76 protein-coding genes and 1 CRISPR repeat array are annotated in these 94,597 nt (G+C 59.7%); of the genes, 42 read left to right on the plus strand and 34 right to left on the minus strand.

The window, feature by feature from the left end; genetic code table 11:
- From E4021_RS16640 to cas2, 4 genes are all read left to right on the plus strand, one after another.
- Nucleotides 1-223, plus strand: a 223-nt coding sequence (locus tag E4021_RS16640; RefSeq protein WP_168797656.1) for an ATP-binding protein, incomplete at its 5' end; no start/stop codon positions are given.
- Between the two features lie 59 nt (nt 224-282).
- The gene (locus E4021_RS16645; protein ID WP_136460514.1) at nt 283-708 is read left to right on the plus strand and encodes a Dna2/Cas4 domain-containing protein; all 426 of its coding nucleotides are present in this window, start codon (nt 283-285) and stop codon (nt 706-708) included.
- Nucleotides 705-1,715, plus strand: coding sequence for a type I-B CRISPR-associated endonuclease Cas1b (gene cas1b / locus E4021_RS16650; protein WP_136460515.1), 1,011 nt, complete (start codon nt 705-707; stop codon nt 1,713-1,715). The genes E4021_RS16645 and cas1b overlap by 4 nt, the downstream gene beginning before the upstream one ends.
- A 3-nt stretch (nt 1,716-1,718) precedes the next feature.
- A complete protein-coding gene (gene cas2, locus E4021_RS16655) occupies nt 1,719-1,979 on the plus strand; it encodes a CRISPR-associated endonuclease Cas2 (protein WP_136460516.1) in 261 nt (86 codons plus the stop codon).
- Nucleotides 1,980-2,190: 211 nt separating this feature from the next.
- A CRISPR array of direct repeats spans nt 2,191-6,846; the repeat unit is 30 nt; unit sequence CTCGTAATTGGATCAAGTTGGGATTGAAAT.
- 159 nt (nt 6,847-7,005) lie between these two features.
- Here cas2 and E4021_RS16660 read toward each other — a convergent pair.
- Nucleotides 7,006-8,391, minus strand: a complete 1,386-nt coding sequence (locus E4021_RS16660) for an amidohydrolase family protein (protein ID WP_136460517.1) — start codon at nt 8,389-8,391, stop codon at nt 7,006-7,008.
- A gap of 250 nt (nt 8,392-8,641) precedes the next feature.
- On the opposite strand from E4021_RS16660, the gene E4021_RS16665 reads away from it, so the two are divergent.
- Together E4021_RS16665 and uxuA are read left to right on the plus strand one after the other, a co-directional pair.
- Nucleotides 8,642-9,793 carry a Gfo/Idh/MocA family protein gene (locus tag E4021_RS16665; RefSeq protein WP_136460518.1) on the plus strand — a complete coding sequence of 384 codons (1,152 nt, stop codon included), beginning with the start codon at nt 8,642-8,644 and terminating at the stop codon, nt 9,791-9,793.
- Nucleotides 9,794-9,939: 146 nt separating this feature from the next.
- Complete coding sequence (gene uxuA, locus E4021_RS16670; protein WP_136460519.1) at nt 9,940-11,082, plus strand: mannonate dehydratase; 1,143 nt, start codon at nt 9,940-9,942, stop codon at nt 11,080-11,082.
- On the opposite strand, the gene E4021_RS16675 is transcribed toward uxuA, so the two are convergent.
- From E4021_RS16675 to E4021_RS16710, 8 genes are all read right to left on the minus strand, one after another.
- Complete coding sequence (locus E4021_RS16675) at nt 11,066-13,942, minus strand: gliding motility-associated C-terminal domain-containing protein (RefSeq protein ID WP_136460520.1); 2,877 nt, start codon at nt 13,940-13,942, stop codon at nt 11,066-11,068. The two genes, uxuA and E4021_RS16675, sit on opposite strands and share 17 nt — an antisense overlap.
- A 122-nt stretch (nt 13,943-14,064) precedes the next feature.
- On the minus strand, nt 14,065-16,854 hold the full coding sequence (locus tag E4021_RS16680) for a T9SS type B sorting domain-containing protein (RefSeq protein WP_136460521.1): 2,790 nt from the start codon (nt 16,852-16,854) through the stop codon (nt 14,065-14,067).
- 162 nt (nt 16,855-17,016) lie between these two features.
- On the minus strand, nt 17,017-17,751 hold the full coding sequence (locus E4021_RS16685; RefSeq protein ID WP_136460522.1) for an SDR family NAD(P)-dependent oxidoreductase: 735 nt from the start codon (nt 17,749-17,751) through the stop codon (nt 17,017-17,019).
- 156 nt (nt 17,752-17,907) lie between these two features.
- Complete coding sequence (nagB, locus tag E4021_RS16690; protein WP_136460523.1) at nt 17,908-19,890, minus strand: glucosamine-6-phosphate deaminase; 1,983 nt, start codon at nt 19,888-19,890, stop codon at nt 17,908-17,910.
- Between the two features lie 89 nt (nt 19,891-19,979).
- Nucleotides 19,980-20,837, minus strand: a complete 858-nt coding sequence (locus tag E4021_RS16695; protein WP_136460524.1) for a phosphatase PAP2 family protein — start codon at nt 20,835-20,837, stop codon at nt 19,980-19,982.
- A gap of 50 nt (nt 20,838-20,887) precedes the next feature.
- Entirely contained in the window at nt 20,888-21,745 is an 858-nt protein-coding gene (locus E4021_RS16700; protein WP_136460525.1) for a phosphatase PAP2 family protein, read from the minus strand.
- A gap of 93 nt (nt 21,746-21,838) precedes the next feature.
- A complete protein-coding gene (locus E4021_RS16705; protein WP_136460526.1) occupies nt 21,839-23,542 on the minus strand; it encodes a DUF6909 family protein in 1,704 nt (567 codons plus the stop codon).
- A gap of 14 nt (nt 23,543-23,556) precedes the next feature.
- Nucleotides 23,557-24,663 (minus strand): hypothetical protein, encoded by a 1,107-nt coding sequence (locus E4021_RS16710; protein WP_136460527.1) that lies wholly within the window; start codon nt 24,661-24,663, stop codon nt 23,557-23,559.
- A gap of 290 nt (nt 24,664-24,953) precedes the next feature.
- Here E4021_RS16710 and E4021_RS16715 point away from each other — a divergent pair, with 290 nt between their 5' ends.
- Genes E4021_RS16715 through E4021_RS16730 form a run of 4 tightly spaced genes read left to right on the plus strand, consistent with a single transcriptional unit; the run spans nt 24,954 to nt 28,752 of the window.
- A complete protein-coding gene (locus E4021_RS16715; RefSeq protein ID WP_136460528.1) occupies nt 24,954-26,126 on the plus strand; it encodes an acyl-CoA dehydrogenase family protein in 1,173 nt (390 codons plus the stop codon).
- Between the two features lie 35 nt (nt 26,127-26,161).
- A complete protein-coding gene (locus E4021_RS16720) occupies nt 26,162-27,094 on the plus strand; it encodes a geranylgeranylglycerol-phosphate geranylgeranyltransferase (protein WP_136460529.1) in 933 nt (310 codons plus the stop codon).
- Between the two features lies 1 nt (nt 27,095).
- On the plus strand, nt 27,096-27,668 hold the full coding sequence (locus E4021_RS16725; protein WP_136460530.1) for an acyltransferase: 573 nt from the start codon (nt 27,096-27,098) through the stop codon (nt 27,666-27,668).
- Nucleotides 27,669-27,720: 52 nt separating this feature from the next.
- On the plus strand, nt 27,721-28,752 hold the full coding sequence (locus E4021_RS16730; RefSeq protein ID WP_136460531.1) for a Gfo/Idh/MocA family protein: 1,032 nt from the start codon (nt 27,721-27,723) through the stop codon (nt 28,750-28,752).
- On the opposite strand, the gene E4021_RS16735 is transcribed toward E4021_RS16730, so the two are convergent.
- On the minus strand, nt 28,738-29,172 hold the full coding sequence (locus tag E4021_RS16735; RefSeq protein WP_168797664.1) for a DUF3293 domain-containing protein: 435 nt from the start codon (nt 29,170-29,172) through the stop codon (nt 28,738-28,740). The two genes, E4021_RS16730 and E4021_RS16735, sit on opposite strands and share 15 nt — an antisense overlap.
- An 84-nt stretch (nt 29,173-29,256) precedes the next feature.
- Here E4021_RS16735 and yidC point away from each other — a divergent pair, with 84 nt between their 5' ends.
- From yidC to ettA, 3 genes are all read left to right on the plus strand, one after another.
- Nucleotides 29,257-31,146 (plus strand): membrane protein insertase YidC, encoded by a 1,890-nt coding sequence (yidC, locus tag E4021_RS16740; RefSeq protein ID WP_136460533.1) that lies wholly within the window; start codon nt 29,257-29,259, stop codon nt 31,144-31,146.
- 66 nt (nt 31,147-31,212) lie between these two features.
- Nucleotides 31,213-32,019: a DUF6438 domain-containing protein gene (locus E4021_RS16745; RefSeq protein ID WP_136460534.1), complete on the plus strand. Its 807-nt coding sequence runs from the start codon at nt 31,213-31,215 to the stop codon at nt 32,017-32,019.
- A 22-nt stretch (nt 32,020-32,041) separates the two neighbouring features.
- Nucleotides 32,042-33,724 carry an energy-dependent translational throttle protein EttA gene (gene ettA, locus E4021_RS16750; protein WP_136460535.1) on the plus strand — a complete coding sequence of 561 codons (1,683 nt, stop codon included), beginning with the start codon at nt 32,042-32,044 and terminating at the stop codon, nt 33,722-33,724.
- Here ettA and E4021_RS16755 read toward each other — a convergent pair.
- Both E4021_RS16755 and E4021_RS16760 read right to left on the minus strand, forming a co-directional pair.
- Nucleotides 33,714-34,127 (minus strand): hypothetical protein, encoded by a 414-nt coding sequence (locus E4021_RS16755; RefSeq protein WP_136460536.1) that lies wholly within the window; start codon nt 34,125-34,127, stop codon nt 33,714-33,716. The genes ettA and E4021_RS16755 overlap by 11 nt on opposite strands.
- A 5-nt stretch (nt 34,128-34,132) precedes the next feature.
- Entirely contained in the window at nt 34,133-35,353 is a 1,221-nt protein-coding gene (locus E4021_RS16760; RefSeq protein WP_406603365.1) for a sulfite oxidase, read from the minus strand.
- Between the two features lie 94 nt (nt 35,354-35,447).
- On the opposite strand from E4021_RS16760, the gene E4021_RS16765 reads away from it, so the two are divergent.
- The 3 genes from E4021_RS16765 to pulA all read left to right on the plus strand — a co-directional run bounded on the left by E4021_RS16765 (nt 35,448) and on the right by pulA (nt 38,475).
- A complete protein-coding gene (locus E4021_RS16765; RefSeq protein WP_246050321.1) occupies nt 35,448-35,627 on the plus strand; it encodes a hypothetical protein in 180 nt (59 codons plus the stop codon).
- A 30-nt stretch (nt 35,628-35,657) separates the two neighbouring features.
- Nucleotides 35,658-36,443 (plus strand): alpha/beta hydrolase, encoded by a 786-nt coding sequence (locus E4021_RS16770; protein WP_136460539.1) that lies wholly within the window; start codon nt 35,658-35,660, stop codon nt 36,441-36,443.
- A 64-nt stretch (nt 36,444-36,507) separates the two neighbouring features.
- Nucleotides 36,508-38,475 (plus strand): type I pullulanase, encoded by a 1,968-nt coding sequence (pulA, locus tag E4021_RS16775; RefSeq protein WP_246050322.1) that lies wholly within the window; start codon nt 36,508-36,510, stop codon nt 38,473-38,475.
- Nucleotides 38,476-38,479: 4 nt separating this feature from the next.
- Here the strand turns inward: pulA and E4021_RS16780 are convergent, their stop codons facing one another.
- Both E4021_RS16780 and E4021_RS16785 read right to left on the minus strand, forming a co-directional pair.
- Nucleotides 38,480-40,024, minus strand: coding sequence for a DUF6503 family protein (locus tag E4021_RS16780; protein WP_136460541.1), 1,545 nt, complete (start codon nt 40,022-40,024; stop codon nt 38,480-38,482).
- Nucleotides 40,025-40,055: 31 nt separating this feature from the next.
- A complete protein-coding gene (locus tag E4021_RS16785) occupies nt 40,056-40,985 on the minus strand; it encodes a YheT family hydrolase (RefSeq protein WP_136460542.1) in 930 nt (309 codons plus the stop codon).
- A 128-nt stretch (nt 40,986-41,113) separates the two neighbouring features.
- Here E4021_RS16785 and E4021_RS16790 point away from each other — a divergent pair, with 128 nt between their 5' ends.
- Entirely contained in the window at nt 41,114-41,722 is a 609-nt protein-coding gene (locus E4021_RS16790; protein WP_136460543.1) for a DUF6992 family protein, read from the plus strand.
- Nucleotides 41,723-41,790: 68 nt separating this feature from the next.
- Here the strand turns inward: E4021_RS16790 and E4021_RS16795 are convergent, their stop codons facing one another.
- Nucleotides 41,791-42,846: a hypothetical protein gene (locus E4021_RS16795; protein WP_136460544.1), complete on the minus strand. Its 1,056-nt coding sequence runs from the start codon at nt 42,844-42,846 to the stop codon at nt 41,791-41,793.
- Between the two features lie 212 nt (nt 42,847-43,058).
- On the opposite strand from E4021_RS16795, the gene E4021_RS16800 reads away from it, so the two are divergent.
- The gene (locus tag E4021_RS16800) at nt 43,059-46,157 is read left to right on the plus strand and encodes a ligand-binding sensor domain-containing protein (protein WP_136460545.1); all 3,099 of its coding nucleotides are present in this window, start codon (nt 43,059-43,061) and stop codon (nt 46,155-46,157) included.
- A gap of 12 nt (nt 46,158-46,169) precedes the next feature.
- Here the strand turns inward: E4021_RS16800 and E4021_RS16805 are convergent, their stop codons facing one another.
- From E4021_RS16805 to E4021_RS16825, 5 genes are all read right to left on the minus strand, one after another.
- Entirely contained in the window at nt 46,170-47,222 is a 1,053-nt protein-coding gene (locus E4021_RS16805) for a lactonase family protein (protein ID WP_136460546.1), read from the minus strand.
- Nucleotides 47,223-47,246: 24 nt separating this feature from the next.
- A complete protein-coding gene (locus E4021_RS16810) occupies nt 47,247-48,728 on the minus strand; it encodes a sigma 54-interacting transcriptional regulator (protein WP_136460547.1) in 1,482 nt (493 codons plus the stop codon).
- A 530-nt stretch (nt 48,729-49,258) separates the two neighbouring features.
- Complete coding sequence (locus E4021_RS16815; protein ID WP_136460548.1) at nt 49,259-49,801, minus strand: cob(I)yrinic acid a,c-diamide adenosyltransferase; 543 nt, start codon at nt 49,799-49,801, stop codon at nt 49,259-49,261.
- Nucleotides 49,798-50,829, minus strand: coding sequence for a UDP-3-O-(3-hydroxymyristoyl)glucosamine N-acyltransferase (lpxD, locus tag E4021_RS16820; RefSeq protein ID WP_136460549.1), 1,032 nt, complete (start codon nt 50,827-50,829; stop codon nt 49,798-49,800). Before lpxD ends, E4021_RS16815 begins: the two co-directional genes overlap by 4 nt.
- Before the next feature lie 20 nt (nt 50,830-50,849).
- Entirely contained in the window at nt 50,850-51,137 is a 288-nt protein-coding gene (locus E4021_RS16825) for a hypothetical protein (RefSeq protein ID WP_136460550.1), read from the minus strand.
- A 100-nt stretch (nt 51,138-51,237) separates the two neighbouring features.
- On the opposite strand from E4021_RS16825, the gene rfbD reads away from it, so the two are divergent.
- Complete coding sequence (rfbD, locus tag E4021_RS16830; protein WP_136460551.1) at nt 51,238-52,104, plus strand: dTDP-4-dehydrorhamnose reductase; 867 nt, start codon at nt 51,238-51,240, stop codon at nt 52,102-52,104.
- 1 nt (nt 52,105) lies between these two features.
- Here rfbD and argB read toward each other — a convergent pair whose 3' ends face one another.
- Together argB and E4021_RS16840 are read right to left on the minus strand one after the other, a co-directional pair.
- A complete protein-coding gene (gene argB, locus E4021_RS16835; RefSeq protein ID WP_136460552.1) occupies nt 52,106-52,873 on the minus strand; it encodes an acetylglutamate kinase in 768 nt (255 codons plus the stop codon).
- A 5-nt stretch (nt 52,874-52,878) separates the two neighbouring features.
- Entirely contained in the window at nt 52,879-53,850 is a 972-nt protein-coding gene (locus E4021_RS16840) for a TraB/GumN family protein (RefSeq protein WP_136460553.1), read from the minus strand.
- Nucleotides 53,851-54,089: 239 nt separating this feature from the next.
- On the opposite strand from E4021_RS16840, the gene E4021_RS16845 reads away from it, so the two are divergent.
- Complete coding sequence (locus tag E4021_RS16845) at nt 54,090-54,512, plus strand: DoxX family protein (RefSeq protein ID WP_136460554.1); 423 nt, start codon at nt 54,090-54,092, stop codon at nt 54,510-54,512.
- Here the strand turns inward: E4021_RS16845 and E4021_RS16850 are convergent.
- A complete protein-coding gene (locus E4021_RS16850; protein WP_136460555.1) occupies nt 54,509-55,276 on the minus strand; it encodes an enoyl-CoA hydratase/isomerase family protein in 768 nt (255 codons plus the stop codon). The genes E4021_RS16845 and E4021_RS16850 overlap by 4 nt on opposite strands.
- 137 nt (nt 55,277-55,413) lie before the next feature.
- Here E4021_RS16850 and E4021_RS16855 point away from each other — a divergent pair, with 137 nt between their 5' ends.
- The 4 genes from E4021_RS16855 to E4021_RS16870 are packed head-to-tail and all read left to right on the plus strand — an operon-like array spanning nt 55,414 to nt 59,115.
- Entirely contained in the window at nt 55,414-56,577 is a 1,164-nt protein-coding gene (locus E4021_RS16855; RefSeq protein WP_136460556.1) for a homogentisate 1,2-dioxygenase, read from the plus strand.
- Nucleotides 56,570-57,754, plus strand: a complete 1,185-nt coding sequence (gene fahA, locus E4021_RS16860; RefSeq protein WP_136460557.1) for a fumarylacetoacetase — start codon at nt 56,570-56,572, stop codon at nt 57,752-57,754. The genes E4021_RS16855 and fahA overlap by 8 nt, the downstream gene beginning before the upstream one ends.
- A 32-nt stretch (nt 57,755-57,786) precedes the next feature.
- Nucleotides 57,787-58,659, plus strand: a complete 873-nt coding sequence (locus tag E4021_RS16865; RefSeq protein ID WP_136460558.1) for a flavin reductase family protein — start codon at nt 57,787-57,789, stop codon at nt 58,657-58,659.
- A 33-nt stretch (nt 58,660-58,692) separates the two neighbouring features.
- Entirely contained in the window at nt 58,693-59,115 is a 423-nt protein-coding gene (locus tag E4021_RS16870) for an acyl-CoA thioesterase (protein WP_136460559.1), read from the plus strand.
- A 90-nt stretch (nt 59,116-59,205) separates the two neighbouring features.
- On the opposite strand, the gene E4021_RS16875 is transcribed toward E4021_RS16870, so the two are convergent.
- Nucleotides 59,206-59,811: a DUF4136 domain-containing protein gene (locus tag E4021_RS16875; protein ID WP_168797665.1), complete on the minus strand. Its 606-nt coding sequence runs from the start codon at nt 59,809-59,811 to the stop codon at nt 59,206-59,208.
- Nucleotides 59,812-59,985: 174 nt separating this feature from the next.
- Entirely contained in the window at nt 59,986-60,423 is a 438-nt protein-coding gene (locus E4021_RS16880) for an Hsp20/alpha crystallin family protein (protein WP_136460561.1), read from the minus strand.
- A gap of 239 nt (nt 60,424-60,662) precedes the next feature.
- On the opposite strand from E4021_RS16880, the gene E4021_RS16885 reads away from it, so the two are divergent.
- The 3 genes from E4021_RS16885 (at nt 60,663) to E4021_RS16895 (ending at nt 63,851) form a co-directional block, all read left to right on the plus strand.
- On the plus strand, nt 60,663-62,558 hold the full coding sequence (locus tag E4021_RS16885) for an AAA domain-containing protein (protein WP_136460562.1): 1,896 nt from the start codon (nt 60,663-60,665) through the stop codon (nt 62,556-62,558).
- Between the two features lie 64 nt (nt 62,559-62,622).
- Nucleotides 62,623-63,108 (plus strand): FKBP-type peptidyl-prolyl cis-trans isomerase, encoded by a 486-nt coding sequence (locus E4021_RS16890; RefSeq protein WP_136460563.1) that lies wholly within the window; start codon nt 62,623-62,625, stop codon nt 63,106-63,108.
- An 83-nt stretch (nt 63,109-63,191) separates the two neighbouring features.
- Entirely contained in the window at nt 63,192-63,851 is a 660-nt protein-coding gene (locus E4021_RS16895) for a peptide deformylase (RefSeq protein WP_136460564.1), read from the plus strand.
- Nucleotides 63,852-64,059: 208 nt separating this feature from the next.
- Here E4021_RS16895 and E4021_RS16900 read toward each other — a convergent pair whose 3' ends face one another.
- The 5 genes from E4021_RS16900 to E4021_RS16920 form a co-directional block, all read right to left on the minus strand.
- Entirely contained in the window at nt 64,060-65,565 is a 1,506-nt protein-coding gene (locus tag E4021_RS16900; protein ID WP_136460565.1) for an amino acid permease, read from the minus strand.
- 400 nt (nt 65,566-65,965) lie between these two features.
- Complete coding sequence (locus E4021_RS16905) at nt 65,966-68,296, minus strand: GH92 family glycosyl hydrolase (RefSeq protein ID WP_136460566.1); 2,331 nt, start codon at nt 68,294-68,296, stop codon at nt 65,966-65,968.
- Between the two features lie 49 nt (nt 68,297-68,345).
- Nucleotides 68,346-68,660, minus strand: coding sequence for an L-rhamnose mutarotase (gene rhaM / locus E4021_RS16910; protein WP_136460567.1), 315 nt, complete (start codon nt 68,658-68,660; stop codon nt 68,346-68,348).
- 21 nt (nt 68,661-68,681) lie between these two features.
- Nucleotides 68,682-69,593 carry a Ppx/GppA phosphatase family protein gene (locus E4021_RS16915; RefSeq protein WP_136460568.1) on the minus strand — a complete coding sequence of 304 codons (912 nt, stop codon included), beginning with the start codon at nt 69,591-69,593 and terminating at the stop codon, nt 68,682-68,684.
- Nucleotides 69,594-69,630: 37 nt separating this feature from the next.
- A complete protein-coding gene (locus E4021_RS16920; protein WP_136460569.1) occupies nt 69,631-70,677 on the minus strand; it encodes a GntR family transcriptional regulator in 1,047 nt (348 codons plus the stop codon).
- A 226-nt stretch (nt 70,678-70,903) separates the two neighbouring features.
- On the opposite strand from E4021_RS16920, the gene E4021_RS16925 reads away from it, so the two are divergent.
- The 4 genes from E4021_RS16925 (at nt 70,904) to E4021_RS16940 (ending at nt 77,220) form a co-directional block, all read left to right on the plus strand.
- On the plus strand, nt 70,904-73,006 hold the full coding sequence (locus E4021_RS16925) for a bifunctional aldolase/short-chain dehydrogenase (protein WP_136460570.1): 2,103 nt from the start codon (nt 70,904-70,906) through the stop codon (nt 73,004-73,006).
- Nucleotides 73,007-73,077: 71 nt separating this feature from the next.
- On the plus strand, nt 73,078-74,358 hold the full coding sequence (locus tag E4021_RS16930) for a TIM barrel protein (RefSeq protein WP_136460571.1): 1,281 nt from the start codon (nt 73,078-73,080) through the stop codon (nt 74,356-74,358).
- Between the two features lies 1 nt (nt 74,359).
- The gene (locus E4021_RS16935; protein WP_136460572.1) at nt 74,360-75,745 is read left to right on the plus strand and encodes an FGGY-family carbohydrate kinase; all 1,386 of its coding nucleotides are present in this window, start codon (nt 74,360-74,362) and stop codon (nt 75,743-75,745) included.
- Between the two features lie 59 nt (nt 75,746-75,804).
- Nucleotides 75,805-77,220 (plus strand): purine-cytosine permease family protein, encoded by a 1,416-nt coding sequence (locus E4021_RS16940; protein ID WP_136460573.1) that lies wholly within the window; start codon nt 75,805-75,807, stop codon nt 77,218-77,220.
- A gap of 40 nt (nt 77,221-77,260) precedes the next feature.
- Here E4021_RS16940 and E4021_RS16945 read toward each other — a convergent pair whose 3' ends face one another.
- Together E4021_RS16945 and E4021_RS16950 are read right to left on the minus strand one after the other, a co-directional pair.
- Complete coding sequence (locus E4021_RS16945; protein WP_136460574.1) at nt 77,261-78,097, minus strand: phosphatidate cytidylyltransferase; 837 nt, start codon at nt 78,095-78,097, stop codon at nt 77,261-77,263.
- A 104-nt stretch (nt 78,098-78,201) separates the two neighbouring features.
- Nucleotides 78,202-78,612: a response regulator gene (locus E4021_RS16950; protein WP_168797666.1), complete on the minus strand. Its 411-nt coding sequence runs from the start codon at nt 78,610-78,612 to the stop codon at nt 78,202-78,204.
- 215 nt (nt 78,613-78,827) lie between these two features.
- Between E4021_RS16950 and hemL the strand changes: the two genes are divergently transcribed.
- The 3 genes from hemL (at nt 78,828) to E4021_RS16965 (ending at nt 81,875) form a co-directional block, all read left to right on the plus strand.
- Complete coding sequence (gene hemL / locus E4021_RS16955; RefSeq protein ID WP_136460576.1) at nt 78,828-80,153, plus strand: glutamate-1-semialdehyde 2,1-aminomutase; 1,326 nt, start codon at nt 78,828-78,830, stop codon at nt 80,151-80,153.
- A 142-nt stretch (nt 80,154-80,295) separates the two neighbouring features.
- Nucleotides 80,296-80,697, plus strand: a complete 402-nt coding sequence (locus tag E4021_RS16960; protein WP_136460577.1) for a hypothetical protein — start codon at nt 80,296-80,298, stop codon at nt 80,695-80,697.
- An 11-nt stretch (nt 80,698-80,708) separates the two neighbouring features.
- The gene (locus E4021_RS16965; protein ID WP_136460578.1) at nt 80,709-81,875 is read left to right on the plus strand and encodes a PLP-dependent transferase; all 1,167 of its coding nucleotides are present in this window, start codon (nt 80,709-80,711) and stop codon (nt 81,873-81,875) included.
- Between the two features lie 11 nt (nt 81,876-81,886).
- Here E4021_RS16965 and E4021_RS16970 read toward each other — a convergent pair whose 3' ends face one another.
- Nucleotides 81,887-82,747 (minus strand): choice-of-anchor V domain-containing protein, encoded by an 861-nt coding sequence (locus E4021_RS16970; protein ID WP_136460579.1) that lies wholly within the window; start codon nt 82,745-82,747, stop codon nt 81,887-81,889.
- Between the two features lie 167 nt (nt 82,748-82,914).
- Here E4021_RS16970 and E4021_RS16975 point away from each other — a divergent pair, with 167 nt between their 5' ends.
- From E4021_RS16975 to E4021_RS16990, 4 genes are read left to right on the plus strand one after another with little or no spacing between them, the layout of a single operon-like run.
- Nucleotides 82,915-83,589 carry a TetR/AcrR family transcriptional regulator gene (locus tag E4021_RS16975; RefSeq protein WP_136460580.1) on the plus strand — a complete coding sequence of 225 codons (675 nt, stop codon included), beginning with the start codon at nt 82,915-82,917 and terminating at the stop codon, nt 83,587-83,589.
- Nucleotides 83,590-83,594: 5 nt separating this feature from the next.
- Entirely contained in the window at nt 83,595-85,286 is a 1,692-nt protein-coding gene (locus E4021_RS16980; protein WP_136460581.1) for a peptidase domain-containing ABC transporter, read from the plus strand.
- A 7-nt stretch (nt 85,287-85,293) separates the two neighbouring features.
- On the plus strand, nt 85,294-86,664 hold the full coding sequence (locus tag E4021_RS16985) for an HlyD family secretion protein (protein ID WP_136460582.1): 1,371 nt from the start codon (nt 85,294-85,296) through the stop codon (nt 86,662-86,664).
- Between the two features lie 10 nt (nt 86,665-86,674).
- On the plus strand, nt 86,675-88,081 hold the full coding sequence (locus tag E4021_RS16990) for a TolC family protein (protein WP_168797667.1): 1,407 nt from the start codon (nt 86,675-86,677) through the stop codon (nt 88,079-88,081).
- Here E4021_RS16990 and E4021_RS16995 read toward each other — a convergent pair.
- Nucleotides 87,972-89,561 carry a hypothetical protein gene (locus E4021_RS16995; RefSeq protein ID WP_136460584.1) on the minus strand — a complete coding sequence of 530 codons (1,590 nt, stop codon included), beginning with the start codon at nt 89,559-89,561 and terminating at the stop codon, nt 87,972-87,974. The two genes, E4021_RS16990 and E4021_RS16995, sit on opposite strands and share 110 nt — an antisense overlap.
- A 241-nt stretch (nt 89,562-89,802) precedes the next feature.
- Here E4021_RS16995 and E4021_RS17000 point away from each other — a divergent pair, with 241 nt between their 5' ends.
- From E4021_RS17000 to E4021_RS17015, 4 genes are all read left to right on the plus strand, one after another.
- On the plus strand, nt 89,803-90,141 hold the full coding sequence (locus E4021_RS17000; protein ID WP_136460585.1) for a P-II family nitrogen regulator: 339 nt from the start codon (nt 89,803-89,805) through the stop codon (nt 90,139-90,141).
- A gap of 131 nt (nt 90,142-90,272) precedes the next feature.
- Nucleotides 90,273-91,541, plus strand: a complete 1,269-nt coding sequence (locus E4021_RS17005) for an ammonium transporter (RefSeq protein WP_136460586.1) — start codon at nt 90,273-90,275, stop codon at nt 91,539-91,541.
- Between the two features lie 42 nt (nt 91,542-91,583).
- Nucleotides 91,584-92,702, plus strand: a complete 1,119-nt coding sequence (locus E4021_RS17010) for an outer membrane beta-barrel protein (RefSeq protein ID WP_136460587.1) — start codon at nt 91,584-91,586, stop codon at nt 92,700-92,702.
- Nucleotides 92,703-92,833: 131 nt separating this feature from the next.
- Nucleotides 92,834-93,850 carry a glutamine synthetase beta-grasp domain-containing protein gene (locus tag E4021_RS17015; RefSeq protein ID WP_136460588.1) on the plus strand — a complete coding sequence of 339 codons (1,017 nt, stop codon included), beginning with the start codon at nt 92,834-92,836 and terminating at the stop codon, nt 93,848-93,850.
- The last annotated feature ends 747 nt before the right edge of the window (nt 93,851-94,597 follow it).

Below are 94,597 nucleotides of genomic sequence, written 5' to 3' on the forward strand. Positions count from 1 at the left end.
CATCACCCACCCGGTAAAACTCCTGCTGCTACAGATCCTTGAAGACCGCTACGAACGAGCCGCCACGGTGATCGTCTCCCAGCTACCCGTAGCCAAATGGCACGCTTATCTGGACGAACCGACCGTAGCAGACGCCATCCTGGATCGCCTGATACCAAAGGCTCACCGGATCGAACTCAAGGGCAAAAGCCTACGCAAACGACCGGATCACCTATCTTTATAATCCATTAACGGCGCGAGTTATCCACAGGGGGGGTCAAAGCACCGGAATGGAGGGGTCAGATAGATCGGAATACGCAGTACGCCGGTAAACTAGTAGGCCAAACCGCCTACCCGCAAAGAGCCCAGCGGTACCGCGAACTCGTGATTGCCGGCAGCAAGATCGATCACTTCGACCCAAAGAGTAAGATTGTGCGGGAAGTCAAGAAATCGAGCCGCAAACGGGATGCACACCGAGCGCAGGTGCTGTACTACCTCTACCTGCTCCGCCGGGAAGGCATTGAAGCCACCGGTCTGCTCGAATACCCCAGCGAACGGTATACTGAGGCCGTGGAATGGACGGCCGAGAGTGCTGCCACAATCGTCGCGTGGGAAGCTAAGATCACCGCGATCATTGGGTTGGACACCTGCCCGGAGGTCATTCGGGCCCGCTACTGCCGGCAGTGCAGCTACTATGAATTTTGTTACGTTGCCAACGATAACGGATGAAACGCAGCTACTATATCTTTAACCCCGGCCGCCTGAGCCGACGCGATGACACCCTAAAACTGACGCCAATTGATTCTGCCGGTGACGCCAGTGGCGCGGCACGCTACCTACCAGTGGAAACGGTCGAATCCCTATACGTCTTTGGTAGCTTGGACGCAAACAGTGCGGCCATGAATTTCCTGGGTAAGAAGCACGTCCCAGTCCACTTTTTCGACTACTACGAGCACTACACCGGTTCGTTTCAGCCCAAAGATTATTTACTGGCGGGCAAAATGCAGATTGAGCAAACGCGGGCCTACCTGACCAAGAAAAAGCGGCTGCACCTGGCGCGGATGTTCGTCGCCGCCTCGGCCCACAACTTGCTGCGTAACCTGCGTTACTACGCCAACCGGGGCCACGACACGCGGGCACAGATCGATCTGATCGAGGAGTACCGCACCGGTATCGAAGGGGTGACCGCGGTGGATGAGCTCATGGGTGTGGAGGGCAACTGCCGCCAGACCTACTATGACTCCTGGGATGCCTTCCTGCGCGATGGTTGGCGGATGGGCGGCCGTAGCCGCCGCCCGCCGGGTAATGAGGTCAATGCCCTAGTTAGTTTCGGTAACTCTCTGTGCTACGCCGCTTGCCTGGACCAACTCTACCACACCCAGCTGAACCCCACCATCAGTTTTCTACACGAACCCGGCTTTCGCCGGTATTCTCTGGCCCTGGACCTCGCTGAAATTTTCAAACCCGTTTTGGTAGACCGGCTGATCTTCCGGATGCTCAATAAGCTCGAACTGCAAACCAAGCACTTCGAGTACGTCGGCGGCGGATGCTTTCTGAAGGAAACCGGACGTAAGCTATATGTCCGCGCCTGGGACGAACGCCTGGGCCAGACCATCAAGGTTAAGGGCCTAAGCAAACCGGTAAGCTACAAACGGCTGATCCGGTTGGAAGCCTACAAAATCCAGAAATTCATTCTTGGCATTGACGCCGCCTACAAAGCTTACAAAGCCTACTGAGTCATGTACGTAATCGCCGTTTACGACGTCCGCGCCGAGCGCACGGGCAAACTCCTCAAGCTCTGCCGCCGTTACTTGACCTGGATACAAAACAGCGTCTTTGAAGGGGAAATTAGCCCGGTGCGTCTGAAGGAACTCAAAATTGAAGCTAAAAAACTAATGGTTGACGAGGACAGCCTCATTATCTTCAGCAGCCGCGAGCCCCGCTGGCTGCAAAAAGACGTCATCGGCCACGAACGCAATTCAACGGATAACTTCTTCTGATCCGTCGGTCGGACCAGTAGGTGGGTTCCGCAGCACCCCGGCCCCGCTTGAAAGCTGCAAAGTTCTTTGACAATCAGGGTTTTATGCCGTCCGTCGCTCCCCGGCATTTTTCGTATTTTTGAGCGTCGGTACGCTTACTCAGGCTGTCTTCGCGGTGAATCTCAAGCTAAGTGCTTGATTTACAATTAAGATAGCCCGGACAAGGGGATGGCTCGTAATTGGATCAAGTTGGGATTGAAATGCTTGTACGCCAGCTGGCGACGTGAGGCCAATTGCACTCGTAATTGGATCAAGTTGGGATTGAAATGCAAATCTCCCATTTGCTATGATCGCCCAACCTTTCGTCTCGTAATTGGATCAAGTTGGGATTGAAATATCGGTACCGCCAGCGTCGAGATATCGCGCAGGGCTCGTAATTGGATCAAGTTGGGATTGAAATCGTTCCACCACTCTTGGAACGGGTCGTAACTGCCGCTCGTAATTGGATCAAGTTGGGATTGAAATCGAATACGACCAAGCGTGTGCCGCGATTGACGCGCTGCTCGTAATTGGATCAAGTTGGGATTGAAATATGTAGAATTTGCCGATCTCCGGCTGGGGGGTTGTTCTCGTAATTGGATCAAGTTGGGATTGAAATTGGTATCGGTGCTGGTGCCGGACTTGTCGAGCACCCTCGTAATTGGATCAAGTTGGGATTGAAATTCCAAAGCGGGTGCGGCCTATGTTCTGCCGGCGCGTCTCGTAATTGGATCAAGTTGGGATTGAAATTATGGGGCTGTATGGCTCGGTACTTCTTACCGTCGTCTCGTAATTGGATCAAGTTGGGATTGAAATGCGTGGAACACAGCCAACGTGACCACCTTCTCTTTCCTCGTAATTGGATCAAGTTGGGATTGAAATACAAGCGCAGCGCGGCACGCCACCGCGGGCTGCTCGACTCGTAATTGGATCAAGTTGGGATTGAAATCCGGCCGTACAGTGATCGGTAGCCAGCCGCAGATCCCTCGTAATTGGATCAAGTTGGGATTGAAATTTGTATATGCCACCGTCGGCCCAATATCCTTGGGATCTCGTAATTGGATCAAGTTGGGATTGAAATTCGGGATCTATATCTCGCTCCATCCTGAAATTCTTTCTCGTAATTGGATCAAGTTGGGATTGAAATTCTTCCGCGAAGCCCGACAGCCTCCGGTGTCCGGCGCTCGTAATTGGATCAAGTTGGGATTGAAATCTTCCTGTACCCCGTCGCAGGGGGCCACCACCCGGTCTCGTAATTGGATCAAGTTGGGATTGAAATAAGACAAAGGTTCGCCACTCGCTGCGCTTGGTTTCCTCGTAATTGGATCAAGTTGGGATTGAAATTCAACTGCTGGCGAACGTTGGATTTCACCATGTCGACTCGTAATTGGATCAAGTTGGGATTGAAATATGATCGTTAGCCCCGCGCCGCTGTGCCGCCCAAGGCTCGTAATTGGATCAAGTTGGGATTGAAATCGCTGATAACCGTAGGTAGGGCAATGCACGTCGACCGCTCGTAATTGGATCAAGTTGGGATTGAAATTGAAAGAAATATTCCGCCACAACCGTAACGGGTTCGGCTCGTAATTGGATCAAGTTGGGATTGAAATAGTGTTCTGGCTGCTCCCTGACGCTGAACAACCGGCTCGTAATTGGATCAAGTTGGGATTGAAATAGTAAAATCAGGTGGACACAAGGCCCGTTCGGGTTGTCTCGTAATTGGATCAAGTTGGGATTGAAATACCTCCAGCGCGTGGTGCTCCCTCGTCCCTCCTTGGCTCGTAATTGGATCAAGTTGGGATTGAAATAACGTCCTATGCGGTCCGATTTCCTCGACTTCCTTCTCGTAATTGGATCAAGTTGGGATTGAAATCCGTAGGTAAGACCGGCCAGCGTTTTGGCGTCGCCGCTCGTAATTGGATCAAGTTGGGATTGAAATCGGATGCCAAAAAGATCACCCGCGCGGTCCGGGTTGCTCGTAATTGGATCAAGTTGGGATTGAAATCCCTGTAACCGCGCAGTCTGACAACCCCGACGCGCACTCGTAATTGGATCAAGTTGGGATTGAAATCCGATGAAGGGGATGGTGATAATCTTATCCATGAAACTCGTAATTGGATCAAGTTGGGATTGAAATCTTACTCCGAATTTGATTCGCCCGATCTCCCCGGCTCTCGTAATTGGATCAAGTTGGGATTGAAATATTTCTGCGCGGAAGATGCACCCGGAAAGGCCTTCGCTCGTAATTGGATCAAGTTGGGATTGAAATAACTATCGCCGTCCAATACATGGGGCAAAACCTCGGACTCGTAATTGGATCAAGTTGGGATTGAAATTGGGTGAACCTATTATAATCAACTCGGGCTATCGCTCTCGTAATTGGATCAAGTTGGGATTGAAATACTTTGATGGCGGTACCGATTTTCAAGCCCACTATTCTCGTAATTGGATCAAGTTGGGATTGAAATAGAAGGAAGGACCCCGGCCGTTGACGCGGCCGGGGTTCTCGTAATTGGATCAAGTTGGGATTGAAATCCTTGTGCCGTGTCAGCAAGGCGGGACAAGTCCACTCGTAATTGGATCAAGTTGGGATTGAAATTTTATTTTGAGGGGTAGAGCGAGTTGTTCAATAAGCCACTCGTAATTGGATCAAGTTGGGATTGAAATGCGAGACGATACTACTGTGTATGTTCTCAAACATGGCTCGTAATTGGATCAAGTTGGGATTGAAATCCGTATTCCACCCCGACACGTCCAGGAGGGTGAGCTCGTAATTGGATCAAGTTGGGATTGAAATCCGACGACGGACTCAAGTCCCTCCTGTTTTGGATGGCTCGTAATTGGATCAAGTTGGGATTGAAATTGAGAGACGGGGTGGGTTAATGAACGTGCGGGGCGGTCTCGTAATTGGATCAAGTTGGGATTGAAATTTGGCACCAACGTGGGCCATTTGCAGGAGCGCGGAATCTCGTAATTGGATCAAGTTGGGATTGAAATCGCGGTGAGCGTTCCAGCGACGCTTTTTGCCGTCGCTCGTAATTGGATCAAGTTGGGATTGAAATCTTGCTCGAACTGGACACGCAAGGCGAGCTTGGCAACCTCGTAATTGGATCAAGTTGGGATTGAAATACACCAAGGTGGATTTCACCATCCGGTTCCGCAACCTCTCGTAATTGGATCAAGTTGGGATTGAAATAGGGAGAACCCACGATTGTACCGTTTCCCTCCGCTCTCGTAATTGGATCAAGTTGGGATTGAAATCAATTTCCGCTCGTCGTACATCCGTGTTACGCTCCCCTCGTAATTGGATCAAGTTGGGATTGAAATCCGTCACTGGCATAAATTCAGATCTGACGCTCCAACCTCGTAATTGGATCAAGTTGGGATTGAAATATGCCACGGTCGAAGTTGATGCGAACCGGGAAAGTCTCGTAATTGGATCAAGTTGGGATTGAAATAGAAGCGCATCACGTCGGTCAGCTTTTCGGAGTTGTCTCGTAATTGGATCAAGTTGGGATTGAAATAGGAACTTAAAAAACACTAGCCATGCCCCACTTCGCTCGTAATTGGATCAAGTTGGGATTGAAATTCCGCCAACGCGCCGCAGCGATTGCCACCGCCGCCTCTCGTAATTGGATCAAGTTGGGATTGAAATCGTAGTTACTCCGACGTTGGGGAGCGTTAGGAACTTCTCGTAATTGGATCAAGTTAAGATTGAAATAAGGTGCTGTGGGCGGTGTTGTGCACCACCATATGTCTCGTAATTGGATCAAGTTGGGATTGAAATTGGGTAGGCTTGTTCTGCGATGATGGCTCCCGCGATCTCGTAATTGGATCAAGTTGGGATTGAAATAGGCCGACGTGCAACGGATGTACCCCGGCTCCACCCCTCGTAATTGGATCAAGTTGGGATTGAAATGAAAGACCATTACGGACGAATACCTGGGCACGCTGGCTCGTAATTGGATCAAGTTGGGATTGAAATCGGCTGAACCGGGCGGCAAAATGTAGGCGCGCGGCCTCGTAATTGGATCAAGTTGGGATTGAAATCCCTGTGACTGCCCAGTCCGATAACCCCGATGCGCAAACTCGTAATTGGATCAAGTTGGGATTGAAATGTGGGCTACTGCAAAGGGTCGCCGGATTCTACTGGCTCGTAATTGGATCAAGTTGGGATTGAAATTGGGGCAATCGTTTCGGGAATGGGGTCCAGGCTGCCGCTCGTAATTGGATCAAGTTGGGATTGAAATATGGAACCGGTATCGTACGGGTCGAACGGGTGCCAGCCTCGTAATTGGATCAAGTTGGGATTGAAATTATAGTAGGTGTGCCAGCCGGAATTGTGAGCGTGCCTCGTAATTGGATCAAGTTGGGATTGAAATGACGGTGCCGCCCGCCCCCAAAAGCCGAAAAAACCCCTCGTAATTGGATCAAGTTGGGATTGAAATTGGGGTAATCGTTTCGGGGATGGGGTCCAGGCTGCCGGCTCGTAATTGGATCAAGTTGGGATTGAAATTACCTGAGTCCGACTGTTTTGGAACCACAAAACCCACTCGTAATTGGATCATGTTGGGGTTGAAATTTTCGGAAGAGGAGTACGACCGCAAACTGAAAAAACTCTCGTAATTGGATCAGGTTGGGATTGAAATTCTATCTACTGGAACACCCCGCAGCCCTGCGGGTAGCTCGTAATTGGATCAGGTTAAGATTGAAATACACGAAAGACAAAGATTATAAGGCGGTATTTCATGCTCGTAATTGGATCAGGTTGGGATTGAAATAGATAAAGCCGGGTGGTACCACCGTGGGTAACCTCCTGCTCGTAATTGGATCAGGTTGGGATTGAAACCGGCACCGAACAAGTCATACACCGACAATTGAGAAGGGGAGGAAACGTTGAACTCTACTTAATATAAGTACAAACATGTAGCTCAAAAGTAATTCAACCTAGTAGCCAGGTAATGTCCAACGTCTCCATGAATAAACCCCCACCAAACCCACACCCCCTTCACTCACCCACCCCCACAGCAATCCCCTCCAATCCAGCCTCCAAAAAGTCTTGGTCCAGCCAGCGGCCGCGAATCATGACGCCGGCGGGGTGCTGCAGGTGGTCCATGTCCTCTAGGGGATTTCCGGATACCAGCATCAGGTCGGCCGAGGCGCCGGGCTCGACGGTGCCAAATTCACCGGCCCGGTCGAAGTACTGTGCCGGGTGGACGGTACCCATCCGGAGGATATCGTAGGCGGACAGGCCGGCGGCCTGCAGGGCATCGATCTCGTGGTGGATGGAAAATCCGGGGACGTTGAAGACCTGGGGTGCATCGGAACCCAGCAACAGCAAACCCGTTTCGTTGAGCCGGCGGATGATCTCGCGGCGGGTCGCCATCATTTGTTCCCACTGTTCGCGGGTGTAGCCCGGGGCGGTGATGAGGTTGGTTTTGTTCTGCCGCCAGCTGAGCAGCGTACGGCCGGGCATGTACTTCATCTCGGGATCTCGCAGGTACACCTCCGCCGGCTCGGGGGAGGCCCAGCGGGTGAAAAGGCTTTCGGTAGTGACTACCCACACCCGGTTCTCTTCCGTCAGCCGGATCAACTCCGGCAGCAGGTCCAGATCGATCAGGGGAGCAAAATTGTAGCCGAAGAAGCCGTTCTCTGCGGGATTGACCCCGGCGCTTTCCGGCACCAGTCCCTCCAGGTACCCGTCGACGTGATCGATGCTGGCGTATTGCAGCGACAGGGCGTGGCGGATGCCTACGTCGACCGGCACGTGTCCCGCAAAGTCGATCCCCACCGCATTGGCCGTAGCCACCAGTGTATCGAATACCTCCCGCTGAATTCCGGGGTGGATCTTCAGGAAGTCGTAGCCCGCTTCCTGCTGGGCGCGGACTTTGGTACGGGCCTCCTCCGGGGTCTGCACGGTATTGCCGTTCAGGGAGGGGCCGGAGGTGAAAATTCGCGGCCCCAGCACGCTTCCCTCGGCCACCGCGCGGCGCAGTTCGAGGTGGGCGGGGTGCCCCAGCATGCCGCGGACGGTGGTGATGCCATTGGCCAAGTAGAGGAACAGCGTCTCTTCAATTCGGTCGTCGCCCGCCTCGTCGGGGTGGGGGATGTGGGCGTGCATTTCGGCCAGTCCGGGCAGCAGGTACTGCCCCCTCCCGTCGATGACCTCCGCGAAGTCGGCGGTATCCACCTGGTCCATCGGCACCACCCGGCTGATGCGGCCGTCGGCGACCACCACGGCGCGGTCGGGCAACACCCGGTCGTCCAGCATGGTGAGCACGTTGACGTCATAAATAACCAGCTCGTTGGAAGCATCGCTGGTTTCGGGCGGCGCGACGCGGGTGCAATGCGCCAGGAGAAGCGCAGAAAGCAGGTGGGCAAAGAGTACTTTCATCGACGTTGGTTTACCTCTCCCGGAAAATAGGTATTTAATCCGGAGCGGTGTCGGCTGCTATACTGCTCTGCTTTGGTTTCATCGGCGGGCACCCTACCGGATTATAGTTGAAAAATTACCCACTTGCGAAGCCCGACCGCCGGCCGCGCATCAACTCCGGAGAAAAAGTATAGTTTAGGTACGCACAATGGCTCCCGAACAAGCCAGGCCGGAATCACTTCAACCAGCAACCAAGCACCAGACGATCAGCATGTCCAAGAAAAAATCCTCCAACACCCGCCGCCAATTTCTCCGCCAGTCCGCCGCGGCAAGCGGACTGCTGTTCCTGCCCGGACTGATCGGCTGTAACCCCTCCGGCCCGGCTTCCGCCGGGGAGGACCCGGCACCCGCGCCCCGCCGCCCGCATCAGGACCGCAAACTGGGCATTGCCATTCTCGGACTGGGGGGCTACGCCAGCGGACAGATCGCCCCGGCCCTACAACTGACCGAGCACTGCGAACTGCGCGGACTCATCACCGGCAGCCCCGAAAAGCTCCCCGAGTGGCAGCGGAAGTACAACATCAAGGAGGAGAACTCCTACACCTACGACACCATGGACGAGATTGCCGACAACGACGAGATCGACGTCGTGTACGTGATCACCCCGACGGCCACCCACCGCGACTTCACCGTGCGGGCCGCCAATACCGGCAAGCACGTCTGGTGCGAAAAGCCCATGGCCATGACCCCCGAGGAGTGCCAGGAAATGATCGACGCCTGCAACCGCAACGGCGTAAAACTGGCCATCGGCTACCGCATGATGCACGAGCCCAATACCCGCAAGCTGATCGAACTCACGAAGGAAAAGGCCTACGGCCCCCTCACCGGTGCCCACGCCTACGCGGGCTACGCCGGCAGTCCGCCCCCGGCCGACTACTGGCGCGGACAGCGCGACATGGGCGGCGGGGCCCTCTACGACATGGGCGTGTACTCCGTGAACGGACTGGCCTACGGTACCCAACTGCAACCCGTAGCGGTGGTGAAGGCCGGACAACGCCGGCAGGATCGGCCCAACGGCGTGGACCTGACCACCACCTACACCCTGCGCTACCCGGACGGGATGACCGCCGAAGGCAAGACCAGCGTAGTGGAAGACTACAACGAACTGCACATCGAAGCGGAAAATGGCTGGTACGAGATGGACCCCATGCAGCCCTATACCGGCGTGAAGGGAAGCACTAGCGACGGTAAAGTGCTCGGGCCTCCAGTCCCCAATCAGCAGTCGATCCAGATGGACGACGACGCCCTCGCGATCCTGAACGGGACGGAACTAATCGCCCCCGGCACCCTCGCGCAAAAGGACATTCGCGTGATCCGCGCCATCATCGAGAGCGCCGAAACGGGGAAGGAAGTGAAGATCTAGCCGGGTTGGGTCAGGGCCGTGATCGGGTGAGGCGGTAGCGAAAAGCAATCGATTGCCTTATTCGGGGTAGCGAAGCCCGAAAGCCCGCCGCTACGTCCGCCGGAAACCCTACATTCGTAGATCGCAAACTGAAAACCCACCCTCCTATGTATCCTACCTGGCGCTGGTACGGCCCGAAAGACCCCATCAGCATTGAAGAAGTATCGGCCCTGGACATCCGGGGCGTGGTCACCGCCCTGCACCACGTAGAGAACGGCGCCGTCTGGAGCCGCGAGGAGATCCGGCAGCGGAAGCGGGAACTCGGCAGCCTGCCCTGGTCGGTGGTGGAGAGCGTACCGGTACACGAGGGCATCAAGCAGAACGCGGACAATGCCCCCGACCTGATCGACAACTACTGCCGCACGCTGGAGAACCTCTCGGCCGAGGGCATCACCACCGTGTGCTACAACTTTATGCCGGTGCTGGACTGGACCCGCACCCGTCTGGCGGTGCCGGTGCCGGGGGGGACGACGGTGGCATTGTACGGTCTGGACCTCATCGCCTTCGACATCTTCATGCTGGCCCGGCCCCACGCCGCGGACGATTATCCGGCGGAGCTCGTGGAGCTGGCCACCGACCACTACGAAAGCATGGAGCCGGAAGACCGGCAGGAAGTCATGGACAATATGCTCAAAGGGCTGCCCGGCTCGGAGGAAAGCTTCGATCTGGCCTCCTTCAAGGAATCCATCGAGCCCTACCTGCACATTCCCCGCTCCACCTTCAAGGAGAACCTGCAGCGCTTCCTCGAGGAAGTGGTGCCCGTGGCCACGAAGGAGGGCATCAAGCTCACCATCCACCCCGACGATCCGCCGTGGTCGGTGGTGGGCCTCCCGCGCATTGTATCGACCATGGACGACCTGCAGGACGTCCTCGACATGGTCGACGAAAAAGCCAACGGAATCTGTCTGTGCACCGGCTCACTGGGCTCGCGGGAAGACAATGACCTGCCCGCGATGGCCAAAAAATTCCTGGACCGTATCCACTTCGTGCACCTGCGCAACGTAGCCCTAAAGCCGCACGCCAGTTTCGAAGAGAGCGGTCACCTGCAGGGCGACGTTGACATGGCGGCCGTGATGGGCGAACTCTTGCGCAGTAAAGCCGACGTACCCTACCGGCCGGATCACGGGTTCACGATCTTCGACGACCGCAAGCGCCGTACCAATCCTGGCTACAGCCTGTATGGCCGTATGCGCGGACTGGCGGAACTAGAGGGCCTGCGGTACGGGTTGCTGGCTAGTCGACGAGGGTAACGGACCCCTTCACGGGCACCTTCATTCCGTTGTTCAGGCGGACGTGCCCGACGTAGGCGAACACCCCGGAGGAGAGCAGTTGTCCGCGGTAGGTGCCGTCCCAGGCGGCCTCGGAGCCGTCCACGCTCTGGTAGATCAGTTCTCCCCAGCGATCGAAGATCATCAGGTCGGTCAATTCCCCGACGCCCGCTCCGAGGTGGATGCGGAATTCATCGTTGACGTTGTCGTTGTTCGGGCTGAAGGCCGTCGGTGCGTACACGTTAGGCGTCTGGTCGACGCGGACCAGTACGCGGTCGGTCACCGTACACTGCTGCTCGGTGGTGTAGGTAACGCGGTATTCGGTGGTCACCGTGGGCGCTACGCTGAGGGTGGCGAAGCCTTCGTGGCAGTACCGGCAGTCGAGATTGCCCGCGGGGTTCCAGGAGAGATTTTCCCGCTTCAGTTCAGTACCCTCCGTTTCGATACTCAGGACGACGGAGTCACCCAGATTGATCATTACGTCGGCACCCAGGTCAATGACGGGTGGGGCTTCCAGGCTCACTACTGAGGTGGTGGAAGTACAGCCGGCCGCGTCGCGGACCAGCAGGCGGTAGGTGCCACCGGGGAGGTTGGCAAAGCGGGGCTCGTCCTGTTCGGGGAAGCCCACCAGCTTGTAGCGGTAGGGGGCCTGGCCACCGGTGACGGAAACCTCGATCACGCCGCTTTCCGGGTCGGTGCAGTCGGCAAAGGAAGTGGCAAAGGTCGCCTCCAGGGGCGGTGCGCCCGCCACGACCGCCTCTTTCCGCAGCGTGCAGCCGTTGGCGTCCGTGATCTCTACGGTATAGCGTCCGGCGGGCAGGTTGGTGCGGCTCGAGAGGTTCTCGTTGAGCGGCTCGGGCGCGCCCTCGTAAAACCAGCGGTAGCGGAAGGGGCCGGTGCCGGTGACGGCATTGACGGCGATGTCGCCACCGCGCTGACAGGTGGCGGCCTGGGTCGTGAGTTCAGCGGTGAAGGATTCCGATTCCCCTACGGTGTAAGTACGCGTGATGGGGCAGTGCGTGCCGTCGAGCAGCGTCACCGAGTAGGCACCCGGCCGGGAGACGGTCAGGGTGGCGGTACCGTCGCCCAGGGCTTGTCCGTCGGCATCCCGCCAGTCGAATTCCACGCTTTCGGCGTCGGGCAGGCTGAGCTGGATGGTGCCCGTACCGGTGCGGCAGGTGATGTCCTCGATCTCCACCGTGGGCTCGACAAAGGGCTCGCCGGCGTTGATGGTGATGGTGTGGTTTTCCATTCCGCATCCGTTGCCGAGGAAGGCCAGGATTTCCTCGACTTCACCGGCTACCACCTGCAGTTCTCCGTCGCGGGCGGTGAGAGGCTCCCCGGTTTCCTTGTTGCGGAAATAGTAGCGCGGCTCGTAGGCGTTGCTGGTGACGGTGATGGTCACGGTTTCCCCCACACAGGGCTCGACGGGCGACTGGGTGATGGTGTAGTCGAAGGGCAGGTCTTGCTTGACGACGATGGTTTCCGTGTGCTCCACGCAGGCTTCGCTTACCGTTACGCGGTAGGTGCCGGGTTCGGTCACTACCCGTTTGGGGCGCTCGCTGCCGTCCGCCCAACGGAAAGTGGCACCGGTGAATCGGCGCGGCGCCAGCACGATCGAGTCCTGATTGCTGCACAGGGCGATGGTATCGGCGAACAGGTCCGAGGCGACGGGGCGCTGGATCACTACGGGTTCGGTCAACGCGCAGCCGGCTGCCGTGGTTACCCGCAGCACGTAATTGCCATCGACGTCGGCACCGCCGGACAACTGCAGTACGCGGGAAGTTTCCCCGGGCAGGGCCACGCCATTGCGGTACCACTGGTAGCTGGCGGCGGGGGAGGCCGTGCCGGTGAGGGTGATGGTTTCGTCGCAGACGGTCAGTCCGTCGACCTGTACCGGACCGGCCACGGGCTCGGCGAAGGCCGCGGGCTCATTCAGGATGAGATCGTCAATGAAGTAGTAGTTGCGGTAATTGCCGCCGTCGGGGCGGCCGTTGTCCGCGGCGCACGACCCACCGATGGCGAATCCGGCGTAGGTGCCCTGGGCAACGAAGTCGACCTGCTCGGCGGTCCAGCTGCCGGCCTTGCCGGAGACGGTCACGTTGGCGATCAGTTCGTAGCCTTCGGCACCCGATTCTTCCGGACAGCCGTAAAAGGTTCCGAAGTTGAGCTGTTCGCAGTCGCGCACGCCGTAGATGCTGAGTTCGACGGTCTCGGGAGAGCGGACGTCAACTACGGTACCGTCTTCGGCCGCTTGCTGGGGCTCCATGAACCCGAGGGAAAAGGTCAACCGGTAGGGGCGTCCCGTTTCCATCACTTGGCCGTCGACGAGGCAGGCGGCCAGGTATTCGCGGTAGCGTTGGGTGATGCTGCCGTCGCCGTTTACGAACGAGGCATCGGGGGTATCCCGCACGCCCACCCAGAATCCGGCTACGCCCGTGCCGCTGGGCAGGGGGAGGGGCAGGGTAGAGGGGAAGTACGGGCCCGCATTGGTGAAGGTGAAGGCGTTCCAGGAATCCGTCGTCCCGAGTGAGGCGCGGCGCCAGCCGGTAAGGCAGTTGGCCTGGTTGACGGCATCGGGGCGGCCGCCGGGCTGACGGCTGGTGCAGCCGAACTGACCGGGGTCAAAGTCCTCCAGGGAAGGGTTGGGAAGCAGGGAAGTGAGAGTGGATGAAAGAGCGCAACTGCAGTTTTCTTTATCGTTTAAATCTACCAGGCCGTCGCCATCGTCGTCGATGCCGTTAGAACAGTTTTCTTGTGCGGATAAAGAAGGACCAACTAATAAGAAGGTTAGCAGCAACACCCCGGTCCTCATCAAGAGGACAAACTGGGCGGTTGTCACAGTGTTGTGTTTAGTTCAATAGTGTTATAAAACGCAAAGCAAATATATCCGTAAAGATATACGCTTTACCCAATAAAACAAGAACTAAATCACATGTTCACTCCCGCGGCGGAATATTTCCCTTACCGGGTAAGCAAAACGGTGCCCTTAACCTGGGTGGTGCCGCCCCGTAGCAGGCGCAGTTGGCCGTGGTAGAAATAAGTGCCGGTGCTCAGTGGTTGGCCGCCGAGTTGGGTGCCGTCCCAGGCGACTTGTTCCTCACTGGTTTCCCAGACGAGCCCGCCCCAGCGGTCGAATACCCGGAAGTTCTCCACGCCGGTGACGCCCACGTTGGGATACAATTCCAGCAGGTCGTTGGTGCCGTCGCCGTTCGGGCTGAAGGCGGTAGGTACGTAGGCGCGCACGGTATTGTCCACGTTCACGAGCAGGCTGTCGGTGTACACGCAGTCGTCCGGGGTGATGTATTCCACCGAGTACCAGGCGGTATTTTCCGGCGTGCTCACGGCGCGCAGCAGGCCATCGGGGAATTCCAGTTCCGCGTTGGAGTCCCAGAAGATGAGTGCTTCATCAGGATTGCTACCCTGCACCGCCAGTTCCAGCAGCATGGATTCGCCGTAGGTGATGCGCCGGTCGGCGACCAGCTCCACGCTTACCGGCTCCGGTAGGGTCACTTCCGTCTCTACGGGTGGTGCCGCGCAATTCAGGGCGTCGTAGACCTGTACCGTGTACCGGCCCGCTTCGAGTCCGCTGAGGCGGGGCGTGGTTTGTTCCGCCGCGCCGGCGATCGCGTAGGTGTAGGGAGCTACGCCACCGGTGACCTCAATTTCCAGGTCGGCGGTGATCGCCGGGGAACAACCCTCCAGTACCAGTTCGGCGCTGGCCTGCATGGGCTCCGGACCGTCAATGGTGAAATCCTGGGAGGTGAAGCAGCCATTCTGGTCGCTGACCTGCGTGACGTAGGTCCCGCGCGGCAGATCGGCCAGCACGGTGGTGCCTTGCGCCATCGGCGGCTGGTCGGCGGCCCCCCGCCACTGGATGGCGTAGGGTGGGGTGCCCCCGGAGGCCAGGGCGCTGGCCGATCCGTCGGCTCCGCAAGCCGCGTCGGTGGTCAGGATATCGAGGGAAAACTGGCGGTCTTCGACCGCGTAACTGACGCTGGTGGCACAGTTGGCCGATCCGGTGAGGGTCACCGTATAGGTTCCGGGCACATTTACCGGCAAGCGGCTTTCAGTGGAAGGGGGCAAATCTCCCTCGGGGCCGCTCCACGCATATTGATCCGGGACGGATCCGTTCGTGGTCAGTTGGATGGAACCAGTGGGACCCTGGCAGTTCAGGTCGGTAATCAGGGCCTCCGGTTTGAAACGGGGCAGGGCCGGAACTTCGATCTCATCGGAGTACATATTGCAGGACGAGATCAGGAGGGTCGAGATCGTGCTCACCTCCCCGGCCACCACGCGGATCGGTGCGCTGCCGGATACGTAATGCGTCTCTTCATCGGATACCGTATACATCACCAGGGGGGCGTACCAGTCGGTTTCCAACCAAACATCGACGGTGTCTCCGGGGCAGGGTTTCTCCGGGCTCATCCGGAAGGTGTAGGAAATGTCGGGGGTTTCTACCACCTCGAAGGTCTCTACTTGTTCCAGGCAGGCGGAGTTGATGGTTACGGAGTAGGTGCCAGGTTTGGAAACCGGCAGGTAGCTGTACTTGCTGCCGTCGCTCCACTTAAAGGTTCCCGTCACCTGGTGGGTGGGGAAGATGGTGGCCCCGCCCCCGGGACACAGCGCAATGGAGTCGGGGAAAAGATCCCCGATCACCGGCCGCTGGATCAGTACTTCCTCGGTGATCGCGCAGCCGGCTTCCGTAGCGATCCGCAGGGCGTAGGTGCCGTCCAGGTCATCCGATTGTTCCAGCGCCAGGGTGGGGGAGTTGCCGCCGGGCACTTCGGTGCCGTTGTGCAGCCACTGGTAGCTTGCGCCCGCGGCGGGCTGTCCGCGCAGGACGATCTCGTCGGTACACATGCTCTGTCCCTCTACGGAAACGGGTCCGGCAACGGGCTGGTCGAAGGCCTCGCGGCGGTTCAGGATGATGTCGTCGATGAAGTAGTAATTGCGGTAGTACTTACCGTCTTCCCGCGTAATGTCGCTGCCGCAGCTGCCGCCGATGGCGAAGCCCGCGTAATCGCCGGCGGCCACGAAGTCCACGCTCGTGAATGTCCAGCTGCCAGGCTCGCCGTCCACGGTAACGTTGGCGATAAGTTCGTAACCTTCCGCTTCGGCCTCCTCCGGGCAGCCGTAAAAGCTTCCGAAATCAAGTTGCCCGCACTCCTTCACCCCGTAGATGGCCAGTTCCACGCCTGATGGCGAGGCCAGGTCGATCTTGCGACCGAGAAACTTGTAGGTTTCGCGCTCCGCAAATCCCAGGTGGAAGGTCAGCCGGTAGTCCAGTCCGGCCTCGATTTCCTTGCCCGGTTCGAAGCAGGCGGCGAGGTATTCGCGGTATCCCTTGGCCCAGGTACGGTTGCCGTTGCGGAACTGGTTGCCGTCGGTATCCCGGATGCCTACCCAGAAGCCTGCCACGCTGGTGCCGCTGGGCAAAGGCTGCGGCAGTTGGCTCGGAAAGCCCGGACCGGCACTCGGCAGGGTGAAGGCATTCCAGGCGTCAGTGGTGCCCAGACTGACCCGCTGCCAGCCCACCAGACAGTTGGCCTGGTTGGTGTTGTCGGGTAGGCCGTTGGGTTGCCGCGACGCACAGCCTTCCTGACCGGCGGAGAACTGTTCCAGCGAGGGGTTGGGCAGCAGGGAGGCTACGGTGGAGGGGAGATTACAGCCTTCCTGACCCATAAGGGGAGCGGACAGGCACAGCACCAATAGGGCTACGCCAAGGCATAGGGGGGTATTTCGGAACAACACAGAAAGAGATGTATATGAGAGACGGACAAAGCCACCGACGATCCGAAAAACTTAAAAAAGTGGATCGCGGCGCGAAAAACTATCCCCTTAACTGTTCCTAGTGCCCGGAAATTATGTGAAGGCACAATTTCCCTCCCCGCCCCCTCCCGGTGGCCCGCCCGCCTAGCCGTTCAGCTTGATGTAACCCCCGTCGATCGGGAAGTCGGTCCCCGTGATGAACGCCGCTTCGTCGGAGCAAAGGTAGGCGGCCAGGTAGGCCACCTCCTCGGGCTTGCCCATGCGACCGATGGGCTGGGTGGCCGACAGCCGCTCGAACATTTCCGCCTCACGACCGGCGTAGTTGCTGGCCAGATACTGGTCCACGAAGGGCGTATGCACGCGGGCCGGGGAAATGCTGTTGCAGCGTACGCCGAAAGACAGGTAGTCCTTGGCGATGGAGTAGGTCATGGTGAGGACCGCTCCCTTGGACATGCTGTAAGCGAACCGCTCCGCAATGCCGATCGTCGAGGCGATAGAGGCCATGTTGATAATCACCCCACGGGATTCCTTGAGGTACCCGATCGCCGCCAGGGCGCAATTGTAAACACCTTTGACGTTTACGGCAAACAGCCGATCCATATCTACCTCCCGAGTCTGCTCGAGCGTCCCGATGAAGCCGATGCCGGCGTTGTTGATGAGAATGTCGAGCCGGCCCGCTTCTCTGGCAATCCGGTCGATGGTTTGCTTTACTGCATCCTGATCCGTGACGTCGCAACGGTGGGTATCCTCACCTCCGGCATCGAGGTCGAGTACGTGGACGCGCGCCCCGCGCTCGCGCAGCACCTCGGTGATGGAGCGACCGATGCCGCTGTTGCCGCCGGTGACAATGGCGATTTTGCCGGAGAGGGAATGTATCATGCTTAGGGCGTTGCGGTACTGACCGGGCCGCGCGGTGGCGGCCGGCCGCAGCCAGCACGCCACGATGCGGTCGTTAGTCGAAGGTAAATTACCCTTGGCGGAGCACCAAGCATTTTCGCTTACGCTATCCTCCTTGCCGTCTCAGCTGGCGGAGTCTTACCCATTCGGCTGGTCCGTCTTGCGGAATTCCCACCGGCGGAAAGCTTCGATGGCCTCGTATTCGGTAAGTCCCAACTGATTGTACAGCCGGGCGGTTTCGCGGTTGCGCTGTTCGGCACGCTGCCAGAATTCCCGGTGGTCCTCACCCTGGAACATGGCGCCGTCTTTCTGGCTCTGGTGGAAGAAGATGGCGTTGCGCTTGGCCTCCACCTGGGCCGGACTGAGGGGTACGGCCATTTCGATCTCATGGATCGGCCATTCCTGCCAGGCACCGCGGTAGAGCCACAACCAGGTGTCCGCTATGGTCTCCGGCCGTTCGTTCTCCAATTGCTCCAGCGCCCGGAAGATGGCATCCAGGCACACCTTGTGGGTGCCGTGCGGATCGGCGAGGTCGCCGGCGGCGAATATCTGGTGGGGCTGGACCTTTTCGATCAGATCGCGCACCAGGCGAATGTCTTCCCGGCCAAGGTCGTCCTTGATGCTTTTGCCGGTTTCGTAGAACGGCATGTTCAGGAAGTGGATGTGGTCGTCTTCGAGACCTACGAAACGGGCTCCCGCGATCGCCTCTCCCCGACGGATCAATCCTTTAATGGTACGGACGTCGAGAGAGTCCGGCTCCGACTTCTTGCGGTTGTCGTTCAGCTCCTGGATGATGAAATCCAGTCGGGCGTTTCCGGCCCCGAGGTTTTGGTTCAGGTCGCGGGCAAATTCCGCGAAGCGCAGGGCGTCGGCGTCCGACACGGCGATGTTGCCGCTGGTCTGGTAGGCCACGTGTACGTCGTGGCCCTGTTCCACCAGTCGGGCGAAGGTGCCGCCCATGGAGATGACGTCGTCGTCGGGGTGGGGGCTGAACAGGATCACCCGCTTGCGGGCCGGGTCACGGCGTTCGGGCCGCTGGCTGTCGTCCACGTTGGGCTTACCGCCGGGCCAGCCGGTGATCGTATGCTGCAGTTGGTTGAACATCCGGATGTTGAGGTCGTAGGCCGACCCGTGCAGGGCCAGCAGGTCCGACATGCCGTTGCTGTTGTAATCCCGTTCCGTCAATTTCAGGATGGGCTTGTCCACGTGGCGGCTTAGCCAGATGATGGCCTTGCGCTCCAGGATGTCGGTCCATTCACACGGCCCCACCAGCCAGGGCGTATTGAAGCGGCGCAGGTCGGCGCTCGACTCCTCGTCGAGCAGCACCGTCACATTGGGGTGGTCCTGCAGGTAAGTGGCCGGAATATCGGAGGTGCGCTCCCCCTCGATGGTTTTCTGGATAATCTCCGCCTTCTTGTGCCCCCAGGCAAGCAGGACGATGCGGCGGGCCTGACTGATGGTCTGGATTCCCATCGTAATGGCACGCGTGGGCACGTTTGATATCCCCTGGAAATCACTGGCCGCATCCACGCGCGTCAGGTGATCGAGGGTGATGAGGCGGGTGAGCGAGCGGGAATGGGAGCCCGGTTCGTTAAAGCCTACGTGGCCCGTCCGGCCGATACCGAGCAGCTGGAAGTCGAGTCCGCCCACTTCCTTGATCCGGGCCTCGTATTCCATGCAGTGCTCGTAGACGTCCGCCAGGGGGATGTTGCCCTTGGGAATGTTGATGTTTTTCGGCTTGACGTTGACGTGATTGAACAGGTGTTCGTGCATGAAGTACCAGTAGGAATGCCGGCTTCCCCGGGGCAATTCAAAGTACTCATCCAGGTTGAAGGTGATCACGTGCGAAAAATCCAGTCCTTCCTCGCGGTGCAGGCGCACCAGTTCCGCGTAGACCCGAATCGGAGAAGAACCCGTGGCCAGTCCCAGTACGCACTGCTCGCCGCGTCCGGCCTTGGCCCGCATCAGGTCCGCGATCTCGTGGGCGACGGCGATGGAGGCCTTGGCTGAGTCGCGGAATACCTCCACGTGCATTTTTTCGTAGCGGGTTACATCGGTGCTTCCGACGTGGCGGTAGCTGATGTCTACATTGGGTTTATCGTGGATCGACAGGTCTAACATTATGCTTGGGTTAATGAGCTGAAAAGATACTCCCTCTGGAACTTTTGACCGCCCCGGGAAGTAGCAGAGCCCTGCCACGCTCGGCCAACTTAGTAAGTAATTACGAAGCCTACGCTTCCCGCCCCGTCACGGTAACCGCCCCCCAGGGTGAGGCGGCTGCGGTGGTTGCGCGCCCAGTTCTTGTGCAGGTGGGGCACCATCACGCCAAAGAAGGCGCCTACTCCCATTCCTACAACGGTATCGGTAGGAAAATGCTTGAGCGCGCGGACCCGCTGCACGGCCACGAAGGCGGGGGGCAGACTGGCCAGGGTAAAGGCGATGGCCCGCTGCCGTCCGGTCCACTGCGGATTGTAATCCGACAATACCTTGGTAAAGAAAAAGGTACCAACGGCCGTAGTGCTCACGTGCCCGCTGAAGAAACTGTTGCGATTGTTGCCGGCCTGCCGGTCCTCATAACTGAGTTCATCGTAGTAGGCCACGGGGCGGTACCGGTCCACGAACAGGGGACCTATCGGACTGAAGGCATAAGTTGCCGCCGAGAGTGCGTGGGCCTCGAGGTACAGCACGCCGATGTCGAGCCAGTCCTTGCGGAACTTCCGATCCACAAACAGCGCAAAGGGCAGCAGTACGGAGCCGTTGAAGAAGTAGTCGCTGGCCTCCTCGCTGCGGAAGCGGTTGAGCGCATCCTGCTCCAGTCCCCAGCGATCCAGGCGCCCCACCTTGGTGGTTTCCAGCCGGAGCAGGGTCTCGTCGCTGATCTCATCCTTGCTCCGCAGGGCGTCGATGCCGGTGGTGGCCCCCACCATGACGGCCAATCCGCCCAGCCCCTCGTAAAGGGTCTTTACCCGGTAGACCGATTCGGTTTCGGGGTCGACGCCGTCGGTCAGCTGCGCCGGCAATAGGGTAGGGAGAAAGAGAAAAAGGAAGGGGAGAAGGAGTCGGAGCATGGGTTGTTGTTAGCGTGGTATCCTAACCGACAACCACGGTTCCGGTTTGCTCAGTACTGCAACACCAGGGTTAGTCCGCCCGCGCCGCCGCCGTATACCGGGTTGAGGGTCAGGCGACTACGGTGGCGGGCCTTCCACCATTTGTGCAGGCTGGGAATGCCAATGCCGCTGATGGCCCCGACGCCCAGGCCGATCAGGGTGTCGGTGGGATAGTGTTTGAGCCCGCGCACCCGCAGCCAGCCTCCGATGGCGGAAGGAACGGTGGCCCCCACGTAGAGCAGGGCCCGCTGTCCACCGGTCAGATCGGGGTTGTAATCGTCGATCATCCGGGCGAAGAAGTAGAAGCCGGTGGACATGGTCGAGACGTGCCCGCTGAACATGCTGTTCCACTCGTTGCCGTGGGTCCGCTCCTCGTAAGGAAATTCCTCGTAGTAGGATTTCGGGCGGATCCGGTCCACCAGCGTAGGTCCGAAAGGCGCGTAGCCGTAGAAAAGTCCCTGCAGGGTCTGCGCCTCCAGGTACATCAGCGTGATGTCGAACCAATCGCGGCGGTACTTTTTCCAGATGAATAATCCGAAGGGCAGCACCTGTCCGGTATTGAAGAAGTAATCGCTTTGGATGATGGCCTGCTTGTGCTTGTCCACGTCCTGCCGCAGCGCAACGCGGTCAAAACCGTTCACGTCCTCCGGTCGCAGCGCCAGAAGGGTCTCGCGCGGAATTTCCGGCTTGTCCTGCAGGGAGAGCAAGCGCTGCTGGCTCGCGTATGCCCCCACCGCGATGGCCGGGACGCTGACGGCCGGATTGACCGCGTATAGCTCCGAAGAGCGGAAAATGGAATCGAGCCGCAGGCCCTGAGCCGTCACGAGGCAGCTCAGAAACAGCAGGAAACAAACGTACAGGGTGCGCATGTAGAAAAGGTTGTCCGCCCCGCTTATCGGGTTGGGCGTGTAGGGGTGTGGAGGACGAACAACTGCCAGTTCCAAAGCCGGGATGCGACCCACTCAGGACTGAAAGATGCTCTTGAGGATCTCAACCGTAATTAGGTAAGTAGGTTTGACGCCGTCCACGCCGAGGCTCCCGCTGGCCAGGGTGTGACCGGTCACCAGCGGGTTGTCGCTGGCGTAGTAGGCGTAGCGCAGTTTGAGGTCCGGATTGACGCTTTTGCGGATGTGCGTCGCGGCCTGGATTGCCTTCTGGTAGTGTGCACCCTCCATTTCCAGACCCACCGCCTTCCAGCTGCTCTCCAGGAAGTACTCCAGGATCTGGCGGTTCTGCAGGCTGGTCCCGAGTACGGTGACCATGGGTCCGCAGTAAACGCCCAGGCCGTGGCCCTCGAATTGCGCGGCGGTGAAGCTGTTCTTGAAGGGGTAGTTGTCGGCCGTCCCCTCGAAAATGTGGGCATTGGGGATCATCAGGTCACCCTTGATGCCCTCCAGGATGCCGGCCTTGCCCATCACGTTGATGCTTTCCACGGGCATCTCGTACACCTCGTCGGTACCGCTGGGGTGGTAGGGCCGCAGCAGTTCATCCATACTCTCGTATGCCTGTTCTCCGAAGGCGTAGTCCATCACCAGGATCACCGGCGCGGTGTCGGGCGTGGGGGCCGGGGCGTACTCCAGTTCCGGGCTGATCACTTTCGGGTCGAAAGCGGCGGTATCGAAAAGTTGTACCCCGATGTTGCTGCCACTGGTGTCGACGATCTCGATCATGCCGTTCTTCAGGGCCAGTTTGGTCACCATTTCGCGCAGTTGCCGCCCTTCGGGCTGGGACAGGGAGCGGGCCACGTCGTAGACGGACCGTCCGGCGCGCAATTTTTGGGCGGTCGCCGCGGGTGCAAAAAGTGCGTTCATAACGCTGTGGAGGTTGGCACTGACCACGTGGAGTGGCCGACCGAGCAGTCCGCGCTCCAGCAGGACCTCCTTGACTGCGCTGGCCCAGAGTTCACCGAAGTAATGGTGGCCGGTCTTTTCGCGCAGGGTACTGGAAAACGAAACCTCGCGGTCGTTGTCGTTTTCAATTTCCTCCTTTGCCAGCAGCCCCAGCCAGTAGGTGACGTGGAAGAGCGAATTGACCATCTCCTCTTCGGCGAACCGGCGGCAGGCGTCCACGATCTCGTCGTAGGTGCGGCCCAGCAGGCTGCTCAGGTAGGTGTAGGCGGTCTCGATCTTGAATTCCTCACCCTTCTTTTCCCGCTCTACGATCTCGGCCAGGAGTTGCCACTCCCGCTTTTGCCGCCCCTTGCTGTCCAGGCTGTTGCGGTAAATCTTGTTGGCCTCCGCGTACAGGAAGGTGAGGTGCGTCAGGATGTCGTAGATGTCGCTGCGGCCCCGCGTCATCTCGATGTACATCTCGTGGGTGTCGATGCGGTAGGCCTCCCGCCGGCGCTTGGGCGGTACGATGGGGGTGAAATGACTGTTCTCGTAACCTTCCCGGGTGATCAGCCGGATGAACCGGCACTCCTCGATCCCTTTGGGCAGGCGCTGGAAGACGTAGTGCAGCCCATTAAGTTCCACCCGCTCGGTATCGGTGATGGAACCGTAAATCTCTGGTCGCAGGATCATCAGGTTATCCATCAGCGTCTTGCCGCTCATGCCACCGGGCTTGTAGCTGCCGCGGATGAGCAAGTGGCGCATCGCGATGTATAGCCGTTGGACGGCGGCTCGGCTTTCCTGGGCGCGGGTACGGTTCTGGGGAAGTTGAATCATGCGCGCAAAGGTAATTACCGACGCGTGCTTGCCCGGAAATGGTGCGGTTGACTGCCGGGCGGGATAACTTCGGCGGTGGCCCCGCGCAGCTGGTCGTAGAACAGGACCCCGGTGGTACTGCTGATGGTAGCCAGCTCGTCGTAGAAGCGCTGCACGTAGCGGTAAAGAATCTTACGCTCGGTGGTGGAGATGAGGTCGAAGTCCTCGATGAGTGACAGCAGTTCGCGACGGTGGCCGCGGAAATCCTGGCTCACCCGGCGCAGTACCCGGTCGCTTTGCCCGTAGCCCAGATAAACCCGGTGGTAGATGCTTTGCTGACCGTGGTCGCTGGCCGGCGTGGCGTAGGGGGCACCCACCCAGCCGCTGAAATCGAAGTCGTAGCCCACCGGCACCAGTTCCCCTTCCGGCCGCTGTACGATTTTTACGTTGCGGTCCATGGCCAGGCTCCAGTCGGCATTGCCGATCAGGTACTGAAACAAGGCGTGGGTAGCCTCGGCCTCCGGATCGAAGCGCTCGGCATCGACCGAGGAAAGGGTGTCTACTTCATGGCCACCCGCGCGCGCCGCCATCTCGTCCGTATCCTCGATGATGAAGGCCCAGGCCGTCTGGTCGGGGTGCCCGCCGCCCAGGTCGCGAAGGGTCAGCCGCAGCAGTTGGGTGCGGTAGTGCGCCGCGGGGCTCAGCAGGGCGTAGGCGCGGTAGGCCAGGTACTCCTTGAGGAGGAGGGTAGTGGCCAGGCTGTCCTCGAAGCAGGTATTGACGAGCTTGAACTTGTCGTGCTCGGCCAAACCGGCGGCGCGCAATTCCTTTTTGGAGAAGTTGAGCTTCAGCGGCGGGGTGGAGCAGCGCGTGCGGCGGAACTTACCCCGCAGCGAAACCTCGACCCCGAGGTGGCGGGTACTACCCGAGCTGTCGGCGTAGGTGAAGGTGGCGGGCTGGTCGTGACGCGTATCGTTTAGTAGGCTGTCGACCGGCACGGTAAGCACTATGTCGACCACCTCGGTGGCGGACGGACGGTGCAGGCGGTCGAAAAGCGACTGCGCGCCGAGCTGGGCACCCGACAGGAAGAGCAGCAAAAACGCGATCAACAGGGTGAGCGGGGGAGATTGATATCTTGGCATACGAAGTAGGATCATATGCCCCGGTAACGACGTAAACGACGACTGGTTGCGGTCTAAAAAACCGAATTAATATTGGTTTTACGTATCTTGTCGGGCGACTCGGAGAAGGAATATCGGCATGGGTCGCTGTCGGAAAATATACGTTGGTTTTCCGTGCCGCGACTTGGTTTATGCCCTTACCCTCCCGCCTTTCCGCCAAATGCCCGCTGTCGGGGCAAAGACGCACGCGTAACTAACAAATCCCCGACTTTAACATTTAAGTTTTAGCCCTTTCACCAATTACCACCAAAATGACTGCAAATACGATCTCGCCGTCCACCACCTCGGCGAGCGAAGAACAGCTGGAACTGATCCGGCAAAGCGCCGCGGATTTCGCGCGCACCAACATCTTCCCCCACGTAATGGAGTGGGATGAGAAGCAGCACTTTCCCCGCGACCTTTTCCGCCAAATGGGCGAGTACGGCTTCATGGGTGTGCTGGTTCCTGAAGAGTACGGCGGTAGCGGACTGAGCTACGCCGAATACATCACGGTCATTGACGAAGTTGCCCAGGTATGCGGCAGCATCGGACTGAGCCTGGCCGCCCACAACTCCCTTTGCACCAACCACATCCTGATGTTCGGCAGCGAGGCCCAGAAGCAGAAGTACCTGCCGGCCCTGGCCAGCGGAGAGCACCTGGGCGCCTGGGGACTCACGGAGCCCAACACCGGCTCCGACGCCGGTCGCATGCGCACCGTAGCCGAAAAGCAGCCCGACGGCGGATACATCCTCAACGGAGCGAAGAACTTCATTACCCACGGCATCAGCGGTGAGGTAGCCGTCGTAATCGCCCGCACCGGCGAACTGCTCGACAGCCACGGCATGACGGCCTTCATCGTGGAGAGGGGCGACGAAGGTTTCCGTGGCGGCAAGAAGGAAGACAAGCTCGGCATGCGCGCCAGTGAAACGGCCGAGATCATCCTGGAAAACTGCTACCTGCCCGCCGACCGCATCCTCGGGGAAGTGGGCGAAGGCTTCATCCATAGCATGAAGATCCTCGACGGAGGCCGCATCAGCATCGCGGCCCTGAGCCTGGGCATCGCCAAGGGGGCCATGAAAGCCGCCCTGGCCTACAGCAAGGAACGCGAGCAATTCGGGAAGGCCATCAGCCGCTTCCAGTCCATCGCCTTCAAGCTGGCCGACATGGCTACCGAGATCGAGGCCGCCGAACTGCTTACCCGCAATGCCGGCCGCCTGAAGGATGCCGGTCAGCCCGTTACCCGCGAGTCGGCCATGGCCAAGCTCTTCGCCTCGGAAACGAGCGTACGGGTCGCCAACGAGGCCGTACAGATCTTCGGCGGCTACGGCTTCACGAAGGAATACCCCGCCGAGAAGTACTACCGCGACTGCAAACTCTGCACCATCGGCGAAGGAACTTCCGAGATTCAGCGTCTCGTTATCAGCCGCGACCTGCTCAGGGACTAAGTCCGGAAAGCAGCCACTAGCGTATCTTGCCGACCATGGAGCGTTTGCCCTTATTTGATCTCTTCCGGCTCGTCAGGATACAGAACCTTGTGGTTGTTGCGCTGACGCAAATCCTGATTTACTACCGCATCATCCTGCCGGCCCTCGACGCCGAAGGGATCGCGGGCGTACTGCGCCCCTGGAAGTTCTTTGAGTTGTGCCTGGTTACCGTGGCCATCACGGCCTCCGGATACCTGATCAATGACCTGCGCGACGTGCGCATCGACGCGATCAACCACCCCGGCAAGAATATGGTGTTGAAGGTCGGCCGGCAGAACGTCCAGTGGCTCTTCTCCGCCATCGTGTTCGTCGGTTACCTCTTCGCCTTTCTCCTGGCCCTGCGGCTGAACGAACGGCAGCTGCTGTTCCTGTTCCCCCTGGCCATCGGCATACTGGCCCTCTACAGCGCCACCCTCAAGAAGCTGCCCTTCGTGGGCAATTTCCTGGTGGCGCTGTACTGTGCCGGGGTGCCGGGGATTCTGGTACTTACCGAACGCCGCGCGCTTTCCCGGCTCGCCGAGGCCAATCCCGGGCTGGCCGCCGACACCTTGCGCGTGTGCTTTCTGTTTATGGTCTTTGCCTTCGTGGCTACCCTCCTGCGTGAGTTGGTCAAGGACCTGGAGGACCTCCGCGGCGACCGACAGGAGGGTCGGCGCACCCTGCCCGTATTGCTTGGTGTGGCTACGAGCCGCCGCCTGGCCATCGTGCTCGGCATCATGGTCATAATCTCCATCCTCAGCCCCGTATTTCTCGGCTGGCCGGCCTTCATGCAGCCGCCAATGCTGGTGTGCATTACCCTGCTGCTGCTGGCCGTGATCGTCATCGTCGCCCAACTGGCCCGCGGCCACCAACAGGTCGACTATCACCGGCTCAGTACCCAGATCAAATTTCTCCTCATCGGTGGCCTGGGCTTACTGATCTTTTTCTGATATGGATTACTACGTGCACCCGACCGCCGTCGTGGATGCGGGCGCCAGGATCGGCACCGGTTGCCGGATTTGGCATTTCAGTCACCTGATGCCGGAATGCGAGATCGGTCCCGATTGCAACCTCGGGCAGAACGTTTTCGTAGCGCAGGGGGTGCGGCTCGGCAGCGGGTGCAAGGTGCAGAACAACGTCAGCCTGTATTCGGGGCTCCGGATTGGGAGCAACGTATTCATCGGGCCGTCCGCAGTATTTACCAACGTGCGCAACCCGCGCGCCGCCGTCAACCGGCGGGGGGAATACGCCACGACCGTGGTCGAGGACGGCGTCACCATCGGGTCTAATGCTACCATCCTTTGCGGTCTTACCCTGTCTGAATACGCTTTCGTCGGGGCCGGGGCGGTGGTCACCCATGACGTTCCCCCCTACGCCCTGGTGGTTGGAACCCCCGCCCGGCAGATCGGTTGGATGAGCGCCGCCGGGAACCGCCTGCAATTTGATGTACGTGGCCGGGCGGTGTGCCCCGATTCCGGGACGTATTCCCTCGCCGACGGGGTAGTGACCCACGACGGGGACTAGACGACGCCACCCGTCCTCGCTTCTTCGCCGCTCCTTACCTTCGCGCCCCACCATGAAGATTCGCTTTGCCATCGTCGGTCTCGGTCACATCGGACGTCGACACGCCACCCTCGTAGCCGCCCACCCCGGAGCGAAACTGGTGGCCGTTTGTGACCCCCTCGACCGGCAGGAGCTGACCTGGCCCGACGGCGTCCCGGAGGTCTCCCATTTTAAGGACCTCGCCAAACTGCTGCAGGGATCGGACTTCGACGTAGCCTGTATTTGCACGCCCAACGGGCTACACGCTGCCCAGGCCGTCGCCTGCCTCGCGGCGGGTCGCCACGTCGTGGTGGAAAAACCCCTGGCGCTGTCCGTGGCCGAGTGCGACGCCATCATCGCCGCCGCGCACCGTTACGACCGGCGGGTCTTTGGGGTCATGCAGAACCGCTACAGCCCCGCCTCCGCCTGGCTGAAGGAGGTGATCGACTCCGGAGGTTTGGGCCGCGTGCTGCAGGTCCACCTCGACTGCTTCTGGAACCGCGACGGACGGTACTATCTCCGGTCCGACGGGAAGCCGCACGCCTGGCACGGTGATCCGGCCCTCGACGGCGGCGTCCTCTTTACCCAGTTTGCCCATTTCCTGGACCTGCTGTGCTGGACCTTTGACGGCGTAAGCGTGGAGCACGCCCGCATGGTAAACCAGTGCCACTGCGAAATTCACCCCTTCGCGGATACCGGTATGGTGCATTTCTCCCTGCCCGGTGGCGGAGTGGGCACGCTAAACTTCAGCACGGTGGTATGGGACCGCAACTTTGAATCCACCTTTACCGTCATCGGCAGCCGGGGCACCATAAAACTCGGCGGGCAGTACATGAACGAGGTGCGGTATTGCCACGCGGAGCAGTTCACGGCACCCGCGCTCCCGCCCGGACCTGCCTCCAATAACTACGGGCCCTATCAGGGCTCGGCGGCCAATCACCACTTCGTGATCGAAAATGTGGTGGACGTCCTGAATGGACGGGCCGAGGTAGCGACCACTGCCGCTGAGGGGCGGGCCGTAGTGGACCTCATCGAACGCATCCATCGGGCATCACAGCCAGACTAAATCGGGGGTTCCGCCCCGTTGGCCTTCTACTACGGCGTGTTGCTGATATATGCGCCCTATGGCGTAGGCCTGTTCCCGGGGTACATCGAGGAGGCAAACGCCCAGCTCCTCCGGCCATCCCCCTTCCGGATCGCTGCCGGAGGCCGCCGTGAAGCTGAAGTTTCTGGCCTCCAGCAAGTGCAAAAGGGTGGCGTGCCGTTCCGCGTTTACGGCGGCCGGCAGTGGGGTGGAGTAGGGGTTGTAGGCGGTGAGGATCAGGTAGTGGTGGTGGCCCCGCTCGGTTAGCCAGGCGTCAAAATCAGGGTGTGGCTCGTCTATTTTAAGGTCGAAACCGTTCACTACGTAGACGGCATTGCGGTAGGCCCGCGCCAGTTGTTCGTCGGGGGAAGGTGTAGACTGATCCGGGGGAGGGGGTGGCATAACGTATTGCTGTGTACCTTTGCGGCCCCTAAAGAACCGGGCTGCGGCCGTCGGGTTGCCCCTTTTCATTTAAAAGACCCTGCTATGGAGATGGACAGAACTTCCATCATCGGTATCGTCCTCATCATGCTGCTCTTCCTGGGGTGGCAGTATGTGGCCGCTCCGAGTGCCGCGGAGATTGAACTGGAGCAGCGCTACCAGGATTCCATCGCCGCCCTCAGCGAAACCCAACTGCGTGCCCCGGAAGAACGGGAAGGGGAACCCGTGACGGTCGACCCATCCTCCCTTACCGACTCCGCCCGGGTGGCGCAGTACGGCGGCCGATTTGGTGCCTTTGCCGCTTCCGCGGTGGGAACCGACGAAGATGTGGTGCTGGAAAATAACCTGATCAAACTTACCCTCTCCACCAAGGGAGGTAGCATCCGCCAGGCTGAGTTGAAGAACTACGACAAGGTGGTGGAACAACATGGTAAGGAAGAAGTACACCTGCCCCTGTTGCTTCTGGAGGACGAGCAGAACAAGTTCGAGTACATCCTGCCCGTCAACGGCGTGGCGGGAGAGGGCGTACGCACCAGCGACCTTTACTTCACCCCCACCGTCGAAGGCAATACCGTCATCCTGCGGGCTGCGGTCGACGGCGGTGGTTACCTGGAGCAGAAATACACCCTGCCCGACGATACCTACCTGATCGACTACGACGTACGCTTCGAAAGGCTCAACAACGTATTGGCCAACACCAATGGCACCGTCCAGCTCTACTGGGAGAACCACCTCGACAAGATCGAGAACAACAGCCAGTACGAGGCCAACTACTCCACCCTGTACTACAAGCCGGTGGACGACGACACCGACTACTGCTCCTGCACCAGCGACGATACCGAGGAACTCGACGACCAGCCCCTCAAATGGGTGGCCGGCAGCCAGCAGTTCTTCACCTCGGCCCTGATTGCCGACGACCGCTTCAGCAGCGCGGTGCTCACCACGATCGCCGATACCGACCGGTTGCAGGACGACGAGCTCAAGGTGCTCATCTCCAATCTGAACCTGCCCGTCGGCAACTCTCCTTCGGAGACCTTCGGTATGTCGTTTTACGTTGGCCCGAACGAATTCGAGCGCCTGCGGGCGATTGGCTACGACCTTTCGGACGTGATCAGTTTCGGCTCTTCGATCTTCGGTTCCATCAACCGGTGGATTATCCGGCCACTGTTCAACTTCCTGTCGGGTTTCATCGGCAATATGGGCATCGCCATCCTCGTGCTGACGCTGCTGGTTAAGATGCTCGTCTACCCCCTCACCTACAAGATGCTGGTGAGCCAGTCCAAGATGCAGGTGCTCAAGCCCGAGATCGACAAGCTGAAGGCCAAGCACAAGGATGACGCGCAGGCCGCGCAGATGGAGACCATGAAGCTGTACCAGGAATACGGGGCAAGCCCGCTGGGCGGCTGTCTGCCGATGGTCTTGCAGATGCCGATCTGGTTCGCGCTGTACCGCTTCTTCCCGGCCTCCATCACTTTCCGGCAGGAGAACTTCCTGTGGGCCAATGACCTGAGTACCTACGACAGCGTGCTGCGGCTTCCGGAGTGGATCCCCTTCATGCAGGGGCACCTGAGCCTGTTCGCCGTGCTGTGGGCCGTCACGACGGTCATCTACGCCTACTACAACAGCCGGCACATGGACTACAGCGCCCAGCCCATGATGAAGTACTTCCAGTACATCATGCCGCTGGCGTTCCTGGGCTTCTTCAACAGTTTTGCCGCCGGACTGACGGCATACCTGTTCTTCAGCAACGTCTTCAATATCCTGCAGACCCTCATTACGAAGAACTTCATCATAGACAACGAGAAGCTGCGGGCTAAACTGGACGCCAACAAAAAGAAACCCAAGAAGAAGTCGGGCTTCAGTGCCCGCCTCCAGGAGGCCCTCAAGGAACAGCAGCGCGCGCAGGCCGCCGCCCAGGCCAAGAAGGGCAAGTAGGAACCCCGGGCCGGGAGTCAACCTCTGCCACCGGAAATGGCTTCTGCTGATGTACAAGCCTTTACCATGACCCGTTACGCAACCGGATTCCTCTTCTTTGTTCTGACCTTTTTCTCCTGTTCCCGCCAACCGGTAGGCGTGACCGGCCCGCCCAACCGCGCCCTGCCGCCGCCCTCCGTCACCGACCCGGCCCAGCCCGATCCGGTAGTGCAGGACGCCATCGCCGACCGTCCGGAAGCGGAAACCGTGGAGGGCCAGGCCCCTGGCATAGAGAACGCAGAGGCCATCCCCGACGCCGCTGCCGTGAAGGCCCGCCGCCGGGAGGAAGTACGTGCCCGCCGGCAGGCCATCGAGCAACCCCCCATCGAGTCAAATAAAACCGCCAAGATCGAGAACCAGGCCAGCGTGGGGCAGGCCACCATTGTCGACGAGGGCTACCGGGAAGAGGTGGCCGCCGACGCTACCGAAGCTCCCCTGATGTCCTTCCGTAAATCAAACTGCTACGGCGACTGCGAGGCCTATACCTTCGACCTGAAATCAGGTGGCATGACCTCCCTGCTGGTCGACCAGGGAAAGATCGCCCAGGGACTCTATAACCGGCAACTTTACTCGGTGGATTACGCGGACCTGAACCGGTCGATCGACAGCCTTCGGCAGCTTGACCTGGCTCCGGTGTATCCGGTCGACGAGGAAATACCGGCGGATATTCCTTACCGTTATCTTTCGATTCCAGATCGCGACGGCAATCCGCGCGAGGTGAAGGTGTACTACGGTGCCCCGCCCGCCCTGGAACGCTTCATGGACCGACTGGAAGTCCTCATCGACGAGCAGGCCTGGGAACGGGCCAGCCAACAACCAAGAAATAAGAACTAACTGATTTTATACACCACCCATTATGGCAGAAAATAAGGTAATCTTCTCGATGGAGCGGGTCTCCAAGACCTTCCCCGGAGCGAACAAGAAAGTGCTCAACAACATCTGGCTCAGCTTCTTTTACGGCGCCAAGATTGGCGTGCTGGGCCTCAACGGCAGCGGCAAATCGACCCTACTGAAGATCATCGCCGGCGTAGACAAGAACTACGAAGGCAACGTGGTATTCGACCGCAACTACAAGATTGGCTACTTGGAACAGGAGCCCACCCTCGACCCCACCAAAACGGTGCGGGAGATTGTGGAGGAAGGCGTACAGGAGACTGTCGACCTGATGAAGGAGTACGAGGCCGTCAACCTGAAGTTCAGCGAGCCCATGACCGACGACGAGATGAACAAGCTCATCGAACGACAGGGTGAACTGATGGAGGAACTCGAAAACCGTAACGCCTGGGAATTGGAGAACCGCATCGATACGGCCCTGGAAGCCCTCCGCTGTCCGCCCGATGAGGCCAAGGTAGACGTACTGTCCGGTGGTGAACGCCGGCGCACGGCACTGGCCCGCCTGTTGCTCAGCAACCCGGATATCCTGCTCCTGGACGAGCCCACCAACCACCTCGATGCCGAATCCGTAGACTGGCTGGAGCAGTACCTGCAGAATTTCCCCGGTACCGTCATCGCCGTTACCCACGATCGTTACTTCCTGGACAACGTGGCCGGCTGGATTCTCGAACTGGACCGTGGCGAAGGCATTCCCTGGGAAGGCAACTACTCCAGCTGGCTGGAACAGAAATCCCAGCGCCTCGCTCAGGAGGAAAAGCAGGAAAGCAAACGGCAGAAGACCCTCAAGCGGGAGCTCGAGTGGATCCGTATGGCCCCCAAGGCCAAACAGAGCAAGGGTAAGGCCCGCCTGAGCGCCTACGACAAGCTGGTCGGGGAAGAGGGCCGCGAGCGCGAGAAGAACCTGGAAATTTACATTCCACCCGGACCGCGCCTGGGCGACGTAGTCATCGAAGTCAAGAACCTGAAGAAAGGCTTCGGCGACCGGGTGCTCTTCGACGACGCCACCTTCACCATTCCCAAGAACGCGATCGTTGGTATCCTCGGACCCAACGGCGTGGGTAAATCCACCTTCTTCCGTTTACTGGTCAACGAACAGAAGCCCGATGACGGCGAGATCAAGATCGGCGACACGGTGGAGATCAGCTACGTGGACCAAGGCCACGCCCAGCTCAAGGATGCCAATAAAACGATCTACGACGTAGTGAGCCAGGGTCACGACATGATCGAGGTGGGCAATACCTCAGTCAACGCCCGAGCTTACCTGAGCCGTTTCAACTTTGCCGGGGCCGACCAGCAGAAAAAAGTAGGGATGCTCTCCGGGGGCGAACGCAACCGCCTGCAACTGGCCATGACGCTGCGCGAAGGCGGCAACGTCCTGCTGCTCGACGAGCCGACCAACGATATCGATATCAACACCCTGCGTGCGCTGGAGGACGCTCTCGACAGCTTTGCGGGCTGCGTTCTGGTGATCAGTCACGACCGCTGGTTCATCGACCGACTGGCCACCCACATCCTCAGCTTTGAGGATGAGGGCAACATCCGCTTCTTTGAGGGCAACTACAGCCAATACGAGGCTGCTAAAAAAGCCGAGCTGGGAGACGTAACCCCCCGGCGTCCGCGCTTCAAGAACGTGATCAATCGATAGTATCCAGAATGTACCACTCTATGTCTTCGAGGGGCGGCCGCCGGCCGCTCTCCTCGGGGGCGTAGTAGGTCGCCAGGTAATCCAGGATGGGCCCTTCCTGCGCGCCGAGATCCCAAAGCCCCTGCTTTTCCTGCATCCAGTGGATCATCTCCAGCCAGCCTTCCCGCGTGGCCCGGTTCTGGGTCACCAGTTTAGCGCTGTGGCAGGCCAGGCAATTCCCCTTGACTAGCAGGTAATCGCCCTCGGCGATCAGTCCGGTATCCATGTCCAGCCCATCCACGATGCGTGAGGGTTTAGCCACGGTGGGTTGGGGTTCCGGTTCCCGGTCGAATAGCAGGTAGCCCACTCCCGCGAGGGCGATCAGGGCAACCAGGATAAGGACGTAGCGCAGTTTTCGGCTCATGTTGCTCACACTACTTTTACGGCAATGCGGTGACAGGCATTGTTCAGGTAGCCGCGCGGGTTCCAGCCCGGCAGTACCATTGGCTGCGCGCGGCCGTCGGCGTCGGTGGCCCGGGCCCAAACCTCGTAGTAGCCGGCCTGGGGGAAGGTCACTTCGGCGGTAAATCGCTGCCAGGCGAAGCGGTTGGCCGGGGACTGGAGCCGACAGCGCGACCAGGTGCTGCCGAAGTCAATGCTGTAGTCCATACGGGCAACCTCCGAACTGCCGCACCAGGCGTGGCCGCCGACCGACAGCGGTACCCCCTGTTCGATGACGGCGCCCGTCCGGGGTGAAGTGATGAGCGATTTTACCGGCATCTCCAGGATAATACACATGTCCTCGTCGTCGACCGCGGTGCCCGGCGCCACCGGTTCACAGGGAACGCGGTAAGATTGTCCCTCCATTTTCTCGCCATCGTGTACGCGGTCACGCACCGCGATCTCCGAGAGCCATTTTCCGGAACAGCTGGCCGGGTACCCCCCGAAGACCAGCCGTAGCGGGTATCCGTTGAGCAGGGGCAGGGGCTCATCATTGAGAGCCCAGGCGATGAGGCTTTCGTCTTCCAGTGCTTTGCTGATGGGCACGCCCCGGGAAATGGGAACCTTATCCGGGTCGCCACTCAGGTGCGTATCCTTGCCGTAGTAGCCGATGTAAACGGCTTTGCGGGGGTCGTATTTCGCGGCTTCCAGCACATCACGCAGACGCACGCCGGTCCAGCGGGGACATCCCACCGCGCCGTTGCCCCACTGGTTGCCCTTGGCGGGCGGACTGAACTCTTTACGGCCGTTGCCACCGCACTCCAGCGTGATCTGGTAGGTATGGGTGGGAAAGCGGCGGCGCAGTTCCGCGAGCGTGAAGGTCACGGGTTCGGGTACCGCTTCCCCCGTGATTCTGAGGGTCCAGTCGTCGGGCCAGGTGGTGGGAGTCTCAGGGAGCCCGCGGGGGACCAGCCCGTTGTTGCGGACGAACATCAGGGCGGCGGGCGTAACGCTGTCGTTCAAAAGATGGGGCGGAGTTTCGGCGTTGACCGGGCGGTCGTTAAGCACGGTAAGTCCGGGGTGCTTGCCGGGAAGCGGGTCCGCGTCGTCGAGGCCCAGCAAGGTAATGCCGGCGGGCAGGCGGGCGGCGTAGACGACGGGCAGACCGGCCAGCGTGAGGAATTTTCGTCGATTGAGAGAGGGCAGGATGGAAGGATTTTGGGCGTGGACAAGATAATCAATCCGTCAGATGGGCAACGCGGCATCCATAAGTGGAACGCGTATCTTCGCCGAAAATCAAGCTGTGAAGAAATCCCTGGCCCTGGTCTTTACGCTGGTGGGTGCCATTGCCCTGGCCGCCGGCGTCCTAGCCATTTTTAACCCCGGTCAACTTGCCCTAGGACAAAACGCCTGGGGCGTGGCGATCGTCGGGGTCATATTTTTCATCACCGGTATGGGTCTCTTGCGCTCCGTTGCCGAGTAGTCTGGTACCGGGCATCTATCGCCCTCCTTCATGAACTGGATCAAACGGATCATTCTCTTTCTGCTCGTTGCCTACGCGATCCTTTGCGCGGGCCTGTACGCGTTTCAGGAGAGCGTGATCTTCCGTCCGCGCCAGTTGCCGGCCGACTACGAATTCGGGGTGGGGGAGGAAATGACCCTGCATACCCCCGACGGGGTGCCATTGAACGTGCTGGCCTTTCAAAAGCCCGGGGCGGAGGGCGCTATCCTGTTCCTGCACGGCAATCGCGGCAGCAACCGCCGCAGCCTGCGGCAAACCGAAGGATTGGTGGACGCCGCGTACGACCTCTACCTGTTCGATTACCGCGGGTACGGCAAAAGTGGCGGCGCCATTGTCTCGGAGGAACAGCTGTTCGCCGACGCCCAGATCGTATACGATTCCCTGCGGGCACGCTACGCTGAGGAGAACATAATTGTCGTAGGCTACTCGCTCGGTACCGGTATGGCCAGCTACCTGGCGGCCAACAATCATCCCAGGCACTGCGTACTGGCGGCCCCCTACGCGAGCATCACGGCGATGAAGAACCTGTGGCTGTGGATGGTCCCGGATTTCATTCTGAAGTATCCGCTGAATACCCGCGAAAACGTGGCGCGCGCCAATTGTCCGGTGACGGTGCTGCACGGCCAGCAGGATGAACTGATCCCCTTTGCCATGGCCGAAGAGATCAAGGAAGCGGCGCCGGAGCGCGTAGAACTCATACCCCTACCGTCGTCGGGGCACCGGGGTGTTATATTAGACCCTCTGTTCACCGAAACAGTACTGCGGCTCATCAAGTGAGCCCTGCCTGCTCAAATCCATCTCCTTGAGAGTTCTACTGCTAGTCTGCTTAATTCTGCCCTGCTTGACCTGTTCCGACCCCCGGCCCCAGTACGATACGCTGGAAGATTATCCCGTATACCCCTACGCCGACCTGGGCGTCACCTATACCCCCGCTTCCACGACCTTCAAGTTGTGGTCACCGGCCGCCCAGGACGCCCGCGTAAAGCTGTACGCGGACGACCAACCCGGCACGTCGGCCCACGCCACGCTCGACATGAAGGAAGTTGACCGCGCCTGGACGGCCACCCTCCCGGAAGATCTGGATGGGACCTACTACACCTTCCAGATCAAACGCAACGGCCGCTGGTTGGCCGAAGCCACCGACCCCTACGCCCGCGCCGTCGGCACGAACGGACTGCGTGGCCAAATTGTCGACCTCTTTGACACCGATCCTCCGGGCTGGGCCAATGACCACCGTCCGGCCATGGGCCTGCCCACCGACGCCGTCATTTACGAATTGCACGTGCGCGACTTCAGTATCGACCCGGAGTCAGGCATCCGAAACAAGGGCAAGTTTCTGGGGCTGACCGAACGGGGAACGACGACCCCCGCCGGTGATACCACCGGACTGAGTCACCTGATCGAACTCGGCGTCACTCACGTACACCTGCTGCCGAGTTTCGATTTTCTGAGCCTGGATGAGTCCAGACCCGATTCCGCCCAGTACAACTGGGGCTACGACCCGCAGAATTATAACGTGCCGGAGGGCAGCTACTCAACGGATCCGGCGGACGGCAAGGTGCGCATCCGGGAGTTCAAGCAAATGGTCAAAGCCCTGCACGATGCCGGAATACGGGTGATCATGGACGTCGTGTACAACCACACGGGCAGCACCGACAACAGCAACTTCCAGTTGTTGGTCCCGGACTACTTCTACCGATTCCAGGAAGACGGCACCTTCAGCAACGCCAGCGGCTGCGGGAACGAAATCGCCAGTGAACGGCCGATGGTGCGCAAATACATTCGCGAGTCCCTTGAATATTGGGTAGACGAATACCACGTCGACGGCTTCCGCTTCGATCTTATGGGGATTCACGACATCGCCACCATGAATGACATCAGCGAAACCCTGCGCAGCATCGATCCCACCATCCTGCTCTACGGCGAGGGTTGGACGGCGGGCGACAGCCCCCTGAAGGAAAGCCTGCGGGCGATCAAGGCCAATACCTCCAGCCTAATCCAAATAGCGGCCTTCAGCGACGACCTGCGTGATGCCCTTAAGGGGAGCGTCTTCGAGCACGAAGAAAGGGGTTTCGTCAGCGGAGCCGACGACCTTGCGGAGTCCGTCCGCTTCGGAATCGTGGGCGCCACCCCGCACCCCCAGATCGACTACGACAGCATCAATTACAGTGATTCTCCCTGGGCCCCCGAGCCCACGCAGTGCGTCAACTACGTCAGCTGCCACGACAACCACACCCTGTGGGACCGCCTGGAGATCAGCAACCCCCGCGACCCGGCCTGGCTCCGGGAACGGATGCAACGACTCGCGCTGGCCACCGTTCTGACATCCCAGGGCATTCCCTTCCTGCACGCCGGGACCGAGTTCCTGCGCTCGAAAGGGGGCGATGAAAACAGCTACAAGAGCAGCGACGAAGTCAATGCCATCCGGTGGTCGGGTAAACGCGAACACGCCGATACCTACCACTACGTGCGCGATCTGATCGCGCTGCGCAAGGCCCACCCGGCTTTCCGGATGGGAAAGAGTGCCCTGATCGCCCGTCACCTCACCTTTACGGAATCGGATTCGGACGACGGTCAACTTATCAGCTACCGCATACAGGATGCTCCCGGCGACCAGTGGTCGGATATCTTCGTGGTACTGAACGGCGATCCCGCAACCCGACGTATCGAACTGCCCGCGGGCAGCTGGCGACAGGTGGTGGATGGCGCTAAGGTAGATCCCACCGGCCTCCAGCGATCTCCATCGGAAGGGGAAACCGAAGTAGCCGGGGTCAGTGCCAACGTCTTTGTCCGTCAGGTGAGTCGGTAACCGTTCAGCGCCGGGGCGGGACCCCGCCCCCTACCACCCGGTCGGTCCCCAGGTAGCGATTTTCTGCCGTCTGGTACCAATGCCGGACAGCTGGCAGCCGAAGCCCGGCCACTTCCGTTTCGTCCTCCAGTAGAATGTACTCACCCGTCCCCGGACCCTCCGCGGCGTGATAAAAGCGGTAACCGCTCAGGGCGAAGGTCTCGGGGTCAAAAAGGAAGAACCACACGTCGCCACCGGCTTCGGGGGTGTAGCGGACTTCCAACTCCAACAGCTCCCGACCGTCATACCATACCCGGTGGACCTGGGGCTGAAGGAGCGTACCCGGATCGGTCAGTTTCATAGGGAGACCCCACAGGTAGCCGTAATAGTCGCGCAGCACCTGGGTCCGTTCCCGGGTGAGGTGCCGGGCCCGTCGCAGAGAATCCGGCAGAGCCGACTGCCCCAGGTAGGTGTACCTAAAATCGTTTCCGGTCAGGCCCAGGGTGAAGCGTTCGCCACCCGATTGTTGCTCGATAGAAAAATAGCTGGCAACGGGAGACAGCGTAAACTCCGTCAGGCGGGTATCGTCGCCCGGTCGTGATTCCGCCAGCGTCAAGGTATAGGCCAGTTTTCCCCAGTTACCGCCCGGATCGTGGTAGGCGATGCTGCGCGCCAGGAGGCTGTCGGGCGAAAAATCGACCGGCCTCCGTGTCCACTCCCGCAAGGTGTGTTCGTTCATGCGTACGTAATGATCGTTGCCGGCATCCCGGGCGAGGGCCAGGCTCGTTCGCAGCAGTTCGAACGCCAGCGAATCGTTGCCGATTTCACGTTCGATAAGTGCCTGGCGCCGCGTGCGCCCGAACTGTGGTCCCGTGGCCGCGGCCCAGCGGTCGATCCAGCGCTTGGCTTCCGGCAGGTTGCCGGTCTCGAGGTAATAGCGCGCGGCCTCGTAATAGTCGTTGGGATCCTGGGCGGGAGAAAGGTGACTGGCCGCTTCCCGGGCTACGCGGGCGTCGGTGTCGACCGCGACAGGCAGGCGAACGCGGTACCACTCCCATTCAAGTACTAGCTCCGCACCACCATGGCCCACATTCATCCACCGGTATTCGAGGGTTTCCGTACGCTGGTCTAATCGCTCGGCGGAGGTTTCCACGCGCAATACGTCGTCTGCCGCGGTGTAGCCTTGTGCTCCCCAGCGGTCGGTTTTACTGTTCAGAATCCAGGTCCAGTTGCCATCCTGTCGGGGGATGACGTACAGGGAATAGGTTCCTGCACCGATCGGATATTCCGCGATCGTGACGGGGGTGGAAAAATGCAGTAATGAATTTTCGTTCGCGCCCGCCCGCCATACCTCATCGTAGGGGATGAGGTGACCGAAGATGAGCCGGTTGCGTACCGATGGCCGGTGGTAGCTTACCGTCATATCCGTGTAGCCGACGGTCACCGCGACGGAGGCCGCCTGGCTAGCGGGGGGTGCCGCGAACTGGGTGGTAGCCCGGGCGGGGAGCAGCAAAAAAAGCAGTACAGGCAAAAAATGCCCGATCCAGGCTGGAAACTGAGGGGTATGCATGCGCCTAAGTTACGCGAGGGGTGACATTCGTCTATCTCCCGTTGACGAACGCCAGGGCACGCTCGTCCATTCCGTTATAGTCCTTGCCCCGCAGGGAAAAGCCTACGTGCCCGCCCTGGCGGGGTTGCTCCACCGTGATGAGGTCATGGCGGCGGGCCAGGTCCACCGGCGTGCAGGCGTCCGGTACGATGGGATCGTTAAGGGCGTTGACGATCAGGACGGGCACGGTGGTTCCGTCCACGTAGTGGCCGGAAGAGAGGTAGCGGTAGTAGGCATCCAGATCGTCGTACCCGCCGATTACGGCGGAAAAAGCCCGGTCAAAATCCCGCCAGACCGAGACGCGGTCCAGTGCGCTAAGGTCGACCAGGCCAGGGTACTGGGCCTCCTTGGCGGCGATCTTGGCGGACAACGAACGGAAGAATTTGCGCTTGTAGACCCAGTTGTCAGGGCGCTCGAGACTATCCACGCTGTGCTGGATAAAGCAGGGTGCCGAAAACGCTACGCCGTGAGTAACCTGCGGGGGTAGGGATTTGCCCAGCGTACCCAGGTACTTCAGGGTCAGGTTGCCGCCCATGCTGTAACCGACGAGCACGATTTGGTCGTAGCGCCCGGTAGCGACGGCGTGATCGACGACGGTTTCCAGGTCTTCGCTCTGTCCGTGGGAATAGAGTTTGCGCGTACGGTTCATCTCTCCGGAGCAGCTGCGGCAATTCCAGGCCAGCGCGTGCCAGCCGTGTCGGGCGAAGTAGTGGGCCGCGCTGGCGATGTAGGCCCGCTGGCTGTCGCCCTCCAAGCCATGGCTCAGGATTACCAGTTGCCGGCTGTCGGAGCGGTCCAGCCAGTCGAGATCCAGAAAATCGCCGTCCGGGGTGTCGATACGCTCACGTCGATAGTCGATGGCAACCTGAGCGAAAAGGTGGGGCACGATGGTTTGGTAATGGCCGGTGAATCGTTGGATCATAGGAATTAAGCGCAGGCGGGGGGTTATGGCGGAGCGGGTGCAATGGAAACCAAAGGAGCGCCGGGTAGTTTGGTTGGGGAAGAAGGGCATACGTCCTTTTGCGTTGTGATGGCCAAAATTCCAGTCCCGTGAAGTACCCACTCCTATTGCTGTTCGCCCTGTTGCTCGGCACCCGCGCGCCGGCGCAAACCCTTTCCTCTTCTACCTACGGCGAAACCGTTTCCGACCATGCGCTGGAAGCGAAGCGGATCCACCATCAGAAGCGGGCCATGCTGCTCCTCGGCGGCTGGGCGGTGGGCAATATCGGACTGGGTCTGGCACTGCGCGGAAGCCGGGTAGGGGAGGCCCGGCGCTTCCACGAGATGAACGCGATCTGGAACACGGTAAACCTCGGCATCGCTGCCCTGGGCTACCTCTCGGTGGCCCGCGAGGACCCTGCTGCGCTGGATGCATTCGGGAGCCTGGCGGAGAACCACGGCTTGCAAAAGGTGCTGCTCTTCAACGCGGGGCTGGACGTCGCCTACGTGGTGGGCGGCATGTACCTGCGGGAAAGAGCGCGCCGCCCGGACGTCGACGCGGATCGGCTCCGGGGCTACGGCAACAGCGTCCTGCTGCAGGGAGGATTTCTGCTTGTTTTCGACCTGGTCAACTACTGCATTGCCGCCGGGCGGGACGCCGACTACGCGCCGCTGCTGGGGCCCACCTCCGAAGGGATCGGTCTGACGCTTGGCTTTTGACAAACAAAAGCGCCCCGCGCCGGGAGTCCGGGGCGGGGCGATAAATAACAGTAGGTTAGGCGTTTACCCTAGCGTTCCGAAGAGGCTGAGGTGTTCATTTCTTTGTTCTGGCGAACCAGGTTATTGAGGATGGATTCGGCCGTATCGAAGTACGAATAGACGAGCTCCTTTTGCTCGGTGAGCATGAGGTCGGGACGGATGCCATCGGCGATCTCTTGCAGCTTTGCAATGGATTCCTGGGGAGCATCAAAGCGCTCGGCGGCAATTTCCCGGAAGAGTCCGGCGGTGCGGCTCAGGGCTTCAGCGGCGTAGTCGGCGTGCTGGTCACTTTGCCAGTCGCGCTGCATGGCGGCGGCCTTTTCGAGGATCAGTCCCTTGGTGGCAGTAAAGTTGCCTACGGAGATTCCTTCGGCGTTCTTCATGGCTTCCACGGCGTTGAGCAGCTTGGTCAGTCCGTCGGAGATAAATTGGTGGTCGAGGGATACCGAGCCGTCAATATTGACCGATTTCCACTGGTTAAAGGCGTCCAGTTCGCGCTGGTAGGCCACGTAATTAGGCTCGAGCACGACCAGGGTGGGGACGCTGCGGAGAAGGCGGATGCGGTCGACACGGTCCTGAAAGGCTTCGTCAAGCGAGATGAAGCGCAGGGCGTTCAGCGGTCCGATCTCGTCTTCGAGCCGGTCGAAGTAGTCTTTCTTCAGATCCATGGCGGCAATGTCGAGTTCCCAGTATTCTTCGATAAATTCGCCGGTTTCGGAGCGTTCATCCTCGATGCTGTCGTCTTCGGCCATCTCTTCGTGGTACTTCTTGATGAGGTTGCGGCGACGGGCGGTGATGGCTTCCTTGTCGCGCTGGTAATCGTTGAAGATGGGATCAAAATCATTGATCTCTTCCTCAGTGAGTTCCAGGGCCTCGATCACCGTCTTGCGGAAATCGATCGTCAGGCGGGTATTCATCATGCGCTCAAAGGCACTGTTGTCCAGTTCTGGCTGATCGATATCGGCCTGCATTCCGGGTTTGGCCATCTTGTCCTGAGAGCGGTCAATGCGCTGATCGATCTCCTCCTGGGCAAAGGCCGGTAGGCTGAGGGCGAAAGCAAAAAGGAAGATCAACAGGTTTTTCATTCGGGTTGGGGTAATCATATTTAATATATTGTTTTTCAGTGTGTTAATTCACTTGATCTACTATGTAACAAGAGCACCCGGGGGCATTGTTCGGTACCTTTCCCGCTTTCCGGGTGGGGGGAATTGGTCGGCCGGCACCCCGACCGTACCTTGCGGATAACTTGTCTCTTCCGAAACTCGTTACCTTTCGAAACCCATCGGCGGCGTATTCCGTGAAAGCTTTCTCCACCCTGCTCCTGCTCTTCCTGGTCACCACCCTGGGCGGGCAGGCCATGCGCATCGAATACTTCACGGTGACCGACGGCCTGAGCACCCGGGACATCAATGACCTGCACATCGGCGACGACGGCTACCTGTGGGTAGCGACGATGGACGGACTGAATCGCTTCGACGGGCACGGCTTCGTCTCCTTCGGGCAGGGCCTCGGTAATGAGCCCGGCCTGAGCCGCGGGGCTATCGAGTCGGTGCGGGCCGACAACGACGGGCACCTGATTCTTACCTTCAACGATTTCTACGGATACTTCGACCGTTTTGATCCGCGTGACTTTTCGGTCGAGCAGGTACACATCGTCCCGAGTACGGGCGTGGTCGGTTTTCCCCGGACGATCGTGACGGACCAGTTCGGGCGCACCTTCGTGGTGGCCATCGGGCAGGCCGGTACGATCATCTACGAGTATACCAACAAGGGCTTCCAGGCTATTTACCAACAGCCCGACGACGGGTGGCTCACCTTCGCACCGCGGATCGAGTTGCTGCCCCTGAGCAACGGACAATTCTTGCTCTACGACGACGAGCACGGTTTCCGACACCTTTCCGCGAACGGCGACCTGCTCAACACCTTCTTCCCCCCCCGGAAAGGCCAGCGGCGGCTGTACACTATGGCCGAGGGACCGGACGGATACGTCTACCTGAGTTTTCGCGACGGTTACCCCCTGTACCGGTGGTCGCCCCAGACGGTAGGCGACCCGCTGCCCGTACCCGATCTGGATTCCGGACTGCATTATACCAGCATTTTCCGCGACGAATTGGGGCAGTTGTTGCTGCTGGGTACGGAAGACATACTCGGCAAGCAGTACCCCGACGAGTACTACCTGGTGGATACCGCCGGCCGTTTCCAGTTCTTCGAACGGGAACTGCCGACCAACCGCCTGGTGACCAGCATCGCGGCGGTAAACTTCAACGAAACGGCCTACCTGGGTCTGCGCGAGGGCCTCGGGGTGATGGAGCGCTACGTCAAGTCGATCGGGAACTACCTCAACGACAATACCAACGAACTTTACCACAGTCCCGTGCAGGGCATCGCCGAGGATTCCGCCGGTACGGTGTACGTGGCCGACGCCAGTGGTTCGATTTACACCATGGCCAGAAACAGCACGGATTTGGTACCCTTACCGTTGCAGGATTCCACGGGGACACGCGTAGAAATGCGGGAGATTCGGCAGCTCATCTACGACCGGATCCGCAATGCTATCTGGGGCGTGGCCCAGCCGACCGGAATGGGCAAGGGCGGACTGCTACTGCGCTACAACGTCGGCACCGGGATCACCGAGACCTATGCCTCCACCTATCCCCTTATGTGCCTGGCCATGAACCCGCAGGGCACCATTTACCTGGGTGCCACCGACCCCCGGAAGGTGGGCTTGCTGCTGCAGTACGATGAGCGGACCGGCGGCTTCGCCGAACTCGTGGATCACGAAAGCAATGCCGTACGCCTGCGGGGCTTGCGCATCCGGTACCTCTACCATTCGCGCGGCGGACAACTCCTGCTCGGAACCCGGCAAAAGGGACTGATCGGGTACGATCCGGCAACCGGACGCTCCACGGTATACAGCCAGCTTGATTCTACCGAACAGGCCACGGAGATGAACGCCCTGACCATCAACTGCATCTACGAGGACGTGGGGGGGAAGTGGTGGCTGGGCACCGACGGTGGCCTGCGCATCATCGACCCCATCAGCGGCACCGAGCGGAGCTACGGCCGGCAGGACGGCCTGAGCAGCAACACCGTTGTGGGCATCGTTCCGGATTCCACCGGCGGGTACTGGCTCTCTACCCACAACGGCCTCGTCCACCTGCCCGACGACCTCGACAACGGAACTTTCCGGCGCTACTACATGGAAGACGGACTGGCCACCGACGACTTCAACCCCTATTCATTCCTGCGCGACCGCAGCGGCCGCTACTTTTTCGGGGGGGACAACGGGCTATCCGTCTTCCGCGACGATGACCTCAGCGTGGAGTCGGCCGGCTCGGACGTGATGATCACCGAAGTAGTGATCTACGGCCGGGGGGAGAACCGCACCCTTAGCCGGAACCTAGACCAACTCACCGACATCGAGGTGAAGGCCAGCGAGAAGAGCATCGCTGTATCCTTTGCACTGCCCGTCGGCCAGCGCCCCAGCCTCACCCAGTTGCGCGTCAAACTCGACGGCTTCAACGAGAAATGGCGCGAACTGCGCAATGAGCGTACGGTACGCTACAACAACCTGCCTTCCGGCAACTATAAGTTGCTCGTCCAGGCTGCGGGAGCCAACGGCAACTACGGTGACCAGATGCTGACCCTCAACATTCGGGTGCGGCAGTACCTCATTGAGCGCACGTGGTTCCAGTTTCTGATCGCTACGGTGATCGTAGGCCTGTTCTTCTTTATACTGCAGGCCAAGCTGCGGGAACGACTGCGCAACGAGCAGCTGCGCACCCAACTGAGCAGCGATATTCACGACGAAGTGAGTGGTTTGCTGGCCGGCATTACCCTGCAGGCCGAGTTGCTACAGAACCGGACGGACGATGAGAAAATGCGCACCCGCTTGCAGACGGTCGGGGAGGCGGGCCGTAATGCCATGTCCAAGATGAGCGACGTGATCTGGAGCATCGACAGCCGCCGCGACAACATCGGTAACCTGCTGCAACGTATGCAGGAACACGCCGACGAAGTACTGCTGCCACTGGACATCCGCTACGATTTTTCCGCCAAGGGATTCAACATCGAGCGGGAACTCCCGGGCAACGTACGGCAGGACCTTTACTTTATCTACAAGGAAGCAATCAACAACATCGCTCGACACAGCAATGCGACCTACGTCGAAATTGAGCTCGAGCAGTATGCCCAGACCTTCGAGATGTTTATCCGCGACAACGGTAAAGGGAAACAGAGCGAGGAGTTCCCGGTCTACACCAGTACCCGTTTCACGCCCAAGAAAGGGCAGGGGAAAGACAACATGCGAATGCGCGCCCAGCGGCTGCGGGCCGAGCTTACCATTGACGACCGCGCCGGCTACACCCTGACCTTACGTATGCGTCGGCTGGCGTAATACCGCTAGCCCCTACATCCCCGGTAGCCACGCCAAACAGGTAGGACTGGGAACCTTGCGTACGACGTGATTCAGCCGCAGTCCACCGCCCGCACCGATCTGAAACACGCCGATGCTGTGGTCCTTTAGGTTGGCCGATAACAACCACTCATTGTCCGGGCTCAATAAAATGTCCCGTGGGCGTACCCCACCGCTGGGTACCGTATCCCGCAGTTGCAGGCTGGTTTTGGCCAGGTCGAGCCGCAGGGCGGAAATGACGCTGTAGTTTCTCTCGCTGGTGTAAATGTTCTTTCCCGCCCGATCGATCCGGATGGCGGCACCACTGGTGCCTTCCACCGCGCGCTCCGGTAGAGAGGGAAGGTCCAGGACCAATTTCGGAGCCGATTCGCGTAGGTCAATCAAGGCCACGCGCCCGCGGTACTCAAAATTGACCATCAGGTATTCCCCGGAGGGGTGCAGGGCCAGGTGCCGGGGACCGGCGCCAGCTGGGAAGTCAACCGCCAGGTCGGGCCGTTGGGTAAGTCGCCCGTCGGCCGCCCGGTCAAACACCCGCAGACAGTCCGAACCCAGGTCGCTCAGGTAAACCCGTGAGCGGGACGTATCGAATACGGCACAATGTGCGTGCGGCGCGCGGTTCTTTTCCTCCAGTTCGATGCGTTGCAGCGGCTCCCCGATGCTTCCGTCGGGTTCCAGCGAAAAGACGTGTACCGATCCGCTGGTGTAGCAACTAGCGATCAACGTACGATCGGCCAGTGCCACGTGACAGGGGTGATCGCCGTGGAGCCCGGCGTCGCTCAGTTGTTCAAAAACGACCTTGTTCCCCTTGCCGCGCTGCAGCCGGAAGGCGGTTACGCCCGGGTGTTCTTCGTTCAGGCACTCGCGCACGCCGTAGACGATCTTCCGGGAGGGATCGGTGCAGAGATAGCTCGGGTTGGTGGTCCTGGCGTGGCCGCGGTATTCGAGGCTGCCGTCCCTGGGCGAAAAGTCATAGGCGGAGATACCGCTGGCTTTACCCGGGGCGTCCTCGGACATGGTGACGGTGTAACCGCCTACGATCAATAGCATAGTAGTGCGTTTCGGCCGGGTGGGCTACCGAAAATCGATATCCTCGCCCCCAAACATATCGGCCAGGATATCCCGGAAGTTCAGACTATTGTGCAGGGCTTCCTTATTCAGTACCTCCATCTCGGCCAGACCCTGGAGTACGAGCTCCATGTAGAGGTAAGTCTCGGCTTCCGACAGTTTCTCATCGATGTGACCGGTGACGAACTTGCGCAGGCCGGCAACTTTATCCAGCGCCTCGCGGTAATCCTGGTTACTCCCGTCGTTGAGCAATTCAACCACGTGGCCGCCGCTGAAGAAGGCGCGAATGATACCGTAGGGATCGCTCTCCCCCCGGCCGTCGGCCGCCACGTCTCCCGGATCGGGGAAATGGGCGAGGAATGAGGTCTTGATGGACTGACCCAGCAACTTCATTGCTACGCCATAGGCGCCTTCCTGTTCTCCTTCGTAGACCAGCTCCACCTTGCCGGTGATGGCCGGTACCACCCCCCAGAAATCGGTGATGCGGGCCACGGTGTGCTCGTCGCCGTTGATCAGTGATCTTCTCTCGGCGGTCGAGACCAGGTTCTCCAGGGCCGTAATACTCAGGCGGGCGGACACCCCGGACTTCTCGTCGATGTACTCGCTGTCGCGGGCAGCAAATGAAAGTTGCTCGAGCATGACGTTGAGCAACTCCGGTACCTCCACGCGGTCACGCTGCTCGTCGGCCAGCGTTGCTTCCTGCGCCGTGATGCTCCGGGCGATCTCCACGGTCTTTGGATAGTGGGTGAGGATCTGGCTTTCGATGCGGTCCTTAAGCGGGGTGATGATGCTGCCGCGGTTGGTGTAGTCTTCGGGGTTGGCCGTGAACAAGAACTGGATGTCGAGAGGGAGGCGCAGCTTGAAGCCACGGATCTGAATATCCCCTTCCTGCAGGATGTTGAACAGCGATACCTGGATGCGGGCCTGCAGGTCGGGCAGTTCGTTGATCACGAAGATGCCCCGGTGTGCCCGCGGTACCAGGCCGTAGTGGATTACCCGCTCATCGGCGTAGGTGAGGCGGAGGGTCGCGGCCTTGATGGGGTCGACATCCCCGATCAGGTCGGCCACCGACACGTCGGGCGTAGCCAGTTTCTCCACGTAGCGGTCGCTGCGGTGCCACCAGTCGATGGGCGTGTCGTCGCCCATTTCCTTGATCAGGTCGGAAGAAAAGCGGCTGATCGGCGCCAGGGGGTCGTCGTTGAGTTCGCTGCCGGCTACCACGGGGACGTATTCATCCAGGAGGTTGACCAACAGACGGGCAATACGGGTTTTGGCCTGCCCCCGGAGCCCCAACAGCAGAACACTGTGGCGGCTCAGGATGGCCCGCTGCATATCCGGCAGCACCGTATCGTCAAAGCCGAGAATGCCGGGAAAAACTTCTTCTTTCTGCTGTAAACGCTGAATCAGGTTGTCGCGAAGCTCCTGCTTTACACTGCGGGGGGTGTAGCCGGACGCTTTCAGCTCACCGAGGGTTTTGGCCTGGGCCATAGATAGCTTGGTTGTCGTGGGGAAAATTGTTAAACGGCTGGCGCTACGATTGGTTGCACCCCATGCGGGCTACCTGGCGCCGCCCCGGCGACCAGACAAAATTCACCCATTATTTCGACGGTTTCGGCGACGCCCGGTACCGCAAAGTGGCCCAAAATGGCTGATTCCCTCAGTGTCGAAGTGTGCCAATTATAGAACAAAATCCTGCGCCTACGAGGAAAGAAAAAAATTATTGCGTATTGTTGAAAAAAAACGTATATTTAGTTAATTTTATAACTGACTACAAAACTATAGCACTATGGATACTTTTGCTTTAGCCCTGATCTGTATGCTGATCCTGGCAACCCTATTCCTCATCGGATACACCGTTTACCGTCTCATTGTCGGTATCTCCACCCCTGCTCACTAAACCTCGATCTATCACAGCATCTCTACTAAACCGATTTAGTTTTATCAAACCGGGAACGCCGCACGCCGAAAGGCGGGTGGTCAGTTCCCGGTTTGTCATTTGGCCCCTTCCCGGTCGTTTATTACGCCGATTCCCACTTGATCTCCTCCACCCCAGCCGTATGAGCCAGATAGCGTGACAGTACGAACAGGTAATCGCTTAGGCGATTCAGGTATACGATCACCGCCGGGTCTACACCCTCTACTTCTACGGACCTCCGCTCCGCCCGCCGGCATACGGTGCGGGCCAGGTGAGCGAAACTTACCGGCGGGCTTCCCCCCGGCAGTACAAAATGGGTCATGCGCGGCAGGGCGGCATCCATTTCATCCATAAATTCCTCCAGCTGCGTCGCCGCCGATTCCGGTACGCGGTAGCCTCCATCCGGTCGGTCGTCGGCCAGGGCGGCGCCGAGCGCGAAGAGTGTCTTTTGTTGTTCCAGGATCTGGGCGCGTACGCGGGTGCCGGGCTCGGTGGAAGGGCCGACGTGGTCCCGCAGCAGGCCCAGACAGGCGTTCAATTCGTCAATGGTACCGTAGGCTTCTACCCGGGGATCGGACTTGCTGACCCGGCGCCCACTGAACAATCCGGTTTCGCCACGGTCCCCGGTTCGGGTATAGATTTTCATCGGTCGGCCTGGTTTTCCAGCCGGGCGATGCGCTTGTACAGCTCCGGCAGGCGGGTGAAGAGAATGGAGCTCTTGATCCAGTCGCGGTAATTGTAGGCGGGAGAACCGGCCAGTGATTGGTCGGTCTCGCGGATGTGACGGGCTACCCCCGATTGCGCTTGAATATTGGTGCCATCGGCAATAGTGAGGTGCCCGGCGAATCCGACCTGCCCGCCAATCCGGCAATTGGCACCGATCTTCGTGGAGCCGGCCACGCCCGCCTGGGCGGCAATGACCGTGTTGTTCCCGATCTCGACGTTGTGGCCGATCTGAATCAGGTTGTCGAGTTTTACGCCCCGCCGGATGAGGGTTGATCCCATGGTGGCGCGATCAATGGTGGTATTGGCCCCGATTTCGACGTCGTCCTCGATGACGACGTTGCCCACCTGCGGAATCTTTCGGTAGTGGTTATCGCCGTCCGGCAGGAAGCCAAAGCCGTCGGCTCCGATCACCACGTTGGAATGCACGATACAGTCGTTGCCGATGACGCATCCGCGCAGGATGCGGGCACCGGGATAAATGGTGCAGTTCTCTCCTATCCGGACGTTCGGTCCGATGAACACCTGATCCAGCACCACCGTGCCCGCGCCGATCCGGGCCCCCTTGCTAATCACGGTGAACTTGCCGATGCGGACCTTCTCGCCGAGCTGGGCCCCGTCCTCTACCGAGGCGTGCTGGCTGATTTGCCGTACGGTGCGGGCCGCCTCGTCCTGTTGGTAAATCTCCAGCAGGCTGCGGACGGTTTCGTACACGTTCTCTACGCGGAGCAGGGTGGCGGGCACCTGTTCCTTGGGCCGAAATTCGTGACTCACCAGAACGGCGGCGGCCTCCGTACCGTATAGGTGATGCTCGTAGGCCGGGTTGGCCAGAAAGGTGATGTGGCCCTTGCCGGCCTCCTCTATCCGGGCCGGACCGGTGATTAACACCTCGGCGTCGCCCTCAACGACGGCACCGATCATCTGGGCTAGGGCCGCGGCGGATATTTGCATGGTGGGATAGGGTGGAAGCGTTAAATGATGGAGGGCAGGGCATCGGCGTCGTCGGCGGCCGGCGGATCGATGCGCCGGAGCACCTCGGCCTGGATCCGCTGCATCTGTTCAAACTGTTGCAAGACCGCGGCGCGAAAAGCCTCGTCTACGTAGGTCCGTAGATGGCCCATATTGCTGAGTCGTTCCCCTTTGCGGAAGCGGTAGATCTGGGTTACCCCCCCGAGTTCGAACTGAACTGGGTACCGACCGTCGTTTTCAAAGACGGTGATTTGCATTCGGGGATCCGGCAGTCTACCGATAATGCGCATGGTGAAAAGGCTTTCGGCAAAAGTAGGTAAAGCTTAGGCAATCCGTCTTGCCGGGGATCTACCACCCGGGAAGTCGACCAATCCGTTACTTTTGCGGCCAATGAACAGAATTATGATAACGGGGGCCGGCGGACAGTTGGGTCAGAAACTGATCGGCGCGGCCAAGGCACTGCCGCACGACTGGCGCATCTTCGCCTACAACCGCTCCACCCTAGATATTACTCGGTCGGAAGACATCCAGGCGGCCCTGGCCGAGGCACGACCCGACATATGCTTTAACGCCGCCGCCTACACGGCCGTCGACCGGGCCGAGGCGGAACCCGAAAAAGCCCACGCCATCAACGTAGACGGCGCGGGCCGTCTCGCCGCCGCCTGCCATACCGCGGGTACCGCCTTCGTGCACTTCAGTTCCGACTACGTCTACGCCGACGGTTGTAACCGGCCGTTGCTGGAAACCGATCCCACCCTAGGCACCAGCGTCTACGCGCGCACCAAATTGGAAGGGGAGCAGGAAGTGATGCTCCGTCACCCCGAAGCTTACGTCATGCGCACCAGCTGGGTCTACGCCGAGTACGGACAAAACTTCGTGCGTACCATGCTCCGCCTGGGGCGGGAGCGGCCGGAACTGGCCATCGTAGCCGATCAGATCGGTTCGCCCACCTACGCCGCTGACCTTGCCGCCGCGGCCATGAAGCTGGCTATCTCCGGCGAGGCCCCGGGATTGTACAATTACGCCAACAGTGGGGTCTGCTCCTGGTACGACCTGGCCAAGGCCGTTCACGAAATCGCGGGCATCGACTGTCAGGTCAGGCCTATCACGACCAGCCAGTATCCTACGCCGGCGAAGCGACCGGCCTACAGCGTATTAAATACCCAGAAGATCTCCTCCATCATCGGTACGCCCCGCCACTGGCGCGCCGCGCTCGTCGAGTGCATGGCCAAGATCCGGGCGCGGGAAGAAGGCTGAATCAGTGCTGGCGAATCCGGGTGCCGGCTCCTTCGCGGAGGGCTGCCAGGTTGCCAATGACCACCTCCCGAACGCCAGCATTGATGGCGGCGAAGGCGTTGTCCAACTTCGGTATCATACCGGCGGAAATCACCCCTTTCTCCCGGTAGTTGGCGTAGCTGTCGGGATTGAGTAAAGTGATTACCGATGCGGGATCGTTGATGTCGCGCAGCACGCCGGGCAGTTCGAAGCAGTATTGCAGGCTTACTTCATGGCCCACCGCGGCCAGGGCCTTTGCCACTTCGTTGGCGATCGTGTCGGCGTTGGTATTCAGGAGTTGCCCGCGCCGGTCGTGGGTAATCGGGCAGAGTACCGGGCGCAAGCCGAGCCGCAGCAAACCGTCGAGCAAGGCACCGTTCACCGCCAGGACATCGCCGGCATAGCCGTAATCGACCTTGCCCACCGGACGCTTGCGGGCCAGGACGGCGTTGCCGTCGGCACCGCTCAGACCGATGGCATTATTGCCGCGGGATTGCAATTGGGCAACGATCTCCTTATTGATCGAGCCGGCGAAGACCATGGTCACGATCTCAAGCGTGGTCTGATCCGTAATTCGGCGCCCGTCGATCATGCGCGGCGCGTGACCCAGTTCGGAAAGCACCTGATCGGCCCGCCGCCCGCCACCGTGTACCAGCAGGGAAGGGGTGAGGCCTTCGGCTATAAAGTCAAGGGCCTCGTGGAGGGTAGCCGGGTTATTGATGATGTTGCCACCGATCTTGTAGACTATCATACCGGCTATTCGTATACCGGCTCAACCGAAATGCCCTGCGCGCGCAGCAAGGCGATCACTCCGTGCTCACCCCCGAGGTGACCGGCGCCGACCGCATACATGGTAGGGGCGGTAGCGAGGCGTTCGATGATTTCAGGCACCCATGTCTGGTTGCGGCGGATGACCAGAAGCTCTTCAAAGTTGCCGTATCCCTGGCTTTCGGAGGTGATCAGCTGCGACATCTCCGCTACGGCGCGGGCCTTGTACATGGCTACCATCTGCTGCAACTGCCCCCCGCCCTCGGCCAGTCCCTCATCCATATCCGCGGCAATGGACTGGTACAGCATGTCAGCCTGTACCTGGTAGGGAATACTGTCGAACAGGCTAAGCTGGAACTCCAACGACTCCAGGCCGCCGACCGCCTTATCTCCGGCCCGGGCCACCTTGGCCAGCTCAGTCTCGTAATTTTTCATGCCACCCTCCCCGGTGCCGCCGCCGAAGGGGTTGCCGCCCGTCAGGTCCTGACCGACCATTGCGGACAAGAACATGGGTTTCATATTCTTGAACATGAAAAAGGGCAGGCCACTCTGGTTGAAGTAATTGGCCACGCTGTCGTACCGGCTGGGGGTAAGCAAATCCTCCAGGGTGGTGTCGTTGCGCATGGTTAGCTTGTCCATCAAGCCCAGCAAAACGGCCGGGTTCTGCATCTCGCTGGGGTCGATCTCGAAAAGCACGGCCTCAACGTCGTTCATGGAGCGGACCACGGAGCCGTCGAGAAAGTAATCAGCCTCCGGGATGATGTGAATCGTACCGAACAGGTAACTCGGCGCAAGGTCACCATCTGCGCTGATGCGCCAGAGCAGACTGGTATCCTCGGCAGTGGGGGCCAGAAATGCGGTGTTAGCTTCCGCCGTTGCGGTGGCCTGCGCGGAGATGGCCGCCACCGGCACGACTACGACCAGGGCCAGCAGGGAGAAAAGGGAAAGGTAGGAACGCATGGAACTTCGTCAAACGGCGGCAACGTGCCGCCGCGAATAAAAAGCCTGGCACCGCGAAAAGTTGATGACCCCAGCCGGGCCGACAGGGCCATCAAGCCTGGCGTACGCTGCCCGACTATGTTGAACCACAGAACGCGGCCCCCGGCCGCCAGCCCTGCACCCGCGACCGCGCCCACCCAGATTCGAGAGATCGCGGGATGGCGGAGCGAATAGTAATTCCGGAGCGTACCTTTGCGCAAATGCAAGACATCTTCGACCTGATTGGACGGATACTGCTGTCGTTCATCTTCTTTTTTGAAGCGTACGACTACTTCGCCTTCGAGCAACTCAACCGGCGGGCGATGACGATCTACGGAATAACGTGGAACCAGGATTTCCTGCTCTACGGCGCCATTTTCCTGTTGCTGTTTGGCGGTCTCATGGTCCTGCTCGGCTACCGAATGCGGTTGGGGGCCATCATGTTGCTCATCTACTGGGTGCCGCTCACCTTCATCGTACACGACTTCTGGGAGGAGGTGCCGGGTACCGAGGATTACCGCCTGCAGAGCCTCTTCTTCATGAAGAACCTGGCCATCATGGGTGGTCTACTCCTGGCGGCTACCCACGTGAGCGGCCGCTACCGGCTCCGACGGCTGTTTGCCACCACTCGGGTGCGGGGCTAGCGCAGGGAGCTTACAAACATCTCCATCATTTTCTTGAACACCGGATCGTCAAAGTCCTCGGCGATCACGTCAACCATTCCTTGCATCTCGTGATCGACGGCCTGCAGCAGGCCCCTGCGTAGGTATCGCTTGGTGCGACGGAAGACCGGGGGGTGGACCCGCATCAGGGTCCGGCACTGGGCCACGGCCCGGGGGATGACCTGATCCACCTCTACGGATTCGTTAACCAGGCCGATGTGCAAAGCCTGGTCGCTGTTGTACATCCGGGCCGATTGTACGTCGGCCCAGGCCCCCGCCTCGCCGCGGTAGTAGGCGTAGATGTCCGCCATCATGCGCGGAATCTGGAGGCTCATGTTGAATTCATTCATGCCCACCGTGTGCTTCTCGCCGCGCGCCATAATGCGGTAGTCGGCCGTCAGGGCCAGGATGGTGCCCCCCGCCGGCGCGAAGCCCGTAACGGCAGCGACGAACGGCTTGTCAAACCGGACCATAGTCTGCAGTGCGGCGAGGTAGGTGTGAAAGAATTCGCGCAAGCCCTCGCGATTGGAGGTGGCCAGCGTCATCACGTTGAGGCCGGCGCAGAAGCGGTTGGGCTGCCCCGCCAGGACCACGCCATCTACCGTGGCGTCGGACCCGAGTTCAAGAAAGGCGGTCTTCAGGTCGCGCGATAATGCGGTATCGATGGCGTTTACCTTGCCGTGGTCCAGGGTGATGGTGGCGAGGCGGTCTTCGATAGAGACGGTGAGGGTAGAATATTCGGGCATGGGCGGGGGGAATGGCGGTTATGGGGTAAATTTAACGGAACCAGGCGGAGAGTGGGGTAGTGCGGCCGCCTACCAATCCCCGCCGCCTCGTAAACCTTCCCCCCAAAACAGTTGTCCTAGCAACAAAGTCTTCGATCATGCCCATTTATCACCACCTCGGCCAGCTTCCGCCGAAACGACACACGCAGTTTCGGAAGCCGGACGGCTCGTTGTACCACGAGCAGCTGTTCGGCACCGTCGGGTTCGACGGGATGTCCTCGCTCATGTACCACGCCCACCGGCCTACGCAGGTACAGGAGATCCGGGGGAAGACCGATCTCAGCCCCAAGATCGCCGAGGAGAAGACCATCACCGCCCGCAAACTCATCGGCTTTGACGTGGCGCCCGAAGACGATTTCCTGCAAGCCCGCAAGCCCCTGCTCGTGAATAACGACGTGCAGGTCGGGGTGGCTGCGCCCCGGGAAAGCCTCCGCGACTATTTCTACAAAAACGCGGATGCTGACGAGTTGCTCTTCATACACCGGGGCACCGGCACGCTGCGTACTTTCTTGGGTAACATTCCTTTCGAGTACGGCGATTACCTGCTGATCCCGCGTGGCGTTATCTACCAAATCGATTTTGACGGACCGGACAACCGGATACTGTACGCCGAGTCCACCGACCCGATCTATACCCCAAAGCGTTACCGCAACCATTTTGGGCAACTACTTGAGCACTCGCCGTTTACGGAACGCGACTACAAGTTGCCTCGCGACCTGGAGACTCACGATGAGACCGGGGAATTCACGATCAAGATCAAAAAGCAGGGGATGCTGCACGAGCTCGTTTACGCGACCCACCCCTTTGACGTGGTGGGCTGGGACGGCTACAACTTTCCTTATGGCTTCAGCATCCACAACTTCGAGCCCATTACCGGTCGCGTGCACCAGCCACCGCCCGTTCACCAGACCTTCGAGACCAAATCGTTCGTGGTCTGTTCCTTTTGTCCGCGGCTCTACGATTACCATCCGAAGGCCATTCCCGCGCCCTACAATCACAGCAACATCGACTCCGACGAGGTACTTTACTACGTCGACGGCGACTTTATGAGCCGCACGGGCATCGGTCCGGGCTACCTGACGCTCCACCCCGGCGGGATTCCCCACGGGCCGCACCCGGGCACCTACGAGGGCAGCATCGGCAAAAAATCCACCGAAGAGCTGGCGGTAATGATCGACACCTTCCGCCCGCTGAAAGTGACGGAGGAGGCGGCGAGCATCGACGACGGCAAGTACTACAAATCCTGGCTGCCGCATGATTAAGCTGCTTACCATTCCTCCCGATTCCGACTTTACACTCGCTAATCTTCCCTTCGGCATTTTTTCCACGCCCGACCGGCCACGTCGGGCGGGCATAGCGGTGGGCGACGACATCCTGGATCTGGCCATGTTGGGCGAGTCCGGCATTTTCGATTTTGATGCTGCGGTGCTTAATCGACCGGTGCTCAATGATTTCATCACGTTGGGTAAATCCGTTACTTCAAGGGCGCGGTCGCAGGTGCAAGGCTGGTTGGAAAAGGAGCAGGGTAGTCCGGTTCAGGCCCGACACCTGGTACCGATGGCGGAAGCAACCCTTCACCTTCCGGTGCAGATCGGCGATTACACCGACTTCTATTCGAGTATCGAGCACGCCACCAATGTGGGCAGAATGTTCCGTGATCCCGAGAAGGCACTTTTGCCCAACTGGCGCCACCTGCCGGTGGGCTATCACGGTCGGGCCTCTTCCATCGTCGTCAGTGGCACGCCGGTGCGTCGGCCGGTCGGACAGCTTATGCCTTCCGATTCCAATCACCCGGTTTTTGAGCCCACGCGGCGACTGGACTTCGAACTCGAGATGGCTTTCGTGGTGGGCAAGGACTCCGAACTTGGCCGCCCCATTTCCGTCGGCGAGGCGGAGGAATATATCTTCGGCATGCTGCTCTTTAACGACTGGTCGGCCCGCGATATCCAGCGGTGGGAGTACGTACCCCTCGGCCCTTTCCTGGGCAAGAGTTTTGCCTCCTCGGTGTCCCCCTGGATCGTGCCGCTGGAGGCCCTGGCCCCCTTCCGCGTGGCCGGACCGGAACAGACGCCGGGCGTATTGCCGTACCTGCAGTCCGGGGGTGCCAACAATTACGACATCGACTTGCAAGTGCGCGTCAACGAAACGACGGTCTGTCGGTCCAACTTCCGGTACATGTACTGGAACATGCAGCAGCAACTGGCCCACCACACCAGCAACGGCTGCAACGTACGGGTGGGCGACCTCATGGCCTCGGGCACGATATCGGGGCAGACCCCGGATTCCTACGGCTCCCTGCTCGAATTGACCGAGAACGGGACGCGGGGCAGCTTTCTGCGCGACGGTGATACCGTTACCATGACCGGTCATTCCGGTTCGGGAAGCAGCCGCGTTGGATTCGGTTCGGTGGTCGGGCGCATCCTGCCCGCACGTAACTGATTATATTTTCATCCCAACCCCAAACTGAATCAATGACCCTCGACCCCAACGCACTGGATACCCGCGATCTCTATGCCTGCCTGTCTACCGCTGTTGCCCCACGCCCCATCGCCTTCGCTTCCACTATTGACGCGGAGGGGCGGGTTAATCTGAGTCCCTTTAGCTACTTCAACGTTTTCAGTACCACGCCGCCGATCCTGGTTTTTTCGCCGATCCGCCGGGGCCGCGACGGCTCCGCCAAGGACACCCTCAACAACGTCCACGCCGTGCCGGAAGTCGTCATCAACATCGTCAACTTCGCGATGGTGGAGCAGATGTCCCTTACCAGCACCGAATACGATACGGGAGTCAATGAGTTTGAAAAGGGAGGATTTACCGAAGTGCCGAGCGAATGCGTGCGTCCGCCGCGGGTTAAGGAATCGCCGGTTTCCTTCGAATGCCGTGTCGATCAGGTCATTGCACTAGGTGACGGCGGAGGAGCCGGCAACCTTGTAGTGGCCCGGGTGGTGAGGATTCACATTGACGAAAGCGTGCTCGACGCTGACGGCAAGCTCGATACCCGCAAGCTCGATCTCGTGGCCCGTATGGGCGGCAACGACTACTGCCGCGCCACGCCGGACAACCTTTTCGAAATTCCGAAGCCGCTGCGCACCCTTGGGCAGGGAGTCGATCAACTGCCCGCCCACATCCGGACAAGCACCGTTCTGACCGGCAACAACCTCGGTCGCCTGGGAAACCTGGAAAAAATGCCTAATTCCGAGCTCGTCGAGCAGGTGGCGATGCGGGAAGAGGTAATCCAGGCCCGCGCCGCCGGAACAGAGGCCGTACACGAACTGGCCAGAAAGTACCTCGAAAGCGGAGAGGCCGACGAAGCACTGGCTATCCTGCTGCACGCGGGCGAATAGCCCGAGCCATTTGGGTTGCTACCTTTGCCGGCCATGAAAATTACCCAAGACGACTTCTCGACGCTCCACCGCTTTCCTGTCCACTGGGGCGATATGGACAGTGCCAAACACGTAAATAACCTCGTGTACTTGCGGTGGGCGGAGACCGCCCGCGTGATCTACTTCACGGCTATCGGCGTGAATGCGGACTTTGCGCCGGGAGCCACGGGGGCCATCCTTGCCTACCAGGATTGCAAGTATACCTTCCCCATGACCTATCCGGATACCGCCCTGGTAGGGGTGCGCACCGCCGATATCAGCGACGACCGGTTCACGATGGAAACCGCCATTTTTTCCGAAACCCACGGGCGGCTTGCAGCAGTGACCCGGCAGGTCATCGTACCCTACGACTACGGTAAATTACAGAAGGCCCCCATGCCCGAAGAGTGGCTGGAGAACATTGCACGCCTGGGCTAGCCGGAACTTCGGTAGGACCCCGCCTGAAATAAAAAAGGACCGCTACCTCAGTAGCGGCCCCGAATAGGTTTATTTAGCTAGATCTGGGTATCAACGGGCGCGGTTCCCTTTGATGGGGTATTCTTCAAAAATATCGTCAACCAGGGCAACGATCTCGTCGGTGGTAGAACCACTGTAAATCGCGTCGGAGCTGATCCCCTTCCATACCGTGTTTTTGGTGGCCCGGTCGATCAGACTGACGATCAGGGTACCTTCGGTGTACTGGTAGGTATCGGTGTCATAACCGACGACGTTCCCGTAGTTATAGAAGTCGTTAAAGTAGTAATTGTTGTAGTAGGGGCTAACTGTACTTACGCCATAACTTCCGTAGGGGTAGGTGGCGTAGACTGGGTCGGTGGTGGTTTCCGTTTCCCGGTCCTTTTTGACGCTGATCAGCACCAGCAGATCCGGGTTGTCGCGGTTCAGCTTATAGCCCTGGTCTTGCATTTGGGTGTTGACCGTCTCGACGATGCGCTGGTTGACTTCATCCTGATTCACATTGCTGTTTCGTAGTTCAATGTCCGCGTTCGGCAGGTAGGCGAAAGTCTGATACTGGCTCAGGTCGGCCTCGGTAGGTTGGGCGGTGGTTACTTGCGGGCCACAACTGACGAGCAGGGCAGCGATAAGGACCACTAGGATTGAGGTAATGTACTTCATGGGTTGGTTTTTCGGGTTTAGGGTTAAAAGGGTCATTCGGTGTGTCTTTGGAACACGTAAAACGGCTAGGGTGTTCTGAATCAGGCGGTTATGTCGGAGGTCCGGAAAAAAGCAGCGGCGGCACCCCCGATCGGGGTGCCGCCGCATTCCAATGATGGATGACTTACATCGGTACTAGTTGATTTCGATGTGGCGGGGCGGCTTTTCCCGGGCATTTTCCTGCTTGGGCAGGACGAGGCGCAGGATGCCGTCTTCGTAGGTAGCCTCGATCTGGTCGTCGTCTACTACCTGGTTGTTGAGGTTGAAGGAACGCTGGAAGGACTGATAGCTGAACTCACGGCGGGAATACTTGCCGTCCTCTTTTTCTTCCTTTTCATTCCGGACCTCACTGCGGATGGTCAGCACGTTGTTGTGCAGTTCGATGGCAAAATCATCCTTTTTCATTCCGGGCGCTGCCATCTCCACGATAAATTCGTCGCCCGTCTCTTTTACATTAACGGACGGTAGGGTAGTGGTGGTGCTGGAGAAGTTGCGGTTGCGCCAGTCGAAAAGGCTATTCCAGTCGTCATCTAAAAACCTGGAGACGGCTGGCAGTACTGAATTACTACGCATGGCTCAAAGATTTAGGGTTAACAATGAAATGCCACTGTGGGATAAGCAAACGCCGTGCAATATTCGTAAAACTGACGGTTTGACAGTATTTAAGGTAGATTTGACAGTTTAGGCTCGACTGCATCCACCAGGCCGCCGCACGCTTTCCCTATAGAGCCGATATAGTTGAATCATGCCGTTCCGGCAGCAACCCCGACCGTCGGCAGAACTTTCCGGCGGGCCAGGAATTCATCATCCATATGACAGATTTACAGCAAGCCGAGATTGCGGAACTCCGCCGCCTGACCGACCTGGAACGGCAAGAAGAGCGACGCCTTCATCTCGAGGTGATCCAGGCGATGCCACTGGTGCAGCGGGTGGACAAGGGCTACAGTTGGTATCCCCTGCAGGTGGTGGAGTCAGGATACGGGATCGGCGAGCGACCCTACGTAGTCGTTACCCGGGAGGGGGAGGAGGCCCACCAGTTCCGGGCGGGCACATCGGTCAACCTCTTCACTACCCAGTCGGAAGTGCGCGCTCCGCAGCGCACGGGAGTGATCCAGTACGTGAAGAAAGATCGCATGAAGGTCATCCTTGGCGGCGAAGACCCCCCGAGCTGGCTGCAGCGCGGCGGAGTGGGCGTCGACCTGATGTTCGATGAGCGAACGTACGTGGAGATGGACAAGGCCATGGAGCATCTGGCCACCGCCCGGGGCAACCGTACGGCGGAACTCCGCGACGTGATTATGGGCGTGCGCCCGGCGGAATACCAACCGGTAGGGCCGGAGCGGGTAGCACACCTCACCGAACTCAACGACAGTCAGCGGGAAGCAGTCCGGGAAATCCTTGGGGCGAGCCACCTTAGCCTGATCCACGGACCTCCCGGTACCGGCAAGACCACCACCCTGGTGGCGGCCGTCGGAGAACTCATCAAGACCGAGACCACCGTGCTGTTTTGCGCACCCAGCAACAGTGCCGCAGACCTGGTCACCCTCCGCATGGCCGCCCGTGGCATCCGGGTCGTGCGCACGGGCAATATCAGTCGCGTCGAGGACGACGTCATGCGGCATACGCTGGAGGTGCAGATCGCGGAGCACCCCGACACCAAACAGGTCAAGAAACTTCGGCTGGAAGCGGCCGAACTGCGCCGAAAGGCTAAACGTATGCGAGGCGGGCGCGACAAGGGTATGACCTTCGCGGAAGCCGGGCGTCTCAGCGGGTGGGCCCGACAACTGGAAGACCACCTGCTCGACTACGTCCTGGATGCGGCCGACGTAATCGTGTGTACCCTGGTCGGAGCGGCGGCTTCGGTGCTCGGCGACCGGACGTTCAAAACCTGCATAATCGACGAGGCGGCCCAGGCCCTGGAGCCCGCCACCTGGATTCCCATCAACAAGGCCAATCGGGTCGTGCTGGCCGGAGATCCCTTCCAGTTGCCTCCAACGGTCAAGAGCAAAGAGGCAGAACGGCTGGGATTCGGCGTTACGCTGCTCGAAAAAGCCTTGGAGCGGCACGGCCGCAACGCCCTGCTGGAAGTACAGTACCGGATGAACGAGCGCATCATGGGCTTCAGCAACCAGTATTTCTATGCGGGGAAGCTGCGCGCGGCCCCTGAAGTAGCGGAGCGCACGCTGCCGGGCGTGACCCTGTCGGAAAGCGTGGTATTTATCGACACCGCCGGCACGGGCTTCGAGGAAAGCCTCCACCCCCAGTTCAAAAGCAGGTACAACGAGGGCGAGATCGGGATACTCATCGAGCACCTGCTACAACTGCGAAGCAGTATCCCCCCTGAGTATCCACTACCTCGGGTGGCCGTGGTTAGTCCCTACCGCGAACAGGCCGTACGCGTGGAGAATGCTTTGGAGGAGATCGGGTCATTGTCGGACCTCGACATCACGGTCAATACCATCGACGGGTTTCAGGGGCGGGAACGGGCGGTCGTCTACCTGACCCTGGTCAGAAGCAACCACCGGGCCGAGATCGGATTTCTGAACGACTACCGACGGATGAACGTGGCCCTCACCCGCGCCAAGATGCAGCTGGTGGTGATCGGCGACAGTGCCACGATTGGGAACGATCCCTTTTTCGCGGGATTTTTGGCCTACGTTGAGCGGCAGGGTACCTATCAGACCGCCTGGGAGTACATGGGTACCTAGTTGACGTTTTCTTGCCAAAAACCGGCCCCGGGTAGAGTAGCTTTGTCCTTCCAAATTTAAGATAATGACCCTACGCCTGATATCCCCCCTCCTGCTCGTTCTGTTAATGGCGGGCTGCAGCAAAGACCAAGACGCTACGAACCCACCCGTTTGCGAGGAGGGCCTCATTTCCGTGGAAGCTTACGCAGCAGCGGATACTGTGACCTACACTGAGCTTGACGAAACCGGCTTGCTGTACCGCATTCTGGAGCCAGGTTCGGCGGAGCGCCCCACCCTGAGTAGTGAAGTGACCGTCAACTACGTCGGCTCCGTCACGAACGGACGAGTCTTCGATCAGTCGCGCAACGGCCCCGTTACCTTTCCCCTGTCAAACCTGATCAAGGGGTGGCAACTCGGTATTCCCCTGGTGGGGCGTGGCGGAAAGATTCGTCTGCTCATCCCTTCCGGCCTGGGTTACGGCAGTCAGGGCAGTTGTCGCTTTGGGCAGTGCTCGATTTGTCCGGATTCGGATCTCGTATTTGATATTGAATTGGTTGATTTTGCGGGGTAGCCGGACTTAGCCTGCCCGCTTTACCACATTGTACGGCATTCGGGTTCCCGGCCTTGCACCTGCGGGCCCGCCAAAACCAAGTTATGTTGATTCGATACTGTTCTTATCTGCTCTCTTCGCTGCTCATGGCTTCCTGCGCTACCCCTGGTCGCATTTCAGGGCCCAGGGCGGTGGGTACAGGTTTTACGCCGGAGCAACGGGAAATGATCATGGCCGCCGGGGCCGACGAGCCAATGCGGGTCTGGAAGATCACGAACTACGCCGACTCGCTGCTGCTGCGGTCGCAAAGCGAGGACGTGCGCGTGGACGATAAAGATCCCGTGCTACAGCGGTTCGTCAGTCGACTGTACGCTACGGTGACGGATAGCGCGTCTTTAGGGCTTGGTATTGCCGCTCCGCAGGTAGGCATTTTGAAGAACATCATCTGGGTACAGCGGCTGGATAAGGAGGACTTGCCGTTTGAGGTTTACCTGAACCCCCGCATCCGGCAGTACTCCGAAAAGAAGCAACTCAACCGGGAAGGATGCCTGTCGATCCCTAATCGCCGCGATACCTGCTCGCGCGCCTACGCCATCCTGATGGAGTACGACCGACTCGATGGCAGCCACCACGTTGAGATGGTGGAGGATTTCACCTCCGTGATCTTTCAGCACGAGGTCGATCACCTCAACGGTATCCTGTTTCTCGATCACCTTGCCGCAGAGCGCAAGGACGCCGAGCACGTGCCGGTGGGGAAGGAGTAGGTGGTGGCAGACGTCGGACGTGTCAGTTGTGGCAAATTGGCAGACGTCGGACGTCTGCCAAAATGTCTTTCCTGGAAAATGCTAGGGTTTTCCTGCATTCCTGCCAAATCATTCGCGTAATTCTCTTTCGAAATCACCGATGGCAAGCCCCTACGCTACCTGACACGTCCGACGTCTGCCAAAATAGCAGGCTTGACACGTCCGACGTCTACAGTTCCCCGGTTCGCGCCAGCTTACTGTGCCGCACACCATAAGCGAAATAAACCAGAACGCCCAGGCCCATCCAGGCCAGAAACCGTACCCAAGTCACCAACGGCAGAGCAAGCATCAGGCTCGTACAGATGAGAATGCACAACGAGCAAACTACCTGGTAGGCCGGGGCACGAAACTTCCGCGGAGCATCCGGTCGCCGCACGCGCAGGATCCATATGCCGATCGCCACCAATACGAAAGCGAAGAGGGTGCCGATATTCGTAAGTTCGGCGGCTACGCTTATGTCGATTGTACCGGCCAGTAGTGCTACGAAGAGTCCCACAATCACCGTAGCGAAGGAGGGGGTAGCAAACCGCCGGTGTACCCGCGACAATTTCTCGCTGAGCAGTCCGTCCCGGCTCATCGTGTACAGGATCCGGATCTGCCCGAGTTGCATCACCAGCAAGACGGTAGGCATCGTGAGCGTAACGCCGATAGCGATGAGCAGGGCGACATTGTTTTCACCCACGGATACCAGTGCCTCGGCCACCGGCTTTTCGTTGGCCAGTACGCTCAGCGGTACCATGCCCGTCAGGACGGCGGCCACCGCGATATACAGCAAGGTGCAAATGACCAGTGCCCCGATCATGGCGATCGGGAGGTCGCGCTGTGGGTTCCGGGCTTCTTCCGATGTTGTACTCACTGCATCGAAACCGACGTAGGCAAAGAAGACCAGGGCCGCACCGGTCATGATACCCTTCCAACCGTTGGGGGCAAATGGCTCCCAGTAGGTAGTAGGGGCAAAGTGGGGTATCCCGTAGAAGAGAAAGATCCCGACCAGGGCCAATTTGATGATTACCAGAATGGCGTTGACGCGGGCCGATTCCTGAATACCGATATACAGCAGGGTGCTGATGGCTATAGTAATCAGGAAAGCAGGCAAATTGATCAGGGCGGTTTCGGTCGGAAAAGTGGCAAGTGTTGCTCCGTAGGTGGCTTCCACGGCTGGCGAGATTGGGACCCAAAGGCCAGAGGGCAGCTCGACCATGGGGGTCCCTGTCGCCGCGCTTAGGTAGCCCGGCAAATGAATTCCGAAGCCGTCAACCAGGTTCTTGAAGTAGCCCGACCAACCGATGGCCACGGCCACGTTGCCAACCGCATATTCCAGGATTAGGTCCCAGCCGATGATCCAAGCGAAGATTTCGCCAAAGGAACTGTAGGAATAGGTGTAGGCACTTCCGGAGATCGGAATCATGGACGCAAACTCCGCATAGCACAGGGCGGCAAACAGGCACGCTAGTCCGGTGACGACGAAGGAGATAGTCAGGGCCGGACCGGCTCCGAGTGCGTGGTCGGTACCGGCGGCAGCTTCACCGGTAAGTACGAATATGCCGGTGCCGATGATGGCACCGATGCCCAGCATCGTCAGGTCGAATACGCCCAACGAGCGCTTGAGCGAGGAATCTTCGGACTCTTGCCGGAGCAATTCCAGCGATTTTTTCCGAAGCAGTTGGTTGGTCATTTGGGGGTAGAAAAGTATGGTTCAATGGGTAAAATTAGGGTAGTTCAAACCGTATTATTCTCTTCTCCGATGATAATATTATTTGCTAGCAATTAACTGTGCATCAGTGCTTTGTGATTTTAGTTCGTGCGGCGGTGCGCTGGATCGACGATTTTCAGAGGCGCAGTACTGAGTGGAAGCCACTAGATGCTGGCAGACGTCCGACGTGTCAATGCTGACAAATTTTCAGACGTCCGACGTCTGTCAAATTGTCACCATAAGCTTTTACAGGGCTTGACCCTAAAAGAGCTCTTTAAATCACGGAATTCAGGATGCAAATTCCCTAGAACATCCCAAATCTGCACCTGACACGTCCGACGTCTGCCAAAATGACAGTACTGACACGTCCGACGTCTCCCGCCTACTCCCCAACCCCCCAATCCCGCCGGGGCTCCGGCCCCACCTCCAGTTCAAGGGTGCCGCCCCGGGCAAAGACGGCGTGGGGGAAACCGACGCTCCGCCAGGGCTGGCCATTGAGGCGGGCCGACTGGATGTAAAGGTTGTGCTTAGGGTCGCCCGCTGTGCGGATTGTGAAGACCTCCCCGGAATAGTAGTCGGGGTTCAGGGCAATGCGCACCGTATCGAAGAGGGGAGTAGTGATCTCGTACCCCGGCTCGGCGGCCGCGCTGCCGTCGACGCTGAACAGCCCGATGGCCATCAGTACGCCAAGGGCACCCATCTGCCCCTGGTCCTCGTCGCCGTGGTAGCCACCGTAAGGCGTGGTATCGGCGTAGCGGTCCTTTACGGCGCGGACCCACTTCTGGCTCAGCCAGGGGGCACCCGCTTTGTTGAAGAGATGGGCCATGGCCGTGCTGGGCTGATTGGCGTAGTCGACCCAATTCACGGCGTGGTTCTTGTCATCGGCCTGCAACCATTGCCGGCTCTGCTTCTCGAAGCTGGCGTTCAGGCGGTCGACGTAAGCCTCGCGCCCGCCGAAAAGCTCCGCAAGCGCCGGAATGTCGTGCGGCACGTAGTGACTGTAGATGGCGGAATTGGCCTCGCAAAAGCCCCGCGCGCTGAACTGGTCCGCCTCCGCCACCGGCGCGAAATCTTCCATCCAGCTGCCGTCGAGCTCGCGGGGGTGCATCCACCCGGTGGCCGGGTTCCAGAGGTTGCGGTAGTTCTCCGAGCGTCGCATGAACAGTTCGTAATCTTCCTCCTTCCCCAGGGTGCGCGCTATCTGCGCCAGGCACCAGTCCTGGTACGCGTATTCCAGGGTCATCGACGCCCCGTCCTTGTGGTACCCCCGACCGGGCAGTCCCTCGGGTACGTACCCCCGTTCCACGTAGTATTCCATGCCGCCGCCCAACCAGGTGTTGTGTTCGTACCCTGCCTTATCGCGGATGCCCCCCGGGAAGGCGTTCTTGCGCAGGCCCGCATATACGGTATCCAGGTCAAAGCCCCGATGGATGCCCCGGTTGATCGCCGCGGCGAAAAAGGAGACCGCCGGGTCGCCGATCATAACGTAGGTGTAATTGCCCCCCGATGGGCCGCGGGGGATCAGACCGCCGTTCACGTACATATCCTGCATGGTGCTCCCGAATCCGTCGAGGCGCTCGGGGTAGGCGAGGGACCACAGGATGTTGAGCGACCAGTGGCTTCCCCACCAGGCATCGAAGTTGTAGTGGGGGAACCGCGGCTGCCCGTTTTCGTCCAGCTTTACCCGGCGGATCTGCGTTTCCGCTCCGGTATTGTCGGCGTACCTGCCATCAACGTCGCTCACGATACGACGACCCAATAAGCTGTGCCACAGGTCAGTATAAAACTTGACCTGTTGTTGTTTCGTGCCCCCCCGTACGTCTATTTTGCTCAGTTCCCGGTTCCATTCCGCCCGTGATTCGGCGACGGTTTGCGCGAAGTCCCAGTGCGGCAACTCGGCTTCCAAGTTGCGGCGGGCCCCCTCCACCGAGGTGTAGGATAGGGCTACCTTGAGTTGTAGCGAATCGACCTCGCTACCGAACGTCAGGTAAGCTCCCGCATCTTTACCGGCCACTGCCTCGACCTTGCCGGGGCGGAGCTGACTATTCTCCCAGCCGCCGAAGGCGGCGATGTCCCGGTCGGTCCGCGCCACGAAGTACACCGTGAACGGCTTGGGCCGGCGGTTGGTGGGGCCCATAACCGCGTACCCCTCGATCTCCCGGTCGGAAACCCGCCGTACCTCGGAATAAAGCGTGGAATCGTGCGCCAGAAAGGCCCCCGTATCGAAGTACAAATGACGGATATCCGCCGAGTCCGGGAAAGTGTACCGGTGCAGACCGACGCGCGTGGTGCTGGTCAACTCCGCCGTGATGCCGTAGCGGTCGAGGTGAAGGCGGTGATATCCGGGATAGATCACCTCCGTTCCGTGGGAAAAAGGTGAGAGGTAGGTATCAGGTCCTCGGTGCCCCAGCATCGGCCCGGTAGCCGGCATTACCAGAATTCCCGATATCTGCCAACCATGGATATGACTGAACCCGCGCACCACGGTGGAGTCGTAGAGATAGCCGCTTTCCCAACTGCCCTTCAGGTTGGTGTCCGGACTCAGGTTGACCATGCCGAAGGGGCGACTGGCCGAACTGAAGTAGAACCAGCGCGACTTATGGGTGTCGATGAGCGGATTGACGCGCGACACGTAATCACCACTGTCGGGCAGCGGCTGGGCGACCAGACAGGAGACAACACAGGTCAGGAGAAAGAGAAACCGGTACCGCATGACTTTGCTTTGGAGAAAAAATAAGGCACCCGCGCACCGGCGCCACAATTCAGGGAAGGTAAAATACCTCCCGCAGATCGGTCGCTACGGGACTACCGTCGGGGTGCGTGAGCATCAGATCCCGCATGTGGTGCCACCACTTGCGGCAAATCTCGGTTTTCGCCACCGCGGCCCACCGCTCCTCTGACTCGATGACTACGTAGGCAAAAAGCAAATGGGTCTCCTCATCCAGAAAAATGGAATACGTGTGGGCACCGTGCGCGGAGAGGGTAGCGGCGAGCTCGGGCCAGATGGGTTGGTGGCGGCGGATGTACTCCTCCGTGTGACGCGGATCGAGTTGCATCCTGAAGGCTTTGCGGATCATGTGGGGTGGGGTATGAAAGCTTCACGAAGAGGAGAGGTACTCGATGGCCTGGATGTCCTTGTGCGTGGTGCGCTCGTAGAGCTCGTAGACGATGCCGTCCTTGAGGCCTACCCGGGGCACGAGAATGGTGTCCGCGCCTGCGGCCTCCAGCACCCGGATATAGATTTCTGAGGCCGGCACGATGACGTCGGCGCGGTCGGGGTTGAGTTTCAGGATGGACAATCGTTGATCCAGGGTGAAGGTGCGCACGTACGCCCGCAGCGCCCGCAGCTCCACCAGCGATAGACTCGACTTGCCGGTGCGCGACGACAGCCGGAAGAGCCGGTCGATGTTGCCCCCGGTGCCGATCCCGAAGACGCTGCCGGACTGACCGGAACGGTGGTGCCGGACCCATTCCCCCATCTCGGCGAAGGCCGCCGCCCGGGCCGCTTGGGCCAGCTTGCGCACGGTGCCGAGGCGAAAGGAACGGGCAGCGATCACTTCGTGGCCGGAGTAGATGTTGATCTCCGTGCTGCCGCCGCCCACGTCGATGTGGACCGCCGGGCCATCCCCCAGAAAGGGTATGATGGCCTTATGGAGCATACGCGCCTCTTCTTCACCGGAGACGAGGTGAATGTCCACTCCGGCCGTTTCCCGCACCGCCGCGATGACCTCCGATCCGTTGTCCGCCTCCCGCATGGCCGAAGTGGCCACGGCGTAGAGTCCGTCCACTTCGTAAAGTTCGACCAGCAACTGGAAGGTCCGCATCAGTTTGGTGAAGCGGGCGGCCGTAGGCGGGGTAATCTGGCCGCGGGTAAATACGTCGTGCCCCAGCCGCAGGGGGAAACGGAGGTATTCGAGGCTTTTGAAGCTGATTAGCTCCGTCTGGTCGTAGACCTGCACCACCTCCAGGCGGACGGCGTTGGAGCCTATGTCAATGGCGGCGAGTTTCATGCGGGAGGGTTTATGGAAGACTGAGGAGGGTGGGGGGTTACAGGCTTTCCCGCTCGATCAGGCGGAAAGGATTCTTGACGCGTTCGGTTTTCTTGTTCAGGATCATGTCGGCCGCCGTGCGCCCCATGGCATCGAAGTCGGTGGACACCACCGTGATGCCGAGCAGGTCCTTAAGGGGAGTATCGTTGTAGGAAATCACCCCGACGTCCTCCCCGAGGGCCATCTCCTTGTCGCGTATCTGCTTGACGAGATTGACAAGGTCCGCCTCCTCGATGGTGATGAAGAGGTCGCCGCGGCGCAGGATGGTGTCCTCGTAGATTTCGTCGATCACCTCGAAGGGCATGTCGGCCTCCACGCAGAACCGGCGGAACCCGTGCAGGATGCGCTTGGGATAGGGGTAGACGGCCCGCTCGGGGTAAACAAGGATGAGTTTTTGGTACTTCCGGATCTTGCTCTCGCCTTTTTTCAATGCGGCGTAAATGTCCATTTCGAAGTCCTGGTACACCTCCGCGTATTCGCCGCCGAGTTGGATCAGGTTATTGTCCATCATAATCAACTTGTTCTTCGGAATGGCGTCAATGGCCCGCAGGACCTCCTCCGTGGCGCTGACGTGGCGCAGGGCGGGGGTCTTGAAGTGGGGCATCACGATGTAGTAGTCGTACACCTGGCTGGATTTTGCCAGCAGGTTCAGGAACAGCCCTTCGTCGCAGTGGTAGATGTAGAGGTCCACGTGTCCGTGCGCGGCGATCCGCTGCACGAAGGCGTTATAGATCCGCATCTTGTAGGAGCTCAGCTTATTGACCAGGAAGAGGATATTGACCTTCGAGATCAGTTTGGTGCGCGTGACGTAGAAGCCCTTGCCCTTCACCGAGGTGATCACCTTGCGGCTCTTGAGTATGTTGTAGGCCTTTTCCACGGTGTCGCGCGAGAGGTCGTAGCGTTCGCTCAGGGCATTGATGGAGGGGATCTTGTCGTCCATGCGCAATTCCCCGCGGCTGATCAGGTCGATGATGGAATTGACGATCTGCTGGTACTTGGGGATGCGGGAGTCTTCCTTGATGGGTAGGGGCCGGTCGTTATTCATGGTGTGTAGCGGCGGATAATGGTTTTGGCGGAGCTTCCGGGCCGCGGCGTGCGGGTGCCGTGCCGGCAGCAAAATGCCGGCCGGGGTGGGCAATGTTACTGTATCCCGGCCTGGAAGATGGGATATTTCGCCAAATTTTATCACTTGTCGTGCGGGCCGGACAGTACAGGATACGGCCACAAGCGCGGATTTCTACCTTGCCGTACATCCACCATCCCCCCTTTACATGAGTACTCTTGCTACCCGGTTCCAGCACGTCGATTACCTCTGGGACGAACAGGCCGCCGCGGAACTGGGCGACGACCAGGTCGCGCTGTTTCTCTACCGGTCCAACATCCTCGGCGCCGACCTGCGCATCACCAACTACGGCGGCGGCAACACCAGTTGCAAGACCCATGAGCTCGACCCGCTCACCAATGAGGAGGTGGAGGTCATGTGGATCAAAGGATCGGGCGGCGACATCGGTACCCTGACCCGTTCGGGGATCGCGGGGCTCTACACCGGCCGCTTGCGCGACCTGAAGAAAGTTTACGCCGGACTGGCCGACGAAGACCGGATGGTGGGACTGTTCAACCACGCGATCTTTGATTTGGATAGTCGGGCGCCGTCGATCGATACCCCCCTGCACGGGCTCCTACCCTTCAAGCACATCGACCACCTCCACCCGGACGCCCTCATCGCCGTGGCGGCCGCCGCCGACAGCCGGCAAATCACACGGGAGATTTGGGGCGACACCATGGGCTGGGTGCCCTGGCAGCGGCCCGGCTTTGATCTCGGACTGCAGTTGGAGCGTACGCTGGCCGAAAACCCGGGAATCCGGGGTATTGTGCTTGGTAGTCACGGCCTGTTTACCTGGGGCGATACCTCCCACGCCTGCTACCTGAACAGCCTCGAGGTGATCGAAATGGCGTCAGAATACATCGAACGGAAGGTCAGGGAGCAGGGTACCGTTTTCGGCGGAGAGAAGGTGAAGCCATCGCCCGCCCGGGCGCGCCGCGAAAAGGCCGCCGCGCTGATGCCGCTGCTCCGCGGGCTCGCCTCTTCGGAGAACCGCATGATCGGACACTTCACCGACGACGACCGGGTACTGGAATTCATCAACAGCTACGACCTGGAGCGACTGGCTCCGATGGGAACGAGTTGTCCGGATCATTTCCTGCGTACCAAGATTCAACCGCTGGTCCTGGACCTGCAACCCCGGCAGGACCTCTCCGATACCGAGGCGGTAATGCAGGCCTTGCGCCCCTCCTTCGCCCGGTACCGGGAGGAGTACCGCCAGTACTACGAGACCCACAAACATTCGAACAGTCCGGGAATGCGCGACCCCAATCCAGTAGTCATCCTGTATCCCGGAGTCGGCATGTTCACCTTCGCCAAAAACAAGCAGACGGCCCGCGTGGCCGGCGAATTCTACGTCAACGCCATCAACGTGATGCGCGGCGCCGAAGCCATCAGCACCTACACCTCGCTGCCCCGCCAAGAAGCCTTTGACATTGAATACTGGCTCCTGGAGGAAGCCAAGCTACAACGCATGCCCCCCGAGAAGCCGCTTTCCCGCAAGGTGGCCCTCGTAACGGGCGCCGGCGGTGGCATTGGCAAAGCGATCGCCGATAAGCTCGCCGCCGAAGGCGCTGTGGTAGTCCTGACCGATATTGCCGAGGAGCGGTTGCGGGAAGCCGCGGCGACCTACGACGATGATACAGCGACCTACGCGGTTTGTGACGTCACGGACCGCGCATCCGTGGCCGAAGCATTCGAAGCGGCCTGCCTGGAATTCGGGGGCGTCGATATCGTGGTGCACAGCGCCGGCCTCGCCATCTCCAAGCCTTTGGAAGAGACTACGGAAGACGACTGGAACCTGTTGCAGAACGTGCTGGTCAGAGGCCAGTTTACCCTGGCCCAGGCGGCCACCGAGGTCATGCGGCGGCAAGGACTGGGCGGCGATATTATCCCCATTGCAAGCAAGAACGGTCTGGTGTCCGGTCCCAACAACGTAGCCTACGGCACCGCCAAGGCCGCCCAGCAGCATATGGCCCGCCTGCTGGCCGCCGAACTGGGCGGCGACAACATCCGCGTGAATACCGTCAATCCCGACGGCGTGATCATCGGCAGCAAGATCTGGGAAGGCGCCTGGGCGGAGGGGCGCGCCAAGGCCTACGGCATCACCGTCGAGGAGCTTCCCACCCACTACGCCAAGCGCAATCTGTTGAACAGGATCATCCGGCCGGAAGACATCGCCGACGGGGTCTTTGCCTTCACCATCCTGGAAAAATCGACCGGCAATATCCTCAACGTGGACGGTGGTATGGCCAACGCTTTCGTCCGCTAGCGCGACTGCCCCACAGCGTCCGGCGGACCGCAATGTCCGCACCCTACCTTGCGCCTGCGAAAATCAAGATCATGCAACTCACGAAAGACCAGCTTCAGACCATCAACCAGTCCGGCCTGTCGCGGCACGAAACGGACTTCAACTACCTGTTGGACAAACTCTTGGCAAACGGGACGGCGGTGGAGGACGTGATCACCCGGCTGGCGGATTTTCAGGTTGCGATTCCGAGCTGGGCGCTGGGGGCCGGCGGCACCCGCTTCGGTCGCTTTTCCTACCACGGGGAGCCGGCCAGTCTAGAGCAGAAACTGGACGACGTAGGCGTGCTGCACGCCCTGACCCAAACGGCCGGCGCGGTATCCCTGCACATTCCCTGGGATATCCCCACGGACTATGCGGCGGTAAGGGAACGGGCGGACAGTCTCGGGTTGAAGTTTGACGCCATAAACTCCAACACCTTTCAGGATCAGCATGGCGCCGACCACAGTTATAAGCACGGTTCGCTGAGTGCGGGCGAGGAGGGCGCCCGGCGGCAGGCCATCGAGCACAATCTGGAGGTGGTCGAGATCGGCCGCCGACTGGGCTCCCAAAGCCTCACGGTGTGGCTAGCCGACGGCACGAACTTCCCGGGACAGCGCAACTTCCAGCGGAACCTCCTGCAAACCCAGGACAGCCTGCAACAGATCTACGCGGCACTGCCGGACGATTGGAAACTGTACATCGAATACAAGCCCTACGAGCCCAATTTCTACAGCACCGTCATCCAGGACTGGGGCACTTCCCTGATGCTGGCCAATGCCTGCGGCGACCGGGCCTTCACCCTGGTTGACCTGGGGCACCACCTGCCCAACACGAACATCGAGCAAATCGTGGCCACCTTGATGCTGAAGGGAAAACTTGGCGGCTTTCACTTCAACGACAGCAAGTACGGCGACGACGATCTTACGGTGGGAAGCACTAAACCCTACGCCCTGTTCCTGATCTTCAATGAGCTGGTGTACGGCATGCGGAACAACCCGCAGAACCCCGACCTCGCCTGGATGATCGACGCCAGCCACAACGTCAAGGATCCGCTGGAAGACCTGATCCAGTCGCTGGAAGCCATCCAGATTGCTTACGCCCAGGCCCTGTTGGTCGACCAGGAAGAATTGGCCCGGGCCCAGGAGGCCCACGACGTGGTCCGTTGCCAGGAAATCCTGCAGGATGCCTACCGTACGGACGTCAGGCCGCTGGTGCAGCGGGCCCGCCTCAGTCGTGGTGGTGCCTTGAACCCCCTGCACGCCTACCGCAAACTGGAGGTCCGCAATGAACTGATCCGGGAACGCGGCAAGCATACCGTAGCGACCGGTCTTTAGTATGGAGCAGCAGACGGTCACCGCGATTTTCGATATCGGGCGCACGAACAAGAAGTTCTTCCTGTTCGACGCGTCTTACCATGAGGTCCACCGGGAATACATTTCCCTGCCGGAAATCACCGACGAGGACGGGTATCCCACCGAGGACCTCGCCGCCCTGGTGGAGTGGATGGAATCGGTCATGGACCGCATATGCCGAAGCCGGAAGTACCATATACTGGCGTTGAATTTCTCGACCTACGGGGCCAGCCTCGTTCATATCGATGCAGAAGGGCGGGTGGTGGCACCCCTGTACAACTACACTAAGCCCTGCGACGAGGGCCTGCTGCAGCAGTTTTACGACGCCTACGGGCCGGAGGAAGCCTTCACGCTGGCCACCGGATCGCCCCGCGCAGGCCTGCTCAACTCGGGCGTGCAACTCTACTGGCTGAAGCACCGCCAACCAGCCGTCTTCGCCCGGATCCGGTACAGTCTGCACCTGCCGCAGTTCCTCAGCTACCTCTTTACCGGCATTCCGGTAAGTGAATACACGAGTATCGGCTGCCATACCGCCCTGTGGGATTATCGCCGCCGCGATTACCACGCGTGGGTGGATGCCGAAGGATTGCGGGAAGTGCTTTCCCCCGTCGTGGCTACGCAGACCAGTGTGAATACGACGTACCAAGGCCGCAGTATAACAGTAGGCGTCGGCATTCACGACAGTTCCGCTGCCCTGCTGCCTTATTTGCGCGGCGAAGCGGAGCCTTTTATCCTGTTGTCCACCGGCACCTGGTGCGTCACCCTGAACCCTTTCGCGGAGGGTTTTCTGGCGGCGGAAGACCTCCACTACGATTGCATCAACTATATGCGCGTCGACGGGCTCCCCGTGAAGGCCGCCCGCCTGTATCTGGGAAAGGAATACGAACACCAGCTGATCGTGTTGAGTGACCACTTCAGGGTCGACGAAACGCGCCACCGCAGCATCCGATTTGACCCAAGCATGTACGGTCGAATGATGGCGGACTTTGAACCGTGGTACCAACTGCAGGAGATCGATTACCCCGACAACCCAGTGGAAACCATCATTCGCACGGATTCCTTTGTCTACGCCTACCATCACCTGATGGTCGAACTGGTGAATCTGCAGGCGGAGCGCATGCGTGCGGCCATCGGGACTACGGCCGTGAAAACGATCTTCGTGGAAGGCGGATTCGCCGACAATGATGTCTTTCTGCACCTGATCGCCCGTCATTTTCCGGAGTCTGATCTGCGGATCGCCGACAGCAGCCTCGGGTCGGCCCTCGGCGCGGCGCTGTGCACCACTTACCTTGATCGGCCAGCGGACTTTCTGCAAACGAATTACCGGCTGCAAACCTTCACTCCCAATTCCCGCGCCGAGACAGGGTAACCTTTCAAGCGTTCCGCCGACCGGACTTCTGCCACTCACTTTATCAACGCCATACAGCCATGCTCCAACAGGAAACCCAGGAAGAAACCATCGAAGCCATCGCCGGCGGGGAGTTCGAACGTCAGCCCGTACCCGCCTCCAATTGGAAAGGGTGGGGGAGCTTTCTGGGCATGTACGCGGGTGAGCACGCGGCTGGTACCGAGTTCGTCATCGGGCCGCTCTTCCTCACTGCCGGGGTAAGCGCTTTCGATCTCATCATTGGGTTGCTGCTGGGCAACTTCCTGGCGGTCCTCAGCTGGCGCTTCCTGACGGCGGAGATCGCGGTCCGGTACCGACTGACGCTCTATTACCAGCTGGAAAAGATCTGCGGCAAGGGGCTGGTGCGGTTCTACAACGTGGCCAATGGCATTCTCTTCTGCTTCCTGGCCGGGGCCATGATCACGGTGTCGGCCACGGCGGTCGGGCTCCCCCTGAATATGGAAATGCCCCAGCTGACCGACACCCTGCCCACCAGCGGTACCTACGTGGTAATCGTCGTGCTGATCGGAGCCGTGATATCGCTCGTTGCAGCCCGCGGCTACGATACAGTGGCCCGGGCGGCCAACTATATGTCGCCGATCATCGTACTGGCTTTTCTGGCCTGCGGCGTGGTGGCGCTCGGACAGCTCGGGGTGGGCAGCTTCGGCGAATTTTGGGAAATCTGGGGCGAGGGATCGGAGCCCTTTCCCGGGCAGATCAAGTACACCTTCTGGCACGTCGTGATCTGGTCGTGGTTCGCCAATGCCGCCATGCACGTGGGGATGTCGGACCTGAGCGTCTTTCGTTTTGCGCGCAAGGCCAGCGCCGGCTGGACGACCGCGGCGGGCATGTACGTGGGGCATTACATGGCCTGGATCGCCGCGGCTTTGTTGTACGCCGTTTACCTGAGGACACCCGAGGCGCAAGCGTTCCTCGATCAGGGCCTGGCCCCAACCGTGGCCCCCGGCCCCCTGGCCTACAACGCCATCGGGGTATTCGGCATCATTGCCGTGGTGCTGGCGGGCTGGACTACGGCCAACCCTACCATCTACCGGGCGGGGCTGGCGTTTCAGGCGGTACTGCCGCGGTTCTCGACTTTCTGGGTGACGCTGCTCGCCGGTGGGGTAGCTACCCTGGCTGGGCTCTTTCCGGCGATCGCCATGAAGTTGCTCGATTTTGTCGCGCTCTACGGTTTCATTCTGGCCCCCTTCGGGGCCGTCATCGTGTTCCAGCACTTTTTTGCGCGGCGCGCAGGTGTGGTGCCGGACTACGCGGAGCGGAGCGGGTTAGGTTTCAATCCGGCGGTGTTCTGGGCGTGGGCGATCAGCTTCGGACTATTCTACTTCATTTCGTGGCGGTTCGACGTCTTCCTTTCCTTCGTGACCTTACCCGCGTGGTTGCTCTGCGGGGTGCTCTTCCTTTTGCTGAGTCGGCAGTGGCAGCGCTCGGCAGCCTGAGACTTTGCCCGGCACCCGCGCGCCGCCGGCCAACGGGGTACTAACGGAGGTAAAGGATGTAGGCCGCGGCAAAGGGAATAACGAAAATGAAGGCGTCAAAACGGTCCAGCAGCCCCCCGTGCCCCGGCAGCAGATCCCCGCTGTCCTTTACCCCGACACTGCGTTTGAGCATGCTTTCCACGAGGTCGCCGATGCCTCCGAAAACGGCTACGATGGCCGCGAGCACCAGCCACTGGATAAGGTTGATCTCATCGAAGACCAGGTGAAGTACGTAGCCGAACAGGATGCAGGTTACGGCACCGCCGATGGTGCCTTCCCAGGTTTTGTTGGGGGAGATACGCGGGAAGAGGGGCGTCTTGCCAAACTGACTGCCGACCACATAGGCGCCGGTGTCGTTGACCCAGGTAAGCAGGAGCAGGCCGAAGACGATGCGGTAGTAGAAGGTCTCCCCGTCAAAGGCGATGAAGTCCACCAGCGCGAAGGGGATACCGATATAGAACAGTCCCAGGATGATGTAGGCGATGTTGACGAATGGCTCCCGGCTGTTGCTGTACAGCTCGTAAATGAAAATCGTGAAGATGAAGGGGGCGAATAGCAGGCTGGATACCTGGATGAAGCTGGCCGGGTCGCTGACGTATCCGAGGGAGAAGAAACTGACCAGGAAGAAAGGGAGCAGGCCCACCGCCACGCCAAAGGCCTTGCGAACACGGTCGCGACGCGTGTGGCGGTCCAGGGTCATGCCGAAGAACTCATACAGGCAGCCGCCGGTGATGACGAGAAAGAGAAGATTGAAGGTGTAGGGACCGGTGTACATCCCGGCGATCATGATGATCACGAAGATTACCGCTGTAGTGAGTCGTTTCCAAAGTCCCTGCATCTGATCGTTTACTCGAAGGCTGGCCTGATCGGCGGGCGTAATATACCGCACCGGCAATTTGTGCCTGGCACCGCAGTGTCAAGTATGCTAGGATTGTCGAGGGGTCAGCGCAGCCGGTTGGTGGAAAGCCAGAAATTGACAATATTCTGGAGGGCCAGCCGGTAGGTATCGACGTCCGAGGGCTTGGTCACGAAAGCCGAGGCACCGAGCTCATATACGCGCTGCACCTCCTCCGTACATTCCGAAGAGGAGAAGATCAAGATGGGGAAGGACGGCCGGACGTGCCTGGCGCGCAGGTTTTCCAATACGGAGATGCCACCGCGGACGGGCATGTGGAGGTCCATGATGGCCAGGTGTACGTCCTCGAGGGGGTGCTGGCTGCAATGTTTAAGAAAGTGTTCCCCGTCTTGCAGGTGGGTAACGCGGATGTTGGGATCGATTTTTTGCAGCAACCGACGGGCCAGTTTGGCTTCGGTGCTGTTGTCTTCAACTAAAAGAATATGACGGGCGGACATTAGACGTAAAACAGCTTGTGGTAGAAAGAACGACGCGGCGGAGGAAGAATACGGTATTAAACTGGCCGAAACGAACGGGCCGGGAATACTGAGCCGCCGCGCAAGGTCGAAAAAATTCCGCAAAACTGCCAAATGGCCCGCCGCTGGCGATCTTGACGGGATTCCGACCGTGGCCCCGGCCCTCCGTGGTAACATTGTGCAAAATTTAGCTTTCCATGAAATTCGAACAGCGCATCCCCCGCGATACCTCCGCCCGACTTTTTGCCGAAGCCCAGGAATACTTTCCCGGCGGCGTGAATTCGCCGGTCCGCGCCTTTCGCAGCGTGAGCGGGCCACCGCTGTTTATCCGGGAAGGGCACGGCAGCCACATGACCGACGTGGACGGCAACCGTTTCCTGGATTTCTGCTGTTCCTGGGGACCCCTGATCCACGGCCACGACAACGCCCACATCCGGGAGCGGGTAATTGAGACGGTGCGCCGCGGCACCAGTTTCGGTACCCCCACGCAGATGGGCAACCGACTTGGGAAACTGATACTTGACAATCACCGTTACGTGGAGCGCATTCGCTTTGTCAGTTCGGGAACGGAGGCGGTGATGTCCGCCCTGCGCCTGGCCCGTGGCGTGACCGGCAAGACCAAGATCCTGAAATTCGAAGGTTGCTACCACGGCCACGTCGACCAGCTCCTGGTGAAGGCCGGCTCCGGTCTGGTCACCTTCGGCACCAGCTCATCGGCCGGGGTGCCGGAATCGGTAGCCCGGGATACCCAGGTCCTGCCCCTCGGCGACCGCGACCTGCTCGAGCAGACGCTCACGGATCACGCCGGGGAGATCGCCTGCATCATCGTGGAGCCAATACCCGCCAACAACGGGCTGTTGATCCAGGACAAATCGTGGCTCGAGTGCCTGCGCCTGAAGGCCTACAAGCACGACGTACTGCTCATTTTCGACGAGGTCATCAGCGGATTCCGGGTGGGATTCGAGGGCGCAGCCGGGTATTATGATGTTCAGCCCGACATCATCACCTTCGGAAAGGTCATCGGTGGTGGATTTCCGGTGGGTGCCTACGGGGCCAGCAAGGAAATCATGGACTACATCGCCCCGGTGGGCCCGGTGTACCAAGCCGGTACGCTGTCGGCCAATCCCGTTGCCATGACCGCCGGTCTGGCCGCGCTGGAACAGTGTCTGGAACCGGGATTCTACGAAGGGATGGCCGAGCGTACCCACCGAATGGCCACCGCCATTGCCGACTACGCCACGGAACGCGGTTATCCACTGCACGTGCCGCATATCGGGTCCATCTTCTGGCTGGCCTTCGGGCGCGAGCGGATCGAGCGTGCCGATCAGATCGATCCCGCCAATATGGAGTACTTCAAGATCATCCACCACGAACTGTTGCAAACGGGGGTTTACCTCGGGCCGAGTGGCTACGAGGTGGGATTCGTAAGCAGCGCGCATACGGACACGGACCTGCAAACGGCCATTGCGAAGATTTGCGCGGCCATGGACGTGGCCTTTGATGGAGCGGGTGAAGCAGGGTAGGGGACCGGGTTACGGAGCTTCCCTGGAATGCCGGTGCGTGGGTCCGGCCGCATACCTGAGAACCGATCGGACTGAAAATTTTGGACGGGGCCGCGAGGAACGCGTTTCCCGTACTACTTTAGGTGTCAAAATTACGCCTGCTATGCGCCCATTGATCTTTGGATTCCTTCTGCTCGCCGCTGCCGCCTGCACCTCTCCCCAAGCAACTAGCACTACCGCCCCGCCGCCTGCGGAGGTCACTACCCCGGCAGCCTCCTATGCCGGAGAGTGGCAGGTAACGGTGAAGGACACCCCGGCCGGCACGGTGACCGGAACGATGATACTGGAGGGCGACCCCGGCAGCCTCTCGGGTAAATTCGTCAGCAATGGCCGAGAAACCCAATTGCGATCGGTGGAGGAAACCGCCGACGGTCTCAAGATTGAATTTTACTCCAGTGAGTACCAGACCGACGTCGACTTTGCCCTGCGGGGAGAAGCCAGTGCGGAGGAGCTCACCGGCATGGCCCTGAGCACCTACGGGGTGGTGGCCACGCGCAAGAAGTAGTATCATTGCGGATGAATGAAGAGCAGCAACCCGAGACCCGCGCGATTCGCGGGCAACTGCCGGCTACCCAGTATCGTGAGCACTCCGCTCCCCTGTTCCTGACCAGCAGCTTCACCTTCCCTTCCGCAGAGTCCATGGCCGAGACCTTCGCCGGAAACGAGGAAGGAATCATCTACAGCCGCTACAATAATCCCAGCGTCGACGAGCTCATCGCCAAGGCCTGTGCTCTCGAAAATATGGAGGCTGGCTTCGCGACCGCTTCCGGAATGAGTGCCGTCTTCGCCAGCATGGCCGCTCTGGTCGAACAGGGTGACCACATACTGGCCACACGTGCGGTCTTCGGCAGTACGCACCAGATTCTCACCCAGATCCTGCCTAAGTGGGGGGTGACCTTCACCTACGTTGAACCCGATCAGCCGGAGGCGTGGGCGGAAGCCGTAAGACCCGAAACCCGCTTGTTTGTTACCGAAACGCCCTCTAATCCCGGGCTCCAGTTGGTAGACCTCTCCGAGGCGGGCCGTTTCTGCCGCACGCACGGACTGACCTTTATCGTTGACAATTGCTTCGCTACGCCCTACCTGCAACGCCCGGCCGACTTCGGTGCCGATCTGGTGACCCACTCGGCGACGAAGTGGATGGACGGGCAGGGTCGGGTGCTTGGCGGCCTCCTGCTCGGCAGTGCGGAGATTATGGAAAAGGTGACCTTCTTCTGCCGGCACACCGGTCCGGCCATTTCCCCCTTCAATGCCTGGGTAATTTCGAAGAGTCTGGAAACCCTGCACATCCGCATGGAAGCCCACTGCCGCTCGGCCCTGGCCCTGGCCGGTTGGTTGGGGGAGCAGCGCGGCATCGATCGGGTGCACTATCCTTACCTGCCGAGCCATCCACAGTACGCACTGGCTACCCGGCAGATGAGCGCCGGCGGAGGGATCGTCACCTTCGAATTAACGGGGGGTGAAGCCGCCGCGCGGCGCCTGCTCGACAGCGTGCAAATGTGTACCCGCAGCAGCAACCTGGGCGATACCCGCACCATACTTACGCACCCGGCTACCACCACGCACAGCAAACTGAGCCGGGAAGAACGTGCTGCGGTGGGAATTACGGACGGTCTGGTCCGGATGAGCGTCGGGCTGGAAGCCGTGCGCGATATCCAGGCCGACCTCTTGCGCGGCCTGTAATTGACCAGCGGTCATTGGCGCACTACCACCGCAATCATTTCCCCTCGGGAACTGCTCAAGTGTAGACGGTAAACACCGGGAGGCTGGAAACTCAGATCAACCGGCCATTCGTTGTTGCCGGCGGGATGAAAGCCGGTCTGGCTCGCCAGCACCTGGCCCGCGGCCGAAAGCAGCTTCCCTTGTACCCAGCCCGCGGCGGGCAGGTCGAACAACACCGTCGAGCGCCCGTGGGTAGGATTTGGAAAGGCGCGTAGTTGGGTGACCTTGTTCGCACCGGCCGCAGTGACCGCGGTGGTCTGTGATTCTTCCAGTGTCAGGATGAAGGGCTTGGCAGAGCCATTGTCGCCCGTGAGGTCGACGTTGAGGTTTACGGTGTTCCCTACCAAATAAAAAGACACAGGCCCCGCGCCTTGTTCCGGGGCCGTCCAGTCAAAACTGAACAGACTGTCGGGGTTGGGCAGGCGGTGCTCCACGTAGACGCGTCCATCCGAGAGCGTGGCAATCTGGGTCTGATCGTCGGGTGCTCCGAGCTCGCCGGCGGGTACCGGCGTGGCGCCGGCCAGGAACTGCGCCTGGAAGCCGTACGCCGCGGGCTCTCCCTGTCCCGGCCGGACGGCCACCGTAACCCGGTAGGTCTGCCCCGGCCGATAGTCGGTCATCTGTACCCCGTCGAAGCTGACGCCCAGGCGGGGCTCGCCATAATCCCCGGTGTTGTGGCAGTTGCTGCAGGTCGGTTCGGTTCCGCCACTTAGGTTGGGTGCCCCCGTGTAACCGCGCTCGATCGCGGAAGCTACCCCACTGGAATAGGCGGTCAGAAGTAGTGCGGCGGCGGCCGCGAGCAGAGGGAAGAGGGAAAGGGTTCGCGGTTTCACGGTGGGTTATCTTTAGAGTAAGGGCTTCGGACGCGCCGCCTTCGGCCAATTTACTCACCGACGGCATAATTCAATTAAACTAAATCCGTCGCAACCTTTAGCAAGCCTCTGAAGTTAAGACGCCGGCATGATAGTATTACTTTTGTCTTTGCGAACCTTACTCATTTATGCAGCAACTTAACGGGAAGGTATCGATCTCCATCTGCCGTTCTCTGTACCTGAAGGACCCGGAGTCGAGCGCTTTGGGCCAAAAAATCCTTACCGGGAGTATTGACCTGATCGATCGAATCGGACTGGAGCAATACACCTTCCGCAAACTGGCGGTTCACGTTGGTACTACGGAGGCCTCGGTGTACCGCTACTTTGAGAACAAGCACAAATTGCTACTGTATTTGGTTATGTGGTACTGGGGGTGGATGGATTACCGGCTGGCTTTTCTGCTGGCCAACGTACCCTCGGCCGAAGAGCGCCTGCGCCGTGCCGTCCGGCTGCTTACCGAAACCGTCAAGGAGGACAGCGATTTTTCCCACATTAACGAAGTCAAACTCCATCGGATAGTGGTGGCCGAAAGCCTTAAGGCGTACCTGACCCGCGCGATCGACCAGGATAACCGACAAGGTGCCTTTGCGTACTACAAGCAGCTGGTCGACCGGGTGAGCGCGGTAGTAAACGAGCTCAATCCCGATTTTTCCTACCCGCAGATGTTGATCAGTACTATAATTGAAGGCGGACACCTCCAGCACTTTTTCAGTGACCACATACCGCGCGTTACTAACGTGCGGGAAGGAGAAGATTCCGTAGTATGCTTTTTTACCAACCTGGCCTTTAAAGCCCTTAGCTGACCCCAATGGCCCTTACTTCCGAACTAACTCCCTTAGAACGATTCTGGCGGCTGCTGAAGCCCGACCGGCAAGAGGTGCGCAACGTCTGGGTCTATGCTTTCTTCGCGGGCGTCGTCAACTTGTCGCTGCCACTGGGCATCCAGGCTATCATCAACCTCATTATGGGCGGGCGCCCGAGTACCGCTTGGCTGGTACTGGTCTTTCTGGTGGTCTTTGGTATTGCCGTGATCGGTGTACTCCAGATCCAGCAAATGCGCCTGGTGGAGAACCTTCAACAAAAGATTTTCACCCGGGCCGCCTTTGAATTTGCCTACCGTATTCCGCGGGTGCGCACCGACGTGATGTATAACTACTACGGGCCTGAGTTGATGAACCGTTTCTTCGACGTCCTGACCGTACAGAAGGGGCTGTCGAAAATCCTCATCGATTTCTCGGTAGCGAGTTTCCAGGTGGTTTTCGGCCTGATGCTCCTGTCGATCTACCACCCCTTTTTCATCCTGTTCGGTATCATCCTTGTGGGGCTGGTAACCCTCATTTTCGTCTTCACGGCCCGCCGCGGACTGGTGACGAGTTTGCAGGAATCCAAGCACAAGTACGCCGCCGTCCACTGGCTGGAAGAGCTTGCCCGAACGGCCAGCAGCTTCAAGCTGGCGGGCAAGAACAATATGGCGCTGCAGCGGATGGACCGTCACGTACACGACTACCTAGAGGCCCGGGAAAGCCACTTCACGATCCTTATCCGGCAGTACAGCCTGCTGGTTATCTTCAAGGCAGTGGTAGCGCTGGGGCTGCTGGCCATCGGCGGACTACTGGTTATGCAGGAGAGCATGAACATCGGTCAGTTCGTCGCGGCGGAGATCATCATCCTCTTCGTCATGGCATCCGTAGAGAAACTGATCCTTTCGCTGGAGACAATCTACGATGTACTGACCGGCCTGGAGAAGATCGGGCAGGTCACGGACCTGGAACTCGACAACAAACCCGAAGGCTCACCGGTAGAGCTTTCCAAATCAGAAAGCGGTCTCACCATCCGCCTGGAGAACATAACCTTCAAGTATCCCAAGGCGACGGAGCCGACCCTGAATAACCTCAACTTCACCGCGCAGGCCGGTGAGCGAATCATGGTGACCGGCCTGAACGGGGCGGGAAAGAGCACCCTGCTTTACCTCATCGCGGGCCTGTTCGAGGTCAACCAGGGCTCACTGTCCTACAACGGGTTGCCCCGCAACAACCTGGGGCTGGAAGAACTGCACGGCATCATCGGAGTCTGTTTCAAGCAAGGCGAACTCTTCGAGGGTACAGTATTGGAGAACATCACCATCGGCCGGGAGCGGGCCACCTTTCAAAACGTGGAGTGGGCCGTGGAGAACCTGGGACTGTCTTCCACCATCCGCAATTTACCCGAAGGCTTCTCCACCAAACTCAACCCAACGGGTGACAAACTCCCCCGTAGCATCGTGCAGCGACTCTTGCTGGCACGAGCCATCGCCGACCGGCCCCGCTTACTGCTTTTGGAGCACTCCTTCGAAGCCATCGACCGCTGCGACCGCCACGAGATCATCGACTTTCTGCTTGACCGCACCCACCCCTGGACCCTCATTGCAGCCAGCGGCAACAAATACCTGGCCGCAAAATGCGATCGGGTAATTACCCTGGAAAAGGGCAGAGTAGTAACTCCTTCCACGCCCTCCTATTAACGTTTGTATGCTCAATATTTCCCTTAATTCCGTGAACCGGCACGTGGACCGCAAGGACCTGGACTCCCTCCAAAGGGTAGAGGCCCGACATACGGGCAGTGTGCTCCTGCAGTTGCTGATCATCTTCTCGCTGCTGTTTTTGGTCTGTCTGTTTCTGCCCTGGACCCAGCACATCCGGGCCACCGGACGCGTGACCGCACTGCAGCCCAACCAGCGGCCCCAGATGGTGCAGTCCATCATCGGCGGTCAAATCACCGAATGGTACGTCCGGGAGGGCGACTTCGTGGAAGCCGGCGATACGATCCTCCGCCTTACGGAAACCAAAGACCAGTACTTCGATACCAGCCTGCTGGACCGCACCCGCTCACAGGTGATGGCCAAGGAAATGTCCTTGCAATCCTACAACTCTAAGATCGACGCCCTGGCCGACCAGATGGAGGCTTTGCGCGAATCCGGACGGCTGCGTACCGAACAGGCCCGCAACAAACTCCGGCAGGCGCGGCTTACCGTGGCCAGCGACAGCATGGATCTGGAGGCTACTCGACTGAATACCATAGTTGCCCGCGAGCAGTACGAGCGGATGGAGGAGCTGTACGCCCAGGGATTGAAGTCGCTTACCGATCTGGAGAACCGTCGTGTGACCTACCAGCAGGCACAGGCCAAATTGCTCAGCGCGGAAAACAAGCTGCTGGCTTCCCGCAATGAAGTGATCAACGCCCAGGTAGAACTGAATGCCATTCAGGCCAAGCTACGGGACGATCTGGCCAAGACCAGTTCCGACCGCTTCACGGCCCTTTCCGGTCGATTTGAGGCCGAAGCCGGCGTGGCCAAGTTGGAGAACGAGTACAGCAATTACGAAAGGCGCACCGACCTATATATCCTTCGCGCGCCCCAATCCGGCTACATCACCGAGATTCTCGCGGCCGGCATCGGTGAAACCCTCTCCGCCGGCGAGCAGGTAGTGACCATCGTGCCCGACCAGTACCAGCTGGCGGTGGAGATTTTCGTCCGCCCCATCGATCTTCCCCTGCTGAACCAGGGCCAACAGGTTAATATCCAATTCGACGGCTGGCCCTCCATCGTGTTCAGCGGCTGGCCCAACACCAGTTACGGCACCTATTCCGGAACGGTGGTGGCCATCGACCGGACGATCAGCGCCGGAGGCGAATACCGGGTTATGGTAGCCCCCGACACCAGCGACGAAGCCTGGCCGGAAGCCCTGCGCGTAGGATCCGGCGCCACCGCCCTGGTATTGCTCAAGGATGTACCGATCTGGTACGAATTGTGGCGTAAGATCAATGGCTTCCCACCGGATCTCTACGCACCCACCGCTTCTACCGCACCCGCGGCCCCGCCCAAGATCAAGGTGCCTAAATGACCAACCGACCGTGAAATACCTGATTCTGATATTGGTACTGTTCGCCGCCCCGGTGGCGGCCCAGGACCTCCCCGCCGTGCTGTCTGAAGAAGACCTCCTCCGACTGGTTGCCGAGCACCACCCCCTGGCGGTTCGCGCGGACCTGCAACGCGATCGTGCGCGAGCGGTGTTGCGAGAAGCGCGCGGTGGTTTCGATCCGAAACTCTACGGTGATCTGTCTCAAAAGTATTTCAAGGGCACGCGGTACTACAGTCTGGCCGAGGGTGGACTCAAGGTGCCTACCTGGTTCGGCGTGGAACTGAACGCCGCCTACGAGCGCAACGGCGGTTACTACCTGAATCCGGAGAATACCGTTCCTGACGAAGGCCTCTTTGCCGCCGGTCTATCGGTTTCCCTGGGCCAGGGCCTGTTCTTCGACCAGCGACGCGCCGAACTGCAGCGGGCCCGAATTTACCAACGCGCCACGGGTGCGGAGCGCTTGCTACAGATCAACGAATTGCTGTACGAGGCCGGCAGCCGTTACTGGGAGTGGGCGGGGGCGCAAGGCGCCGTATCGGTGTACACCGAAGCCGTAGAACTGGCCCGCGCCCGGTATGCGGCCGTGGTGAGCAGTGCCGCGCTCGGCGACCGACCCGCTATCGATACCCTGGAAGCGCGCATCCTGGTGCAGAATCGCCTGCTGGGACTGGAATCTGCCCGCCTGGAGGCCGCCAACGCCGCCGCCGCGCTCAACGCCTTCCTGTGGCTGGATGGCGTGATTCCCCTGGAACTGGAGGCCAGCACCCGCCCCCCCGATCCGGCAGCCGTAGTTATTGCCCCATTGATGCCCCTGTCGGCCGGACTAACCAACCCCGCGCTAACCCTGACCCGCCTCAAGCTGGAAGATCTCGAAGTGGACGAGCGCCTGCAGCTGGAGCAATTGAAGCCCCGGCTGGACCTAAAGTACAATGCCCTGATCTCGGGTAGCGCCGTTCAGCCGCTTGAGAACTACTCGGCCAACGATTACAAATGGGGGATCAGCTTCAGCCAGTCGCTGCTGCTGCGCAAGGAGCGCGGTAAATTGCAGCTCACCCGCATCAAACTCAGCGAAACCCAGCTGGAACTCAGCGACAAGATCGCCCAACTCAACGCCAAGGTAGAGCAGGCCGAGAACGAGGCCAACGTCACCGTGGCCCAGTACGCGCTTGCCACCCGGAACGTGAGCGACTACTCCCGATTACTGGCGGGGGAGCGCGAGCTGTTCCAGGCGGGGGAAAGTTCGCTGTTTCTGGTCAACAGCCGGGAGGTGGCGTTCATCGACGCCAGCCTCAAGCAGTTGGAGCTGATGGTGAAACACCGTAAGGCTGGTCTGGCGCGGAACTTTGCTGCGGGGCAGACGGCTCCGCCGTTGGTAGGTGGAGTCGTACCCAATGAGTAAGGTCGAGATAGAGTAGGGCCTTGTGTTCGTAGGGGTCGGTGGTGGCCGCCGCGCGCAGGTCTTCGTCGAGCTTTTCGAAAACGGCCGGGTGCTCGGCGTCGGCCAGCTTGATCAGCTTGCGCAGGGCCGAGGTAGCCAGGCGGTGGACTTGTCCGGTATCGGGGCTTTTGCGCATCTGCCGGTTTACGTTCACCAGATGGTAATCGAGCAGCGCCCGGTTACCGAGTTCGAAGTGACAGATCAGGTGGAGTAGCCGCGTATTGAGCAGCAGGTCTTCCCGCAGGATGCCCGATCGCATATTGATAATCTCATTCAGGTAGTCCAGGGCCTCGTCAAAACGCCGCAGGATAAAGCAGGTGGCCGCGAACTTGTACAGAAACAGTCCCCAGCGGTGGTCGGTGGGCCGAAATTCCTTTTTGGAGTAGGCTGATCGCAACTGTTGGCCGGTGCGCTGGGCACCCGTCCAGTTGGCGGTAGCCAGGTGTGCGTTCAGCGACATCAGGCCGGCGTAGGTGCGTCCGATCAACTGGCTGTTCTCGTTGAGCAACACCTGGTCGTCACCGAGAAACTCCTGTACCACCCGCAGCGACCGGAGCATCCGGGGCGTATCGCCGGTGAGGTAGGCGAAGATGGATACGTAGTACAGGCAGCGCAGATACAGGTCAGGATCCTTGACCGTCATATGGGTGCTCAGGTGGAAGAGCGTGAGCGCATTCATCGCAGATTCCAGCGCATCGTCGAAACTCAACTGGATGTAGTGGTACCACATCGAAGCCTGGAAGCGATTGATCTTCTGGTGAAAAGTACTACTGACGGTTTCCCGGTCGAAGCGATAGGTCTGGATGCTGTTCCAGTACTCCACGTTTTCCTGCCGTTCCCGTTCGCTCCGACTGTGGCCGACCTCGATGTAGCGACCGTGGATCTGAATATTCAGGTTGAACAGCTCGCTGGTATTCAGCACGCTGTAGCTGCGCTCGGCCGATTCGTTGAGCAACAGGTCCATCTTGTTGTCGATCTGCCGGGATAGGGTGACGTGGCGCGATTCGATCAGTTTCTGAAACTCCAGGATCTCCAGGTGCAGTACGTCCCGGTTGTGTTCCACCGCCTTGCTTTTGGCCCGCTCGAGGGAGCGGAGGGCATCCAGGTACAGTCCCTTGCCGTACAGAATGTGGCTGAAGTCGATCTGCTCCCGCAGTTCGATGTCGATCTCCTTGTTGATGTAGATGAGACGCAGACTCGTAAGTACCTGCTGGTACAGGTGGCGTTTCAGGTTGGAATACTGCCCCGGCGTCAGCTTCAGCCGGTCGGTGACGGCACTGTCGTCGGGGTCGCCCAGGCGGTCCAGTACATCGAATAACTGGATGAATTTACTGTCGCCGGTAGAGCCGGCCCGGGTAGCGTAAAGCTTGAAATTGCGCTTTTCTGCCTTGTTGAGCGACTTTATTAGTCGCCACAGCTGATCTTTTACGGCCGTTGGCATGGGTAAGCGAAGTGATGTAAGTGGTTGTAAATCAGCGTATCGTATGCAGTGGTGAGGCTTTAGGCGTCACAGATGTTGAAAGTAGTTCGCTGTGCGGACTGCTCCACCCGGGCTGATCTTTGTTTCAACGAAGCAGAGGAGACGTCCGGGCTTCTTTTTGTCCCCAACCAGATAGGCTTCTTTGTTCACCTTTTTTCCGGCCCCCTGCTAACCACCCGGCGGCCTAAAGATAACCACTTCTATGAAGAAGATTGAAGCTATCATTCGACTGTCGCGCTTCGAGAGCATCCGGGATGCCCTGGCCGCCATCGACGTCAATTTCTTTACCCTCACGGAAGTTAAGGGCTTCGGCCTGCAACGCGGCGAGCAACTCACCTACCGCGGCAGCGTCTACGATGCCGACTACATTGCCCGTCTTCAACTTGACATCGTCGCCCCGGCCAGCAAGGTCGAGGCCATCGTAAACGCCATCGTCTCCGCCGGTCGTACCGGCAAGGTAGGCGACGGCAAGATCGTAGTCTACGAACTCGACCGCATTGTCCGTATCCGCACAGGCGAAGAGGACGAAAGCGCGATTTAACCCCCCGCGCCGCGGCGCACTCATAATCCATCTGATTTAACCCTCCGTTTGCGTGACCCCCTGGTCACCCTGGCCGTGCCTTGCCCGGTCCCGCGGATCTTCCCCCCTCACATATCAACTACCCCATCACCATGGAAGCACTGTTTACCGTCAACAATCTCTGGATCCTGGTGGCGACCTGTCTGGTCTTCATTATGCACCTGGGCTTCGCGACCCTCGAAGCTGGCTTTGTCCAGCGCAAGAACGTGGTCAACATCCTTTTCAAAAATAGCATGATCATCAGCATCGGGTTACTTACCTACTTCTTTGTTGGGTACAACCTGATGTACCCCGGCGACGCTTACGCCGGCGGGATCATCGGCTCCTTCGGCGTCATGGACTGGGCTGCCGGTATGACTCCCGATTACGCCGCCGCGGCCGAGGCCGGTGATACTTACACCGGTTACAGCGACTTTATTTTCCAGGCCATGTTCGCGGCTACCTGCGCCACTATCGTATCGGGCGCCGTAGCGGAGCGGATCAAACTGGTACCCTTCCTGATCTTCGCCACCGTCTTCGTTGCCTTCAGCTACCCCATCACCGGCATGTGGCAGTGGGGCGGCGGCTGGCTGGCCTCCCTGGACACCCCCTTTTACGACTTTGCGGGCTCGACCCTGGTGCACGCCGCCGGCGGATTCGCCGCCCTGGCCGCCATCATCCTGCTCGGTTCCCGCCGCGGCAAGTACCGTCCCGATGGCACGGTGACCGCCATTCCCGGACACAGCATGCCGCTGGCCGCCATCGGCGTATTCCTGCTCTGGTTCGGCTGGTTCGGCTTCAACGGTGGCTCCGTTCTGAGCGCCGACCCCAACGGAGTGAGCCTTGTGTTCGTCACCACCTCCCTGGCCGCCGCCGCGGGTGGCGTGGCCGCCTTCTTCATGGGCTACATCCTCTTTAAGAGCTACGATCTATCCATGGTACTGAACGGTATCCTGGGCGGACTCGTAGGCATCACCGCCGGTGCCGACCTAATGACGGGCGCCGAGGCCATCATCATTGGTCTGATCGCCGGAACCATCATCCCACTCAGTATCGTCTTCTTTGACAAAACCCTGCGGCTGGACGATCCGGTCGGCGCCACCAGCGTTCACGGCGTTTGCGGCATCTGGGGTACCCTGGCCGTCGGACTGTTCGGAGCATCCGCCGGGGTGGACCAGTTTATCACCCAGCTGATAGGTACACTCGCCGTGGGTGCCTTCTCCTTCGCCAGCAGCTTCATGATTTTCAGCGGCCTCAAGGCGGTCATGGGCATCCGCGTCGACGAAGAAGAGGAGATCCGGGGTCTCGACCTCGGGGAGCACGATATGCACGCCTACACCCTGGCCAAGGAAGACGGCGTCTTCCAACTCACTTCCGACTGACACCGGCCCCGCTTTCCTCCCATTATCCCCAAATCAACTAGTATGAAACTTTACACTCCTTCCCTGTTTACCCTCCTGTTCCTCTTTGGTGCCGGACTGACCGCGCAGGATGCACCGGTGGTCGTCCTGGAAGAGGAGGAAGAGGCTCCCAAATCCTTCCGGCTTTCGGGTTACGTGGACGCCTACTATCAGGCCAACTTCGCTAACTCCGCCGGAGAAGATGCCACGCCCCTGGTATTCGGAAGTTCCTTTACGGACTTCCCCAATACCTTCGGCATCGGCAACGTGAACCTGCTGGCCGAAAAGTCTTTCGGCAAGGTGAGCTTCGTCGGGCAGATCGGATTCGGTCCGCGCGCCGTGGCCGCCAACAGCGACAGCAACCTGGACGAGGCCGGTACAAACTTCGCCTCCACCGTCCAGCAGCTCTACGTGACCTACTCGCCGACCGAAGCCGTTACCTTTACCCTTGGTAACTTTGGCACCTTTATCGGCTACGAGGTCATTGACGCACCGGCCAACATGAATTACAGCATGAGCTACCTCTTCAGCAACGGACCCTTCTACCACACGGGCGCCAAGGTCGATTTCGCCCTGGCCGAAGGATTCGGTGCCATGATCGGGGTGTTCAACGATACCGATTCGAAGTTCGACGCCATCGCCGGCAAGCACATCGGAGGCCAACTCAGCGCCGAAGCCGGCGGGCTGGCCGCCTACCTCAACGCGATTTACGGCAAGGAACAGGAGGATTTCCTCGACGATGGGGTAGGAGACCTGAATGAACTGCAGGTTGACCTCACCGCCACCCTGGACGTGAACGAGAGCCTGATGCTCGGCATCAACGCCAGCAGCTACTCGACCAGTTTTGAAGGCGCGGGGCAGGGTGGCTTCTTCGGTACCGCCCTCTACGCCACCGTTGCCGCCACGGAAACCTTCGACTTTTCCCTGCGTGGAGAGTACTTCGGACTAACCGCCGCCGAAGGTGTAGACACCGAGCAGCCCAGCGTATTGGCCCTCACTGCCTCCGGCAATTTCACCGTCGGTGAGCTTCGGATCGTGCCCGAACTCCGATTCGATACCGGCAGCAACGGCTTCACCTTCGGGGAGGAAGCCAGCGACGACAGCGCTTTCGCCTTCATTCTGGCCGGCGTCTACGCTTTCTGATCCACAAAACATACGGGCTACGGCCACGTTGCACGGCTTTTGATTCCCGCCCTGCCTCACCCGTTCCTTTCGGGGGCCATGCCCAGACAGCAACCTTTAATTAACCTTCTGATTTAACCCAAACCTTTATTATGGCTACCAAGCACAAGCTTCAGTACGTCTGGCTCGACGGTAACGAGCCGATGCAGACCCTCCGCTGCAAAACCCGCATCGAGGAGAACTTCAGCGGCGACCTGGAAGATTGCCCCATGTGGTCCTTCGATGGATCCAGTACCAAACAGGCCGAAGGCGGCAGTTCCGACTGCCTCCTCAAGCCGGTGATGATCGTCACCGACCCCCTGCGCAAGAATGGATTCATTGTCCTCTGTGAGGTGCTCAACTCGGACGGTTCCCCACACCCGACCAACGGACGGGCTACCATCGACGATGAGGACCAGGACTTCTGGTTCGGATTCGAGCAGGAGTACTTCCTCATGGACATGGACACCGACAAGCCCCTCGGCTTCCCCGCCGATGGCACCAACCCTCCCCCCCAGGGACCTTACTACTGCGCCGTCGGCGCCCGCCGCGCCTTCGGTCGCGAGATCATCGAGAAGCACCTCGACGCCTGCCTCGACGCCGGACTCAACGTTGAAGGCATCAACGCCGAAGTAGCTCCCGGACAGTGGGAGTTCCAAACCTTCGCCAAAGGAGCCAAGGAGGCCGGTGACCAGATCTGGATGGCCCGCTTCCTGCTCGAGCGCATCTCCGAAGCCTATGGCGTTTACGTCGAATACCACTGCAAGCCCCTGAAGGGCGACTGGAACGGATCGGGCATGCACGCCAACTTCTCAAACTCCTTCCTCCGCGACAGCGGAAAGCGGGAAGATTACGAGAAGGTATGCGAAGCCTTCCGCCCCTACGTCAAGGAGCACATCGCCGTGTACGGCTACGACAACCACCTGCGCCTCACGGGCAAGCACGAGACCCAGAGCATCGACCAGTTCAGCTTCGGTATCTCCGACCGCGGTGCTTCGATCCGCATCCCCATCGCCACCGTCGAGCGCGGCTGGAAAGGTTGGCTGGAAGACCGTCGCCCCAACAGCGCGGCCGATCCCTACAAGGTGGCCGCACGCATCGTGAAGACGGTGAAGCCCGTCTCGAACTGACCCCACCCGGCTGAATTGACCTCCTTCCCACTGACCCAAGAACTACAAGAAGGTTAAATCAGCTCAGGTTCCCGTTTTTGGAACCGCACCATTTGCCCGGCTCCCCTTCGTGGGGGCCGGGTTTTTACGTCCTATATATAAAGGACGTGATATTGCCATCTTTGAACAACAGGGCGGGGCGCCCAGGTGCCGCGAGAGGACCTAGGAAGCAAAAAAGTAGGGTAGGGCTTGCAGTTGTAAATCAGCGTACCGTATCTTTGCCTTCCCGCAAACGTATAGTGAGCGATCCACCACCGGACCTTTCCAAGGCTTCGGTTCACCCTTCCAGCTTTTGGTTCTCTATTTTGCCTGTGGCAACGGCCGCAGCAACCGACCATCATCGCCGGAAGACTTTGGAACCTGAATCGTTTTGAATAAATTTTTCAAAAGGGTTGCAGGAGTCGAAGCGGTCGTTGTACTTTTGCGCCCCCGCAGACGAGCGGTGCCCGATTCACCGGGGTCCCTGAGGGGGCTGAGGTGGGTCCATCCGGTTTTCCTTTACCCCCGGGGGTGGCTGCGGCCGCCGCGCTGGGGGGAGCGGTACCGGGTGACGGTTGCGACTGGATCTTTCGGAAAAGAAACCTTCCGGAATGTTTGCAGGAGCGCGGGCGGTGCACTTACCTTTGCGGCCCCGGCGGATGCGCTGGGGTGGAGAGGAACGCGGCCGGAAAGAAAGTTGCAGAAACTTTGGCTTCGGATTTGCGGGAA

Source organism: Neolewinella litorea, from assembly GCF_004803465.1.
In the GTDB taxonomy this organism is placed as follows: Bacteria; Bacteroidota; Bacteroidia; order Chitinophagales; family Saprospiraceae; genus Neolewinella; species Neolewinella litorea.

Coding starts and splice junctions, on each gene's coding strand:
- E4021_RS16880 (WP_136460561.1), bottom strand. CDS start 60,423: ATGCGTAGTAATTCAGTACTGCCAGCCGTCTCCAGGTTTTTAGATGAC.
- E4021_RS16995 (WP_136460584.1), bottom strand. CDS start 89,561: ATGCCAACGGCCGTAAAAGATCAGCTGTGGCGACTAATAAAGTCGCTC.
- E4021_RS16960 (WP_136460577.1), top strand. CDS start 80,296: ATGCGCCCATTGATCTTTGGATTCCTTCTGCTCGCCGCTGCCGCCTGC.
- E4021_RS16900 (WP_136460565.1), bottom strand. CDS start 65,565: ATGACCAACCAACTGCTTCGGAAAAAATCGCTGGAATTGCTCCGGCAA.
- E4021_RS16795 (WP_136460544.1), bottom strand. CDS start 42,846: ATGAAAAACCTGTTGATCTTCCTTTTTGCTTTCGCCCTCAGCCTACCG.
- cas2 (WP_136460516.1), top strand. CDS start 1,719: ATGTACGTAATCGCCGTTTACGACGTCCGCGCCGAGCGCACGGGCAAA.
- E4021_RS16810 (WP_136460547.1), bottom strand. CDS start 48,728: ATGGCCCAGGCCAAAACCCTCGGTGAGCTGAAAGCGTCCGGCTACACC.
- argB (WP_136460552.1), bottom strand. CDS start 52,873: ATGATAGTCTACAAGATCGGTGGCAACATCATCAATAACCCGGCTACC.
- E4021_RS16975 (WP_136460580.1), top strand. CDS start 82,915: ATGCAGCAACTTAACGGGAAGGTATCGATCTCCATCTGCCGTTCTCTG.
- uxuA (WP_136460519.1), top strand. CDS start 9,940: ATGTATCCTACCTGGCGCTGGTACGGCCCGAAAGACCCCATCAGCATT.
- E4021_RS16950 (WP_168797666.1), bottom strand. CDS start 78,612: ATGTCCGCCCGTCATATTCTTTTAGTTGAAGACAACAGCACCGAAGCC.
- hemL (WP_136460576.1), top strand. CDS start 78,828: ATGAAATTCGAACAGCGCATCCCCCGCGATACCTCCGCCCGACTTTTT.
- cas1b (WP_136460515.1), top strand. CDS start 705: ATGAAACGCAGCTACTATATCTTTAACCCCGGCCGCCTGAGCCGACGC.
- E4021_RS16925 (WP_136460570.1), top strand. CDS start 70,904: ATGAGTACTCTTGCTACCCGGTTCCAGCACGTCGATTACCTCTGGGAC.
- E4021_RS16710 (WP_136460527.1), bottom strand. CDS start 24,663: ATGCCAAGATATCAATCTCCCCCGCTCACCCTGTTGATCGCGTTTTTG.
- E4021_RS16905 (WP_136460566.1), bottom strand. CDS start 68,296: ATGCGGTACCGGTTTCTCTTTCTCCTGACCTGTGTTGTCTCCTGTCTG.
- E4021_RS17010 (WP_136460587.1), top strand. CDS start 91,584: ATGAAACTTTACACTCCTTCCCTGTTTACCCTCCTGTTCCTCTTTGGT.
- E4021_RS16935 (WP_136460572.1), top strand. CDS start 74,360: ATGGAGCAGCAGACGGTCACCGCGATTTTCGATATCGGGCGCACGAAC.
- E4021_RS16865 (WP_136460558.1), top strand. CDS start 57,787: ATGACCCTCGACCCCAACGCACTGGATACCCGCGATCTCTATGCCTGC.
- E4021_RS16870 (WP_136460559.1), top strand. CDS start 58,693: ATGAAAATTACCCAAGACGACTTCTCGACGCTCCACCGCTTTCCTGTC.
- E4021_RS17000 (WP_136460585.1), top strand. CDS start 89,803: ATGAAGAAGATTGAAGCTATCATTCGACTGTCGCGCTTCGAGAGCATC.
- E4021_RS16915 (WP_136460568.1), bottom strand. CDS start 69,593: ATGAAACTCGCCGCCATTGACATAGGCTCCAACGCCGTCCGCCTGGAG.
- E4021_RS16735 (WP_168797664.1), bottom strand. CDS start 29,172: ATGCCACCCCCTCCCCCGGATCAGTCTACACCTTCCCCCGACGAACAA.
- lpxD (WP_136460549.1), bottom strand. CDS start 50,829: ATGCAAATATCCGCCGCGGCCCTAGCCCAGATGATCGGTGCCGTCGTT.
- E4021_RS17005 (WP_136460586.1), top strand. CDS start 90,273: ATGGAAGCACTGTTTACCGTCAACAATCTCTGGATCCTGGTGGCGACC.
- E4021_RS16715 (WP_136460528.1), top strand. CDS start 24,954: ATGACTGCAAATACGATCTCGCCGTCCACCACCTCGGCGAGCGAAGAA.
- rfbD (WP_136460551.1), top strand. CDS start 51,238: ATGAACAGAATTATGATAACGGGGGCCGGCGGACAGTTGGGTCAGAAA.
- E4021_RS16855 (WP_136460556.1), top strand. CDS start 55,414: ATGCCCATTTATCACCACCTCGGCCAGCTTCCGCCGAAACGACACACG.
- E4021_RS16695 (WP_136460524.1), bottom strand. CDS start 20,837: ATGCTCCGACTCCTTCTCCCCTTCCTTTTTCTCTTTCTCCCTACCCTA.
- E4021_RS16785 (WP_136460542.1), bottom strand. CDS start 40,985: ATGATCCAACGATTCACCGGCCATTACCAAACCATCGTGCCCCACCTT.
- E4021_RS16720 (WP_136460529.1), top strand. CDS start 26,162: ATGGAGCGTTTGCCCTTATTTGATCTCTTCCGGCTCGTCAGGATACAG.
- fahA (WP_136460557.1), top strand. CDS start 56,570: ATGATTAAGCTGCTTACCATTCCTCCCGATTCCGACTTTACACTCGCT.
- E4021_RS16825 (WP_136460550.1), bottom strand. CDS start 51,137: ATGCGCATTATCGGTAGACTGCCGGATCCCCGAATGCAAATCACCGTC.
- E4021_RS16665 (WP_136460518.1), top strand. CDS start 8,642: ATGTCCAAGAAAAAATCCTCCAACACCCGCCGCCAATTTCTCCGCCAG.
- E4021_RS16845 (WP_136460554.1), top strand. CDS start 54,090: ATGCAAGACATCTTCGACCTGATTGGACGGATACTGCTGTCGTTCATC.
- E4021_RS16840 (WP_136460553.1), bottom strand. CDS start 53,850: ATGCGTTCCTACCTTTCCCTTTTCTCCCTGCTGGCCCTGGTCGTAGTC.
- E4021_RS16985 (WP_136460582.1), top strand. CDS start 85,294: ATGCTCAATATTTCCCTTAATTCCGTGAACCGGCACGTGGACCGCAAG.
- E4021_RS16885 (WP_136460562.1), top strand. CDS start 60,663: ATGACAGATTTACAGCAAGCCGAGATTGCGGAACTCCGCCGCCTGACC.
- E4021_RS16945 (WP_136460574.1), bottom strand. CDS start 78,097: ATGCAGGGACTTTGGAAACGACTCACTACAGCGGTAATCTTCGTGATC.
- E4021_RS16770 (WP_136460539.1), top strand. CDS start 35,658: ATGAACTGGATCAAACGGATCATTCTCTTTCTGCTCGTTGCCTACGCG.
- E4021_RS16875 (WP_168797665.1), bottom strand. CDS start 59,811: ATGAAGTACATTACCTCAATCCTAGTGGTCCTTATCGCTGCCCTGCTC.
- E4021_RS16895 (WP_136460564.1), top strand. CDS start 63,192: ATGTTGATTCGATACTGTTCTTATCTGCTCTCTTCGCTGCTCATGGCT.
- E4021_RS16965 (WP_136460578.1), top strand. CDS start 80,709: ATGAATGAAGAGCAGCAACCCGAGACCCGCGCGATTCGCGGGCAACTG.
- E4021_RS16940 (WP_136460573.1), top strand. CDS start 75,805: ATGCTCCAACAGGAAACCCAGGAAGAAACCATCGAAGCCATCGCCGGC.
- E4021_RS16930 (WP_136460571.1), top strand. CDS start 73,078: ATGCAACTCACGAAAGACCAGCTTCAGACCATCAACCAGTCCGGCCTG.
- E4021_RS16685 (WP_136460522.1), bottom strand. CDS start 17,751: ATGATACATTCCCTCTCCGGCAAAATCGCCATTGTCACCGGCGGCAAC.
- E4021_RS16660 (WP_136460517.1), bottom strand. CDS start 8,391: ATGAAAGTACTCTTTGCCCACCTGCTTTCTGCGCTTCTCCTGGCGCAT.
- nagB (WP_136460523.1), bottom strand. CDS start 19,890: ATGTTAGACCTGTCGATCCACGATAAACCCAATGTAGACATCAGCTAC.
- E4021_RS16705 (WP_136460526.1), bottom strand. CDS start 23,542: ATGATTCAACTTCCCCAGAACCGTACCCGCGCCCAGGAAAGCCGAGCC.
- E4021_RS17015 (WP_136460588.1), top strand. CDS start 92,834: ATGGCTACCAAGCACAAGCTTCAGTACGTCTGGCTCGACGGTAACGAG.
- yidC (WP_136460533.1), top strand. CDS start 29,257: ATGGAGATGGACAGAACTTCCATCATCGGTATCGTCCTCATCATGCTG.
- E4021_RS16780 (WP_136460541.1), bottom strand. CDS start 40,024: ATGCATACCCCTCAGTTTCCAGCCTGGATCGGGCATTTTTTGCCTGTA.
- E4021_RS16745 (WP_136460534.1), top strand. CDS start 31,213: ATGACCCGTTACGCAACCGGATTCCTCTTCTTTGTTCTGACCTTTTTC.
- E4021_RS16980 (WP_136460581.1), top strand. CDS start 83,595: ATGGCCCTTACTTCCGAACTAACTCCCTTAGAACGATTCTGGCGGCTG.
- E4021_RS16815 (WP_136460548.1), bottom strand. CDS start 49,801: ATGAAAATCTATACCCGAACCGGGGACCGTGGCGAAACCGGATTGTTC.
- E4021_RS16755 (WP_136460536.1), bottom strand. CDS start 34,127: ATGAGCCGAAAACTGCGCTACGTCCTTATCCTGGTTGCCCTGATCGCC.
- E4021_RS16805 (WP_136460546.1), bottom strand. CDS start 47,222: ATGCTATTGATCGTAGGCGGTTACACCGTCACCATGTCCGAGGACGCC.
- rhaM (WP_136460567.1), bottom strand. CDS start 68,660: ATGATCCGCAAAGCCTTCAGGATGCAACTCGATCCGCGTCACACGGAG.
- E4021_RS16700 (WP_136460525.1), bottom strand. CDS start 21,745: ATGCGCACCCTGTACGTTTGTTTCCTGCTGTTTCTGAGCTGCCTCGTG.
- ettA (WP_136460535.1), top strand. CDS start 32,042: ATGGCAGAAAATAAGGTAATCTTCTCGATGGAGCGGGTCTCCAAGACC.
- E4021_RS16725 (WP_136460530.1), top strand. CDS start 27,096: ATGGATTACTACGTGCACCCGACCGCCGTCGTGGATGCGGGCGCCAGG.
- E4021_RS16730 (WP_136460531.1), top strand. CDS start 27,721: ATGAAGATTCGCTTTGCCATCGTCGGTCTCGGTCACATCGGACGTCGA.
- E4021_RS16850 (WP_136460555.1), bottom strand. CDS start 55,276: ATGCCCGAATATTCTACCCTCACCGTCTCTATCGAAGACCGCCTCGCC.
- E4021_RS16890 (WP_136460563.1), top strand. CDS start 62,623: ATGACCCTACGCCTGATATCCCCCCTCCTGCTCGTTCTGTTAATGGCG.
- E4021_RS16920 (WP_136460569.1), bottom strand. CDS start 70,677: ATGAATAACGACCGGCCCCTACCCATCAAGGAAGACTCCCGCATCCCC.